Source organism: Desulforhopalus singaporensis (genome assembly GCF_900104445.1).
Lineage (GTDB): Bacteria > Desulfobacterota > Desulfobulbia > Desulfobulbales > Desulfocapsaceae > Desulforhopalus_A > Desulforhopalus_A singaporensis.
On record NZ_FNJI01000021.1, the window covers coordinates 1 to 91,399 of the forward strand.

A 91,399-nucleotide genomic window follows, 5' to 3' on the forward strand; every position below is an offset into this window, starting at 1 on the left:
CTTGGCGAAGAAGGCCGCTGCCTTTTTTAATATCTCTCGCTCCATCTTCAATTGCTTATTTTCTTTGCGAAGGCGCCTGAGTTCTGCTTGCATCGCTGTCATGTTGCCTGATGATGTGAGATCACCTGTTGGTTGCTCAGCTTCTTTCTTCCATCTACCAAGCAGGTTTGCATTTATTCCGAGATTCCTGGCTGCTTCGGCAATGGAATAGCCTTGTTCGGTGATGAGCTTGACCGCCTCATCTTTGAATTCCTCGCTATAGTTTCGTCTGGTTCTTTTGCTCATGGATAACCTCCCTTAAGAATTGATATTTCACTCTTAAGAAAGTGTCCATTAAATTCCTACCACATCACGTGTCTACTGATTAACGTTCGTATTAATATAATGTTGCCTCGCTGATACCTTCCTCTTTGGCCAATTGGCTGATCGACCGGTTGTACGGTGGCATCATCTTTTCCAGCACCGCCTCTTTCCGTTTTGGTGAATATCTTATGCATGAACCTCCTGCCCCCTCTTGTAACGGGTTTCAGTTCATGCAGCAACTTCCCTGACACTGGGGGGTAGGTAAAATGTGGATATTTAATATATTAACCAGGAACATAATTGCCGAACATAGATGCCAAACTTATGCATTTTTCATGCACCTCGTACTACCAGTATAACGCGGACAATCTCCTTGTCACCGTTGAAGACTCTGAGGGTTATGTAACCGGCTACGGCTATGACACCATCGGCCGCATGGTGTACAAGCAAGAAGAACAATTACCCCATCAAGGTAAAGGCCATGGCCAAGGCGACGGGAAACATCAAGGCAAGCATAAAAACATGGCGAAAAAGGTGAAGAGTACCGACTATATCTATGACGGCCTGGAAGTCCTCCAGGAGATCACCGGTTCCGGGAGCCAGAAGGTCTCCACCTATCACCGTGCCGTGGGCAGGATTGTCAGCCGCCAGGACTACACCACAGGCGATTCAGGTCAGCACCATATCAATCGGCCCAGGGGGCAAAGACTTTATTACGCCTACGACGGCCTCGCTATTTTTCAGGATATGCTGGCTACAATAACCGCAATATACTCCATTGGTGAGTTGGGTGTTGTCGTAGGAATTGCCAAGCATAGTTCTTCGACATTTTATGTTGCGTCTTTTGGGTCAGAAATGCTTGTTCTGTGTTTGTTTTCTGTGCAAAATTTTTGCTTGACTCGTTGCTCAATGAAGAGTTGTCCGGTGCAACGCCGGACTGGAATTTTACGTATCTGTTACCTCCCCAGGATATCAAGCAGAAATACTGTAGAAAAAAAGTTTAAATCCCTTCCTTCCTGACTGATCTTTCTCTCCGGTTTTCTCATTTATCGTATTACCGATAAAATTTCAGGTTGACAACTTGGTTCAACCAATGAACTATGTGGTTTAAACGTGCATATGAACGTATCACGCAGTGGGAGTAGAGTGTCTTGTGCTGTGATGCGTTGAATATGGTAACCATTGGAGAGTATAGATGAAAACAATGAAAATAGTTGTTGTCGGCGGCTCCGCTGCCGGTGCGAAGGCAGCGGCCAAGGCCCGCCGCCTTGATCAGTCGGCCCAGATCACCATAATCCAGAAAGATCCCGATCTTTCCATGGCCAGTTGCGGCTATCCATATTATGTCGGGGGAACTTTCGACAATCGGAACGCGCTTCTGGCAACACCAACCGGTGTGGTACGAGATCCCGGCTTTTTCCAGAAAACCAAAGATATTAAAGCGTTGGTCCAGACAGAATGTGTGGCGGTCAATCGGGAAGCCAGGCAGGTTGAATGCAGGGACCTGCAGAGCGGTGAAAAATTCTTTGTGGAATATGACAAGCTGATACTCTGCATGGGGGGCAAACCGAAAAGAATTCCCGTACCGGGAACTGAGCTAGAAGGCGTCACCCACCTGTTGTCCATGGCGGATACCGATTATCTCCACCGGGCCGCCTCCTCCAAAGAGGTGCAGCATGCGGTAGTCATTGGCGGTGGGTTGATCGGCGTTGAGGCCTGTGAAGCTTTGGTGAGCCGCGGGATAAAGGTAACTCTTGTCGAGATGGAGAGTCAGATCCTGACGATGCTCGACTGGCAGATGGCAAAGCTGGTGGAAAACCATATGAAATCCAAAGGGGTCGATGTCAGGGTCGGAACCAGGCTCGAGACGTTGACCGGAGAGGGCGGCAGGCTCTCTTCCGTCACGCTGGGAGACGGCACCGTCATCCCCTGTGAACTGGCAGTTCTGGCAACCGGGGTTGAGCCGATAACCGAACCCGCAGCAGGGGCGGGGCTTGCAATCGGTGAGCTTGGCGGCATCGCGGTAAACGAGTATATGCAGACCTCCGATGAGCATATATATGCGGCGGGAGACTGTGTGGAGTGTGTCAACATGATCACCGGAAACAAGGTCCTGGCGCCGATGGGGGATCTGGCTAACCTGCAGGGAAGAGTGGCCGGGGAGAATGTTGCCATGGGCAACAGCGTGACTTTTTCCGGCACGACCCAGACCGCGATCTGTAAAGTCTTCGATTTTGGCGCAGGCGTTACCGGACTCACCGAAAAACAGGCGAAAAAAGCATCAGTTGCCGCCTATGAGACGGTGGTCAACGCAAGCCCTGACAAGCCGGGATTCATGGGCGCGGGTCTTTTGATCAGCAAAATGGTGGTGAATAGTGACAATGACAAAATTCTCGGTTGCCAATGTGTCGGCAGCGGGGACGTCAGCAGACAGCTTGCGACCATGGCGATGGCGGTGAGGGCGGGGATGACGGTAACCGATCTGGCCACCGCGGATCTGCCGTACGCTCCCCCCTATTCCCTGGCAATCGATCACAGTATCGCCACCGCCCATATTATGGGCAATAAGCTCAAGGGCAGATTCAAGTCGATATCCGCAGAAGAGGTCTGGCAGAGGATCCAGGACGGCAACCCTCCTTTCTTTCTCGACGGCAGGGGGCCTGATGAATATGAGGTACTTCGTCTCGGGATAGGGGAAAAGTATATTCCTCTTGGTATGCTGAGAAACAAGCTCGATGAGCTTCCCCGGGACAAGGGTGCCGAAATTGTATGTTTTTGCAAGATTTCACTCAGGGGGTATGAAACGGCGCTTATCCTGGAAGCGAACGGGTGGACCAACGTAAAGGTTATGGAGGGTGGAATAATGGCCTGGCCATTTGCCCGGGAAGCGTAACGATCGGCCCGGGGATTATCATCCTTTTTCCTTGGAAAAACCAATGTACGAAGTCGCAAAAGGTTCCATCTCTGCTCTTGGAGGAGCCTTTTGCTGGTTTTTCAGCAAATTTTTTTGATAGGGTGTCTCTGAGTGGTAGTGTATCTTGCTGGGTACGGACGGTAAATTGTTCTTTCAGCTTGAGGAGGAGGGTATGTATATCGACGGTAGTTGGATTGAGGCAGCGGGAAGAAAGAGTTTTCCTTCAATAAACCCTGCATCCGGGCAGCAGCTGGGGACCGTTGCCGACGGCGGCGAAACCGACGCCGTGCATGCGGTCGATGCGGCCGACAGGGCTTTTGTCTCCTGGAGCAGGACGACCGCGTACCAGCGGGCGGATTTTCTGTATAGAGCTTATTCGATCATGATGGCAGAGCTGGAAAGCCTTGCGTCGGTGATGGTTGAAGAACAGGGGAAACCGCTGCGCGCGGCGAGAAATGAAGTGAAATACGCGGCGGATTTTCTGCTCTGGTTTGCCGAGGAGGCCAAGAGGGTTTACGGCCGCACCATTCCCTCCGCCAGGCCTGACCAGAGGTTTATCGTCGATCGTCGGCCGATAGGCGTTGTGGGTGCCATAACCCCCTGGAACTATCCGATTTCCATGATCACCCGTAAGGTCGCACCAGCCGTAGCCGCCGGTTGTACGGTGGTGGTGAAACCGGCGGAGGCCACTCCCCTGTGCGCCCAGGCGGTTTTCAGGGTGTTTGCAAAGGCCGGCTTTCCGGCAGGCGTGGTCAACCTGGTGACGGCGCTGGACCCGGAGCCGGTCGGCAAGGTTCTGGTCGAAGACAGCCGTGTCAAGAAAATCACCTTTACCGGATCGACCGAGGTGGGCAGGCGTCTGTACAGCAGGGCCGCCCTCGGGATAAAACGGGTTTCCCTGGAGCTGGGCGGACATGCACCCTTTATTGTCTGCGGCGATGCGGACCCAGTTCACGCCGCCAAGGGGTTGGTTTTGGTCAAGTATCTCAACACCGGGCAGGCATGTATCAGCCCCAACAGGATCTACGTTCAGCAAGAGATGATCGGGCCGTTTGTCGCCGAACTTGAAAAACGGGTCGGCTCCATGCGGGCTGGGTCAGGGTTTGACGAAGGAGTTAGCATCGGGCCTCTGGTCAATGAAAAGGCCCTTGAAAAAGTTAAAAGCCAGGTCGATGACGCGGTTGCCAAAGGAGCTTCTGTGATCTGTGGCGGCAGCCGTATCATGGAAAAGGGGCTGGATCGGGGGTTTTTCTACGCCCCGACCGTGTTGCTGAACGTTACTGCTGAAATGAAGATCTACTCGGAGGAGACATTTGGTCCTGTCGCGCCGGTAATAGTGTATGACAAAGAAGAAGATCTCCTTGAAATGGCAAACGATACCAGCTACGGTCTTGCCGCCTACGTATATACCAATAACCTGAAAAAGGCGTTTGCGATGTTTGAGGGGCTGCGTTTTGGGATTATCGGCATAAACGATATAAATCCGACATCGGCAGCGGCTCCTTTTGGTGGAATGAAAGAAAGCGGTGTAGGGCGTGAAGGAGCCATGGAAGGCATAGAAGAGTATCTGGAGACGAAGCTGGGTGGTTTCTCAATCTGACAGTTTTCTCTTCCCGACGAAAGGCCTGCCGTTTGTCTGGGGCTTGGGGGCAAGGAGTATCTGGACAATTTGGGCGAGATCCTCGACCTGTCGTGAATCCGGGTGAGTGGCCGGATAAAATGTGCGGCATGGACCGGGATGCTCCATGCGGCCACGGTTCTTTAGAAAAGTTGCGCCCGCAGGCTCTTGGCTACGCGGATCTGTTTTTCAACCGGTGGTAGAGGCGGGCGAGTTTGGCCGGGGAAACACCCGCCATATACCCGAGTACCACCAGCTGGTTTATCAGCGTGGTCCTGACGAGACCGAGCCTTTGCCAGCGGCGGTGAGAGGTTATCGCTTTTTCCGGAACTATTTTTATCTTGCCGTATTCTCTTATTTTCCTGACAAAAATAAAATCTTCCATGATCTCGGTCTGCGGAAATCCGCCGGCCCGGAAAAATCTTGTCCTGGTGGTAAACAGTGCCTGGTCCCCGTATGGAAGCTGGAGCCAGCGCGAGCGGAGGTTGGCAGCCCCGGCGATAACAGCAAGTCCTGGGGCCGTCGTCGCAAAGGCCAGGGAAAAAGCGCCGAGCGCGATGGCGGGATCGGCGAGGGTCCGCTCTACCAGGGATTGAAAGTCTTCCGGCAGCAGGGTGTCGGCGTGGAGAAAAAGCAGCAAGGGCGAGGTCGCCTCCAGGGCTCCGCGATTCATCTGCTGCCCCCTGCCGGGCGGGCCGGTGATTACTTTTACTCCGGCGTCACTGCTGATTGCCACGCTTCTGTCGCTGCTGCCGCCGTCCGATACAATGACCTCAACGCCGCTTTTTCCAAGCGAGGCAAGGGTGGTGGGAAGATATTCCTGCTCATTGAGGGTGGGAATAATAACGGATAGTGTTGTTTTCACAGCAGTCCCTGTTGGCGGGCAAAGTCGAGGTCGCCTGTTGTGTCGACGTCCCGGAGCATTTCCAGGGAACAGATGGCAAACCCTGCCCGGACAAGTCTTTCGGTGGTGCGCGCGTATAGCTCTCCGGTTGACCACTTCATATCTGCAAAGAGCAGGGGGTAGAGCGCGTCTTTGTCGTGGGCGCAAAACCCCAGGAGGTAGTAGCCGCCATCGGCGGCAGGTCCTATAACCACAGTGTTGTTTTCTACTTTTCCAAGGGCCTCCAGTAGGATAGCGTGGGTGACTGCGGGGATGTCCGAGCCGACGAGCACGGCACATTCTGCACCGGATTGAAAGCTTGCTTCAAAGCCGTATTGCATCTTCCGGCCAAGGTCATGGCCCTGCTGCCTGATGAACAGATGAGGGCCGAGCCACTTGCGCATCCTGCGTTCACTTCCACCGCTGAAATGGATTGCCGGCGGGAGCTGGAGCCGCGATCTGCATTTTGCTGCCTCGGCGACGATTCTCTCGGTCATCCGCTGTTGCAGTTGTGCTGCCTGTCGCTTGCCAATTGCCGGAATAAGCCGTGTTTTGGTGGTGCCGGGTTCGGGATAGCGGGTGAATATGATCAGCTGTGCTTTTTTCTTATGATCAGAGCAGGTCATGACGGCGATGAAATAAACGGATCAAACAAGCTTTTTATAAAATCAAGCTGCATATACTCCTGCAGTTTTTGCCAGGTCGTCTCGTTGCGGATTCCTGCAAAGCCGGTCTGGTAAGCGGCCCAGGCCATGGCCGACCAGGAAATGCCGCGCAGGTAGACAAAGGGGTCCTTGAGTTTCATCCGGTCCTCGAGGCTGTCCCGGAGGTGGGGGCACCCAATATGATTTTTGTACTGCTTTATAAACTCCCTGCGGTCTGTCGCTGTCATCCGGTAATCGCTTTTCCACAGGGTGGTAAGGGCAGAGCAGAAGTGGCACAGGTCGGTTGACGGGTCGCCCCATCTCGCCATCTCCCAGTCGATCAGGTGGGTGGTGCGTCGCTTGCGGTTGACGATGAAGTTATTCGAGTTGACTTCACTGTTGACGATACAGAAAAACGGTGCCCGGTGGAAATAGGACTCCTTTTTCCTGGCTGTGTCTGCCCAGTCGAGAACCTCTTTGAGATAACTGCTGATGGAGTCGTCGGCAAGCGGCGAGTTACAGTAATCATCAACAAGCCGGGCGCACTCTTTAAAAATGAGCGTAAGCGGTCGGTCTTCCCTGATAAGGTGATTGTGTCGATCGGTAATTTCCAGGCTGTGGATGGCAGCGAAGGTCCTTGCCGCGCCCAACAGGTCGAGATTATAGTCAAGATGGGCGCCTTCGAGAAACTCCATGATACCAATCCCCCTGTCGATGATCTCGCGGCTGTCGTCTACGTGGTAAGGCTTTGGTGTCACCCCGCTTTTCTCAAGGAGCCTGAGGGTGTTGAATTCGTACACGATCTGGTCGTCCCTGCCTATCTGGGTGCCCATATTGATCCTGAAGACCAGTTTGGTGGTTGCTGTTGTAACGAGATAGTTGAGGTTGTATTCACCTCTTGCAAGGGGGATGACCTCTGCCTCGCGGCCCCCCAGCCCCTCCACGTGGGACATATCCTGTGTCTTCAGGTAGCGGGCGACTTCTGTCTGGTACCGCTGGAAGGGGTCGGATGGGGATCGGGGGTGCATGTTGATTGCCAAGATCAGAAGAAGTGAATGTTTTCCGGATCAATGGTGAGCCAGACCCGGTCGCCCCGGCGACAGCCGGTGCGGGTGGTCAGTACCGTCAGCTGCTCTGCTCCCAGTGTAACCGTAACCCGCGTCAGGGCCCCTTCAAAACTGACCGAGGTGACAGTTGCGGCGATGGAGTTGTCTTCTCTTGTAAGAGAAATTGTAATGTCTTCAGGTCGTACGACGCCGCTTGCCCTGTCCTGGTTGCGGTGGACAAGCGGCAGTTTCAGCGCGTTCCAGCAGAACATGTTTCTCCTGACAGCACCCGTGAGAAAATTGGTGTTGCCGAAAAAACCTGCCACTTCGGCGGTTGCGGGCCGGTAGAACAGCTGGTGGGGTGTTCCTGCCTGTTGAACCCTGCCGTCAAGCAGGACGCCGATCCTGTCACTGATGGTGAGCGCTTCCGCCTGGTCGTGGGTGACAAACAGCATTGTTATGTTTGTCTTGCGCTGGACCTTTTTTATCAGATCGCGCATCTTCAGGCGCAGCCCGGGGTCGAGGCTGCTCAAGGGTTCGTCGAGAAGCAGTAGCGACGGGGCGAGCACCAGCCCCCTTGCAAGGGCCACCCGCTGCTGCTGTCCGCCGCTGAGCTGGTGGACCTTGCGCCGCTCAAATCCCTCCAGCTCCATGAGTTTGAGCACATCTGCAATTTTTTCCTGGATCTTTTTTTGCTCCATTCCGGCCATTTTAAGGCCGAAGGCGATATTCTGGAAAACGTTGAGAAAGGGAAAAAGCAGGGGCTTCTGGAAAATGAGCACGGTGTCCCGCTTGTCCGCACTGGTAACCGTGACTTCCCGGCCGTTTATAAATATCTGTCCTTGATCGGGAAAGTGCAGCCCGGCAATGGTCTTTAAAAGCGATGTCTTGCCGACTCCGCTCGGCCCGACAAGAGAAAAAAATTCGCCGTCGTCAACCGTGAGGTTGAGGCCTGTTACTATGGTCTCCGTTCTGTACCTGATCGTCAGGTCGCGTAATTCGAGCTTTCCCATCAGTGCATTCCCTTGAGGCTCTGGTGCCCGAGGCTTTTGGTGGTGGCTATAAGGGCCAGAAAGGCGGGCAGGATGAAAATCAAGCAGACGGCACCGGCGATGGGCCGGTCTCCGGAGTCCATGAGTGAGAAGAGCAGGATGGGGAGGGTAAGCATTTTCCCGCCGCCGATTATCAGGGTGCTGAGATATTGTGACCAGGAGAGTAAGAAAGAGAACAGGGCGGCAACCACCACCCCCGGCAAAACCATCGGCAGCATGATCTTGAAGACAACGTGGCTCGGTGAGGCTCCAAGGGAGCGGGCCTGGTCTTCAAAATCGGGGTCATAATCGCTGAATACACCCCAGAAGACAAAAATCGTATAGGGAAGGCAGAACGTGAGATGGATGAGAACAACACCCGCAAACGTCTCGACCAGTTCCAGCCGGATAAACCAGAGATGCAGGCCCATGGTCACGGAAAGCGGGGGCACGATCACCGGAAGCATGAGCAGGAGCGAAGCCAGTTTTTTGCCCGGAAAATCATAAAGCCCAAGTGCTCTTCCCGCAGGCAGGCCGAAGACCAGGGAGATGAGGGTGGTAACTAGCGCCAGGGTGAAACTTTCATATATCCCCGCGGCTATCTGTCCCCTTGCGGTATCAAGGACATACATCCAGCCGCGGATACCGAACTCCTGGGGCAGCAGGGCGGGGTAGTGGTACCTGGTGCTGAAAGACCAGAGGATAAGGGGCAGAAAGGGAATGATGACCGCAAAAACGATCGACGCGACGAACGGAAAATGACGGATTTTCATGACCGCGCCTCCCGGTTTCTTGAATAATTCAGAAGCAGCTGGGAAAAAAACAGGGAGATGATAACCGTGGCGGCGATGATAATCCCGATGGCTATGCCGGCCGGCCTGGCGGCAAGGTCGATATCGCTGAAATTCTTGTACGACCATACCGGCATGGTCAGGGGAAAGGTGCGTCCAAGCAGGTAAGGGACCTCAAAGGCACCGAAGGTAAAAGCAAAAACGATAAAGCAACCGCTACCAAGACTTGGCGCGATGGTGGGCAGAATGATATGGCGAAACCGCTGCATCGGTGTTGCTCCCAGGCTGGCACCGGCTTCAAGCAATTCCGTCTCCATCGATTTAAGAACGGTCAGCACCATAAAGGTGATAAACGGAACTTCTTTCCAGATATAAACCGTGAGTATGGATATTCCGAACGGGTCGTTAACGAGAAGCGGAAAGGCGGCGGGGGAACTGATTATACCCGCACGGCAGAGAAGCCTGGAAAACAGGCCTGACGGCGTAAGAAGCATAAACATAGAGATGGCGACAACGAGATGGGGGACCGTCAGGGGAATTTGCAGGATAAAGTGGAGAAGGCGGTTTTGGGCAGCCTTGAAGTGCATGAAAAGGGCGGTGGCAACGCTTAGCAGGGCAGCAATGGCCGTGGATGTGGCGGAGATGTAGAAGGTGAGCGCCAGACTCTTGAAAAAATAGGGGTCCGCACCAACCGCAGCAAAATATTCAAAGCTCAGCGAAACAAGACCGTCCTGCGGCCGGTACCCCAGTGCCTGGAGTAAACCGAGCAGCAACCCGCCGCCGAAAAGAACGGAGATGATCGCCACCGCAGGGCCAAGCAGCAGCAACAGCCTGGGCGTCGTCGTCCGTCGATGTTTCTCGCCTTGTGCCGCTGCGTGCATGGTTACCGGCGTTATCTGCTTTTCAGGACCTGGTTTTCCCATCCTTTTTCCAGGTAGACGAGGATATCGGACGGCGGTTCCGGCAGCTGATGACTCTGCAGCTGCTGGTCATCCAGCGTCGCAACACCTCTGGGGCGGGTGTTGAATTTTTCCTGCCATTCGACAGGCAGCCTGGTGGTGCTTACTACCGGAAAATCTCCCCAGACATCGGGCTCGGCTTTTTTGTACTGCGCTTCGGGGGAAAGAAGAAAATTGGCTACGACCATTGCGCCTTCCTTGTTTTCCGCGTTGAACGGGATGGCGACAAAGTGGGTGTTGGCAATGGTGCCTTCGTCAAAAACATAGGTCCGCACGGTGTCGGGAAAAATTCCGTCGAGGATATTTCGCGTGGCTTCTCCCTGGTGGTAGCTGAAAGAGAAGTCTATTTCGTTATCAACAAAGAGCGAATTCAGCCTGACCGGCGAGTCGGGGTAGGTTGATCCCTCCCGCCAGAGAAACGGTTTGAGGTCGTTGAGTATGGCGTAGGTGGAGTCGGCGCTTTCTTTCAGCTCAGCCTCGTTGTACCCTTGCTGCCACTTTTCGGGGGCGCCTGTATGGTAGAAAAAATGGCGGACAAACGCCGAACCGGTGAAGTCTGGCGGTGCCGGATAGCTGAACCGTCCCGGATGTTTTATTATCCACCGGATCAGGTCGGCGATGGTGGTGGGTGGATCGGGGGTACGCGCGGAATCGTAGATCATGACGAACTGGGCGCTGCCCCATGGGGACTCCATCCCCGCAACGGGGGTGCCGAAGTCGTTTTCCACGGCGGGATTGTGCCAGTCGACAAAGCGCTGGTTTGGCAAAACGTCGGCAAACGGGCCGAAAAGCAGGTTCTCTCGTTTGCAGGTCCGGAAATTTTCACCGTTGATCCACATCAGGTCGACACTGCCGCCGCTGTTTTTTCCTGCCGCTTTCTCCACCATCAGCTTGGATACGATTTCGGCGATATCTTTTACCGGAACCTGCCGCAAATTTATATTGAACCGGTTTTTGAGCTCTCTTGCCAGGTATCCGTTGACATATCTGTTCACCGCCGGAGAACCTCCCCACATATACCAGTTGACAGTCTGGCCGGAACTGTCGGCAACCGCGCTGTCCCAGTCAGGGATCTCATCTTCTGCCGGACAGAGTTGCGGCAGGTTGCAAACAAGAAAAATCAGAACAGCAATTGTGAGGTAATTGAACCCTGAAAAGTTGACGTTCATGGTCGGAGGTGTTTGGTGAAATATTGGGGTGATTTTGCCGAAACAATAAAAAATGCAGCGGCTGCGGTTTTGCGTCAACGATCCATTGTAATCGTATCTGTAATTATTAAAAGAAGATTTTTGTCGGGCTTGCCGTCGGCCAAGGAGATGTGTTGCGAGCCCGGACCTTGTGGGCGGGACAGGCTCGCGGCAACGATTTCGATCAGTCCTGCGGCAGGGTTGGCGGCAGGGTCAGCTGCAGTGCTTCCCCGTTGTGGCTGAAGTTGGCCTTGAGGTGGGCTGCAAGGGTTTTCTCCCGGTGGTTGGGGAAAGAATTTAAGTTGACCTGCTCGTTTCTGTGATGTGCTGTAAAACTTACGGTAATGTCGGAGCCTTCAGGCTTTGCCGCAATCGAGATCTCGCCTTCGGTGCCAACGGTTTCATACAGGCGCCTGAGAACCATGTACAGCAGGGAGACGAGGCAGAGCAGGTCACTTTCGATTTCTGCCGTGGACAGATCCCCGGTCGAAACGGACAGTTTTTTCATAGCCGCCTGGCGATTGGCAAGGGCGACAACCAGCTGTATGGTGCCTGCAATATCCGTCCGCGCGCGGGGGGCATCGCCGCAGTGGGCGAGCTTGTTGAACCATTTCATTATCTGGTTGGCGCGGCTGACCTGTTTCATGATTGCCGCAGCCGTAGTGGTGATACGCTCGGCGGGAATGCCTTCGTCCGGGGCAGCCATCAGCGAGAGATCCTCAAGGAGTCCCGCGCTCTCGTTTATAATGGCCAGTATGTTCATGATTTCATGGGAGATGGATGCGGAGGCCGCGGACGTCGCCTCGATGCATAATCTGTTGACGCGGCAATGTTCGTCGTGACTGGTTGAGTCTGTAGGATTGTTCATGTAATTGTCCTGTCTTCAGTCGATTAGGAGTCTTTCTTGCTGCCCAGGCAGATGTCGCTGATTTTTTCGATGAGCAGGTTGAGGTCCACCGGTTTCATAATATAATCCGAAGCGCCCAACTCCATTCCTTCCCTGCCCATTTCAAAGGAGCCGTGGCCGGTGATGATAATGACCTTGAGCTCCGGATGTTCCTCCCGTAGCATTGCCAGCACCTCCAGCCCGTCAAGATCGGGCATTTTCAGGTCCAGCAACACGATATCCGGCTGTTCCTTGGCAACGGCGCTCAGCGTCTGCTGTCCCGAGTTGACAACGGTCGTCGAAAAATTACGCAGATTCAGACGAGTGGCCAGGGTTGAAGCAAACTCGACTTCATCGTCGGCTATCAAAACTTTTATCTTGTCATTGTCGTCGATCATTTTGGGCCTCGTTATGGATTGGTAAGGTTATGGTAAAAGCAGTACCTGTGCCGACATGGGAGCGGACGGTGATGTCCCCGCCCAGTCGCTTGATTAAGCCGTAGGTGATTGAAAGTCCAAGGCCTGTGCCTTTTCCGGTTTCCTTGGTGGTGTAAAACGGCTCGAAAATATGGGGCAGCACTTCCTCTGGGATACCCGGGCCGTCGTCTTGTATGACCACCCTGATATCTCCGGCAATTTTGTGGGTTATAATGTTTATTACCCCGTCCTTGCCGATCGCATCAATAGCGTTGTTGATGATGTTGAGAAAAATTTGCTGCAGCTGCATCCGGTCGCTCATGATCCGCGGAAGGTCGTCCTGCAGTTGCAAATCCACCTTTATGCGGCTGTACAATAAAGCGTTATCGAGAAACTGGAGCACCTCGCTGACTATAGTGTTTATCCGCAACCACTCGGATGCTATATCCGTTCTCCTGGCAAAGCCCAGCAGCCTGTGGGTTATGATCTTGCACCGTTCAACGCTTTGATTGATGACTTTCACGCTGTTGTTGATCATCGCCTTGTGCTCGAACTCTCCCGACATCTGCAGGAGGTCGTCGATGAGTCCGGTCTTCTGGTCGATAATGGCCAGGGGGTTGTTTATTTCGTGACCCACCCCTGCTGCAAGCCGCCCTATGGATGCAAGTTTGTCCGTGTGCTCCGCTTCCTTGAGCATGGCAATCTGCAGGTCGTCCACCTTGCTGATGAGACCCGTCAGCAGACTCACCAGCAAACAGATGACCAGAACGCTCAGCACGATACAGGCCATGACGATCAGCGACAGCTTGTCCTGGAAGTTTTTCCAGTCCGCCTGGTGGATGAACCGTTTCTTGATCAGCACCAGCGCCCAGGGGGTGTCTTCGATTTGGAGGATTGCCCGAAAAATATATTCACCTTCGAGGGAAATATCGTGCTGGATTCCGTAGAAGCTTGGCGCTGAAAATTGCGACAGGGTGTCGCCGTAATAAGCTGAAGAAGTCTGCAGCACCCCCTGGTTGTTGATGAGAAACAGATCGTCGGAGGCGTTGGTCTTGATGGTGTTGACAAATTGCTGCAGGGTAGAGGCGTCGATGGTGGCTCGGAGTGTCCACACCTGCCTGGTTTTGGGATCGTAGTTGCTGACCGCGATGGCGAAATGAGGGACCTGTCTGTATCCGGTATATACCTCGCTGATGTAGACGCCCCGGTCGGACACTTCGCCGAACCATTTCTCTTCTTGGTAGTTGGCACCCTGAAGCTCGTAGGGGCCGACATAGGCCTGCTGGATGCCTGTTTCGTCGATGACGCCCAGATCGGCAAAAAACGGATATTGCTGTTTGAGTCGCAAAAAGAGGTTCTCGAGGCTGTCTCCTTCGATCAGTTCGGTATACCTGTCCCTGCGGGCAGTGAACTGGACCACCGATCTGAGGTTTTTCACCATATGCTTTATCGATTTTACTTTACCGTCAAGCTGCCATTCCAGCTGCTGATCTTCGGCTTTCAGGACGAGATCGCCATAGTTGCGGTAGCCCAGCCCGGCGACGATGAGAACCGGGCCGATGGAGATGGCCAGCATGGTAACTGCGAGAATGGCCCGCAACAATTTGTAGTTGCGTTTCCCCGAACCGGGATCGATAAGGCTTTTCAGTGATTTGGGGAGAAATTTTTCGAAAAATGCGTCTTGTTTTTTCATAGGGTCAAAAGCTGTTCGTCGCCAAAGAGAATGATATCGCCCTGGCTCAGGGTGTTGTCCAGAACCTTTTCCAGAACTTTCTTCCAGCCGCCGATTACCGAATCGCAGACGGCCACCTTTTTCCATACGAGGAAGTTGTAGTGGAGTTCTTCTATGCCTCCACAGACAACGTCGGTAACGTTTTCCTTGACCACCATCTGACACAACTCTTCGTCCGAAGGCCGCTCCATGATAATTGTTTTGGGGTCGCCTTGCACCGTACCGTTTTCAAAATTGACGATGAGGATTTCCGTGGCCAGGTCGAATCGCGGGGCAATGAAGTCTCCCTGGATGGGCATGAGTAGTTTTCTCATGATCTTCCCTCCTAATCAAGCAGTTGGTATTTTTTCATTTTTCTCCAGAGTTTCATCCGTCCCCATCCCAGATCGGCAGCGGTCCTGGTCCTGTTGCCGTCATGTTTTTTCAGGGCGTCGATGATCGTCTGCCGTTCGATATCCCCCCAACTGCTCCTGGCCGAGTCGCTTCTGGTGTTTTTTTTCTCGGGTGTGGCAACAGGCGATGGCGCGGGCGTTTTTGCCCCTGCGTTTATTTCTTCTTTATCTCCCGCCTTTTCCCGGCGGGGTTTTTCGCTCAGGTAGGGGGGGAGCTGCTCCATGGTAATCTTTTTGCGCTTGCAGATATTAGCGCTGTATTCGACTATATTTCTCAGCTCCCGGATGTTTCCCGGATATTGGTAATCAAGCAGCGCCTGCATCGCGGTCGGAGTGAAGCCGACTATCGTTTTGCCAAGGGCGGAGGTGATCTTGTCGAGGAAATGGTCGAGCAGATAGCGGATATCCCCTTCCCGTTCCCGGAGCGGGGGAAGGTGGGTCTGCAGGACGTTGAGACGGTAAAAGAGATCTTCCCGGAACTGGTTGTCCCGTACCTGCTCCTGCAGAGGACGATGGGTGGCGGCGATAATCCTCACGTCGACGCTGGTGCTCTGTTCTCCGCCTACAGGGGTGAATTTGCGGTCGTCGAGCACGGACAGCAGCTTTACCTGCAGCGGTAGAGGCATATCGCCAATCTCGGTGAGAAACAGCGTGCCACGGTCCGCCAGCTTGAACATGCCCGGCTTGTTGCGGGTGGCTCCGGTAAACGCGCCCTTGACGTGGCCGAAGAGTTCCGACTCGAGAAGACCTTCCGGCAGGGCCCCGCAGTTGACCTTGATAAAGGGAAATCTCGCCCGGGGGGATTTCTGGTGGATGACTTCGGCGATTTTGTCCTTGCCGGTTCCTGTCTCTCCGGTTATCAGCACCGATGCATCTGTCTGCGCCAGGAGAGGGATCATCTCAAAAACCTTCTGCATCTTGGTGCTGTAACCTATCAGCTCAAAAGATCGATAATTTTCCGACCTCGTCTCGTCGGTCTCGTTTTTTGCTGACACATCCTCACAGATGATCAGCAGACCACAAGTATCGCCGCCTGTCTCCGTCAGCTGGGAGATGTGGTACTGTATTCGGATTTTACGGCGATAGCAGTTGAGGATATCGCCTGCTACCGATACCGGTTCGCCGCTGTGGAACACCTGCCTGTACAGTTGTCCCCTGTTGTTGCCGGTGTTGGAGCGGATTACCAGTTCTCCGTGGATGTTGCACACCTTTGTTGAAGGGTAGCCGGTCATGGCCTCCATCAGCCGGTTCATGACGATGATCCTGAACGAGCTGTCCAGGATCATCGCCGGGTAAGGTATTGCCTCCAGCAGGGTCGTGGTGTCAGGTTGAAAAGGTAATTTCATTTGTCTGAGGGCTCGGTTGTCAGGCTTTTCTCAAGGTACGGGTATGTAGGAGGTTTCTCGCTGATTTCATGCCCTTAGTTTACCTTAAGTGTCGCCGACAGTCATGTGCCTATTTTTCATGCGCCTTTTTATTTGCCGCTTTAATGGTCGCCGACAGTTTTTCGATGTCCACCGGCTTGTTTAGGTAGGCGAACGCGCCGAGTTCCATGCATTGGCGCATATCCTCGTTGGTGCCGTGCCCGGTCAGGATGATAACTTCTATTTCCGGAGCCAGTTTTTTGGTCTCGCGCAACACGTCGACCCCATGCATTCCAGGCATTTTCAGGTCAAGTACCATGACGTCCGGCCGATCGTCGTCGGTGATAAGATCCAGCGCGTCTTCGCCGTTGAAAACCCCGTAGGTACCTACGTCGCGACTGATCAGTCGCTGGGAGACCGTCTGCACGAACTCCTTTTCGTCGTCGACAAAGAGTACTTTGGATGGCAGCTCAAAGTGCTGTTTCCGATAGATGGATTCGCTGAACCGGCTGGATTTGACCACTTCAACATTTTTTACCCCGTCTGTGTTTTTCGCGATCTCGGTCAGCTCGTCGGCAAGCCTTGTAAAATTAAGAACGGATTTTTCAACTGTGATGGTCACGTCGTGATTTTCGGCGCTTACCTTGAGGTTGTGACCGCTGGCGAGCAGTTGCGCGCAAACCTTTGTTTCCAGCACCATGTCTTTGACCGCTTGCATGGAATGCGCCGTTACCAGGATGGATGTGGTGTGAAACCTTTTCTCTATACTTTGTGCGAGTAGGGACTCGGACCTGTTCTCCACCGGGATGACAAGATCGTACAGGGAGCTGTCGTAAGGCTCTTTGCTCATCAGGAAATCACTCCAGTAGCACGCGGTCAGATCACTTTTTTTGAGGGTTTTCCTGGCCTCCTTTTCGGAGTATTGAAAGGTGGCCATCGCCTGCTCTATTCTCCCCTGCCGGGTGTCGACTATCAGGGTCTTCAGGATGTGGGTCACCCTGGCGGGGATAAGGGTGGTGAGAAATCCGTAGTAGAGGGTGGGGGATGCCTCCACAAGCCTTTTGGCCAGCACCGACTTGAGGACGGCTACGGTTTTTTCTTTTTCCAGCGTGAACTGATTGAAAACGGACGTCTTGCCGTATATGCAGTTCTTCAGTTTTTCCGGGTCAATGTCGTGTTGGGCCGCGGTTTCGGCGATAAGATCTACATCCTGGTAGAGGTTCAGCTCCAGAGATTCGGATAATTTTTTTGCAACTCTATCGGCCGGCGTGAAAGTACAGGGGAATATGGCTATAGATGACATGGCTGCTCCTTTTACAGTGAACTCTATGAAAATGGTATTCTTGTAGTAACTCTGTTTACTTAAATGCACAAATTATGCCGTTTGAAAAAAAGCTGGTTTTGCTTTATAATTTCAGTAGGATGACAGGATTAGTGCTGGGTTTGGTGTTTTTGTATCACAATGCAACAATGTCTCTAACTGTAACTAAATGTATCGTATTGTATGTGGTTGTCCTGTTGTCTGGTAAAATTGGCTTTGCAGGGGGGGTGCTATGGTCGAGAAAGTGTTGCTGGTGGATGATGAGCTCGATTTCCTTGAGTTTTTGTCTGCAAGGCTCCGGTTGCGCGGGGTTGGTGTCGTCGTTGAAAGTTCTTCCCGTGCGGCTGTCTCCGCCTATGACGCCGGGAATTACGATGTGGTTGTGCTCGACGTGGTTATGCCGGCCCCGGATGGCTTTGCGTTGTATAAGAGATTGCGGGCGCTTGATCCTTATCTGCAGGTTATCTTTGTGACCGGGCATGGTGCCGTGAAAGACAGTGTCCGGGCCATGAAGCTCGGGGCTCTGGATTATCTGGAAAAACCTCTGGATATTGATGAAATGTGTGCGAAAATTCGCTTGGCCGGTGCGCGCAGGCAGAAGCTTGTCATGAGGGATTATGAACGGCAGGCGCGGTTGATTGCGGCGCGTAAGCCCTGGTAGTCGGATTCTTTCTTTGCCGTGGCGGTGGTCTGCTTTTGTATCTTTATGTAACAATATGTCTCGTATTGTTATGTTCTGTCTGTTGTTCTCTGTGATGTTTCCTTTCGGCGATGTATTATTTGTTTCATTTTTCTTGCTAACTCTCTGAATTCATTATTGAAATAATTATTGTTCCGTGATGGTATGATTGTTGCTTTGGTTATTGCAGCAACATGTACCGTGTGTAACACATGGTCCTGTCGGAGCTACGCAGAATAATGGGAGCATCCCCATTTTAGATAATGAAATCCAGGAGGAGACAATGAGTGAACAATTGAAGGCCCGGGTGCTGTTGGTCGACGACGAGCAGGATTTTTTAAAAATGCTTTCCGACAGGTTGAAGATGAGAGGACTCAAGGTCAACACCGTGTCAAGCGGTGAAGAAGCGGTAAGCAAGGTGGAGGAGCAGGATTACGATGCGGTGATTCTCGACCTTTCCATGCCGGGTATTGACGGCCTTGAGACCATCAGGCAGATCAAAACCAAGAATCCGGACGCCGAGATAATCATGCTCACGGGGCATGGTTCGATCAAGAGCAGTGTCGAGGCGTTAAAACTCGGTGCCACCGATTATCTGCAGAAACCGGTGGATATAAAGGAATTGCTCGGCAAAATAGGCGAGGCCCATGACAAGAGGATGCTGATTGTCGAAAAAAAATCTCAGCAAGCCCTGGAAGAGATTCTCAAGAGCCGCGGCTGGTAACCATGGAGGGAGCGATGAAAAAGGACGGAAACGCGGTTTTTGAAATAGTCATCCCTCTGGACCAGTACCCACACTTATACGAGCATGAACCCCTTGGCGATGCGGTTGCAAAACTTCTCGGGCAGTGTTCCGACGACGGGTGTCATCTGCATTATGACGAGTTGTTCATACTGGATTCAGAAAATTGTCTGGTGGGGCACCTGTCCATCAGGGATATCCTTATCAGTTTTTTCCCCTCTCTTCTTTCTCAGGGGTCATCCTCTGTTTATGCCGGGAAAAAAGAGCAGCTGACCGACCTCGCTATCCTGCTCGTAGGTACGTCCGACAGGGAGTGCCAGCGGCAGGTTGATCATCGGGTAGGGGATTACATGACCCGCCCCCATCGGGTGGTGGAAGGACGGATACACCCCCTCCAGGCGTTGGAGATTATGATCAAGGACAAGGAAACTACGCTGCCGGTGGTCGATCGGGGCATGCTGCTTGGTGCAGTACGCATGATGGATCTTTTCAGGTATCTCGGCCCCAGATGCACTTTGCCGACAACAGGTGAACAACAGCCAGAATCTTAACAGCAGGTACATGATATTATGAGCGAGTTAACAGTTACCCAAACCCAAGCGCCTGCTGCTGCCAAGGTTGCAGTCAATTATCGGCGTCTGTTTTTTACTTTCCTCGGTATTGCAGTTTTTTCAATCATCTACTGGAGTCCTCCGTGGCCGGATGCGATCGATCCCCTGGGGGAGCATTTCGTCCTGTCAAAAGAGGCCAAGGGGGCGCTTGCGGTGTTTGGCCTGGCGGCGGTCTGGTGGGTTTTTGAGGTGGTACCGATCGGGATCACCAGTATTACAATAGGTGTTCTGCAGGCCCTGTTCTTGATTCGCGACCCGAAGGTTGCCTTCAAGGATTTTATGGATCCATCGGTATTGTTCATTTTCGGTTCCATCGTCATCGGCATGGTGTTTACCAAAACCGGTCTTACCAAGCGGCTGGCCTACAAGATGCTGTCGATAGTGGGTGAGCGGACCAGTATGATCTATCTGGGCTGTTTCGTCATGACCGCGGCGCTCACCCACGTTATGGCCCATACCGCCGTTGCAGCGACGATGTTTCCCCTGCTTATGGCGATCCATTCCCTTTATGCCGACAACGACACCCCGACAAAATTCGGCAAAGGGCTGTTTATCGGCATGGCTTACGTGGCAGGTGCGGGCAGTATAATCACGCTGCTGGGTGCGGCTCGCGGTGCGGTGGCACTCGGGTTTTATAAGGATATCATGAACGTTGATATCAGCTTTTTCGAGTTGACCATGTATATGTTTCCGGTGGGGTGGTTGATGGTTATCCTTCTCTGGGGGTTCATCATGGTGCTGGCGCGGCCGGAAAAAAAGCGTATAGAAGGGCTCAAGGAGCGGGCCGGGAGGATGTATGCGGAATTGGGACGCTGGAACCGGAAGGAGATCCTCACCGTTGTCATTGTCCTTGCGACCATTTTTATCATCGCTTTGAAAAACTTTGTCCCGGCATTATCCTCTCTCAACAAGACCGGGATCATGCTCTGTTCAACCATTGCATTTTTCGTATGCAACATCCTCGACCTGGACGATCTTGAAGAGATCCCCTGGAACATCATCTTGCTCTTTGCCGGCGCCATGTCGATAGGGTTTTGCCTCTGGGAGACCGGAGCGGCAAAATGGATGGCGGTGAATTGGCTGCAACTGTTCAAGGATGCCCCGGGAATCGTTTTTGTCATGGGGATGGCGTTTTTCGTCATGATAATGACCAATTTTATCATGAACGTTGCGGCAATAGCCATATCCCTGCCGGTGGCACTGGTGGTGGCTCCCTATCTGGGCGTTGCCGGCGAGGTTATCCTTTTTTCTTCCCTGGTGGTGGCGGGTATGCCGTTTCTGCTGTTGGTGGGTGCCGCCCCCAACGCCATTGCCTATAATTCAAAGCAGTTCACCACCGGAGAGTTTGTCATGTACGGTATCCCTGCCTCTATCCTTCTGATGGTGGTGACCTGGCTGGCGGTCACTGTGATCTGGCCGTTGATGGGGATGACGACCACCGTGCCGATCGCTTAATTTCACTTAGCATGCGGGAAAATTGGAAATGGTGGTCTCCTAGGAAACCACCATTTCTTTTATCGCGTTTTAGTAGGTAAAAAAAACTGTAATTTTACGTGGAGTAACATGATGAAAACATTTGGTTTTATTGTTTTAGGTATTCTATTGGCCGTGCCCGGATTCAGTTCCGTTGCCATGGCCGCCGCAGCAGGTGTGGAAACGCTGAACCTGACGGCCCATTGGGCAGGGTATGTGGCCCTGGTCGTTTTTGTAATAGCATACGCGTTCGTAATGACCGAAGAAGTAACTCATATGCGCAAGTCAAAACCGGTACTGCTCGCCGCCGGTATCATCTGGGGACTCATCGGCCTCGTCTATGCAATCAACGGGATTGATCATGCGGCTGAAACGGCAATTCGCCACAACATCCTGGAGTACGCCGAACTCTTTTTATTTCTGCTGGTGGCTATGACCTTCATCAATGCCCTCGAAGAGCGGCAGGTGTTCGAGGTGCTCAGGGTCAAATTGGTCAACGCCGGGTTTTCCTATAAAAGTTTATTCTGGATTACCGGGGTGCTGGCATTTTTCATATCACCTATAGCGGACAACCTGACCACCGCTCTGCTGATGTGCGCCGTGGTGATGGCGATCGGCAAGGAGGATACCAAGTTCGTCGGGCTGAGCTGTATCAATATAGTTGTCGCCGCCAATGCCGGAGGAGCGTTCAGCCCGTTCGGCGACATTACCACCCTTATGGTGTGGCAAAAAGGGGTCGTGCAGTTTCAGGAATTCCTGGCGTTGTTTGTTCCGTCGGTCGTAAACTGGCTGGTACCGGCGTTTATCATGAGTTTTGCCATTGCCAATAAGAAACCCGAAGCACAGACGGAGGACTTAAAGCTTAAAAGAGGGGCGTTCGTCATCATGGGGTTGTTTCTCTGGACCATCGCGACAGCGGTATCGTTTCACAACTTTCTGCAGTTGCCGCCGATGGTGGGCATGATGGCGGGTCTTTCGCTGTTGAAAATCTACGGCTATTATCTGAACAGGACCCATGTCAGCCGTTACCAGACCTACGATCCGGAGAAAGCTGAAGAGCGCATCGGCCAGATCCTCGCGTTTGACGTGTTCAAGAAAGTCGCTCGCGCGGAATGGGATACCCTGCTTTTTTTCTACGGTATTATCCTTTGTGTCGGTGGTCTTGGGTTTATGGGCTACCTGGCCCTGGTGTCCAAGGTCATGTACCTTGACTGGGGACCGACGGCGGCCAATGTCACGGTTGGTCTGCTGTCGGCAATTGTTGACAATATTCCAGTGATGTTTGCCGTTTTGACCATGATGCCGGATATGTCCCATGGCCAGTGGCTGCTCGTGACCCTCACCGCAGGGGTAGGCGGCAGCCTTTTGTCAATAGGGTCGGCCGCCGGCGTCGCGCTGATGGGACAGGCCCGGGGTAAGTATACTTTTTTCGGGCATCTCAAGTGGAGCCCGGTGATCGCCTTGGGGTATGCGGCAAGTATCTGGGTCCATTTCCTGGTTAACGGGAAGCTTTTTTAGCCGTTTTACCGCAACACCCTTTCCCGCGTTCCTGACAAGGCATCTCCGGCTGCAGCCGGAGATGCCTTGCTTTTTTTTTATAGGCTTACCTGTAGTAGAGGCTGGAACTGCCCATGGTCAGCAGTGCCTTGTGGAGGTTTCTTCTGAAGTCGCGGCGATCCCAGATGCCTTGGATATGACCGCGTTTAAGAGCATTTCTCGCCGAATGGTAATCGGGGGGGATGTCGGTGCCGGTGGTCTCCCGGATCACCCGTGGCCCGGCGAATCCTATACGGCTGGAGCGAATGGCAAACTGGTACGGCGAACACCCCAGAAACGATGCCAACGGTCCCGCGTAGGAGTTGTTGTCATACACGACCAGGTAGAGTCCGCCTGCGTCGATGTATTCCCTCACGGCCATGGTGCATTTGGGCATCTGGGTGACGCCTAAGGCGCCTTCCTGGATGCGGATGCCACCGGTGGTGTGGACATAGGCGAGCAGCGGTCTTTTCTTACGCTTTGCCAAGTCGCATGCCTGGGCGAATTTTTCACCCTCGGCGCTGCCCACTGTTCCGTTGCGAAAATCTGAATAAAGCATGGTGACGACAATTTTTATGCCATTGATTTTGGCGTGGAAGGTCATGTTGCCTGAGCGCCAGCCGGTCTTGTCTTTCGATCTGTTGAGCCGTTCGGTAAAGCCGGTGTAGTTCAGAGGATTGGTCGATGCGATATCGGTATTGAAATGTTTTATCGACCCCGTGTCGAAAATATTTCTCAGGTACCACTGGTGTTCCAGCGGGAAGTGGTGACCGCATGTTTCGCACACCCCGGCAAATGCCCCGTAAAGATCGGGGACCCACAGATCCTTGCAGCCGTATCTGTCGCTGTTGGGACAGCTGACGGTTCTGTCCGAGTTCGCCAGCGGACTGGTGTAGGTGTCCGTCAGTTCGAGAGGGTCGACGCGGACGGAACTGTTCCCATGGGGACCGGTGGTGCCGGTATAGGTGATCAGTTTCTGGGGTCTGTTCTCTTTTTTTCTTCCCCACAAGGTCCTGATCGCGTCAAACGGTTCTTTTATTCGCCGCAACATGATGGACCCTTCCCCGGAAACGTCGCTTATCACCTTGGAAACCTGGCGCTTGTGGTTCTTCATGACATCATAGCGAAGTGAATAATAGACCTTTTCCGTTTTTATCCTCGCCCTCTGGTAGAAACCTCCTTCATGTTCGGCAATTCCGGTAAAACCGATCCGCCCCATTTCATGATATTTCCTGGAGCGAATCTCCAAGAGCCGCTTTACTTCATCTTTGTTGAGATCCCAGGGAAGTGCCATCTGGAGTTCTTCCTCGTTTGCCGGTTTATGTTTTTTTCGGCGAATCTCGTAGGTGCGCAGCGCGCTGAAACTTTTTACCGAGAGCACCACCTTGTCGGTTGCCCGGACCATCTCCGCCCGTATCTTGCCGAAGAATTGGTAGTCGTCCCTTTTGGCGCCGAGTACCGGTTCGTAGATGATCCTGTCGATGGTTCCCAGGGCGAGATTGTCCTTTGCTGTCAGCTTCAGCCTGTCAGCGCAGACTTCTATCAGTTCCCGGGGAACCTTGAGGCCTTCTTTTATCTTTCCTTCTATGGCGGCAGCGCCTTCGGGGGAAATGACGGAATAGTAGCCGTGGGAAGCCATGATTCTGTAATCGGATAGGCCGATCGCCTCGGCACCGCCGGACCCTCCCTCGGATATCATGGAAATCATCGGCACCCGCAGTTTGGTCATGGCGTAGATGTTTCTGGCAATCTGCTGGGCGGCGCCGGGTCCCTCTTCAACCGGGTAAGAGCCGGGGGTGAAGATATAAAAATGAATCGGAATCCCTTCAGTTTCGGCAACTTTCATATATCGCAGCGCCTTTTCGTTGCCCTGGGGACGGCACGATCCGCCGTTACGGAACTCTTCTCCATGGCCGGTCTCCTGGCCGATTACCATCACTGAGTGGGTATACGGTTTGTTCTTGATCCGTCTGGTGATGGTTGCCTTGGCACAGATCATTGCCGGGTCGACATTGGTGTCGTCTTCTCCGCCGAGTTCGGTGTAGTCCTCGTAGACGTTTTCCAGGATATCCTTGAGGCTGAACCGCTGGGACGACCTGACGATTCTTACCCTTTCCATCGGACTCAGGTGCTCTTCCGCCCGTTCTTCCAGGAAGGTGATCGATTCATCGAGCCTGGCCAGCTCCCGTGTCACTTTTTCCTCGGTATATTCGTAAATATTTCGTCTGAGCTGTTCACAGCTCTGTCTGTAGCCGTCCAGGTTGCCCCAGCTTGTGTAGTCCTTGACCTGCAGCAGATAGGCAATCCGTTCCTCTATTTTAAGAAGCTTTTTGAGTAATTCTTTCATGGTAAAAGCGTGTTGGTCCAGATCGGCCGTCAGAAGGCGAGAAGGCGATCCAGATTGTTTTTAAGATAGTTCAGGTTGGTGATGATCGGGTTACCGCTTGAATCCTCGCCCCTGATTGTGGTCTGTTCGATGAACTGGGCTGCTTTCTGCTTGGCATCATCCATGTCTTCCCCCCATACCAGGGCCAGTGCTAGGTTTGGGTCGAAATCACTGGGGATGGAGTAAGGACGGTCCTGGGGAACGTGGGAATAGACGGCCGACCATGGAAAGTTGGGAAAACTGAATTCATTGATCGTGCCTATCCACGGGGAAAACCCCCTCTTGGTGTCCTCGGCGACTATGCGAAGTTCAATGGCGGCACCTTTGAATTTAACCGCTTTCTGTTTGAAGCCGATTCGTTCGCCCAGGGCCAGTCTTATCTGTTCCCTGATCAGGTTCGGTTGTTGGCCGTCGATATAACTGATGCGTGCTGAAATGTCGTTTTCCACCTGGATCCTGGTGTTTACCTCGAGCAGGTACGGCTGGCCCGTCCGGTCGACGATCCATTCCCAGGTGCCGACATTATCATATTTGACATGTGCAGCCAGCTTCAGGGAGTAGTCGACGATCTGGTCAAGTACCTTCTGTTCTTCGAACTGGTAATCAAAACAGGAACGGTGAAATCCGGGGGCGGCTTCCACCCGTTTCTGGCGTCCCGTCGACTGGATGGTGCAGTTTCTCGAACTGAAGTGTATGCGTTCACCGTATCTTGAACAGAGCAGCTGTACCTCGAGATGATTGTAGTCTCTCAAGCACTGCTCGATGAGCACGCCGCCGTCTCCGAACTGCCTTTTGGCGTAGTTCTGCAGCTGCCGGTACACTCTTCTGAAATGTTCTATTTCCGTTACCTCTTCAATGCCCATTCCGCCGCCGCCGGCGGCGGCTTTGATGAGAATGGAAGGATTGTCGGTTCCCTTGTTTTTCTGGTCGTCCAGAAGGTGCTCGGCGATTTCTTCGGCTTCCATCTCGTTGTAGATCGGTGCATCTGTGCCGGGAATGGTGGGAATACCCAGCTTGTTGGCGATACGCTTGGTATTGATCTTGTCTCCGAGATCCCTTATTACCTGCCAGTTCGGTCCGATAAAGGTGAGGGGCCTGTCACGTTTTGTCGCTCTTCTGGCAAAACGGAAATCCTCTGAAAAAAAGCCGTATCCAGGATGGATGGCCGTACATCCGGTATGGTCGGCGACAGCCAGAATATCGTTGGGCTCGGTGTAGCTGGTAATGCGCCAGGCGTTCTGGTTTGGGCCTTCCGTCCGGTTTTGCCGCACATGTTCCGAGTTCCTGTCGGCATCGGTATAGACAACAACATATTCAAGACCAAGATCCATGCATGCTTTCATGATCCTGATCGCGATTTCGCCGCGATTTGCAATTAGAACCTTTCCTTCCAAACTATTCCTCACTGAGAGTCTATGATATCGGTAATTTGTAACCGGTCCGGGGCTTCGTTGAATGTATGCCCGGTTGCCGACGGATGAAAAACGAGGCTACTATAGTCACGGGGTTTTGTTTAGAAAAGGGCAAATGTTGAATTCTTCCCGGTTTTGCAAGAGACAACCGTTGCAGGATAGAAGAAGTGTATCTTTATACTTGACATGGTTTGGGGCAACTTTCATAGTTAGGGGTGTGAAAAACATGGGAAGGAGGATGTACTGTTCCCAACAGGCGGTCGCTTATCTCGTCTGCGGCTGCTGTTGCAGGAACAAGTCAATCGGCTCCGGTGTACATCGCTGGATGCTGACCAGGTAAACTTAAAATAAATTATTGATGAACAACCAATCTGTTGGTGATGAAAGTGAGTCGGAGCCGGAACCGAACGAACAGGAAAAAGGATTTTTCAGAAGATTGATTTCTCTGTTGGACTTCAGGCGTCCGGGTACCAAGGAAGACCTTGACCACGAGATCCAGGAATTGCTGGAAGAAGGGGAAGAACACGGTTTGATCTCAGCCCTGGAAGAGAAGATGATCAACTCGATCCTCGAATTCCGGGAAACCAATGCGTCGGAGGTCATGACTCCGGCCGCTGAGGTGGTGTCCTTTGACAGGGCTTCGCCGATGTCGGTGCTGGTGGAAATTGTGATCCAGAGCGGGTTTACCAGGATTCCGGTTTATGATGGCAATCCTGACAAGGTGATCGGTCTGATACACGCCAAAGACCTCTTGGAGTTGTGCGCCAGTCCCCGTAAGGAGCGTGTGGACATTGTCGATTATCTGCGGCCTATCTATTTTATTCCCGAATCAAAGCCGATCGTCGATCTGCTGCGCGAATTCCAGAAGCGGAAAGTTCACATGGCCATGGTTACAGATGAATTCGGGGCCATGCGGGGGCTGATCACCATGGAGGATATCCTCGAGGAAATTGTCGGTGAGATTGATGATGAATATGACGAGGAGGAGCGTTCGCTCGAGGTCATTGATGGTGACACGATAAGTGTGCACGGCTGGGTTGATATCGAAAAAATAGAAGAGCACTTCGATGTGGAATTTCCCGACGGGCCGTATGAGTCGGCCGGCGGGCTGGTGATCCATCTTCTCGGAAGAATAGCGCAACTAGGCGATAGTGTCGAAATTGGCGATTTCACTTTTACCGTTAAAAGTGCATCGGCGCGGCGAATTAGAAAGATTTTGGTGCACCGGATGAGTGTTGATAAAGGATAACACGTGAGAGCTGTTGTCAATCACCCTTTTGTCCTGGCTGTCGTCAGTGGCCTGTTGCTGTTTTGCGGTTCTCCCGGAGGAGGGAATTTCTGGCCGCTGGTGTTTGTTGCACTTGTCCCTTATTTTTTAGGAGTGTTGCAGGTCAGGCAACGGGTCAGGCCGTTTCTGGTCGGACTGGTGTTCGGGGTGATACACCATACTCTCCACCTCTACTGGCTGGTTGCGGTTCTTGGCAAATACGGCGGCTTGCCCCTGCCCGTTGCGGTGGCTGGCCTGGCGCTTCTTGTTCTCTATATGGCGTTATATTCCGCAATCTTTGCAAGTGGTGCGGCGTTTTTTTATCACCGTTATCCGATTGGTGTCACCCTGGTTGTTGTTCCTGCGCTGTGGGTGGGGATCGACTGGTTCCGTGGAATTTTTCTCACCGGTTTTCCCTGGATGGATATAGGGTACATGCTCTATAGTGTGGTGCCGATAATTCAGGTAGCCGATCTTTTCGGTCACCACGGCGTGAGTTATCTGGTGGTTCTCGTCAATTGTCTCGGATTTCTGTTGCTGGGCGGGAAATACCGGGCACGGGAAGTTTTTCTGCTTACGGCCCTGGTCGCGGCCATTACCGGAGCAGTACTTGTCTATGGGCAGAACCGTCTTGCCGGGATTGCACACCGGATGGCGGCCGACCAGACCCGGCGAATAAAGGTGGGGATAGTCCAGGGTAATATCGATCAGAGTCGTAAATGGTCTTCGCGGCTCAAGGAGGAGACTGTTGACAAATACCTGAGGGCCACTGTTTTGCTGAAAAAGCGTGAAAACGTGTCGTGCGTGATCTGGCCGGAAACGGCAATGCCTTTTTATCCGCAGAGCAGTCCTTTTACCGATGTGTTGCAAACTTTTGCCAGGCGCCTGGAACTCACTGTAATGACCGGTGCACCGTGGTACGAAACGATCGATTCTTCGCGGAGCAACCAGGAGTATTTTAACAGCGCCATGCTGATATTGCCCGACGGCAGGCTGGGCGGAAGATATTTTAAGTCCCACCTGGTACCGTTTGGCGAATATGTGCCGCTCAAGAGGCTGCTGCCGTTTCTTGCTCCCCTGGTCGAGGCGGTGGGGGATTTTTCCAGCGGAAAAATCGAAAAACCCCTGACACTTGTGGATGGAGCGAAAGCGGGGGTGCTGATCTGTTTTGAGTCGGTTTTTCCCGAGTTGAGCCGAAAATGGGTGCTGGCGGGGAGCAACGTGCTGGTGAATTTGACTAATGATGCCTGGTATGGTAAGTCGAGTGCCCCATACCATAGTCTGGCGATGTCTGTATTCAGGGCAGTCGAAACACGGCGGTCCCTTATCCGCTCGGCCAATACCGGAATCTCGGCTTTTATCACTCCGGCGGGGAGGATTAACAAGCAGTCGGAGATCTTTGTCGACTGGTCGGCGGCAGCAGATGTGGTCCTGATGCCCACCATGACCTTTTGGACCGGGTACGGATTCTGGTTCGGTCCGGCCTGCCTTGTACTGGCGGTTCTCGGAATAGTCGTCGGGTGTACCAGACGTGTCTGGACAGAAGACCGGTTTATGCATTAATATCCGGCGGATTGCAGGAAGAGTGCAAAACAGGCTGCAGAGCCGGTAATATAACAATTACAAATTTATTTTTCGAGGTGATTACTATGTCTATTGAAACAGGTGCAGCGGTATCGAAACAGAAATTAAGCGATCTGAAAGCGCGTTTGCTCGCTTTAAAGGAGCATCTTTGACTTAGCCAGCAAAAAAGAGCGGTTGGAGCAGCTGGAACGCCAGACACTTGCCCCGGATTTCTGGAATGATGCGGACCAGGCCAGGGTCGTACAAAAAGAACTGGGCCAGATCCAGGACCAGATAAACGACTGGGAAGGCAGGTGGAAGGAGGTTGAGGATACCGAACTGTTCCTGGAAATGGTGATAGAGGAAAAGGATCCTGATCTTGAGCTTGAGATTGCTGAAAAAATAGTCGTTCTCAGTGAGGATCTGGCGATGGCCGAACTGGAGTGCATGTTCAACGGCGAACATGACAAATCCAATGCGATCGTCGCAATCCATGCGGGGGCAGGGGGGACCGAGGCCCAGGACTGGACCGAGATGTTGTTGCGGATGTATCTTCGCTGGGCGGAAGCCAGAGGATTTAAAACGAATATTCTCGACTACCTGGCCGGAGACGAGGCGGGGGTCAAAAGCGTGACCGTCATGTTCTCCGGACGGTTTGCCTACGGATACCTCCGCTCCGAACTGGGGATTCACAGGCTGGTACGGATATCACCCTTTGACGCCAGCGGACGGAGGCATACCTCGTTTGCCTCGGTAATGGTGATGCCTGAACTTGACGACTCGATCAAGGTGGATATCGATGAAAAAGATCTCCGGGTCGATACCTATCGTTCCAGCGGCGCCGGAGGACAGCACGTCAATAAAACCGATTCGGCCATCCGCATCACCCATCTGCCCACCGGCATAGTGGTACAGTGCCAGAACGAACGGAGCCAGCACCGCAACAAGGACACGGCGATGAAGATGCTTGCCGCCCAGCTCTATGAACTGGAAAAACAGAAGAAAGCCGAGGAGCAGGAGGGGTTGTCCGGAGACAAGAAAGGCATCTCCTGGGGGAGCCAGATTCGTTCCTACGTGATGCAGCCGTACCGGATGGTCAAGGATCACCGGACCGATCACGAGACCGGCAATGTCGATGCGGTAATGGACGGGAATCTGGACCCTTTTATCAAGGCTTACCTGTTGCTCGGAAAAAACTAGTCGCTGCCGGAAAATATTGTGGGTCAGGGCGAAGACCGGCGCAACTGCCGGTCCGGCTGTTGTTCTTTCGGCGGTCTGTTCCCGTCTGACTGCAGCAGCTGCATCCTGGAGCTGCAGCTGCTGCACATCTGGCCCCCGCTCTCATGGCACATCCCGGTGAGTCCATGGTTGGTCCGGTTCTGCTTTTTCTTGCAGAAATTGATAAGCAGCGCCGTCGCGGCCAGGAACAAAAACGAGATTGCAAAGGTCAATAAAAAAATCATCATACCGGTAGTATAATCATGGTTCCGGTCAAACCCAACCGGTCATGGAAAATAAGGGGAGCTCCATATTTATCTGTTTTTTCCTGGTTGTTCAGCCGCCGAAATCGTCATAATGGATATTTTCCTGTTCCACCCCGAGGTTCTCCAGCATGTCAAAGACCGACTGGTTCATCATCGGCGGGCCGCAGAGATAGTAGTTCACATCCTCCGGAGCGGGATGATCGTTAAGGTATTCGTTTAATAATACCATGTGGATATAGCCGGTGTGGCCGTTCCATTTGTCTTCCGGCTGGGGGTCGGACAGGGCGAGGTGAAAAGAAAAGTTTTCGTGTTGCTTTTCCAGTTGGTAAAATTCTTCCAGATAAAAGCATTCTTTCAGGCTTCGCCCCCCGTACCAGTAGGAGACTTTACGGGTGGTCTTCTGCGCTTTAAAGAGATCGAAGACATGGCTGCGAAGGGGCGCCATTCCGGCTCCCCCGCCGACGAGAATGACCTCCGAATCACTGTCGTCCATGAAGAACTCACCGAACGGCCCGGTTATGGTAACGTCATCTCCCGGCTGCAGATTGAAAATGTAGGATGAAACCTGGCCGGGCGGAAAATCCGGGCGTTTCGGCGGGGGACTGGCGATTCTGACGTTGAGCTTGATGACACCTTTTTCTCCGGGGTAGTTGGCCATCGAATAGGCCCTGGTGACTGGGGTGTGCACGTGGGATTTATATTGGAACATCTTGAACTTGGTCCAGTCGGCAAGAAACCGGTCGTCGATCTCGAAATTCTGGTAGTCGATGGTGTGCGGCGGGACCTCAATCTGGATATATCCTCCGGCCCGGAAATCGACATCTTCTCCTTCCGGGATCTTGATGACCAGCTCCTTGATGAAAGTGGCCACATTTTTGTTTGAAACTACCTTGCAGTGCCATTTCTTGGCATCCATCATCTCCTTGGGAACCACAATCTTCATGTCACGCTTTACCGCCACCTGGCAGGAGAGTCGCATCCCCCTTTTTGCGTCCCGGTTGTTGATCTTTGATCTTTCCGTGGGCAGGATGGAGCCGCCGCCTTCCAGGACGACGCAGCGGCACTGGCCGCAGCTGCCGCCGCCACCGCAGGCGGAAGAGAGGATAATCCCTTCGTCGGCCAGCGTGGTGAGCAGTTTGCCGCCCGGTTTGGTGGCAAACTGCTTGTCGTCGTTTATCTCTATGGATATTTCCCCGCTGGGAAGCAGGGTCTTCTTGGCCACGACGATGAGGGTGACCAGGATGAGCTGAATAGCTAAAAAGCAGAGAACGCCATAATATATTTCAGTCATTGCCAAAATCCTTTGAATGCGGCCTGTTCATTGCAGTTTTATCTTGCAGTTGCCAGGTGGCTATATCTCCATGCCGGCAAGTCCCATGAAAGCGATAGCCATCAATCCGGCCGTGATGAAGGTGAGCCCAAGTCCCCGCAGGCCGGCGGGGGCGTCGGCGTATTCCAGCCTCTCCCTTATGCCGCCGAGGCACACCACAGCCAGAAAGAAACCGGCTCCGGACCCGACTCCGTACGCCATCGACTCGCCGAAGGTGTAATCCCTTTCCACCATAAACAGCGTGCCGCCGAGAATTGCGCAGTTGACGGTAAGCAGCGGAAGAAATATTCCCAGGGTGTTATAGAGCGCGGGAATGAAGCGGTCGAGCACCATCTCCAGAATCTGCACCACTGCGGCGATAATCGCTATGTAGGTGAGAAGTCCCAGGAAAGTGAGGTCGATGTCGGGCTGTCCCGCCCATGCCAGGGCTCCCGGCTTGAGAAGATGGTTGAGGATCAGGTTGTTTATGGGAACGGTAATCGCCTGGATGAACAGGACGGCGGCACCAAGCCCCATGGCCGTTTTCACCTGTTTGGAGATTGCCAGGAAAGTGCACATGCCAAGAAAGAAGCTGAGCGGCAGGTTCTCAAGAAAAATTGAGCGGATTATTATATCCAGATAGTGTGCCATTAATTTTCCTCCTGCTGGCTCGGGTCGATGGTTCTCAGCAGCCAGATCAAAAGAGCGATGAGAAAAAAAGCGCTTGCCGGCAGCACCAGAAAGCTGTTGCGCAGGTACCAGCCGCCGTTGGTGGTCAACTGCAGAACCTCATAGCCGAAAAGTGAGCCGGAGCCCAGCAGTTCTCGTATGAACGCAACTGACATCAGGATGAAGCCGTACCCCATGCCGTTGCCGATGCCGTCTATGAAACTGGGTACCGGGGGATTTGACATGGCAAAACCCTCGGCGCGTCCCATCACTATACAGTTGGTGATGATCAGGCCGACATAGATGGAGAGTTGTTTCGAGAGGTCGAAAAGAAAGGCTTTGAGCAGCTGGTCCACAATGATGACCAGCGTTGCAATCACCGTTATCTGTATCCCTATCCTCACCGAGTTCGGGATCTGGTAACGGACAATGCTGATGGTGAGGCTGGAGAACGAGACCACGAAGGTTACGCAGATCGACATAACCAGAGCGGTGTTCATCTGGCCGGTCACGGCCAGGGCGGAGCAGATGCCCAAGACCAGCAGGGCTATGGGATTACGTTTGAATATCGAACGTGACAGCAGCTCGGTCTTTGTTTCAGCCATTGGTCGATTCCTTTTTGGACATGTTCTCGATAAAGGGTTTGAAGCCGTGATCGCCAAACCAGAATTTCATCAGTTTTTCAACTCCCTTGGTGGTTAGCGTGGCCCCGGACAGCCCGTCGATCATGTAGCTTGCGGCCTCGCCTGTTGCTGCCGCTTTTCCCTTGGCAAATGAGAGCTTGACTGTTTCGGACTGGTCATAGATCTTCTTGTCGACCCACCCCTGCTGCCACCGTCTGTTTTCGATCTCACCGCCCAGTCCCGGGGTTTCCCCATGTTCGTAGAATGAGACCCCGCGAATTGTCGACATGTCGCCTGCCAGTGACACGTATGCGTACATGGTCGACCACAACCCCTTGCCTCTGACAGGTAAAACGACCTGTTTGACCTGTCCGCCGTCCATGACCAGGTAGACCAAGGAGTATTTCTCAATCCTGTGGAGCTTGGCGATATCCTCATCGCCGGGTATGGTACGCCCAAGATCCTTGGTCAAGGCGGATTTTACCTGATTGAAATCGCCTCCTCCATCGATTGAGCCGTCCTCGACGAATTGGCCGCTTTCAAGGTCGACCACCCGGGTTTTAATGGGGGCGAACATCTCCTCTATGGTCTTGCTGTCGTCATAGAGTCCTGCCGCGTAAAGGATGTGCTTTTTCCTGTCGAGAAGTTTGTTAGCCTCCTGCATCGGCCGCAGGCCGACCGCGGCGCCGGCGACCAGGGCGGAGCAGACGAATGCCAGAACAAGAACGGAATAAAAAGGTTTGGCGGGGTTTTCATCAGCCATTGCGTAATATCCTTCTCTTTATGTTGGCCTGGATAACAAAAAAATCAAACAGCGGGGCGAAGATATTGCCAAGCAGGATTGCCAGCATGATCCCTTCGGGATATGCTGGATTGGCAACCCGTATCATGATGGCGAGGACTCCCACCAGAATTCCGTAAATCCATTGCCCCATCGCGGTGTGGGCCGCGGAAACCGGGTCGGTCGCCATGAACACCAGACCGAAAGCGAAGCCGCCGTATACCAGGTGGTGGTGGGGAGGTATCGCCCACAGTGGGTTCGCGTCATTTGTCGAAAAGTAGAAAAAGCAGCTGCACAGTATTGCACCGAGAAGGCCCGCGGCGATTACCCGCCACGGGGCGATTCGGGTGACCAGGAGAACGGCAGCACCGAAGAGGCAGGCCAGGGTCGAGGTTTCTCCCATGGAGCCCGGTATGGTACCGAGAAAACTCTGAACCCACGAAAACGACAAGGTGTCAAGCGGTTGTCCCGGAGCCGCTGCGGCGATCTGGCCCAGGGGGGTGGCGCTGGATACGCCGTCCACCGCGTTCCACACGGTATCGCCGGTCATCTGCGCCGGATAGGCGAAGTAGAGAAAAGCCCGCGAGGCGAGCGCCGGGTTCATGAAGTTGCGGCCCACTCCGCCAAACACCTCCTTGGCGAAGACCAGGCCGAAGCTGATGCCGACCGCCACCTGCCACAGCGGTATGTCCGGTGGCAGACTGAGGGAGAAGAGCAGGCCGGTTACCAGAAACGCTTCCGAAAATTCATGTCCCCTTACCAGGTTAAACACCCCTTCCCAAAAGGAGCCGACCACCATGGTTACCACATAGATAGGCAGAAAATAGAGAGCGCCGTAAGTCAGGTTCGAGAGAACACTGTGCGGGTCGCAGCCCACCGCTGTCATTATCGACCCTCTCCAGCCGCCGGGAACACCTGTGCCAAGCTCGGCGATGAGCTGATTGGCCTGGTAGCCGGTGTTCCAGAGAGCCATGAAGGTGCAGGGGATGAGGGCAATGAGCACGGTGGTCATTATCCTCTTGAGGTCGATGGAGTCCCTGATATGGGGAGCCTGCTTGGTGGTTTGGTTGGAGCCGAAGAGAAAAGAGTCGAACGCCTCGTAAAGAGGATACAATTTCTCAAGCGGTTGCCCTTTTTCGAAAAATTTTCCCGCATTTTCTATAAATCTGCTTAAAAATTTCATCGGTATTTCGTCACCCAGGAATATGTTTTAGCAAGCATTTTACCTCAGTCTCCTCTCTCGATGGCGTTCAGCACGGTACGCAGATCTGGACCGAATTCATTTTTCCCGGGGCAGACATAGCCGCAGAGGCTCAGGTCTTCCTCGATCAGTTCCAGGCAGCCGAGCGCCTTGGACTTTTCGGTGTCACAGACCGCAATGGCCTTGAGCAGGAAGGTTGTGAGAATATCAAGCGGCATGACCTCCTCATAGGTGCCCAGTGGATAGATTGCCCTCCTGCCGCCCCAGAGGGCAGTGTTCATGGGAAGCGAGAGATTCTTGGTATAGGCCGAGGCAAACACCGGGCGTATGGAAAATCTCTTTTTCCCCGGCAGCAGCCAGTTGAAAAAGGACCTGCCGGAAGAATCTTCGATGACCGATACCTGATCGTGGAAGCGACCGAGAAAGTTCCGGTCGGGAACGGACTCCCGCCCGCTGAGAACTGATCCTGAAATGATCCGCAGCCCCTCAAGGGAAAGCTCCCTCCGCAAGAGCTCACCCAAAGATGCGCCGATTCTGGTTTTGACAAGCGACGGGTTGAGCGCTCCGCCGCCGCCGATACCGACTATTCTCTCAGTCATCAGTTCACCGGTGGCAAACAGGTGGCCGATGCAGATGACATCCTGGTACCCTATGTGCCACGCCGTCTTGGTTTCACTCACCGGGTCGATGAAGTGAATATGGGTTGACGGCAACCCGCAAGGGTGCGGTCCCTGGAAGGACCAGTAGTCGATCCCGTCCACTTGTTCATGGGGCGCCAGGTCCTTGTTGCCGGTGCAGTAATGAATGGGGCAGTTCACCAGTTTTCTTAGAACCCGCAGTCCTGTTTGGTAGTAGTCGGGGTATTGGTTGATAATAACCGACGGATCGGGTGCCAGAGGAGAGGAGTTTATCGCCGTGATGAAAAGGGAGTTCGGATTTTTCCCAGTGGCAGGAACCTTGCCGTAGGGTCTGGTGCGAATGGTCGTCCACAGTCCGGAACGGATGAGTATCTGCCGCACGGTTGTCTCATCGAGTTGCCACGGCGCCTCGACCGGTTCGTAGAACGAGACGGACTCTGCTCCGTCCAGACGGATGACGATCGACTCGAATTTGCGTTTTTCCCCTCTGTTTATGGCAGTGACATAGCCACAACCGGGAGCGGTAAAAACAACACCTTCATTCTTCTTGTCGGTGAAGATCTCCTGCCCGGATCGGACCCTTTCCCCCTCCCTGACGAGCATGGTGGGTTTCATGCCGATATAGTCCTCACCCAAAAGGGCGACATGGGCGATCTTGTTGCCTTCTCGTATTTCCCCGGAAGGAGCTCCGGAAATGGGGATGTTTAATCCCTTCTTGAGCTGTATAGTTTTCATGTCAGCTGAAAAAACCCGTAGTGGTATATTCTTTGAGGTCCTTGCCGACCATGTAGGCCTCGCACCCGTCGCTCTGTTCGATAAGTTCTTTTCCCAGATCGGGACCCAGGACCATGACCGCCGTCGACAGACCGTCGGCAAGGGCGACGGTCGGCGCGGTGACGGTGACGCTTGCGAGCTCAGGGGGCGAAGACCAGCTGCGCGGATCGATGATGTGGTGTTGGGTGAAGTCCGTCGCAAAAGCCTGCATATAATCGCCGGAGGTCGCCACCGCCTTGTCGCTCACCTCTATGACGGTCATGAGTTTGCCCTTATGGTTCTGCGGCCTGGGGTTCTGGATGCCGATCCGCCAGGGGGCTTTGTCTTGCTTGAGTCCGGTTACCATAAGGTCCCCCCCCGCTTCCACGTAGACGTTTGCAAACCCCGACCGTTTCAGGCTCTCCACTCCCCGGTCCACGATATACCCCTTGCCAATGCCATCAAGGGTGACGGCCATTTTGTCATGGTCAAGCCTGATCACGTCGGAGCCGATATGCACCTTGTCAAACCCGATCAGGCGGTTGTATTTATCCCGGTCCGGACTCTGTAATCCTGCTCCCTGCTCCCTCAGTTGCAGCAGGGGAAGCATGGTTACGTCGAATGCCCCGGAGCTTTTGATCGAGAGATCGGTGGCCATTTGCAGCACTTTTTTGAGATCTTCGGTGGGCGAGTGGAGCAGGCCATGACGGTTGAGCTGGGCCAGTTCGCTGGTTTTTATGTGCCTGCTGAACCTGGCTTCCAGGCTTTGCATGGTGGCTGCCGTGCGGCTGAGTGCTTCTTCACACTGTTCCCTGTCGGGGCCGTAGAGCGTAAGGTTGAGTACGGTTCCCATAAGGGGTTGGCTGCGGCTGACCCTGTGCAGCGTGGCTTGATTACTGAAAAGGCCCATTTTCCAGCAGACTGCAGAAGCTCCGGCGACACCGATAATTCTGAAAAAAGTGCGGCGGTTTACGTTTTTTGTTGTGTTATTTTCTGCCATCGTCTCGCCTGTTGTTATTGTGAAAACGCACATTATCGAGTGAAATTGCTAATAATTATTATAAACAGAACCATTTTTCAGAGCAAATGTAAACAGGCAGGAGCATAAAAATGGCCAAGTCATATCGGTGTCTGGAGGGTTCGAGTCGAGCCGCCGAGTACGGTTGCGGTAGCCCAACCTCCGCTGGCGCGGAAGGTTGGCACTGAGTACATGCTGGAATGGGGCTACGTTTTAAACGAGACAGTGAAGTTTGTCTTTATTATTCCAGCATGTTACCTAGGTCCATTCGGGGAGTGAAGAAAAGTGTTTGAGTTTTTAAAGGTCTTTGCGCTAGGTTGGATTGCAGAAGATTAACTGGCAGCCGGGTTGAAGAAGATACTGTGGTAGAAATATCTGATATTGCGACCAGCTGTCCTTCTTTATTGAAAGAATATGAAGAATTATAAGAAAGCCCTCATTATCGGAACCGGACCAGCGGGACTTACAGCAGCCTACGAATTTTTAAAGCATACCGATATCAAACCGATAATTTTTGAGATGTCACCTGATATCGGAGGTATTTCCAAGACTGTCAATTATAAAGGCAACCGCATAGATATCGGAGGTCATCGTTTTTTCCCAAATCGACAAGGGTTATGGAGTGGTAGCAGCAGATAATGCCTCTGCAGGAAAAACCGGCAATAGATGACCGGCTGCTCGGACGAAAAGTTCCAGTAGCTCCAGGAAATATCGGAGCTGATCCGGAATGGCCGACAAGGTTATGCTGGTTCGCAGCAGACTGTCGCGTATCTTCCTTCTTCGGTCTTTCTTTGATTATCCGATCTCCCTGAAATGGAATACGTTTAAAAACTTAGGTTTTGCAAGGATCGCCAAGATAGGGTGGACCTATGCATGTATCAAATGCAAGCCCCTAAAAAACGAGAAAAATCTTGAAGATTTTCTCGTAAATCGTTTCGGTAATGAGCTCTATTCAACCTTTTTCAGGGATTATACAGAGAAGGCATGGGGGGTGTCCTGACGGAGCAGTTCGGGATGGACGGCAAAATTTCCAAGATTGTTGCTGTCGGCATAGTTTTCCTGTGGAATTTTTATGCAAGAAAAATTATTCTTTTCAGGGATTGATTGTTGTACATCCTGCGTTTTTGCAGGGAAGGGGCCAGACAGCCGGAGGATGGGTAGTCTGCATATCCATGGGTAGGATTATTGCCGTTTTTAGAGTATTATACGGTTTCTCACGACCAAGAAAACAATTCTTCTTAAAAACTGCGGGTTCTTTACTTTAATTCCCAGGGGGGCATGTTATGGCAAGAGACAGAATTTACGATAAAATTTCCAAAAGCTATCCTGAGCTTATCGAAGCGGTTGAAAACCTGGGCTCAACAGTCAGAGGCGCCGGTCCCCTCGATGAAAAAACCAGCCATTTAATCCAGCTTGCAGCGGCAGCTGCTGTAAAATCAGAAGGTTCTGTTCATTCCCATACCAAGCGGGCCCTAAAGGCCGGAGCAACAGGAGAGGAGATAACTCATGCGCTGCTGTTGCTGATTTCAACTGTCGGGTTTCCCCAGGCAATGGCCGCACTGTCGTGGTGTCGCGATATTTTGGAGGTGGAAAATGAGTAACGGTCTCAGGCTCGGATTACTGGTATTGTTGTCCTGTGTAATGTATTGGGATCTGTTCTGGGTTTTGTCGCTTCTCAGTTGATCGCCCAAACTCTTACGCGCGGCTGGATTCTTTTACCTTGAGCGGCCCGCTCTTTTGTAGTGCGGATTCCGGCTGAAGTGCGCGTTACCTACACAAACTGTTGTCGGTCGCAGCCGGCAGCACCAAAGGCGTCTGTGTATGCTGTGTGCCAACGTGCGGTCGGCACAGGGGCAGTGGGGCCAAATCTTGTCGCGTCGTCTCTGATTGTTCGCTTTTTCTGTTTTCACCTGATTGAAGGCGGGGGCTTTTACTGCTGCCGAGGTAACCCCATAACCACTTGTGCCATACTGTTCTTGACCGTACCAGATCGGACCGTACAACTGTACACCTGAAGAATGCGAAATTGAACTTGTTTTCATGAAAAAGGAGACTTGACCCAGTGAGGATCCTACTGACAGTAATTGGCGTGTTGTTGTTTATCGGTTCGGCCCCGGCCCAGCAGGGACCGCCCGCCAGGGTAGTGATGGGCCAGGTGATGCAGCAGGATGTCTCGTCAACCCTGCTGGTCACGGGAGTACTGTATTACGAGAGGGTGAGTGATATCTCCTCCGAGGTCAGCGGACTTGTTGAAGAGATAATGGTCAGGCAGGGGGATCATGTCGAACAGGGAGATCTGCTGGTGCGGCTTAACACCGAAATCCTTGAAAAGGAGATTGAACAGAGCAGGACCAAAATCGAGCGGATCGAGCTGAAGATCGACAACGCCGGAAAAAATTACCGGCGGATAGAGAGACTGTATGACAGCTCGGGAGTAAGTGAAAAAGATTTTGATGACGCAGCTTATGGTTATAACGATGCCCGCAAGGAAAAGCAGGCCGCAGAGGACAACCTGGAAAAACTGTTGATCACCAGGCGCCGGTCGCTTATTCAGGCACCGTTTGCCGGAGTGGTTCTGGGCAAGGAAGTGGATGCGGGCGGCTGGGTGCAGCCGGGCAAAGTGCTGGTGACGATCGGTTCGTCCAGCGACCTGTTCGTGAAAGCGCCGATTGCCGAGGATCTGTTGCGGTTTGTAGCTGCGGGACAGAGTGTCCGGGTGGTTCTGAATGCATACGGCAGGGAACTGGAAGGGGTCGTCACGGGTATCGATCCCGTGGCGGACCTGAAAACAAAAAACATCTTTCTCAAGATCAGGATTTCGCCGGTGGCGCGGATTGCCGAAAATATGTCGGTAAAGGTATTTGTGCCGAATAGCGAGCGTCGCCAGCTGAGCATTTTCAGCCGGGCGGCGGTAGTCCAATCAAAGGGAAAGGATTTTGTCTACACGGTCAGGGAAAACAAGGCGGTTATTATACCGGTGAATATTGTTGCCTATCTCGGGGATATGGTTGGTGTCGATAGTCCTGGCATACAGCCGGGAATGTTGCTGGTTGTTGAAGGCAATGAAAGGCTGCGTCCGGACCAGCAGGTTGTCGTCGCTGGAGAGAATTGATGGATATCGTGGGATATTCACTGGAAAAGCCGGTTACGGTGGCTGTCTGCGTGGTGCTGCTGGTCACCTTCGGCCTGATCGGGCTCAACAGATTGCCGATCCAGCTTACACCTGATGTGGAGACACCCAAGATAACCGTCCAGACCACCTGGCGAGGGGCGACTCCGTTTGAGGTGGAAAAAGAGATCGTAGACAGGCAGGAAGAAGCGCTCAAGGGATTGCAGGGGCTGACAAAAATGGAGAGTTCCAGCTACAACAGCTTCGGCGAGGTAACTCTTTCCTTTGAACTGAATACCGTGGTTGAGGATGCTCTGCTGAGGGTCTCCAACAAGCTCGACGAGGTGTCTGATTATCCAGACAACGCTGACAAGCCGGTGATCGAAGCCGCCGGGGCCAATAACTCCCCAATCGTCTGGATGGTGGTAAAAACACTTCCGGGCAATAACGAAAATATCACCCACTACATGACCTTTTTCGAAGAGGATATCCGTCAGCGGTTTGAGCGGATAAAAGGGGTGGGATCGCTGTTTATTTTCGGTGGTACCGAAAATGAACTCCATGTCGTTCTCGACATGGAGAAAATGGCGCAGAACAAGATCACCATAAATCAGCTCCGCAACGCGGTGACAGAGTCCAACAGCACCACTTCGGCAGGCGTTATGGGGATTGGCAGGAAGAATTACAGGATACGCACCGTAGGCCAGTTTCAGAGTCCGGATGATGTTCTCGATGTGGTCGTCTACGACGATGGCCTGAAGAAGGTGGTGCTTCGGGATATAGCCGGTATTGAAGAAGGTTACGCGAAAGAGACCGCCGCGGTGCTGCATAACGGAGAACAGATCCTGGTTGTCGGGTTGCGGAAGGAGACCGGTGCCAATGTCCTTGAAATGACCGACAGGGTCGAGGCGGAGGTCAACAGACTCAACGGCTCCATACTGGTCGACCGGGGGCTGTCCATGGAGATTGTTTACGACCAGCGGGGCTATATAGAGACCGCAATCGGCCTGGTGAAGAAAAATGTTCTCGTGGGAGCGATCCTTGCGATCATGGTGTTGCTGCTGTTTCTGCGCTCGGTACGGACAACCTTCACCACCGCGGTCGCCATCCCGATTTCCGTTATCGGGACCTTTATTTTCCTCTGGCTCGGGGGACGCAATATCAATGTGGTCAGCCTGGCGGGGATTTCCTTTGCGGTGGGAATGCTCGTTGATAACTCAATCGTTGTTCTGGAAAATATCGACCGCCACCTGAAACTGGGGAAAAAGGCGTATGCTGCGGCCCTGGACGGGGCGAAGGAAGTGTGGGGGGCGGTATTTGCCTCCACCGCAACCACCGTTGCGGTTTTTCTGCCCGTAATCTTCATGAAGGAAGAGGCGGGACAGCTCTTCAGGGATATTGCCATCGCCATTACCTTTTCAATCATCATAAGCTTTGTGGTCTCGGTATCAGTCATCCCGACGCTTATCAATCAGTTATATAGAAGTGTCGGCGGTGGCGAAAAAAACCGGTTTCAGCGATCTGTTGTCGGACCTTTCCTGGCAGATCTGATCATGACGATTTCCCGGTTTTGCCAAAAAAACACCATAACCAGGCTGGCTACGGTCTTACTTTTCACCGTAGCGTCGGTGGTGGTTATCGTTGCTTTGAAACCTCCAGCCGAGTACCTGCCTCAGGGCAACAGGAACCTGGTGATCAATATCCTGCTTCCGCCTCCGGGATATTCCGTTGAAAAATACAAGGAGATCGGTGGAGATATCTATCAACAGGTCAAACCGTATTTCACCGCTGAAAACAGAGACGGACTGCCCGGGATTAAACAGATGTTTTTCGTCGGGGCGGACCGCTTCACTCTTTTTGGCGCACTTTCAACCGCTGAAACCCGGGCGGCCGAACTGATTCCACTTTTTATGCGGATCATGGGGGGGATTCCCGGAGTGTTCGGGGTGAGCCTTCAGGCCGGGATCTTTGAACAGGGGCTTGGTGAGGGCCGTACTGTGGAGGTGAATATTTCCGGTCAGGATATTGACAAGATCGCCGGTGCCGCGACGAGACTTTACGGTACGATTCAACAAAAAATCAAGGGAGCCCAGGTGCGTCCGGTTCCGTCCCTTGAGACAAGCTATCCCGAGATTCTGGTAATTCCCGATAAGGCAAGACTTGCCGCCAACGGACTCACCGAGCGCGATCTCGGAATTTATGTGGATATCCTGATGGATGGTCGGCGAGTTGACGATTACAGTCCCGCCGGGATGAAAGAAATCGACCTGGTCGTCAAGGGGAGCAACACGGAATTCGACAGTCCAGAAGATATTCTCGGGGCCACCATCGTCAACAGCTACGGCGACCTGATCACACTCGGAGAGGTTGCGGACCTGAAATACTCGCAGAGTATGCCCCAGGTAAACCACCTGGAACGCAAGCGTACCATTACCCTGCAGGTTACTCCTCCCAAGACCCTGCCGTTGCAGTCGGCAATGGAAATTGTTGAATCCGGGATTGTGGCGCCGGCAGAAAGTTCCGGCAACCTGGAAGGGGTGGAGGTTGCCATCGGCGGCAACGCCGACAAGCTGGTGCAGACAGGAGAGTCGCTTAAATGGAATCTGGTCCTGGCCCTGCTGATAACCTACCTGCTGCTGTCCGCTCTGTTTGAAAATTTCTTCTATCCGCTTATTATCCTTTTTACCGTGCCGTTGGCGGCGGCCGGCGGATTTGCCGGGCTGCTCACGGTAAATTCCTTCATTGCCCGCCAGGGGTTCGACGTGCTTGCAATGCTCGGATTTATAATTCTTATCGGGACGGTTGTGAACAATGCTATTCTTATCGTTCATCAGTCCCTCAACAATGTACGATATAATGGCCTGTCCGGTATGGACTCCATTGCGGAATCGGTCAGAACCAGGATCAGGCCGATTTTTATGAGCGCCACAACCAGTGTCCTGGCCATGAGCCCCCTGGTTGTTTCGACCGGATCGGGCAGTGAGCTGTATCGGGGGCTTGGCAGTATTCTTCTGGGCGGACTTGCAGTGTCAACAATGTTCACTCTGTTCGTAATTCCGGCCCTGCTCGCTTTTGTCATTCGTTTTGAAAGGAGTCGATCAAATGAAATGCATTAATATGTTAATAATCTTACTCGTTACCGTGTCAGGAGCAAACGCCTTGGAACTGCAGGAAATGCAGGACATGGCCCTTGGCAGCAGGCAGGTGGTGAGGCAGTTTGAAACCCGGCTTGAACAGAGTAAAAAAGATCTGGTCGTGGCCAGGGCCGCCTATTATCCTTCTGTGGACCTCGGGTATACGATGAACCATCTTGATGAAGCAAGTTTTGTTGAAGACCGAGAAAATTCAGTGGTCTTTGGCAGTGTGAGCTATAACCTGTTCGCCGGCTTACGTGACAAATATACCATTGACTCGGCCGGGCTGTTAAGCGTTGTGGAGGATCTGAGGCTTGAAAGCCTCAGACAGGATATCCAGCTTGCGGTGGCGCTGGCATATCTGGATGTCTATGAACGTCTGGCCAATAAAAAGGTCGCTGAATCGGCATTTGAGACCCTGGAAAAAGTGTACAGGGACGGCGAAAGCAGGTATGAGGTGGGCCTCATTGGCAAGAATGAACTGCTCAAGTTCCGGGTCGATTACGATAACGCCGACATCACGCTGAAAGCTGCCGATGCCGGGTTGAAAAAGTCGATAAACAATCTGTCGCGGCAGGTGGGGAACACGATTGATTTTTTCGAACTCGGGTTCCAGGAGTTTTCCCAGATCCCTTCCCTGGACGGTAAAGAGCAGTATCGTGAGAAAATGCTGGCGTGCCGCAGTGAAATCAAGGCGCTTGAAAAACTGGTCGAGGCTGCCGCGCTGCAGGCAGAAGCGGCCCGGGGAGATTACTATCCGCGGGTTGATGCGGTCGGCAGCTACCAGCGGTATGATAATCACCTGATCAACGGCAGGGGCGATATCGGCGATTCCGGCAATACCGCCGATCTCTTGTCCAATACCGATTTCAGCGCCATCGGCAGCGACGGCGAAGAGATTCGGGCGCAGGTCGTTTTCTCTCTTAATCTTTTCCGAGGCCATGCGACGGAGGCGACGGTTGCCAGGGCCAAGCTCGAAACGAGGGCGGCCAGTTATGAACTCGATGAACTGAAAAGAAGCTTGTCGACCGAGCTCGACAATCTCTATATCGATCTGCAGGTAAGCCTTGAAAACGTTGAGGTGGCCAATCGCTCCATCGAACAGGCGCAGGAAAATCTCAGGATCACCCAGCTGAAGTATGAAGAGGGGCTGCAGCGCGAATCGGACCTGCTGGACGCCATCACCAGCCTGTCACGGGCCAAATACAACTATGTTGCCGTCATTCGGGCGCTTTATCTCAACGACTTCAAACTGACCCGGATGATAGACGGGTTTTAACGCCATTGCTTTCGAAAATTCTCGATCAGCGCTCTTGCAATCGTCCCCTCCGAAGGCAGAGGGGGGAGATTGTCTGCGGAAAACCACCTGGCGTCTTCCAGTTCATTCTCGTCGATGGTGATCGACCCTTCCCGGTAAACTGCGGTAAAACCGACCATCAGGCTGTGGGGGAAGGGCCAGGGCTGGCTGCCGAAATAGGTTATCTCGCCGACTTTGATGCCGGTTTCTTCAAAAACCTCTCTGGCTACGGTCTCCTCAAGAGTCTCTCCCGGTTCAACAAAACCGGCGAGGGTTGAATACATTCCTGAGCGAAACCTGGATGCCCTGCCCAGAAGAATCTTGTCGCCTCTGGTTACCGCCATGATAACGGCGGGAGAGATCTGCGGGAAACTGGTGAAACCGCAACCGCTGCAGACCATGGCATGTTCTGCATCTTTTGCACTCATCCTGTTCCCGCACCTGGGACAATAGATGTTGTTTTGGTAGTGGTGCAGCAGCTGGAATGCGCGGCCGACCAGTTTGAACAGCTCGCTGTCGACGCGCTCGAAAACAGACCTCATCCCCCGAAAAGACATATCGTTCCCAAGCTCTTTGACAATGGTCACTTCAGCGAGATAACATCTGGCGTGCTGAAAATGACCAAAAGATCTCTGGTAGTTGACCGCCAGTCCGAGATCCGCCGGGTTTGACATGACCACGGTGATCGAACCGTCCAGGTATTCCCTGGTGAGTATTTTGTTATCACAAAAAATAAACCAGTACTTTTGGGTTCCGTCGTCTGCTGGGGTTTTCCCCGAAAGAGTTTGGCATGACGAGCTGGCGCAAGACCGGCTCATCGTGTTTGAATTTTTATTCTTCATCTGTTACACAAGTAGTATCAGAGTTTTGTTCAGAGTGTTGTCCGGCATTGATTACTGGTTGATGTATTGACATTCTGATGGTAAAAAGTCAAGGCGGCTTCAAGAGATAAATCGTTACGGATAATGAGTGTCGGTCACCAGGGTCTGTTGTTCAAAGCCCGGAGTGGCAGCAAAGATGCCGGATGTGGCACTGCGGAGTCGGAGGGCACTGCGGGAACGGGTTGGTGAACAATTGTGAAGATACTGATTGCAGAAGATGAATTTACCACCAGAATGATGGTTCAGGTTTGTCTTGAAAACTGGGGATATCGGGTGGAAGCCGTGGCTGACGGCAAGCAGGCGCTCAAGGCACTGCAACAATCAGACAGTGCAAATATAGCGATTCTTGACTGGGAGATGCCGGAGCTAGATGGTCTGGAGGTGTGCCGAAGATTGAAGGAGACGGAAAGCGAAAGCGCTCCCTATGTCATCCTTCTTACCGCCCGGGATTCCAATGCCGACATTCTGCAGGGTTTTGATGCCGGGGCGGAAGATTACATGACCAAACCTTTCAACGAAAGTGAACTGCTGGCCAGGGTTCGCGTCGCCGAGCGGCTGGTCAGGACCCAGGCTTCTCTTGCCGAATCGGTAATCGAACTCAAAGACGCGCTGAACCAGCTGGAAACCCTGGAACGGGGGGTAGAGATCTGCGCAAGGTGCCAGTCGGTGTTTGATCCTTGCGACGGGCGGTGGCGCCGGCTGGATGAAATTGCCGGCGACGATGAGGAGCAGCGTTTCGTAGTAAGGGACTGCCCGGATTGCTCTGGGTGACGCCCCGGACCCCGGTGAGCAAATCGGACCAATGGTTATTTGACCGGGGCCGCTCTTTGCTGCTACATTCCCAACGAAAACATAGACTCAAGGTCGTGGCGTGAGTAGGCCTTGAATGCCAGCATGGTTTCCGTTTTTTCAATCCCTTCAATATCCACCATCTTTTTTGTCACAAGAAGCGCCAGGTCGTCGTTGGTGGCCACCCGTACTATTGCGATAAGGTCAAGCTTGCCGCTGACCGAATAGACTTCCGAGATTTCCGGAAACGATTGAAGCTGTTCGGCGATTGTGTTTATCCTGCTTTTCTGAGCGTTGATCAAGATGATTGAAGTAACCATTGCTATTCTCCTGAATAAGCGCGCCTGCATGGGAACCATCCGTTTCCCGGCACAGGAGCTGTGAAGGTTTTCTGATATTTTCAGTTCCTTTCTTGTACCACTCATTGGTGATTTTTCACACCGTAAACAACTGTTCGGATAAAGTTGTCGGCTGGGTAGCACCACCGCTTTCCGGGCACGGGTGCATTGGTGGCGGGCGCAAGGTTTTACCTGCCGATCTCACAAGACAGTGGCAGTGAGGAAGAAGGACTGAGTGCGAAAGAGTGGTGCGGGCTGATAAACAGGCTGTTGAGTTTTGCAAAGCCTGGAGCCAGTTTCCGGGGCCGGGGCGGTTGTTTGTCCTGTGCTGACGACCCGTGATTATTCTTGTAATGTCTCTAGATTACAGGTAAAATTACATGATACAAGGATTTTGTTCCACCGTGAGATAGCCTGTCGGCCGGTTCTTTAGTCGGTGGATCAGTTCGGCGCATCAGTCAGTGATTCGCCGAACATGGGAAATGGTCAGCGGTCGAAAATTACCAGGGTGTGTGTCTCGCCTGAGAGTTGTCTGTCGATAATCTCGGAGATTTTCTGCCAGTCCCCGCCGGCGAGTCCTGCCCCTATTTTCGGGTAGCCGATGCGTTTTCCCTTGAAATCTTTCTTGATTCTGTAAAAGAGAAGCTCTACCGCGTCGTAATCGACCAGAACCGACTCCCCTTGATAATGAAACTGGGTGTAGCCGTTTACTATGGTTATCTGGTGCTCGTTACGCTCCACAGTAGCGTAACTGTAGTCACCAAGTTTGGTACGGTCTCCTTTGGTGGTGACCAGGTCGGCTGCGTACGCTTCCGGGAACTCCTGCTGTATAACGTATGCTATTCCCGCTCCCATGGAGCAGAAACAGTTGCAACCGTGGACAATTACATCAAAAGTGCCATCAAGGGCGAGCTTGATGAGGTCTCCTTCAATTGTGTTCATCGTGGTGTTGTAAAACTGTTTTCCTGTTATGTTACGTTTTATCTGTATGTTGATTTTTCCGGTACCTTGCAGAGCCTGGCGAGATTTGCCAATGTCTCATAACTTTGGGCACCGACCACTCTGCGGTCAGAAAAAAAGAAAGTCGGGACGGCCGTAACTGTTCTTTCTGCTGCCTCGGCCCAATCCAGATCAACTCTTTCTTGGTAGAGCCTGTCGGTGATGATTTCAACAGCCTCAGTCTGCGGCAGGCCGGCTCTTACTGCAATGTTGAGGGCCACTTCCCGGTCGGCGAGATTCAGTCCGTCACTGAAATAGGCAGTAAAAGCACTCAGGTGGAACTTGTGGCCGCAGCCCTTGTCTTCGGCCCAGATTCCTAGCTCCTGGACCAGTCTGCTGTTGTAGCTTCGAGTTCTTTCTCCGAAAGGAAGGCCCAGGCTCTTTGCGGTTGCCTGCAGACCAGCGACCAGCAGCCCGATCTTTTCCGGGGTGGTGTTAAATAACTCCTCCAGAAGCCGACCCTCAGACGGTGTATCAGGATGGAGAGGAAAGGCTCGCCACGTAGCTTTGAGATCAAAAGACTGTTCAAGTTTTTCTATACACCCGGTAATAAAGTAGCAGTAGGGTCAGATGTAATCCGAAAATATTTCAAGTTTGAAAGTTTGGCTCATCTTGTATCTTTAAAGATTTTAAAGAGTTGTAGTATGCTTCGCTGTCGTGTCTGCATCTGTCGCTGAACGGGTGGGCCACGCGTACCAGACAAAGATAACGATTATAAATCGAAATGCCTATAAAAAACGAAATGGTGACTTAAAGTTGTGTCGATTTTTCCTCTATACCCTTTTTCATATAATTCAGTATGTTGATCATTTCGCGATTGGCCCTTCGGTATTTCTCAGGACTTTGGTCGAGCATCACCTCTTCCGGCTGTACGAAAAGGGAGGGGAGGAGTTCCTGCCGACAGTTTTTTATAAGTTTCTTTACCAACTCCGGGGTGAGCTCAAGATGAAACTGAAGACCGATGACCAGTGGTCTTATCTGGAAAGCCTGGTTTTCGCATGCCTCCGAAGTCGCGAGCAGGATCGCTTTGTCCGGAAGATCGAAGGTGTCTCCATGCCAGTGAAAGGCTTCCAGCTGTGGAGGAAAACGGTAAAGCAACGGTTTTTTTTCGCCTGAAGCCTTTACCGGAAACCAGCCGATCTCTTTTCTCCTGTTGGGATAGACCGGTTCTCCCATGCAGTTTGCAAGCAGCTGTGCACCAAGACAGATTCCCAGAATGGCTTTACGGGAAGCGATGGCATTTTTCAGAAATTGCTTTTCAGTCCTGAACCAGGGAAAATGTTCTTCGTCGTTGACGCTCATAGGACCCCCCAGGACGATGATCAGGTCGATCCGGTCCAGCGGGGGGAGACTGGTCGATTCAAAAAAGCTGGTCTTTGTGACTTTACATTTTGTCTCTTCAAGCCAGGGGGCGATGCAGCCGAGCCCCTCAAAAGCGGCGTGCTGTAATATATGGACTCGCATCCTTCTCTCCGGATAAATACTGCTATTATATGATGAACTGTCTTGCCGTAGGCAAGAAGGTTGCCGTTTACAATATGAAAAAACTGAAAGAGCAGGAGCTTTGATATCTGTTGACAGATAAGATCGAAATTGTCCGGGCGAACGTGACCGTCCGTAGAAACTCATGATTACCTGGAGGCCCAGAAGGTTTCGTTAGCTAAGAAAGACAGTCGAGCAAACGTGCCGGTAAACAGGGATGGAGAAAATTGCGACTCCGTTTACGAAGTCGTCCACCTGATCTTCACCGTCCGTGGATGTTGAGCCAAACGGACGGTGAAAATCTCTATTCTTCGTAGCCTTTGCCTTTGCAGGTTGGGCAGACCTGGTCGGGGGTGCACTGCATATCGTCAGTATCTTCCTGGGTGCCGCTCCATTCAGAACTTACCTCGCATACACCTTCGATGATCTTCTTTCCTTGGCAGGTCGGGCATGGTGGACGATTTTCTTCAGACATATCTTTCTCCTTTATTGGGTGAGGGGGTGGGGTTGTACTACACCCATTCAGCTCTCATCTTCCTTGTCTTCTTCAAGATAATCTTTCAGTTTTTCAAGAAGTGAATCCGGTAGCACTCGGTTGTACATAAAGGCTTCTGCCTCCTCTCCACTTATCTGTTTTTTTACTTCGAGCGGCAGCGATCGCAACACAGCTACACGCTGCGGATCCGGTTTTGTTTTATTGACTGTCTCACTCATCTTGTCTGCTCTCCAAATGCTCTTACTTATAAATTGTATGTTAAAAGCAGATATGTCAACACAATAGATAACTTTTTTTAAAAAACCGTATGGCCATTTTTACTTAATAAATCGATCATCTGACACCGTACTTTCAACTTCAGCAGCAGATTTGGTCATCCAGCCTGAACGACTCTGTTTTACTTCATCGAACGCGGCGATGTAAGGCTTGATGTCAAGAAGAGGAGTCCCGTCGAGAACATCAATGCCGCGGACCAGGATTAGGGTTTTATCCACACCGACCAGCTCGACCACCGACATCCCTATATGGTTTGGTCTCAACGGCGATCTTGTCGAAAAGACCCCCCGCCAATTTTCGTCCATAAAGGGGATTACCCGGAGAGCTGTTTTCTTTGCTTTGTGAAAGCTGTACAGTAGATAGATGTGACTGAATCCGTCAAGGTCTTCGAGTCCTTCTGCATATTCGGGAGAAACCTCGACGGTGCCTGTTGCCTGTTTTGCTCCTTTTGGCTGAATAGGCATGTTCGTCAACTTGGTGTATGGGGTGTGGATGACTCCTATCGGCTTAATCTCTATCATTATCTACCTTTCCTGGTGTGGGTTTGACGGTGTTCGGTCAGGTTGCGGAGATTTTGTCGCCGGCCCTTTTTCGGGTGGTCCGGAGGCCGGTTGACTTGCAGGATCAATTATAACCATTTGGCGACAAGGGTCAATTGCGGTTCGGCTCGCCGTCACCTTAAGGAAAATCAGGCGGTAAGGTGTTTCGGGCCCGTCACCTTCTGCTTCGTCACAGCGCGTCAACTGTGGTGTTGCTGTTTTTTGTTGAATTATCGGGGTGTTAGTATTATGGTTGAGCTGCTCGTCCGCTTTTGGACCGGCTCTTGATTTTTATAACATGCAGGAGAAAGGAAAAGTACATGAGTATTGATGATGAAAAACTCGACGGTCCCCATTATCCGGAGTCGATGTTCTGGCGAATTGTAACTCTTGTTTTGATCTGTCTCTTTTCTTGCGCGCTCTACATGACTTTTGCCGTTGACAGGGGTCGTGTAGAGGTGGACATTGAGGTGTCCCAGCCAAGCGCATTCCAGGTCTACTGGGCCGGGGCGAATGAAAACTATTCCGAGAGAAAAATGGCAGGTGTCAGGGTTCATCCGCAGAAAACCGGCTATTCGATGACAATAACCGACCTGGGCAAGGTTGAGAGGTTGCGGATTGATACCCATCGGTATCCCGGTGAGGTGCTGTTGAAAAAACTGGTGATCAGGCAGGATGGGTATGCTCCGGTTGTCCTGAACGGGGAAGAGTTGAAGCAATTGGTTCCGGTACATCAGGTTGGAAATTATGCGATTGAGGACGACGGCTTGCGGGTGCAGGCAACGGGCCAGGACCCGCAGCTCGAGCTTGTGATTCCTCCCCGTCCCGTTGCCCTGGATATGCAGAATCTGCTGATCCGGCTGTCGCTGGTGGCTGGTATCGCGCTGTTGGCAATCTACGGTTTGAGTTCTCTTGTGAAAGATTACCGCCTGGTTCCGGTACTTCTTTTCGGGGTGCTGGTTGTTGTCGCCGTTATGGCGTCCATCAGCCGCTACAACGTGCATCCGGACGAGTATGTTCATGTGGCCGCAACCAAATATTATATGGATCACTGGCTGCCTCCGGCTGTTGATGATCCCGAAATCAGGGATACGTACAGCGCCTACGGGGTTTCAAGATTGAACAATTCGGAGATTTACTACCTGCTTGCGGGCAAGATCGGCAAGGTCGCCGAACTGTTGGGGGCTCCCCAGTACCTCTCCGTCCGCATATTGAACGTACTGCTCTTCGCGCTTATTGTTATCTGCTGCATACGCAACGTTTATGCCCGGCTGGTGGGGATACCTTTTCTGCTTTCGGCCCAGGTCTGGTATGTGTTCAGTTACTGCTGCTCGGACGCGCTTGCGCTGTTTATAACGTTCTTCGCCGGTTGCCAGCTGGTAGACCCCGGCAGCTTGCTGCACAGGTATCTCAAGAAAGAGGGGGCGGGGGCAACGATTCTGGGGGTGGTTCTGCTGCCGCTGCTGCTCGGCGTCATGTTTCTGCTCAAGAAAAACTATTACCCGTTTATAGCCCTTTTCTATCTCGGTCTCGGGGTAAAATTGTTTTTTGCCGAACAGTATTACTGGGACAGGAGAAGCGCGGTAAAAAAACTCGTTGTCATCACCCTGCTCGGGGCGGCGCTTTTCGGCCTGCGCCATGGTGCCGACTATTATGTCAACGGACCGGATCGCCAGGAAAAACTGGCTGTGATGCAGGAACAGACAGCAGCCCCGTGGTACAACCCCGGCGCTGCTCCGGAGATGCAGCATTCTTCCCTGTACAATAGGGAGCGGGGGACAAGTCTTAGGGATATGATCATGAAATATCATTGGGACGCCCAGACGCTGCAGTCGTCTTTCGGGGTTTTCGGTTATTTCACCGTGGTAAGTCCCCAGGTGTTTTTTGACATGGTCCGGTGGACCGGCAGCGCGATGCTTCTTCTCCTGATCGGCTCGGTGCTGGTAAGGGGAGGACTCCTGGGTAATGTCATGACGGTGTTCACCATCGGTCTTTCCTGTGCCCTTGTCGCGGTTTCACTTTATCATTCCTGGACGGTTGACTTTCAGCCCCAGGGGCGCTACCTGTTTCCAATTGTAACCATGATTGGTGTCTATTACGGCTGGAACTATCGGGCCGTGAACCGGGTTCTGCTGCTCTATCTCGCAGGGGTGATGTACCTGTTTGCGGGATACGGCTTTATTTTCCAGGCACTTTTAAAATTACCCAAGATAGTCTTCTAGCAGTTATCATGAATAATCGTTTATTCACAGTTGTGGTTGGTTGTATTCTGTTTTTTGCAAGCGGTCTCGCGGTCTGCCCGGTTCAGGCAGGGGGAAAAAACCTCGGTGAGTGGACCGGAAGACACAGTCGTGTGGTGTGGGTCCAGGACCATGGGGATGGATCAGACACCTTCGGCAGGTCCGACAACCTGATGCTCTACGGGTACGACTCGGTTGACGGTAGGGGGGAACGACCTCTGGTTGCCGGTAAGTCTAATTATTTTAAACCGTTGTTTACTCCTGATGGCAACAATGTCATCGTTTCCGACCGGCTGCAGCGAAAGATATATCTGGTCGAGTGGGCCAGCGGTAAAAAAAAGGAGCTTGGCAGCGGGGTCGCCGTTGCGGTGTGGCAGGATCCGCAGCCGGGCTGGTTCTTTGGCAGGAAAACCACCTGGATCTATTGTTTTGACGGGAACCAGAAGGAAAACAAGTACGGCACCTCGCAGCCTCTGTACCGTTTTCCCCTTAACAGGCCGCACCACAGAGAGCTTGTCTGGGACAAATCGGACATCGCCTGGTCATCATTGCAACTTTCTCGGGACGGAGAGGTGATCGGCGGCCTGTTCCCGTGGCCTCACGGCGGGGTTCTGCAAGGCGATGAAAAAAGCTTTAAAAGATTGGGCCGGGGATGCTGGTCGTCGCTTAGCCCTGACAACTCCAAGCTGCTCTGGATATTTGACGGTCTGCACCGGAATGTACAGATCCACGATGTGCGCAGCGGAGACAGCTGGATGGTGAATATAAGCAGCGCCCCCGGAGTCAGGGATCTCGAGGTGTACCATCCGCGCTGGTCCAATCACCCTCGCTATTTCGTCCTTACCGGTCCCTACGAAAAGGGCGAGGGGGGCAACAGGGTAGGCGGCGGCGGTGAGAACGTCGAGGTCTATGTCGGCCGGTTCGATGAAAAGGTGCAGAGTGTAGAGGATTGGCTGCAGCTGACGCACAATGGCCGCGCCGATTTTTATCCCGAAATGTGGATTGAAGGTGGTGAACGGGAGAATCTTGTACGTGCAGCAGAAACACAAGTCCTGCAGGTGGAAAAAAATCACTGGCCGGTGGCACCCGAAGCGGCGGTTTTTGCCTGGGAGAACATGAAAGCAGAGAATCAACTCACTGCGGACAGTCCCCTTGGATTTTATCAGTGCAACCTGGAGCTGCGCGGCAATGCGCTGTTCGCACGAGACTACAGCCTGCTGGCGGACGGCGGCTGGGGAGAAACTGTTGACGGGGGGAAGAAAATAGGCGAATCGCTCGCCGTTTCAGGCAACGCGTCGGTATCCCTTGTCATATACCCGGAGAAAAAGCAGCGGGCGTCGATTTTTTCCCTTGTTGGGAGCGACGGGTTTTTGCTCGAACTTCGGCAGGAAAGTGACCAACTGGTACTTGTCGGACGTTTTGCCAGTCAGGGCGAACAGATTGTCGTATGGCCTGCGGTTCTCGACCGCCCGGGCCCAATCAGTGTTAGCCTTACCCTTGACGGCTTGACAGCCGAACTATTTATCGACGGCAAATCGGCCGGGGAAAAAGTTTTTGCTGCCGGGTTCGGCGCTTTCAGCAGGGTGGACAGACTGGTTGCCGGTGATATGCAAGGGCGGTTCAGCGGAAAAATTTCCAGCCTCGCTGTCCATAACCGGCGGTTGAGCGGTGGTGAAATCGAGGCTGGTCATGCTATGGTAGCCAAGAAACAGCAACCGCTGCAAGAGCCTGCGTCTCTTGTGGTCGAGGCACAGCTTCTGGAGACGACCGATATCCCGGATCCTGATTCCATAGGTGCCTATCGCCGGGCCCTTGTGGTTAATAGTTACGAGGTGCAGAAGGTAATCGCCGGAGAATACAAACAGCAAAAGATTCTTGTGGCGGAGTGGGCGGTTCTTGACCGGAAAATAGTCAAGCAGTACCCGGAGGAGTCGGAAACCGAACGTCTGTTTCTGCAGAAGTTCGACCTGCACCCGGAACTCGAAGGTGAGCGACAGATGATGGATGTATTTGAACCCGACCTTGATATGTACTATCGACTTCCCGCCACAGAACTGCGGCGGTGAGGGTGGCGGCGCATCCTGTTGTCAGGGCGGTTCGTTTCGGGTCAGGCAACCGGATAAATCTTCGTTAACGCTGCCAGTGCCTGGTCCAGATCCGCGATAATGTCATCGGGATGTTCTGCGCCGACACAGAGGCGTATCATGTTGTTCGGGATTTTTGCCAACTCGCGGCCTTCTTCACCCTGCTGCTGATGGGTGGAGATTGCCGGGATGGTTGCGACACTTTTTATCCTGCCAAGATCCGTTGCCCGCCAGATTCTCTGGAGGTTGTCGAACACCGTCCTGGTCTTTTCAGCCCCGCCTTTTACGCAAAAGGACATCAGGTGGCCGTAACGGTTTACGGCTCTGTTGTACTGGTCGTCATGTTCTGCGTCAACCAGCCAGAGATATCGTGCTGCAAGTTCATGATGCTGGTGGTCTGTACGGCCGAGATACTGCACCGATTCAACACCAGGGTGGTCGGCGAGAAAATCAGCGACTTTTTCGGTGGAACGGCTCATCATATCCATCTTGGAGCGGATTGTGCGCATATCGTTTAAGGCCATCACCGCCTGCACCGGGTGCAGATTGGGGCCGAGATCCCGGTTCTGGAGAAATTTAACGTTGAGTGCAAAATCCTCCAGCAGGCCGTCGTCGCCGATGTTGGAGACAATGTTCTTGCGCGATATCACAGCTCCGCAGATGCCGAATCCGCCGCTGCTGAGACTTTTGGTAACGGACTGCACGACGATATCGGCTCCGTGGCATATCGGCCTTAACAGCGCCGGTGTCGCCACGGTCGAGTCGCAGATCAACGGCAGATTATGGCTATGGGCGAGGTCGGCGACCGCCTGGACGTCAAAAAAACCCAGTTGCGGATTGGACGGCAGTTCACCGTATAGCAACCGTGTGTTTTTATCGATTTTTTCCGCCCACTGGCTGAGGTCGGTGGCATCCGCTACCCACCGGCATTCGATGTTTCTTTCCTGCATCAACCTCACCGTAAACTGCTGGAAGGTACCGCCGTAACACTGTGCGGTCGCGACAAAGTTCGGCGGACCGGAACCATTGTCCCGAAACTGCAGGAACGGCAGCACCGCCGTGCTGATGGCGGCCATTCCTGAAGAGGTGGAACAGCATGAGGTGGTCCCGTCAAAACCGTATCCTTCAAGCAGCGCCAGGGTCCATTCGTAATAGTAGGTCGAAGGGTTGGCGATGCGCGAGTAACACCAGGTGGGGATTTTGTAGGCGAGCGCTGCTGCCATCTCGTCGGAATCGGCATAGGCCTGGCTTGCACTCATAAAAATCGGTTCGATTATGGCTCCCTGATGGTTTTTCAGGGCGTCGTGGACCGAATAGAGGCCATGGACCGCGATGGTGTCGAATTTCCATTTCTTTACAACCTGCTCAAGATATTGTGTCCTGTCGGCCAGATCCTTTTTGCTCTGGTCGATGTACCGCTGCATTCCTGGGGTGATGTGAATTTCATTGTCAGCCATGGTGACGCTCCGGAATTCATTAAAAAAGACGAAAACAAGCTTTGCCATTCTTCTATTATGGTATGTCAGGCGTGAATTTACGGTCAAGGGTAAAGAGTTGGTTTGGTAAAATTAATCGGACTACCGTCCGTGCCCGAATGTTTTGTAACCGTTTATTTTAAAGCTCTCTGTTTTGTTCAACTTCGTCTAAGGGGGCGTGAAATAGTCTGGTGGGCCGTCTTGTCTGTTCGCGGTCGTCTGCTGATCCGGCCCTTGAAAAATTGCCCTGCCCCAGGATGATAGGTTGGGACTGCAGGCGGCGCGCATCGGGGTCGAATTTTCTTGTACACTTTAGTGAAAAAGTTTACGGTGACGTGATTTAATCTATTTCCGATACCACTGTATTTTTTGCTTTATGGTTTTTTCATCCCATATATTTCTCTACTATTTTCTTCCATTAAGCCTGCTTTTCTACTACGGCATGCCGCGGCGGTGGAAGAACATCGTCCTGACTTTTCTCAGCTATATTTTTTACGGCTGGTCCAATCCTCTTTTTATCCTGTTGATGCTGTTTTCGACATTGGTGGATTATTGCTGCGGCCTGGTGATAGGCGAGAGCCGAAGTGAACACAGGCGGTTGAGAAAGGGGGCACTTGTTCTCTCCATTGTGACGAACCTGGGGCTGCTTGGATTTTTCAAGTACACCGGCTTTGCCCTTGAGAGCTACAACCAGCTGTTCGGGATTATCGGCGGGGAAAATTTCAACGCCGTTCCGGTGCTTACTTTTCTGCTGCCCCTGGGGATAAGCTTCTATACATTTCAGTCCATGAGTTACACCATAGACGTGTACCGCAACGACGCGCGCCATATAACGAATTTTCTTGATTTTGCCTGCTTCGTTTCCATGTTTCCGCAGCTTGTCGCCGGTCCGATCATCCGTTTCCAGGAGGTAGCCCAGCAGCTTGCCACAAGGGTACACTCGGTGGAAAAATTCTCCCGAGGCGTCGCGTTTTTCAGTCTCGGCATGGCGAAAAAAGTGCTGCTGGCAAACTCCTGCGGCAGGATTGCCGACATAACCTTTGGTGCCGGCTCCCTCAATTGGCTGGATGCATGGTTCGGGATTTGCGCTTATGCTTTTCAGATCTATTTCGACTTCAGCGGATATTCCGATATGGCCATAGGTCTGGGGCTGATGTTCGGCTTTGTCTTTGCCAAGAATTTTGACTCGCCGTACATCTCGGAATCGATCACCGACTTCTGGCGCCGGTGGCATATCTCGCTGTCAACCTGGCTCAGGGAATATCTCTACATCCCCCTGGGAGGAAACAGACACGGGTCTGTCCGGACAGCTGTCAACCTGGCAATTGTCATGCTGCTTGGCGGGTTGTGGCACGGCGCTTCGTGGAATTTTGTCATCTGGGGGGCTATTCACGGAACGCTTCTGGGCGGCGAGAGACTTTTTGGCAGAAAACCCGTTTATCACGCTTTGCCCCGGGCCCTCAGGATCGGCTTGACTTTTGTGCTGGTACTTGTCGCATGGGTGTTCTTCAGGGCGGAAACTTTGGGTGACGCGCTTGGTTACCTCGCCTCGATGTTCGGGGTGGCAAGTGTCCCGGCAAGTTCCCTGCTGCTTGACGGCATGCTGTACACGCCTTATCATTTGATGGCGATGTCTCTTGGGGCCTTGGTTGTCTGGGGATGCCCGCAGACCTGGGACTGGACCAGAGAGTTGTCTTATCGTAAAATACCGCTTATTGTTATAGTGTTTGTGGTCTCAGCTGCGGTGCTGAGCATGCAGTCATACAATCCCTTTATTTACTTTAACTTTTGATGATGCGGAAAATAAGGTTAAGCCGGGAGGAGATTGCCGGAATAGAGGTTGGTACAACAGCTGTAAGCAAGGCGGCGGCCCGGTTCCTGACGATCTTTTTTCTAAGCTTTGTTTTTCTTGTTCCCGCCGTGCAGTACGGTCTGGACGGTTTCAGGCTGCCTGCCGGGGGGGCGTTGCTGCAGGGGCTTGGTGAACGAAGAGATGGTGCGGGGGATTCCGGGTTTGTATCGGCAGCAAAAAACCTCAACGCCCTGGTACTGAAGAAGATCGACCTGCTGGAAAGTTCTCTTGAGGACGACAGCTTTCTCAGAAACATATTTCTGCCGCCGCTGCAGTACGTGTATCTTCGTTATCTTGGCCAGGGGAACGAAAAAGTGGTCGTCGGCAGGCAGGGCTGGTTGTTTTATCGGCCGGGCGTCGAAGCGCTGTACGGCAAACCTTTTCTCAGCCGGGAACAGCTGCGGCTCAGGGAGCAGGGAAGCCAGTTGTGGGAAAAACCGGTGCAGCCCGATCCGGTGGCGGCAATTGTCCACTTCAAAAAACAGCTTGCCGCCCGTAATATCGAACTGCTTGTCGTCCCGGTTCCGGTCAAGCCGTCTTTTGAGATATCAAGGCTCAGCAAGCGGTCAAGTGGGGCGGGCAGCGATGGGCGGCTGCGGCTTCCTCTGGAAAATCGTTCGCTCAAAGAATTCAAGCGGCAGCTGCAAGAGGCCGGGGTACTCTACTTTGATGTGGCCGAGGTCCTGCGTGATTTTGGTTTACAATATCCCGATATCTATCTGAAGACCGATACCCATTGGCGGCCTCGGGCAATGGAACATGTGGCAAAGGCGCTGGGCGATTTTATCGAGACACGAAAAGTTATCACAACCAAAAAACTGTCCCTGCGCCTGGAACAGGAACAGCACCGGGGCACGGGCGATATCGCACAGATGCTTCGTTTACCTGCAGACTCATCTTTTTTTGCGGGTCAGTCGGTTGAACTGAACCAGGTGATCGGTGAAGGAAGTGAGTTCTGGCAGCCGCAGAACAGTGCCGAATTGTTACTTCTGGGTGATTCCTTTACCAATATTTTTTCACAAAAAGGACTGGGGTGGGGAGTTGGCGCGGGTTTTGCCGAGCATCTGAGCTACAATCTCCAGGCGCCGGTAGATACTCTGGTGCGAAACGACAATGGCGCATATGTAACAAGAGAAATGCTTGCAACCGAGTTGTTGCGTGGAAGGGATCGTCTAGCCGGGAAGAAACTGGTTGTGTGGGAATTTGCCGAGAGAGAGCTGGCGCTGGGTGATTGGAAGATGATCGATCTTCATCTCGGTACACAGAACGAGAGCGAATTCTATGTGGTCGATCCTGGCGAGCGGGTAAAGGTGACCGGGAAGGTAGCGGCGATTTCCGCTTCGCCGCGGCCCGGTTCGGTGCCTTATCGTGACAACATCACCACCATCCACCTGGTCGATCTGCAGTCGGGTGAACAAAACCTGGATGGCGAGCAGGCCCTGGTATATGGCTTTGGCATGATCGACAACGAGCTTACCCGTCTGGGCGCTCTGCGACCTGACGACCGGGTAGAGCTGCTGCTGGGGTCCTGGGATGATGTGGAATCGAAATACGGCAGCTACAGGCGTAGTCCGCTTGACGATGAAATGATGGAACTAGAACTGCCTAACTGGGTATTGAGCGATGATGAAACTATTTAAGATCCTGTGTACTGTTTTTCTTCTGCTGACAGCTGTTACCGTTTATGCTTCGCCGGGATTCAGGGAAGTGTGCGGACAGCTTGCGGCAACTGACGATGGTACCAGCGTGGTGGCCGGTGAAGAAGGCTGGCTGTTCTTAAAGGAGGAGCTGCAGCACATCGGTGCGGGCCCATTCTGGGGCGAAAATGCTCCTGCGGCCACTCGTACCAGAAAAAAGGAGTATGCCGATCCGGTTCCGGCCATTGTTGCATACAATAAGCTGCTTGCAAAACAGGGAATCAAGCTTTACCTGATGCCGGTGCCGCCGAAAGCGCTTATCTATTCGGATAAGGTCTCCGCCTCCGTCGACCCGGCTTCAGTGGAGCAGGATCTCGCAGTCTATAAAGAATTTTACAGACTTCTTGAAAAAGAAGGGGTGAGTGTCATAGATCTGATCCCGCTGCTGCGGGCCGACGACCCGGACAAGGAGAAACTCTACTGCCGGACGGATACCCATTTCTCCGTTACCGGGCTCTCCTATTTTGCCAAAGAAGCTGCCCAGAAAATAAAAGAAAGCGACTGGTATGATGATTATCCCAAAACAAGCTACCGGGTGTCTTCCCAGAGCGCTGTAATCCAGGGGGATTTGCAGCAGATGTCGGGTGGGCAGGGGCAGGGCGAGGAGATCGATCTTGCGGTCGTGACTCAAGAGAAGACCGGTAAGGGGATCGAGAGCGATCCGGCCAGTCCGGTTATACTGCTGGGCGACAGCCACACCCTGGTGTTCAGTGCAGGAGGTGATCTCCATGCAAAGGGCAGCGGCTTGTTTGACCATCTGTCAAAAGAGCTTGGCTTTGCCGTCGACCTGCTGGGCGTTCGCGGTTCCGGAGTTACCCCAGCAAGAATCAAGTTTTACCAGCGGTCGAAAAAACAGGGCGACTATTTGAAGGGCAAGAAGGTGATGATCTGGTGTTTTGCCGCCAGGGACTTTACCGGCAGCGGAGGCTGGCGAGAGATCCCCGTGGCGCCTTGAGCGGTTACCGATTGGTCTCCGCCTGATTCTCCAGGTCGAGCAGCTGCTTCTTGATTTCCACTCCGCCGCCAAACCCGGCAAGGGAGCCGTCTTTGCCTATTATGCGGTGGCAGGGTATTATTATCGGTACCGGGTTTCTGCCGTTGGCAAGCCCCACCGCCCGGTACGCCTTCGGCTTGCCCAACCGTCTGGCGATGTCGCTGTAGCTGGCGGTATGACCGTAGCCAATCTTCGTGAGTTCGTGCCAAACCTGTTGCTGGAATTCGGTCCCTTTCAAGGTCAGGGGGATGGTAAAAACCCGCCTTTTGCCGGCAAAATATTCGTCAAGCTCAAGGATCACCCTTGCAAACGGGGTGTCGTCTTCTTGTGCGTCCTGTTCCGGGTTGGCCTTGTCTATACTGTTGGGAAAATGCAGTTGTTCAAGACGGCCGTGGCTGCCGACCAGCAGCAGGGTTCCTATGGGGCTGTTATAATAGCAGAAGGTGCGCATCTTGTCTGTTTCTCGAATCGGTTTCTGTCTTGTGCTCCCCGTGCGGCGATTTTTTACTGCCGCACGGGTGATCTAAAAAAAACACTATCAGGCAATAGTCTTCAGGGCTGCCTCATAGTCGGGTTCCTGGCCGATCTCCGGAACCTGCTCAGTATAACAGACTTTTCCCTCCGGATCGACTACAACAACGGCCCGCGCGAGCAGTCCGGCGAGAGGGCCGGTGATGATGGTCTGGCCGTAGGAATCTCCGAAATCCGGGTTTCTGAATATCGACACCGGGATGACGTCATCAAGACCCTCGGCTTCACAAAAGCGGCCGTGGGCAAACGGCAGGTCCGCCGAAATACACAGCACCACGCTGTTGTCCTTGCCTGACGCCTCAGCGTTAAAGCGCCTGGCAGACGCGGCGCACACTCCTGTGTCGATGGAAGGGAAGATGTTGAGAATGACATTCTTTCCTCTATATTTTCCTAGACTGGTTTCCGAGAGATCGGTCTTGACTGCTGTAAAATCGGGAGCAACGGTACCAACGGCGGGAAGTGACCCCGCGGTGTCTATTACATTGCCTTTGAGAGTTATTTTGGCCATTGTCTTCTCCTTTTGTTGTTCGGGGATTATCCAGCACCTGCTCAATCGATGAAATCCAGTGCGAATTATTCGCCATGATAACGATAGTAATTTCTATCAATTGTACACTTGTCAAGCGGTGGGAGGAAATAATATCCGAGCGGTTTTAGAAGACAGGGAGTTCTTTTTTTAAAAAATCATGCAGGCCGCTGGAAAATGCACGTTTTTTTGAGGCGGTGTTCTTGCGCCTGCTGGTTTTACGCTTTGTCACCACCTTTGGCGAAAAAAATGACCGGTTAAGGAGATTCTATCGGTAAACCGTTGAAATCATGAGTGAGGCATGGTTAAAACAGAGAGGTACGTTGAGCGCATGTGCAAAAAAACAGTGATAATTGCCATGTTGGATTAAATCAGCCAGCAAAGAAAAATGTCATTTGTACCGGTTATCGGGAAATCGATAAAAAAGCAGCTCGAAGACAGAGAAGAAGAGATCCTTTCACCGTTTGCAACCCTCAATAAAAACTCCTTCGGCCGGAAGGTTGAAGAGCAGGAAGAGATCGAGGATCTGCGTCTGCCGTTTCAGCGCGATCGTGATCGTATCACCCATTCCAAAACGTTCAGACGGTTAAAGCACAAAACCCAGGTCTTTCTTTCCCCCACCGGGGATCACTATCGAACCAGGCTTACCCATGTGCTAGAAGTCTCACAGATAGCGCGAACCATTGCCTCTGCACTCTGTCTCAACGAGCCGTTGACCGAAGCCATAGCCCTCGGTCACGACCTGGGACATACGCCTTTTGGCCACGCCGGGGAAGCGACGCTTAATGAATTGCACCCAAGAGGGTTCAGGCATTACGTGCACAGCTTGCGGGTTGTCGATTTTCTTGAAAATGATGGCAAGGGCCTCAATCTCTCTTTCGAGGTGCGCAACGGGATCGTCCGCCACTCAAAGGGGAGGTCTGATATTCTGCCGAAAAACAGATCGGAGATCGCCGTGACCCTTGAAGGCCAGGTGGTGCGTCTGGCGGACATAATCGCCTATGTGAATCATGACCTCGATGATGCCCTGAGGGCAGGTATCATAGAGGAAAAAGAGCTCCCGGCAAAGATCAGGAAAGTGGTGGGCGAGCGGCACTCCAAACGTATCGGGGCAATGGTAAGGGATCTCATCGTTGAAACGTTGACGGCGGATGACGGCCATATTCATATCAGTGACCGGATGCTTGAGGCGATAACCGAGCTGCGTACGTTTCTTTATGACAACGTCTATACGTTCTACCGGGTCCATAACGAGTTTGTCAAAGCCCAGAGAATAATCAGAGATTTATACAATTATTTTCTGGAAAACGGCCTGGTCGGCATTGTGTCCGGCAGATGGGAGGATAATGTCGACAGGGAAAACTGGCATGACGAACGGACAGCGCACCGGAGGGTCTGTGACTATGTTGCCGGTATGACCGACAGGTACGCGCTGTCGGTATACCATAAAATATTTCTTCCTGAACCGTGGAGCGTCAGGTGACAGCGGCTGTCCTGCCCCCGCCTCTTATCCTCTTTTTACCCTAAAATTAGGGTGTCGGCCATTTTCTGTTGAATTCGGCGTGGTTCGTAGTTACTTTCACTGCCAACATTGATCAATAAGCGGGCGGTATTCTCAAACAATAAAAAAATAACCAGAATTATGACCATAAAAGAAGAAAAACTGTTGAGTAAGGGGTACGACTTTTCAGAAGTCGAGGAAAAATGGCTTGACCGGTGGCAGGAAGAGGGGAGCTTTCGTGCCGAAATGGAAAGCGGGGTGCCGTCTTTTTCAATAGTCATCCCGCCACCCAACGTGACGGGGGTTCTTCATGTGGGGCACGCACTTAACAATACCCTGCAGGATGTGCTGGTGCGCTACCACAGGATGAAAGGCGCAAACACCCTGTGGCTGCCTGGCACCGATCATGCCGGGATCGCCACCCAGAACGTGGTGGAGCGACAGCTGGCCACGGAGGGCAAGACCAGGGACGATGTCGGCCGCGATGCGTTTATTGAAAAGGTGTGGCGGTGGCGCGAGGAAAAGGGCGGCACCATCATCAACCAGCTTAAGAAGCTGGGCGCCTCCTGTGACTGGGACCGGGAGCGGTTCACCATGGATGAGGGGTTGTCCAGGGCGGTACGACAAGTGTTTGTCAGTCTCTACAAGGAAGGGTTGATCTATAAAGGGGATTATATTGTCAACTGGTGTCCCCGCTGCCTTACCGCGCTTGCCGACGATGAGGTCGATCACGAGGATACCAGGGGCAAGCTCTACCATATACGTTATCCCTATGCCGACGGATCCGGCCATGTGGTTGTCGCAACGACCAGGCCGGAAACCATGCTTGGCGATACCGGGGTTGCGGTGCATCCCGAGGACGAACGCTACAACCACCTGGCCGAGATCGGGATCAAGTTGCCGCTCACGGAAAGAACCATTCCGGTGGTGTTCGATGAACACGTTGACCGCGAATTCGGAACCGGGGCTCTCAAAGTGACCCCTTCCCATGACCGCAACGATTACGAGATCGCCCTGCGCCATTCGCTGCCGCATCTCAAGGTTATGAACGATAAAGGTATCATGAATGAGGAAGCGGGTGAGTATGCGGGGCTTGACCGGTTCCAGTGCCGGGAAAAAATTGTCGCGGACCTGGATCGTCTCGGATTTCTTGAGAAAATAGAGGAGTACGATCACGCCGTAGGTCATTGCTACCGTTGTAAAACCGTGATTGAGCCGACCACTTCGCTGCAATGGTTCGTGGCGGTAAAACCACTTGCGGACAAGGCGGTTGGGGCGGTTCGTGAAGGCCGGATCAACATCTATCCCAAGAGCTGGTACAATACTTTTTACAGCTGGATGGGTGATATTCGCGACTGGTGTATATCCAGGCAGATCTGGTGGGGGCACAGGATCCCGGCGTGGACCTGCGGGGGCTGCCGTGAGTTGATTGTCGAGGCGGAAGATCCGCAGAGTTGTCCAAACTGCGGCGGTAGCGACCTGCATCAGGAAACCGATGTGCTGGATACCTGGTTTTCCTCTGCCCTGTGGCCGTTTTCCACCATGGGATGGCCGGAAAACACCAGAGAACTCAAGACCTTCTATCCCACTTCGGTGCTCATCACCAGCTTCGACATCCTGTTTTTCTGGGTTGCCAGGATGATGATGATGGGGATTCATTTTATGGATGAAGTTCCGTTCAAGGATGTTTACCTCCATGCGCTGGTTCGCGACAAGCACGGCAAAAAGATGTCGAAATCCACCGGTAATGTGATCGATCCGCTGGAGGTTATGAGGGAGTACGGAACCGACGCGATGCGCTTTACCCTGACGGCTTTTGCGGCTCAGGGCAGGGAAATAAAGCTGGACGAGGACCGCATTGAGGGCTATCGCCATTTCATCAACAAGATATGGAACGCGGCAAGATTTGCTCTTATGCATGTGAGCGATTGCCAACCGGACGTGACCGCGGTTGCCGAAAAACCACGGGAACTGCCGCTGGCACACCGATGGATTCTCAGCCGCACAGCGGCAACTGTCAGGGAGGTCCGGGCGGGGCTTGACGAGTACCGGTTCAATGATGTGGCGTCCGCCTGTTACCAGTTTATCTGGCATGAATTCTGTGACTGGTATCTCGAATGGATCAAGGCTGACCTCTTCAGCGGGGACAAGGTATTAAAAGAGCAGGCGCAGGGCGTTCTGCTGGCGGTACTTGAAACCGTCCTCAAGCTTATCCACCCTGTAACCCCGTTTGTGTCTGAAGAGATCTGGTCGGCGCTCCCCGGAGCGCGTCCTCTTCTGGCTACCTCCAGTTTCCCCGAGCTGCGGCCCGACTGGGAAGATGAAGATGCGGTGGGCAGGATGGAGATGCTCATGGGGATTATAACCGGTATCCGAAATATCCGTTCCGAGGCCGACGTGCATCCTTCCGCCAGGATTTCCGCGATGGTCTTGTGTGGCGATCAACAGACTGTTGAGTTTATCTCCGGGTTTGAGGCGGCAATTTCCGACATGACCAGGCTTGAACGGTTTACGGTGAGCCATGAAGCCGAAAAACCCGCCGATGCCGCCACCTATATCTTCAAAGACATTGAGATATTTGTTCCGTTGAAAGGGCTGGTGGATGTAGAGGCCGAGCTGGGCAAATTGGAGCGGGAGAAAAAGAAGGTTGAGGCGAAGATGAAGCAGGTTGACGGCAAACTGGGCAACGACAAGTTCCTCGCCAATGCGCCCGGGCCGGTTGTCGACAAGGTCCGTCAGGAAAAAGCTGATCTTGAAACCAAGCTCGCCAAAATCACAGAGGCGGAAGAGCGGCTCAACAACATGGCATAAGCGGACCGGCGAAAATGGATAAGAACTATCTGCACCGGATGATAAGTGAGTTCCTGGTGGAAGATGTCGGAAGGGGCGATCAGACCAGCGAATCGATTTTCTCCGAGCATGATATGGGGAGTGCCCGTCTGGTTGCCCAGAACAGTTTCACCGTGGCCGGAGCAGAAGCGGTGGCGGCCGAAGTGTTCAAGGTGCAGAATCCGCAAGTGATTGCCGTAGACGGGGTTGCCGACGGAACCGTCGCCATGCCCGGCACGATCCTGCTGACGGTCAACGGGCCTGTTGTCGACCTGCTCAAGGCCGAGCGGGTGGCATTGAACCTTTTGCAGCGACTGTCCGGTATCGCCACCGTAACTGCACAGTTTATAGAAAAAACAAAAGTCTATCCTGTCCGTATAACGGACACCAGGAAGACTACTCCGGGGTTGAGGCTGCTTGAGAAATATGCCGTCAGGGTGGGTGGCGGATACAATCACAGGTTCGATCTCAGTGACGGAGTCCTGATAAACAACAACCATATAGCCGCCTGCGGTTCAATAACCAGGGCTGTGGAAATGGTGCGGCTGCGGATTCCCCACACCATCAAAATTGAGGTGCAGACCGAATCCATGGCCCAGGTGGAAGAGAGCCTTGCCTGCGGTGTCGATATCGTTCTGCTCGAGAATATGAGCCCTGAAATGATGACCCAGTCGGTACGTTTGATCAACGGCAGGGCCCTGGTCGAGGCTTCGGGAGGCATTACCCTTGAAAACGTGGAAGCGGTCGCCATGTCGGGCGTTGATATCATTTCCGCAGGGGCGCTAACTCATCCGGGATTTGGTTGTAATATTGTCATGGATTGGTCCTTTTAACTGGATTTTAGGCTGAGAGCTGCCTAGCAAATTGTGCTTGATTAATGGAGCGGATATGTGCCATAGTGAGGTTGTGGTATCGTTGAAGCTGTTTGTGTTTGAAACCGCCTAATTCAGCCCGATAGAGGTTAAATATACATGCGTTGTCCGAAATGCGGATACATCTCCTTTGATTTCCTGGATGAGTGTTTGAAGTGCAAGAAGAACATCAGGGGAGCGTCAGAAAGTCTCGGCGGAACAGTCTATAAGAAGACGGCACCGGCGTTTTTGCGATTTGATCAGGTTGCCGGGGATATCGGCATCGAAATAGATAGTGCTATGGCCGGGGCTGTCGACCCTGAAGAATACATTGATGAGGATCTTGAAATTCTCATGGCTGACGACGAGTCTGAAGATGGCGAAGAAGGTGAAATTAACTTTGACCAGCAGGAACAGGATGATCTTGATATCACGATCGAGTCGTCGTCTGAAGACGATGACGAAGGCATAGAGATTGACCTGAGCCAGTTCGACATGACAAAAGAGGATGAACTCGACAGCGATGATGATCCTGAACAGGCAAATTTGTCCGACGAACCGTCTGTCCTGTCGGTACCTGAAGAGTTGAACGATTTGTCGGATCTTGAGCCTCCGGCAAAAGGATCACAAGCTGACAATGAAGTCCTCGAACTGGAAAAGGGGTTTGATGACCTGGATTTTGATCTTGCCCTGGGAGACCTTGAAGAAGAGCTGAAAAAGGACAATCCTCTCAGGCAGGAGGCGCCCCTGTCCCTTGACGATATAGACTTCGCCGACACGCTGGAGCTTGACTCAGCTGATGATTCTTTTAAAAAGGATATCGAGGATGACGATCTCGATTTCGATCTCGATCTTGGCGGACTGTCTTTTGAAAAGGACGACAAGTAAGGAAACAAGAAAAATATAAAATTAACAAGAAAATCTATTGACACGAAACACGAAGTCGGTTAAAAAGTCCTCTCCAAACGAGGTGCCGGGATAGCTCAGTCGGTAGAGCAACGGACTGAAAATCCGTGTGTCCCTGGTTCGATTCCTGGTCCCGGCACCAGTTTTGATAAGACAATTCAGGCGGTTATGGCTTAATGCTATAACCGCCTTTTTTGTTGCAAACAATTAAGGTTCTATTTGTACAACTCCTGTACAACCTTTGATAATTGTAATATTTCAGGAAATAATAACCCTCAATTTACTCTACACATTGGAAAAATGACTGAACCAAAACATCCCCAGAAAGAAGTCTTCCTGGCGTTCCAGGTAATCCCCCGATTGAAAGAAGGAAACAACTTTGAAGTAGTTGATAAAGCGATTGAGGTTGTCAAAAATGCCAATGTGCCATATCAGGTGGGTGCGATGGAGACAACTATGAAGGGTGAACTCAACCAGCTGCTGGATATCGTAAAAGCCGCACAACAAGCCTGTTACGATTCAGGTGCCCTGGAGGTTATTACCAACATAAAGATACACAGCAGAACGTCCGAGGCGACAGATACCTTTTGCACTTATCATCGCGGAGTCACACTAGCAAACTATATGTTTGTGGAGGAGTAGTACAAGTGTTCCTGACTTGCCCCTGGCTATCGATTTAAAATCTGCTTCACGCTGTTTTTTTATTGCCCATTGAGTTGCTTTACGTCGAAGGGGGCTACACTAAAGAAGGGGGATATGTCATTTGCCGGCCAAGCAATGCTCCAGGCGAATTCTTCCTCAAAATAGAAAATCGTGTTCAAGCAAATAATATCCTGCTGATAAAATGCCTATTTACAAATTTTCCTGCAATGGGTGTGGAAAGGTTTTTGATAAAATATTTACTTCCACAGATGCCGATTCAGTCACCTGTGGTGCATGTGGCAGCCAAGATGTTAAGAGGGTGTTTTCACAGATCGATTATGCGACTAAAATTACAACCAATATTCCTATCGAGGCACTTTCCGGTGGAGCCTGTAAATCTGGTTTTTCCTGACGATAATTCTTGGAATCCAGGATGGACTTCACGGACTAAATTTTCATAAAGTTCAATCTTACTTGTTTCATGGATTAACCTGCAGACAATTCGATTACCAGTTAGTTCGTATCGATAATTGGCGCAATTTGAACTCTTTCCGGGTCTCCACCAAAGAAAGGGGATGTGCTTTATAGGCCCCATGTAGCTTGATCAAATTTCTATCCTTTTTTATCCGCACAGCACTCTAACCCGTAATCGGTAATTTTCAAAGTTTCTGAACCCGTAAGCTCTTCGTTGGATAAGCTTCATCTTTCGATGGAAGCCTTCTAGAATTCCATTGCTTCTATAGAAACGAAACATTCGAACCACAGGGTTCAGCCAAGTTCATCAGGGTCTTTCCAAGCGTTTGCATCGGTCGAAAAGGACTGGCCCGAAGCATCTCGTTTCTTTCTAACAGATCATGAATCAGTTTTTTGCATGCCGGGGGATTCTTGCCTTTGTTCCTGAATAGATCAGCCAGGTCCTGGGAAAACAGCCATAAACTTTTGATGGCTGGTTGTTTTTCAAGGTAGTGCTCAAGTTTTTCTCTTTTAGAGCTGCTTAGATTTTCTGATCTGGTACACATTATCCTTATGAGTCCGCCACGTCCCCAGGCAAGATTCTCTTCATCAATGAGTTTGCATGTCTTTGCAAAATGAAGATTGATGAGCTTAATAACATGGAATCTATCGGCTACGATCTTGGCGTTTGGGAACCACCTTCTCACCATCTTTCGATATGGGGCATGCATATCCATGCAAATCACCTTGACCCTTTTACGCCCTTTCAGTGACTTTAAAAATGGCAGTAACTCCGCTTCACTTCGTCCAGGTGAGATATCGAAGACTCTATGTTTTTCAAGGTTGCAGAATGTCGTAACAAATCCGATTTTTTTGCTGAATCGATGTTCGTCTATGCCAATATACCTCGGACACAAGCGATTCTTCTGATGGCTGATTTTCTGCATCACCATTTGGTGGTAGTACCTCTCCACAGAGGCAACGCTGATTCCGCTTTCATGGGCTGCATCAGCGTTTGAAAACCCTCTGCTGCATGTATAAAACACATTGCTTTTCAGGGGCTCCGTAGAACGGTTCCATTTTTTGATTCCATTCATCCTGGTGTTGAAAATACCGTCCACACTGTCTGCAATGGTATTTGCGGCACAGAATCCGCAGGATTACAGGCCGACCCTGTTGTGGAGTGCTCTTGATATCCCTCCAAAAACTTGCATTGATACGCTTGTCTGAGCTGCTACACCTGGGGCACGCAGTGTCTTTGTTATAGACGACTTACAGACAGGCTGGCCTGAGAGTAATGACCTTTTTGATTGAAAAGTCAGTCAGCCCGGTTAATAATCTTTCCATAAATTGATCTCCTTTCTTTGGTCGGAAATTTGATCAATTTATGGGGCATACCAAAATTATCTGGTATGCCTTTTTTCTTTACGGGAACTTTTTCATCCCCCTTCTTTGAGGTAGAGCCAGATTGGGCTGTGGGGTGATTCAGATCCTGTTCCACCATGGAAATGGCGTAAAGGTGCACGGAATAGCAGTTATGATTGTAGTGTAAATTGCAACAGGAACTTAGCGAGATTTGATAGGTGGCTGTTTCGTTTTGACTGGCCAAATGCCCACCAGAATATGAGGGAATCGGGGGCCGGAGGCATCAAGACTCTGGTTGACGTGAAAAAGATGATAGATGCCAGATTCGGATCGAATCGGCGCAAGTGCAGGCATTGCCATTATGAGGAACTGGCAGAAAAAGAGTAAGTCTGCTCTTTCATGAGCGTCCTCCCGGATACCGTTTCCGGGAGGAAAAGAATGATCATCAACGAATCAGGCTCAGTTTCTCAACTCCCTATAGGAAACGAGATCATCACCTGAAACGTCCCTGCTTTTATCCAGGATAAGATAGTCCAGTTCCCCATCGGTCAGGGAGCTGTATTTTTTTGCTTGGGAGAGGTAGAACAACCCGCCCATCATCACCCATATTCCGCATGCGTACCAGGATTCTTCTGCCATGAAACCCGGGCTTCCCGGCACGCAGAGCAGCAGGAGAACGCCGAAAGAGACCAGGGCGCCCATAAGCGCCGTGGTGCTTTTAATGGGTATTTCCACTTCAGCTCCGTCAGCCTTTTTTGTCTCCCTGTAGGCGCCGAAGCAGGTGTACATATAACCGAATGCTGTCCCCAGCGCCGCCATATCCACGACCCAGATGATGACATTGCGGCCGAACCAGGGTGCCATCAGAGCCAGGGCCGCTGTAAAGAGAACGGCGTTTTTGGGGACACCGCTCTTCTCGTCCACACCGATAAACCAGGCCGGGAGCACCTTGGCCCGTCCCATGGAGAACAGCAGGCGGCTGGTGGCCATATAGAACCCGTTGATGCCCGTGCAGATCCCCATGGAGATGGCTATTACCAAAAACCAGATCCCCACCTTGCCGATGGCAGCCTGCATGGCGTAACCGGTGGGCCAGACATGTTTTGCCTCGATCAACTCCTGCCAGGGGAAGACAACTCCGGTGGCGAGCAGGACAAGGATATACATGAGTCCGCCGACAATGATGGAGACCATGATCAGCAAATTTGCCCGGGCAGGTGGGAAGTCATACTCCTCTGCAGCCTGGGGGATGGTGTCAAAACCAACGAAAAGAAAGGGGGCGATGGCCAGGATGCCGACGACTCCGGCAATGGCCGGAACCTCAGGATTGAACCCTGGCGTCAAATGTGTAAACGATGATATATCAGTAAAGCCCGCACCACCCGCAATGAGGAACACCGCTGCGACGAGAAGGCCGACCATGTATACCTGGACATTTGTCACAGCTTTGGATCCCCGGTAATTCAGATATCCGAAGATCATGATTGCGGCTGAGGCAAGCCCGACCTCCCCGGCATAGATTTCTGATCCTGCGATGGTGTAGAGATATCCTCTGGCGAAAACATCCGGGGCCACAAATTTCGCCAGAAGCGAGAGCGCCGTAGCGTTCAATGGAACAATGCTCAGGTATCCGAGCGTCAAAAACCAGCCGCAGATATAAGCGTGATACCTGCCGAAACCGTTATAGGCATAGGCGAACTCCCCGCCGGAAACAGGCACTTTCTGGACCATGTATCCATAGCTCTTGGCGATGACCAGCATGGCGAGACCGCCAAGGGTAATGCCGATGGCAGCTCCTACGGGACCGCTTTGCTCCATCATGGTACCGGGTAGAATGAAGCTTCCCCAGCCAATGATGGATCCGATAGCCAGTGCCAGAACACCGACCGGGCTGATTGATTTTTCGAGGACGACCCTCTTTTCCTGTGTCATGTAAAATTCCCCTTCCCGTTTCGTAACCGTTCAGCAGTGCTCCATATGTGCACAGATGGGGTGCTAGTGAACGCTTACGTTTGAAATACTCCATGTTCAAGATTTTTCTGGATTGCCTTGAGGCTCTGTTTGTGGATTCTTTTCACAAGATCCCGGTCTCCATTGAGATAGTTGGCAAAATCCTTGATCGTGCCATACTGTAACAATTCCAGAACAGTGAGCCCGAAGGACCTTGTGTAGCGCTTGTTGCCGTCCATGAACTTCAGCCTGGGCAAAAAGAGGCTTCCGCAACTCTTGCAGCAGAATCTGAGCATTATAAGTTCCAGATGGCATCGCTTGCAACCAAGTGGAGGCATGTGAAACAACGTTTTTTCCTCCCTTTGAAAATCACCTCTTTGCTGTCGCAGCTTGAGCAAGATCTTTGATCCGCCCGAACTTCCGCTTGTATAATGATACAATTTCCAATGTACCTGGTTGCTCGATATTCTACACCTCGGGTGTTGAATGCATGGTATAGTAGAGAGGTAAACATGACATGAGTCCTTTGGGATCTGGTTGAAGGTTGTTTGGTCGCCAAACAACCTTCATCATGTCATGTCTATTTTTCAACTCTTTTCACCGTACCAGGTACTCGTTTGCCGGATGAACCATTTTAAATTGATACATTCCATTGTCAGCCCTCGACAATAAGCCGCTATGGTGTCTTGTGCACCGTAGCGGCTTATTTAGACTCATACGGGCGATACCCGGTTGATGTATATTCCATCGGAATCCAGGGCTGCATCCGGTGTTAATTGCCTTGAATCTCTCTTGCTTCTTGAATCACACTATCAACAATTGAATGGTCGGCCAGGGTCGAGGTATCTCCCAGTGAACCTTTATCAAAATCCCCGACCGCGACTTTTTTTCAGGATTCTTATCAGGATCTTCCCAGAACGGTTTTTTGGTAGGTCATCCGCTCACTGGATTATTGCCGGTGTGGCAAAGGGGCCGATCTTTGGCCTGACGTGCGCTACCAGTTCTTTTTTCAGTATATCAGTTTTTTCAACCATGTATTAAACGATACAAAGGCGTAGATAGACTGCACTTGATGGGGTGAGGATATCCGACAAACGGCAGATTCTCCGTCATTGTACATGCCTCCGGTGAAATAATACGTAGGATATAGAAGAGCTCAAATTCAAAAGAGCTACGGCTTGTGTAGCCACTTTATACCTGCCGACCAAGTGCAAAACATTAATAGCCCATAACGAGCCCCCCGAAGCTTAAAGTCGGCTCATCCGGTTACCGATTAGTTCCACAAGATAAGACCTCTCGCAAAATCTCTGACCTGTGGGACACTACAATCTGCCATATAACCTCTTTACACGCGCAGCTCTTTCTATGCGGCCTAACTCCTCTTCTTTGTATGCTTTTTTTCTTGACTTCCTCAATAATACTGAGTGAAAAAAAACAACAGAAAGCAATGGCGGTCAAGGCTATTAATAATCCGGTATCAAGATTTAACAGTGCAGTATCAAGATCCATTTGTGCTCTTTTTTGTTAACGATGCTTCAAACCTGCAAGTGCGAAACACCTGATGTCTGATGTTAGATATCTGATGTATCAGTACTGAAAAGCACTATATAAGATATAGTGCTTTAAAACAATAGTAATTTTTTATGCCAGTCGATCATTTTTTGAAAAAACCATTTTCCCTGGTCCAGCTGTTCAATAGCCTGATCACCACCTTTTTGCCATGCACGAATCCATCGACACACGACGTTGTAGTGAATTGATACAATCTCAGCTATTTCCTTCCGGGTCTTTCCGGCCTGAAACAAGTGAATGGCTAGATTTCGATTATGTTGTTGAACCTCTCTTGAAAGGTTTCTTCCGTCTGTATTTTTCATAGAAAGAGTATACCGCAAAAGAACCTAAATGCCCGCCAGGTTAATATTTGCCTTAAGAAGGATTGACCGAAGTAGTTAAAGGCGCAAGTATGTGCAAGAAACTGTTTGGTGAAGATTAGACCTCAAGTATGGCGCAGCTTAAAACAGTCTGAAAATGTGTCGCGTGGTCAGTTTCAATCCCCATCAGGACGGGGATTGAAATTTTAGGATAACTGTCGGTTACTCTATGTGCCTAACGCCACGAGCTGCAGCGCGTTGCCGGGTCCAATCTTCTTTGTCGTCGGGTGGTGTGGAACACTGGGCACCGATCTTTGGAACTATGCTTATGGCTTCTACCGGACATGTGAACGAACATACCCCGCAACCAATACATTTTTCGTCAAGTACGAGGTATTGGCCGCCCTCTTCAACAATAGCATCCATCGGGCATCGCTCATCTCTACATATCCCGCATGCCGTGCAGGAATCCGGATCAATTGTGGCCAGATAATTACTTTTTGCAAATGCGGTGGGGATCTTGAACTCTTTCATGGCACGGAGCATCCCGCAGCAGCAGGAGCAGCAATTGCAGACAAACGTCTGTCCTTCCACAACGTTGTAGGTCATATGAACCAGCCCTTCCTCCTCAGTCTGGTCAATAATTTTCAACGCCTCTTTCTTGGAGATAATTTTACCCAATTCCGGATACTTGTCGTACGCGCCGACTTCTTTACTCATATGGAGGCATGTCTCCAGGGAGTGACCACAGTTATTACCAACCATACGCTGCTGCTTCCGGCACATGCAATCTTGTACCTGAAACGACCTGGATTCTTCAATGACCTGACGAATATCCTCATAAGCTTGCACCTGTTGCTCCCCTGCGGCATCAGTCTCCACGGGAACCACCCTGAAATATGGTGGTTGCAACCCTACGACAGTCATCAGTGAGTCAGCATGGCTAAGCCATGATTCGAACAGTTCCGAAAATTTTCTCTGCTCGCTTTCACTCTTGTCTGTTCGGAGCCAGAAAAACTCATACAGACCAACCACGAAGGGAGGCATCCAATACATTTGTACGCCGTTCTTTTTGGTGGTTTCAAGTTGTCCTTTCATGACCATTTCATCTGTAATCGCCTGCAATTCCTCAACAGGTTTACCAATACTCTTTGCTATGCTATCTATTGATTCGGCTTTTTTGGGGAAAAGGAGCATTATTTCAGCTTCCTGGGGCGTGGCAATCATTTCAAGGATCTTCAGTTCGACACCCTCAGGATGGGGGGGGAAACCTTGGGGATATTCATTTAGCTTTGCTGCCAGTCTTTTGTAAACATCATTGCTCATGTTTATACCTCCGCTTGATTTTATGAGACCATCGTTTTCAGTCGGTCAGTCACCACATCGGTTCATGCGATGGATGTAAGATCGAACCTAGCGGCATCGCTCACTGTTCGGGAGCATGATCATAACCCAATGAGGTGCGCCGTTGAAGTAAGACCCTAATCAAATTCTTGGCGAAAACATTACTCTATAAAAGAGGTTGTCTCGTCAGCCAGCCAACTTGCCCAGGCTTCAATGCCGTCTCCAGTTTTTGCCGATACTTCGAAGATCCGGATTTTCGGGTTAAGCGTCAATACTCTTTCGCGCATGGCCTCAAGATCAAAATCCGTCATATGCAGATAATCGATCTTATTCACGAGAAGCACATCACACACTGAAAACATCAAGGGGTATTTAAGGGGCTTGTCATCTCCTTCGGGAACGCTCAGAATCATGACGTTTTTAATGGCCCCGGTATCAAATTCGGCAGGGCAGACCAGGTTACCCACGTTTTCAATGATGACCAGGTCGAGTTTATCCAGATCCATGTTGTCCAGCCCATTTTCAACCATAGAGGCATCCAGGTGGCAAAACCCGCCGGTTCTCAGCTGAACTGCGGTAATGTTTTGGGCTGCAACTTTTTCAGCATCTACCATTGAGTCAATGTCCGCTTCTATAACGCCTGTTCTGAATTGATTCTTCAGAATTTCAAGGGTTTTTAGGATAAGGGTCGTTTTGCCGGCACCGGGTGAGGCCATCAGGTTGACCAGGAAGGTTTTTTCATCGCTTAGCCTGGATTTTGATTTTTGGGCTACAACATCATTATCAGCCAGGATGTTTTCCTTGACTTCAATTAATCTTATATTTTCCACTAAATCGCCTCCAGATTTTTAATATAATATTCCCTGCCGGATATGAAAGTGAGTGACGACGCATGGGCGCACTCAGGACACTGTATTTTATCGATTTCTTTGATACTAACTTCAAAAGAATGTCCGCAGTCGTTGCATTTCATGACAGCAGGGGCTCTTTCGATTTTAAGCCTGGCATTTTCAGCAAGGGTGTTCTTGCTTAGATGGTCAAAATATTTCTGAATCCATTGGTCTTCAAGATCACTCATTGCACCTATCCTCAGTTGAATGGCCAGTACCTTATTTACCCTACTTGCCTGTGCGTGCTTTAAGGCAATGTCGAGTATTCTCTTTGTTACCTGAAGTTCGTGCATGTGATATTCCTGTTTAACCTTGAGTTATCGGCAATTGACGTTACGGCATCAAATTCAACGTGAAACGCTTCATCGAAAAAATACGAATCGGATGAATTTTTCGACTCGTCACGTCATAAAACTAACTGGGTTACAACCCCGTAGACCACTGGCCAACGGACTTGCTGCACTGTTCTCACGGGTTGGCATATTGTGATTTTTTCCTGAAAATGTTGTAGCATCTTCGTATAGGTTTCTGAATCTCCACAATGCTTCTTGACTGTTAGGATGCTGCTGTTACAACTCCAGAAAGATGTACCCGGTTCGGCGATGACCAGAAATTCGGCATTGTGGTGATTGCGTTGACTCAACAGCGCCGCTCGGGTAGGCAAACCAAGGGGGGGGATTTTGGGCAAGTTCCAGCCGGAATCAGCCAACCGATCCGGATCAGGTGTTTGAATGCCGCAACCAGAGCTATCCATTTGCCCGCATCTGAGTTCATCGTGGCGGAAGAAAATAGAGGATGGATTTTCAGTCCCGTTTTGCGGCAGGTTAGGCGAAGGTTTGACAGATCGGGAATCTTTATACGTCAAGTCGACTATTCCCTTAAGACTTTTTTCCGGTCTGAACAACACGAGTTCTGTAAGAGCATTGACGATTGCCGTATGCAGAAAAAACACACCTAAAACTAAGTTGACTGCTAAATCCAGCAAAACAAGAATGTCCTTGGTCATTTTATTAATCCGGCGGATATCGAAATCTAAGGTTTTTTCAAAGAGTACCTAATTACAGTGAGTTGCCACTGGCGGTGCAAACCTGTTTGTCCGCCGATTTAAGAGTCTTCTTTTCAAACTTAGAATTCCAAGTGAGAATCAGGCCAAAGTCTTAAAGTTTTCTGTATGACCACTTCTCACTTTTTCTTTCTGAAACTTGACCTCCATTAAAAGTTTATCAAATAGTTGCCTGGTGCATATCCAGCTATGGTCAACCGATTAACGTTGTTACGGTAACATAGTTACTTCAACAACAGCGTAATATCTGCCTTTTGCCATGTCAAGATATTTTCTCTTATAATCAACAAAACCGATAACAAGAGAAATGAATGCTGTTCATACCTAAAAGATGAAGGTTTTCACTGAATAGATGGCAAGTCAGCTAGATCAATAGTAAAAAGAGATCCTCTTTAAAACTCTATGGATTTACAGCCCTGGTTAAAAATCCCCAGGCAGGTTCGGAGGATGATGACTCATCAGGTATTCAATTCTTGACCACAGCGCTGATTTGGATTTGCGGTTCAATGTTGGTATAGTTCGGCATATCCCTCATCAGCTTACTGCCATGCTTGACAAATGCAGCCTGAAAATCCACCAGGTCTTTGAAATAGAGATGGCCAGCAGCGACAAAGGGTGCCGAAGAACCCGGGGCAACTCCGCAAAGTCCCTGATCAATTTCAATCCGCACCAGCCCCCAGGGACTCAACAATTCTGAGACAAGTTCGGCATGAGTGCTCGCATAATACTCCTGATTAAAATTCCCGTCAGGCTTGTTCGGATAAAGGATGGACACCCGAACCATGGCACCGCCCAGATCCGGCAGCGGATCTAAAATATGGTCTGCTTTTTCGAAGGTTCCCACCGTCTGAAAACCGACTTGGGCAGCCATTGCGTCGTCCACAAAGAGCATCTCTATGCTGAAGCCCTGATCGTCATTGAAGTAGATCATCCCACCATTTGGGGTTACGACAGGATCCGAGTTCCCCTCATAACCTGCGGCGATGCAGCGCGCGTAGGTTTCGTTAAAGACCTGGGCATTCTTGCAGCCAAAGGCGACATTCAGCAGTCCCTGGTCACTGATGCGATACTTTTCGGGCCAGGGTTTGCCGACCGGATCAAGGTATTGCACCACTTCCAGCAGAATGTCTCCGGCCAACAGCAGGAGTTCTTTTCGCTTGGCTCCTTCCAGGCCCAAGAGCGCCTCCTGTTCAGGTGTGTGCAGTGTCACCCCTGCAGCCTCTTTCAGGCCGAACGCATCGATAAAGACCTTTTTCGATTTTTCCAGGTCGGGGACGGACATGGTGACACTGCGCACAGCAACCGGAACCTTCGGGCGCGGGCGTGGTGTGGCATCAGCGGCACAGGGATCGTCCTCCATGATCTCCAGCAACACCCCTTCCGGATCTTTCACACAGACCCGGCGCGATCCCTTCGAACCCGCAGGTGCGGACAGCAGTTTCGTTCCGGCTGTTTCCAACCGGGCAAGCGTCGCATCGAAATCAGCGACATGCAGCCCGAGGGCGTTGTACCCTATATCACATGGTCTCCAGTCCTTGGGCAAGGGGCGCACTTCAGGGCTTTTGAATTGGAAGAATTCCAACTGAAAGAACTCTTGCTGGTCCACTGCCCAGAGTGTTTTGCTGGCAACATCCGGAATTCCCTGAATGGCCTCGAACAGTGGGCCGCAAAACTCTTCAGTACCGCCGCTTGGCAGGAAACCAAACATGTCCTGATACCAGGCAAAGGTTGTCTTCAGGTCAGTGACGCTCATGGCGACCTGGCAGAGTGTGATATTATGCTTCATAAGTATTGCCTAACCCCTTAGAGTTCTATGATAATCTTGATGTTGGTATTATCTTTACTCAGCAAAGCCTCGAATCCCTCTGTCACAAGGTCGTCCAGAGCGATGGTTTTACTGTGCAGCGGCTTAGGATCAATTTTCCCTTCGGAAAACATCTGGATCATCTCAGGAAATTCCATCAAATAGCCGAAACTCCCGACGATCCGTTTTTCTTCGACCGCAACATCAAGAAAATTGATCGTGCTCGCATCAGTGAACATACCTGCCAGGACCACACAGCCAGCCTTTTTAATCAGAGAGACCGCCAGCGGCGCGGTATCCTTGTGCCCGATACACTCGATCGCGACATCAGCACCGAGACCATCGGTGAGCCGCTTTATTTCTTCGACCGGATCAACTTCACCCGGGTCGATCACGGCCGCCGCCCCGAGCTGCATAGCAAGCTCTTGGCGATGAGTAGACAGCTCCAGAACGAAGACCTTGTCCGCCCCTTCGGCCAAAGCTGACTGCAGGACAGTCAGTCCGATCGGTCCTGCTCCCAATACCACAACCGTATCCCCCTGCCTGACCATCGCCTGACGAACAGCGTGCAAACCGACGGCGTACGGCTCGACCATCGCCCCGACAACGTCGGTCACCGAGTTCGGCAAAGGAAAAAGGACAGTGGCCGGGACATTGATATAACGGGTAAAAGCACCATTTATATGGAAGCCGAACATGGCCCCCTTGAGGCAGAGATGCAGCAACCCCTGCTGACAGTAGTGACACTCTCCACAGCACATTCCTCCCATGCTTGCAACGCGATCACCCAACGTGACGTTATCGACCCCCTCCCCCAGCTCGACGACCTTGCCGGAAAACTCATGACCCATAACTACTGGACCTTGGTGGCCGGTCAATGGATGCGGCTGGTCAACGCAGGTAAAGATCGGGCCATGAGCATATTCATGCAGGTCTGTGCCGCAGAGGCCAACGGCAGCAACCTCTATCTTGACCCAACCTGGCTCCGGGCTGGACGGTTCCGCGATCTCTTCAATTCTCACATCTTTTCTGGCGTGCCAAACTGCTGCTTTCATTTGTCACTTCCTTTTCAAGGTTGCTGATAGGTTGTTAAAAAGTCCACTGCTGCAGAGCAGGATGTAACTCTGTGACAGCGATGCCCCTTGGCCGCATAATTATATAACTCCACGGTCTATTTTTTTAAAAAACAGCTGCTAAATTTCCAATCTGTTCTCCGCCCCTTCCGGGTGATCTTGGTCCTTGCCTGCCCCCGGCTGGTCAGCGATTCACAGTTATGCAACCGGATTTTAAATGTGAATCGCTTTGTCAAAAGCGGACAGAACTGATTCGTGCATCACCTCGGATAGGGTCGGGTGGGCAAAAATATTGTGCATCAGCTCTTCCTCTGTGGTCTCGAGGTTCATGGCAATGCCGTAACCTTGGATCATCTCCGTCACTTCGCTTCCAATCATATGCGCACCAAGCAACTCCCCGCGATCCGCGTCAAAAATGGTCTTGATAAGACCTGCTGTTTCACCCAGTGCGACAGCCTTTCCATTTGCTACAAACGGAAAACGACCGACTTTTATCTTATATCCTCTTTCCTGCGCCTGTTTTTCAGTTAATCCAATTGATGCAACCTGGGGGTGAGAATAGGTACAATATGGAATCCTGCTGGATTTAACAGGCTGGACGGATTTGTTGCCTGCGATTTTCTCGACACAGACTACCCCCTCGTGGCTCGCTTTGTGAGCCAAACATGGCGCACCTGCAACATCACCAATGGCAAATAGCCCGGGTTCGTCAGTGCGCAACCATTCATCCACCTTGATGAAACCTTTCTCCACCTTGGCCTTGGTATTTTCCAGACCGATATTATCAGAGTTACCAACCACACCCATGGCGAGCAATACTCGATCAAAACTTTCCTGAGACACTTCTCCATCGCTGGTTTTCAGGCTGACATCCACGGAACTGGACTGCTTGACTATCGATTCGAGATATGTTGAAGTGGAGATCTTTATCCCCTGGGTTTCGAGTTCTTGCTGAAGCATGTTGGAGATCTCGACATCTCCTGCCGGAAGAATTTGCGGCAACGCCTCTACCAGTGTTACCTCGCTGCCAAATTCGCTGTAAAATGAGGCAAATTCAATACCTATTGCACCGGCACCGACTATGAGCAAGCGTCCGGGAACCTTCGCCGGCACCATCGCTTCCTTGTAGGTCCATACCAATTCCCCGTCTGGTTCCAATCCCTTGATCCGTATCGGCCTCGCTCCGGTTGCCAAAATGATGTTCGTGGATGAAATGATAATGTTGCCGGACTCTGCAGCTATAGCCAGTTGTCCACCTCCTTGTAAACTTGCGGTCCCCTCCAGCACAGTGACACCATTTTTCTGCAGCAAATAACCGACCCCGGCCCCAAGTTGCGAAGCGACCCCTCGAGAGCGTTTTACGATCACATCAATATCAATTTTGACATCGGGTGTTATCATTCCGAATTCATCGGCATGTTTCATTAATCGGTAGATCTCAGCACTACGCAGCAGCGCTTTTGTCGGGATACATCCCCAGTTAAGACAAATTCCACCAAGGTGTTCACGCTCTACGAGCGCGGTTTTCATCCCCATTTGTGCACCGCGAATCGCGGCGACATACCCGCCGGGGCCACCGCCGACCACAACTAAATCGTAAGATTGATCAGTCAAAGTTTACCTCCTTTAGTGAATATGATGAATCCCATCAAGAAGAGTTTGATTGTTTCGAGCTTATCCGGCTGCATATGATGATCTAACCAGTGGTCCGCACATGACTGTTGTAAATCCGATTTTTTCTGCCTTATTTTGATAGGCATCAAACATGGGCGGAGTAATATATTCGTAGATTGGAAAAGCCCCGGGTCCGGGGCTGAGATATTGCCCCAAGGTGAATGATTGGCAACCGGCAACATGCAAATCTTCCATCAACCGGTTGACCTCACCTACCGTTTCCCCAACTCCAACCATAATTCCCGATTTTACAACAATCCCGGATTGGTGATCAGCAACATTCTTCAGCAAAGCGAGAGATCGCTTATAATTGGCACCGGGGCGCATCTTCGGGTAAAGCCTGGGAACGGTTTCTACGTTATGACCCAGGATATCCGGTTGTGCGGCAATGACAGTGCCAAGGCTCTGCTCGTCCCCTTTAAAATCGGGAATAAGCACCTCGATAATTATGTCGGGCAAAGCCTCTCTTACCGCCTTGATTGTTCTGGAAAAATGTTCAGCTCCGCCATCGGGCAAGTCATCACGGGTGACCGAAGTAATCACGACGTGTTTGAGATTGAGTCGTTGTGCGGCGAGTGCAACCTGTTTCGGTTCCCCTGGGTCAAGGGGTCGGGGGGGGGCATTTGTTACGCCGCAAAAGCTGCAATTACGGGTACAATTGACTCCCATGATCAAAAAAGTGGCTATGCCATGATGAAAACAGTCGCCGGAATTGGGGCAATTGGCTTCTCTGCAGATACTGTTGACGTTTAACCCCTCAAGCAGCGCCTGCGTCTCTTCAACGACATTTCCCACGGGAAGTTTGCTATACAGCCAGGGTGGTTGACGCAAACCCGCAGCGGGCAAGCCAGATATTTGCAAATCGAGTGAGAAAATTTGTGTAAAATGGTTCACCAGCTTTTTTGTCACATGCTGCGGGGAAATTTTTTCCTCTGTCAAAAAAGCCAGTGAGGTCATGATGTTGCTGTCAAACCCGCACGGATTGATTACCGAAAAATCATCCAGTCGATTGTTGACATTGATGGACATACCATGCCGGGTAATCCACTGTTTACAGCTGACACCAATGCTTGCTAATTTAAAAGCTCCAACCCAAACCCCCGGTTTTTTTTCCCGCCGTTGGGCCGTGACTTGATAATCGGCGGCAATTCGAATGCCAAGTTCTTCCAGTTTACGAACGTACAGGTGCAAATCCTTGCCATGCTGGTTGAGATCGAGAATGGGGTAGATCACCAGCTGACCTGGAGCGTGATAAGTCAGATCTCCACCGCGATCGGACTGGTGAATTTCTATTCCGCGCGCCCGTAATGTTTCCTCAGGATAGTTCAGGTTGAGCTTACTTCCATTGTTGCCGACCGTAACCACCGGAGGATGTTCGACCAGCAGCAGCAGATCCGGAATTTTCTTCTGAAAACGAAGAACCGCAAGGTTTTTCTGCAGATCTGAAACGTAATCATACCGCAGTGTTCCAAGGTCTATAAGCAATGCGTTGTTCATACGATGCCTGTCGAATTTACCAGTGTAACGTAAACAAGGATTCCTCTACAGTATCGATCATCCCGCTAACCAGGAGTAGGGGTTCTCCATGTATTCTTTCACGGTTGCCAGAAATCTGGCACCACCTGCGCCATCAATAGCTCTATGGTCGAACGTCAGGCTGAAGCTGCAACAGGGCCGCTTCACCATCGCACCTTCAATGTCAACATATTTGTCAAAGATATTGCCGACACCAAGAATAGCTACTTCCGGAATATTGACAATCGGAGTGAAACGATCAATGCCAAACATACCAAGATTAGTCAGGGTGAATGTCCCGCAAGTGAGCTCGTCCATGTTCAGTTTGCCTTCACGAGCCCGGCTCGCAATCCCACCCAGATCATCGGTGATCTGGACTAATGACTTCTGTTCCGCAGAAAAAATCGCGGGAACCAGCAGTCCTTGCTCGGTATCGACGGCGATACCGAGATTGACAGTCGAGTATTCTATCAGTTCATCCCCTGCCAAAGTGGCGTTTATGCCAGGATGTTTGACCAACGCCCGGGAAACCACCGTTGCCATAATTGCAGTAAAGCTGGTTTTGAACGGTAACGATTTTTTCATCCTGGTGGATTCGGTCATATCCACTTCGGCTGTCAACGTCACCGGAGCGACCGTTGCCGCACATTCGCTCATATGCCTGGCCATGACTTTCTGCAACGAACTCAGGGGGCGCCGTCGATAGCTTCTTCCCAGTTCATCAACCGAGTCTGATTCCACATCCTTTTGCCCGGCTTGTTTGGCTTTCAAAACATCTTCTTCAATTATTTTGCCCCGCGCGCCAGTTCCTGCAACTGCATCTAAATCGATACCTGATTTTTCGGCTTCGCGCTTGGCCAATGGCGTAGCGGCGACCTGATGGTCTTTTTCAAGAGCCAGATAATTCTGCACGGCCCTCTTGTCGATTGTCCCATCACTCCGGGTTGCGGTAACAAGGGCAAGATCCACCGATTTTTCTTTTGCCAGTTTTTTGGAGGCAGGGGTGGCCCGAATCTGGTTTTTTCCTGTTCCGGCAACAGCAGGCGAACTGTTATCATTCTCCCGGGGCGTTGCTGGACCAACTCCCTCGCCACTCGCTGCATCTTGCAAACTTTCAGTTCCGGTGTTTACTTCGAGTGCATCATTTTCACTGAGAATCTCTGCAATTTCCTCAGCGACGGCAACTGTTAAACCTTCTTCTTTTAGAATGTGGAGGATACCTGTTTCAACACTGACAACCTCGTTACTCAATTTCTCCGTTTCGATGTGAAGCAGTGTCTCACCTTCATAAACCATGTCGCCATTCTTTTTCACCCATTTGGTGATCTTTCCCTCTTTCATTGTCAGGCCGAGCTTCGGCATTACAATTTTACCCATAGTTTATTTTCTCCTTACCAAGAAATCTATCTGCACAGTCAGTATGATTTTTGGCAAATTCTTCACCGGCACCTGCCGATGAATTGTTGGTGACGATTATATCGTTTCACAAATTTTATTGAATATATTCTCCATCCCTTTACGCACATCAACTCCGCGAAACGCCTCTGAATCTATAACTATTTGTTTGACAATACCATCGACGAGACAAGCCAGCATTGCGGCTTTCATCATGGTATTACTTTTATCGTTAACCGCCTTAGCAGAGTCTCCATCCATGAGTAATTCCAGGAAAATATCTCTGAATCGTTTAGTGACATTCTTCAGGGGCTGACGGAGTCGCTCTGAATAGAGCCCTTGCGCAAGAAGGTCGTAGTAAACGTTTATGTATGCGAAATCATTGTAAAAAAAGTCAAAAAGAATGTTCAGCCCCACATTAATCTTTTGCTGCGGTTCATCATAATTCGCAATAGCTTCCTTAAAAGTCTCCAGGATGCTATTACCACTATGCTCTATCGAGGCTGCTATCAACTCTTCTTTATTGTTGAAATAATATGACAAGGTCCCCTTGCTGACGCCCACCTCTTGCGCAATAATATCCAAGGTTGTTTTGCCATAACCGTGCTGGGCAAGACTACGCAAACAAGCATCGAGAATTAGTACCTTTTTCTCTTCTGTAGCAAGACCCTTAAGAACCACTGTCTCCGCCATAACTGTCTCCTGTAATCATCATACTGTTCGATCTGATACAAAGTAAAATATCCGTTGTGCTGCATTGTGGAATTTTAGCAAAACATAAATATACCATTGGTAACGCTGAGAACCTACTTGAAAACAAAAATCTTTTGTATAATCAATTTGCTATCCACACGAATGAGAGCCGCATACTGATTTTTTACGAGGTTGTCAAATTTTCACTCATAATGACTTTGGAAAGGTTATGCTTGATGCATTTGCCTCTCTCTTGATCTTCTCGGCAGAACCTGTCAAATTACAACCCAGATAGCTTATCTGTAATTATAGATTTCTCATTCTTGGCCTATCGCTTTTTTAACCGCCCTGACAAGATCCTGTTCATCTGGAATCGTAGCCCATTCCATTTCCTGGTTATAGGCGTAATTCACATGGGGAGTGCCAACCCTGACGATCGGTCCATCCAGGCAATCGTAGGCCTTTTCAGCAATAAGAGCAGCAAGTTCGGCACCAACACCACAGGTCATAACTCCTTCTTCGGCTGTCACCAGACGTCCGGTTTTTTTGACCGACTGAAGAATTGTTTCGGTGTCGAGGGGATACAATGTCCGCGGATCGACAATTTCAACGGAGACCCCTTCAGCGCCCAGTTCGTCGGCAACCCGCAAAGCACGAGGAACCATCCCGGAAACAGCGACAATTGTGACATCATCGCCTTCTCTTAATACGCTCGCCTGGCCCAGTGGTATTGTGAAATCAATATCATCGGGCACTTCACCACTTTCAAAATAAAGCAGTTTATTCTCAAGAAAAATCACCGGATTATTGTCGCGTATCGCAGATTTCAACAAGCCCTTGGCGTCTATGGGACTTGATGGCGACACCACCTTGAGTCCCGGGACTCCCATGAACCATGAAGCAAGGCTTTGGCTGTGTTGGGGGCCTGCACCGAGGCCTGCTCCTCCAGGGCTGCGAACAACCATCGGCACACTAAAGGTGCCCCCTGACATATAACTCATCTTCGCAGCTTGATTGACTATCGGATCCATACAACAAGTCAGGAAATCCTGGAACATAATCTCAGCTATCGGTCGCATTCCTGTCATCGCGGCCCCAACTGCACAGCCAATGATAGCGTTCTCGCTGATGGGGGTATCACAGAAACGGTCCGTACCAAATTCATCCACCAGACCGGCAGTAACACCAAATATTCCCGTGGTGACATCCTCACCGATTAAAACGACATTGGCATCGCGCCGCATCTCTTCGGTTATTGCCTGGCTAATGGCCCCGGCAATCGTATTAAATCCCATACTCATAGACGTATCTCCTTGCTTAATCTGCATAAATATAAGACATAAAATCCTGTGGATTCGGATCCGTCCCTTGGCGCCCGAACTCAACGGCCTCGCCGATTTCGCTCTCTACCTCGACGGATAAAGCCTCAAACTCTGCAGCGGTGATCGTCTTGCGTTCGATCAATTGTTTTTTAAAGCGCTCGATCGGACAATGCTGGGTTATAGCTTGAAGTTCGTCCTGATCACGGTATGGTTGGGGATCTCCGGCATAGTGCCCTTCCCAGCGGTGAGTCAAACATTCCAGTAAAATTGGTCCATTACCTTTACGAATCCAGGCAACGGCATCAGCGGTGGCGGAATAGACTGCTTCGATATCATCACCATCAACAGTGACTCCAGGCATGCCGTAACCAACTGCACGAGTCGAAACCTTTTCAATCTTCTGGTGGCTGGACTGGGGGGAGAATTCCGCCCAACCATTATTTTCACAGACAAATAATATCGGCAGTTTCCAGACCGAAGCCAGGTTGGCAGCTTCATGAAACGTTCCCTGGTTGCTCGCTCCATCCCCAAAAAAACATGCGGTTACCCGGTCATTGTTCTGGTATTTGGCAGAAAACCCGGACCCGGTTGCCAATACCAGTCCCGCCCCGACTATGCCGTTGGCACCCAGGATACCGAGGTCAAAAGCGGCTACGTGCATTGAGCCACCCCGGCCTTTGCAGTAGCCTTCGGTCTTTCCGAAAAGCTCAGCCATGGCAAGCTTGATATCGCCTCCCTTGCCGATCAAATGTCCATGCCCACGATGTGTACTGGTTATATAATCATCGTTGGTCAAGTGCGCACAGACACCGGTAGGACATGCTTCCTGGCCGATTGAAAGATGAACAAAACCCTTCACCTCACTATCTGCGAATAACCTGGCGAGGGTTTCTTCAAAGCGCCGGATAAGGAGCATTCTTTTTAGCAAAGCCAGTGCGGCATCCTTGCCTACCTGCTTTTTTTGTTTGAGTTTAAATTTCGTACCCATAATTTTCATCTCCATAGTAGAGGTATTGATCAAACCACCAGATCTCCCATACCGTTATTTTTCAGAAAATTGATGTACAACCCAAATAAAGGCCCAAGGACCGGAACCAGTTTCAAAACTTCTCCTAAATTTCCTACTGTACGGATATCCTTTTTTAACGTAGCCATCATGAAATTAACCTTTCCCAGCCAGTATAAGTGCGCAATATCCGAATCCATTTCCATCTTCACCTTTGGATTTACACTGTCCGGCCACTCCCCGGTGTATACTTTTATCTGCTCCCCGGAGGAAGCATCGATAACTATTTTGCCTTCAGGATTCAAGTAATGCAGCTCAAGAACCAATCCTGTATTGAGAATTTTCTGTTTTACTTCCGGCACTTGGTCTGCAGACCCGAACATACCGCTAATCCCTTTGTACAGTTGATCAATATTCGTGATATACTTTCCCATACATCCTCCTTTTGCCATAACTTCGGGTTATTAGAGCCAAATCCACATGTTATACAAGCTGCGCTTGTAAGCGTTTGGACCAGTGTGCGCCACGATTTGCCGCAATCTATCTGACCGGTCAGTATTATATAACATCAGCTGATTTTTTGTGTCAATGTTTTTTAAAAAAAAATCATATTGAGCCTTAAATATTCCTCGTTGCGATAGAGTCTGCGAGCAACTTGAAATCCGGTCGCATGTTCACTTTTACAGCTGCTGTAATTTTGCATGAAGAGCCGGTAACAAAAAAAACATACAGAAAGTCGCGATGCACCAACCTGGGATTTCGGTATTATGGCAGAAGGATTCTATTTTTGTCGGTAGCTGAAAAATAGAAAGATTTCGTGTTGTCCTGATAGCCCCCAGCACCCGAGATTCTGGGGCGTATCATTCTTGTGTTCATCCTGCTGTTTTTTTACTTTCCCATGAGAGATAGAGCTGTTACCAGCCACTGGTATTGCTGGTTAAAAGAAATCCGAGGAGGTGTGGAGCCTTAAGTTATACATATATTTTTTTTTACTTTTGTATAAATTGGACTTGACTTCAGCACAGGTGTAGGCAATTATTATCTGACTGGTCAGATAGAACAAAAATGAGGTTTATGGAGTCGAAGGATATTCGTTTAAGCAAAAAAATAAATTTTCTGTGGGGTGCAATATATTGAATATACAAAATTTGTAGCTGGCGGCATGCGCGCATTACCATCTTGTCTTGAGTTTGGCCGTATCCTAGAGCGCAGCAAATAGATCTACGGTCAAGGATTCAGCTGGTGCGGCAATTTTCGCTTTTGTGCCGATCCTGCCATATGGCAATGGCAGCCACCACCGCAGCAGCGTAAGGGAAGGTGTAGAGGGTGTGATGCAACGCTGGGTTGCTAACTGCAAATAAGAACCAGTGAATTCAAACATCAACACGACAGGGGGCAAATATGACGAAATTGGCAGGTAAAGTGGCTTTGATTACAGGAGGCGCATCCGGTATCGGTGCGGCAACCGTCAAGGAGTTCGTCGCCCAAGGCGCCAAGGTGATGATTGCCGACCTCAATGAAGAAGATGGTTTGACGTTGGCAGAGTCTCTGGGAAATGCGGCTGCATTTATAAAAACGGACGTATCCGAATCAGAGCAGATCCGGCACATTGTCGAAGAGACGATCAGACGGCATGAAAAAATAGATATCCTTTTCAATAACGCAGGGATAGGTGTCTATGGCAGGACTCATAAGGTGTTGCCGGAGGTGTGGGAGAAGGTCATGAAGGTGGATGTCGATTCTATTTATCACTTCTGTCGTTTTGTCATCCCTTATATGATGAAAGCAGGTGGTGGAGTAATTATAAACACGGCATCGGTCTCGGGAATGAGAGGTGACTACGGTTATGGCGTTTATACTGCCGCTAAAGGGGCTGTTGTGAATTATACGCGCAACCTGGCCCTGGACTACGGTAGAGATAACATCCGTGTTAATGCGGTCTGTCCCGGCCTGATTGAAACGCCCATGACGAGCCCTTTGATCGCTCATCCGGGAATTCTGGAGCAGTTCAAAAAGAACACTCCCCTGGGGCGCCCGGGACGCCCTGAGGAAGTTGCCAAGGTTGTAGCGTTTCTCGGTTCCGATGACGCCTCATTTGTGACGGGAAATATAATGCAGATAGACGGTGGTGTGATGGCATGGACAGGCCAATATGACGCGTATCGTGAGCTTGGCGATATTACGCTTCCCTGATTGCAGAACAATAACATCTTGGTTTGAGGGCGAATTTTAACGTTGTAGAGATAGGTAAAAAGGAGGCTGTGGATGAAGAAAGAAGCGATTGATCCTATAATGCAACATGACCAAATAGAAGTAATCCCCAGCAGTTTGATCAGCAAACGATATACAGCATGCGGACCACTGTTTCATAGGTGGCGTTGCATGAACAGAATGAGGTTGTTTGGTGTTGCCGTGACGATACTGGGCAGTCTGTCGGCGACAACCGGCGCGTACGCGCTTAATTTTGATCTTGGCAACGGGATCTCCCTTGACTGGGACACGACCCTGCGCTACTCCGTAGCTCAACGTATTGAGGACCGGGATAGCAAGTTGATCGCCGATCCGAACAGTGATGACGGCAACCGGAACTTCGACCGGTGGAGCCTGATCAAAAATCGCTTCGATGTGCTTACCGAAGCAGACCTCAATTTCGGCGAAGTGGGTCCCCTCTACAACTTCGGCCTCTTCACCAGGGCTCACGGCTGGTATGATTTTGTATACAACCAAAGCAACGACCACGATTCCCCCCTGACCAGCAACAATATATCCGTTGCCTATGACAGCTTTACCGACAAGACGGAGAAATGGCATGGCAGGAAAGTGGAGATGCTTGACTACTTTCTCTATTCCGGCTTTGACGTCGGCGGTCTTGATACCTCGC

Annotated in this window: 81 protein-coding genes, 1 tRNA gene and 2 pseudogenes; 31 read left to right on the top strand and 53 right to left on the bottom strand. The window is 51.4% G+C overall.

Annotated elements, in window-relative coordinates; all coding sequences use genetic code 11:
• A partial coding sequence (locus BLQ17_RS14060; protein ID WP_143005512.1) for a transposase occupies positions 1 to 285 on the bottom strand: 285 nt, incomplete at its 3' end.
• 318 nt (positions 286 to 603) lie between these two features.
• Between BLQ17_RS14060 and BLQ17_RS14065 the strand changes: the two genes are divergently transcribed.
• From BLQ17_RS14065 to BLQ17_RS14075, 3 genes are all read left to right on the top strand, one after another.
• Positions 604 to 1,323, top strand: a complete 720-nt coding sequence (locus BLQ17_RS14065; protein WP_092223926.1) for an RHS repeat domain-containing protein — start codon at positions 604 to 606, stop codon at positions 1,321 to 1,323.
• A 175-nt stretch (positions 1,324 to 1,498) separates the two neighbouring features.
• Positions 1,499 to 3,196 (top strand): FAD-dependent oxidoreductase, encoded by a 1,698-nt coding sequence (locus BLQ17_RS14070; RefSeq protein WP_092223928.1) that lies wholly within the window; start codon positions 1,499 to 1,501, stop codon positions 3,194 to 3,196.
• A 193-nt stretch (positions 3,197 to 3,389) separates the two neighbouring features.
• Complete coding sequence (locus BLQ17_RS14075; RefSeq protein WP_092223930.1) at positions 3,390 to 4,817, top strand: NAD-dependent succinate-semialdehyde dehydrogenase; 1,428 nt, start codon at positions 3,390 to 3,392, stop codon at positions 4,815 to 4,817.
• Between the two features lie 190 nt (positions 4,818 to 5,007).
• Here the strand turns inward: BLQ17_RS14075 and BLQ17_RS14080 are convergent, their stop codons facing one another.
• From BLQ17_RS14080 to BLQ17_RS14140, 13 genes are all read right to left on the bottom strand, one after another.
• Positions 5,008 to 5,700 (bottom strand): TIGR04283 family arsenosugar biosynthesis glycosyltransferase, encoded by a 693-nt coding sequence (locus BLQ17_RS14080; protein WP_092223932.1) that lies wholly within the window; start codon positions 5,698 to 5,700, stop codon positions 5,008 to 5,010.
• The gene (locus BLQ17_RS14085) at positions 5,697 to 6,344 is read right to left on the bottom strand and encodes a TIGR04282 family arsenosugar biosynthesis glycosyltransferase (RefSeq protein ID WP_092223934.1); all 648 of its coding nucleotides are present in this window, start codon (positions 6,342 to 6,344) and stop codon (positions 5,697 to 5,699) included. The genes BLQ17_RS14080 and BLQ17_RS14085 overlap by 4 nt, the downstream gene beginning before the upstream one ends.
• Positions 6,341 to 7,390 carry a phosphotransferase family protein gene (locus BLQ17_RS14090; protein ID WP_143005513.1) on the bottom strand — a complete coding sequence of 350 codons (1,050 nt, stop codon included), beginning with the start codon at positions 7,388 to 7,390 and terminating at the stop codon, positions 6,341 to 6,343. Before BLQ17_RS14090 ends, BLQ17_RS14085 begins: the two co-directional genes overlap by 4 nt.
• Before the next feature lie 14 nt (positions 7,391 to 7,404).
• Positions 7,405 to 8,421 (bottom strand): ABC transporter ATP-binding protein, encoded by a 1,017-nt coding sequence (locus tag BLQ17_RS14095; protein WP_092223938.1) that lies wholly within the window; start codon positions 8,419 to 8,421, stop codon positions 7,405 to 7,407.
• Entirely contained in the window at positions 8,421 to 9,212 is a 792-nt protein-coding gene (locus BLQ17_RS14100; protein ID WP_176761239.1) for an ABC transporter permease, read from the bottom strand. The genes BLQ17_RS14095 and BLQ17_RS14100 overlap by 1 nt, the downstream gene beginning before the upstream one ends.
• On the bottom strand, positions 9,209 to 10,153 hold the full coding sequence (locus tag BLQ17_RS14105; protein WP_092223943.1) for an ABC transporter permease: 945 nt from the start codon (positions 10,151 to 10,153) through the stop codon (positions 9,209 to 9,211). The genes BLQ17_RS14100 and BLQ17_RS14105 overlap by 4 nt, the downstream gene beginning before the upstream one ends.
• Positions 10,123 to 11,358, bottom strand: a complete 1,236-nt coding sequence (locus BLQ17_RS14110) for an ABC transporter substrate-binding protein (protein WP_092223945.1) — start codon at positions 11,356 to 11,358, stop codon at positions 10,123 to 10,125. The genes BLQ17_RS14105 and BLQ17_RS14110 overlap by 31 nt, the downstream gene beginning before the upstream one ends.
• 202 nt (positions 11,359 to 11,560) lie before the next feature.
• Positions 11,561 to 12,244 (bottom strand): hypothetical protein, encoded by a 684-nt coding sequence (locus BLQ17_RS14115; protein ID WP_092223947.1) that lies wholly within the window; start codon positions 12,242 to 12,244, stop codon positions 11,561 to 11,563.
• A gap of 23 nt (positions 12,245 to 12,267) precedes the next feature.
• The gene (locus BLQ17_RS14120; RefSeq protein ID WP_092223949.1) at positions 12,268 to 12,660 is read right to left on the bottom strand and encodes a response regulator; all 393 of its coding nucleotides are present in this window, start codon (positions 12,658 to 12,660) and stop codon (positions 12,268 to 12,270) included.
• Positions 12,644 to 14,371, bottom strand: coding sequence for a sensor histidine kinase (locus BLQ17_RS14125; protein WP_176761240.1), 1,728 nt, complete (start codon positions 14,369 to 14,371; stop codon positions 12,644 to 12,646). The genes BLQ17_RS14120 and BLQ17_RS14125 overlap by 17 nt, the downstream gene beginning before the upstream one ends.
• Positions 14,368 to 14,724, bottom strand: a complete 357-nt coding sequence (locus BLQ17_RS22665; RefSeq protein WP_176761241.1) for a hypothetical protein — start codon at positions 14,722 to 14,724, stop codon at positions 14,368 to 14,370. Before BLQ17_RS22665 ends, BLQ17_RS14125 begins: the two co-directional genes overlap by 4 nt.
• 11 nt (positions 14,725 to 14,735) lie before the next feature.
• Entirely contained in the window at positions 14,736 to 16,148 is a 1,413-nt protein-coding gene (locus BLQ17_RS14135) for a sigma-54 interaction domain-containing protein (RefSeq protein WP_092223956.1), read from the bottom strand.
• Between the two features lie 109 nt (positions 16,149 to 16,257).
• Positions 16,258 to 17,469: a response regulator gene (locus tag BLQ17_RS14140; protein ID WP_092223958.1), complete on the bottom strand. Its 1,212-nt coding sequence runs from the start codon at positions 17,467 to 17,469 to the stop codon at positions 16,258 to 16,260.
• Between the two features lie 250 nt (positions 17,470 to 17,719).
• Here BLQ17_RS14140 and BLQ17_RS14145 point away from each other — a divergent pair, with 250 nt between their 5' ends.
• The 5 genes from BLQ17_RS14145 (at position 17,720) to nhaD (ending at position 22,510) form a co-directional block, all read left to right on the top strand.
• Complete coding sequence (locus tag BLQ17_RS14145) at positions 17,720 to 18,148, top strand: response regulator (protein WP_092223960.1); 429 nt, start codon at positions 17,720 to 17,722, stop codon at positions 18,146 to 18,148.
• Between the two features lie 301 nt (positions 18,149 to 18,449).
• Positions 18,450 to 18,890, top strand: coding sequence for a sigma-54-dependent transcriptional regulator (locus BLQ17_RS14150; protein WP_092223962.1), 441 nt, complete (start codon positions 18,450 to 18,452; stop codon positions 18,888 to 18,890).
• Positions 18,891 to 18,904: 14 nt separating this feature from the next.
• Positions 18,905 to 19,459 (top strand): CBS domain-containing protein, encoded by a 555-nt coding sequence (locus BLQ17_RS14155; RefSeq protein ID WP_176761242.1) that lies wholly within the window; start codon positions 18,905 to 18,907, stop codon positions 19,457 to 19,459.
• Between the two features lie 18 nt (positions 19,460 to 19,477).
• Positions 19,478 to 20,974 (top strand): SLC13 family permease, encoded by a 1,497-nt coding sequence (locus tag BLQ17_RS14160; protein WP_092223965.1) that lies wholly within the window; start codon positions 19,478 to 19,480, stop codon positions 20,972 to 20,974.
• 108 nt (positions 20,975 to 21,082) lie between these two features.
• A complete protein-coding gene (gene nhaD, locus BLQ17_RS14165) occupies positions 21,083 to 22,510 on the top strand; it encodes a sodium:proton antiporter NhaD (protein ID WP_218121803.1) in 1,428 nt (475 codons plus the stop codon).
• 85 nt (positions 22,511 to 22,595) lie between these two features.
• Here the strand turns inward: nhaD and BLQ17_RS14170 are convergent, their stop codons facing one another.
• Both BLQ17_RS14170 and BLQ17_RS14175 read right to left on the bottom strand, forming a co-directional pair.
• Positions 22,596 to 24,875 carry an acetyl-CoA carboxylase carboxyl transferase subunit alpha/beta gene (locus BLQ17_RS14170; protein ID WP_092223969.1) on the bottom strand — a complete coding sequence of 760 codons (2,280 nt, stop codon included), beginning with the start codon at positions 24,873 to 24,875 and terminating at the stop codon, positions 22,596 to 22,598.
• 29 nt (positions 24,876 to 24,904) lie between these two features.
• The gene (locus BLQ17_RS14175; protein WP_092223971.1) at positions 24,905 to 26,308 is read right to left on the bottom strand and encodes a biotin carboxylase N-terminal domain-containing protein; all 1,404 of its coding nucleotides are present in this window, start codon (positions 26,306 to 26,308) and stop codon (positions 24,905 to 24,907) included.
• A 376-nt stretch (positions 26,309 to 26,684) separates the two neighbouring features.
• On the opposite strand from BLQ17_RS14175, the gene BLQ17_RS14180 reads away from it, so the two are divergent.
• The 3 genes from BLQ17_RS14180 (at position 26,685) to prfB (ending at position 30,356) form a co-directional block, all read left to right on the top strand.
• Positions 26,685 to 27,575, top strand: coding sequence for a hemolysin family protein (locus tag BLQ17_RS14180; RefSeq protein ID WP_092223973.1), 891 nt, complete (start codon positions 26,685 to 26,687; stop codon positions 27,573 to 27,575).
• A 3-nt stretch (positions 27,576 to 27,578) separates the two neighbouring features.
• Positions 27,579 to 29,156 (top strand): apolipoprotein N-acyltransferase, encoded by a 1,578-nt coding sequence (lnt, locus tag BLQ17_RS14185; RefSeq protein WP_092223975.1) that lies wholly within the window; start codon positions 27,579 to 27,581, stop codon positions 29,154 to 29,156.
• An 86-nt stretch (positions 29,157 to 29,242) separates the two neighbouring features.
• Positions 29,243 to 30,356 (top strand): peptide chain release factor 2 gene (prfB, locus tag BLQ17_RS14190; RefSeq protein ID WP_407919126.1). Its coding sequence is split into 2 segments (ribosomal slippage): positions 29,243 to 29,316 and positions 29,315 to 30,356, totalling 1,116 coding nucleotides; the frame shifts between segments, so codons are not numbered across the junction.
• 23 nt (positions 30,357 to 30,379) lie between these two features.
• Here the strand turns inward: prfB and BLQ17_RS14195 are convergent.
• The 8 genes from BLQ17_RS14195 to BLQ17_RS14230 form a co-directional block, all read right to left on the bottom strand.
• Positions 30,380 to 30,622, bottom strand: a complete 243-nt coding sequence (locus BLQ17_RS14195) for a hypothetical protein (RefSeq protein ID WP_092223979.1) — start codon at positions 30,620 to 30,622, stop codon at positions 30,380 to 30,382.
• A gap of 88 nt (positions 30,623 to 30,710) precedes the next feature.
• The gene (nqrF, locus tag BLQ17_RS14200) at positions 30,711 to 31,931 is read right to left on the bottom strand and encodes an NADH:ubiquinone reductase (Na(+)-transporting) subunit F (RefSeq protein WP_092223981.1); all 1,221 of its coding nucleotides are present in this window, start codon (positions 31,929 to 31,931) and stop codon (positions 30,711 to 30,713) included.
• A gap of 60 nt (positions 31,932 to 31,991) precedes the next feature.
• The gene (nqrE, locus tag BLQ17_RS14205) at positions 31,992 to 32,600 is read right to left on the bottom strand and encodes an NADH:ubiquinone reductase (Na(+)-transporting) subunit E (protein WP_092223984.1); all 609 of its coding nucleotides are present in this window, start codon (positions 32,598 to 32,600) and stop codon (positions 31,992 to 31,994) included.
• Positions 32,600 to 33,223, bottom strand: a complete 624-nt coding sequence (locus BLQ17_RS14210; protein ID WP_092223986.1) for an NADH:ubiquinone reductase (Na(+)-transporting) subunit D — start codon at positions 33,221 to 33,223, stop codon at positions 32,600 to 32,602. Before BLQ17_RS14210 ends, nqrE begins: the two co-directional genes overlap by 1 nt.
• Positions 33,216 to 34,004 (bottom strand): Na(+)-translocating NADH-quinone reductase subunit C, encoded by a 789-nt coding sequence (locus BLQ17_RS14215; protein ID WP_092223988.1) that lies wholly within the window; start codon positions 34,002 to 34,004, stop codon positions 33,216 to 33,218. The genes BLQ17_RS14210 and BLQ17_RS14215 overlap by 8 nt, the downstream gene beginning before the upstream one ends.
• Positions 33,997 to 35,205, bottom strand: a complete 1,209-nt coding sequence (locus BLQ17_RS14220) for an NADH:ubiquinone reductase (Na(+)-transporting) subunit B (protein ID WP_092223990.1) — start codon at positions 35,203 to 35,205, stop codon at positions 33,997 to 33,999. Before BLQ17_RS14220 ends, BLQ17_RS14215 begins: the two co-directional genes overlap by 8 nt.
• 44 nt (positions 35,206 to 35,249) lie before the next feature.
• Positions 35,250 to 36,596, bottom strand: coding sequence for a Na(+)-translocating NADH-quinone reductase subunit A (locus BLQ17_RS14225; RefSeq protein WP_092223992.1), 1,347 nt, complete (start codon positions 36,594 to 36,596; stop codon positions 35,250 to 35,252).
• 1 nt (position 36,597) lies between these two features.
• The gene (locus tag BLQ17_RS14230) at positions 36,598 to 37,614 is read right to left on the bottom strand and encodes an FAD:protein FMN transferase (RefSeq protein WP_176761243.1); all 1,017 of its coding nucleotides are present in this window, start codon (positions 37,612 to 37,614) and stop codon (positions 36,598 to 36,600) included.
• Positions 37,615 to 38,046: 432 nt separating this feature from the next.
• Between BLQ17_RS14230 and BLQ17_RS23540 the strand changes: the two are divergent.
• From BLQ17_RS23540 to BLQ17_RS14255, 5 genes and pseudogenes are all read left to right on the top strand, one after another.
• Positions 38,047 to 38,626, top strand: a pseudogene (locus BLQ17_RS23540) (NAD(P)-binding protein); the annotation flags it as partial.
• 289 nt (positions 38,627 to 38,915) lie between these two features.
• Entirely contained in the window at positions 38,916 to 39,233 is a 318-nt protein-coding gene (locus BLQ17_RS14240; protein WP_092223996.1) for a carboxymuconolactone decarboxylase family protein, read from the top strand.
• A 461-nt stretch (positions 39,234 to 39,694) separates the two neighbouring features.
• A complete protein-coding gene (locus tag BLQ17_RS14245) occupies positions 39,695 to 40,744 on the top strand; it encodes an efflux RND transporter periplasmic adaptor subunit (protein ID WP_092223998.1) in 1,050 nt (349 codons plus the stop codon).
• Positions 40,744 to 43,857 (top strand): efflux RND transporter permease subunit, encoded by a 3,114-nt coding sequence (locus BLQ17_RS14250; protein WP_092224000.1) that lies wholly within the window; start codon positions 40,744 to 40,746, stop codon positions 43,855 to 43,857. Before BLQ17_RS14245 ends, BLQ17_RS14250 begins: the two co-directional genes overlap by 1 nt.
• Positions 43,844 to 45,154 carry a TolC family protein gene (locus BLQ17_RS14255; protein WP_092224002.1) on the top strand — a complete coding sequence of 437 codons (1,311 nt, stop codon included), beginning with the start codon at positions 43,844 to 43,846 and terminating at the stop codon, positions 45,152 to 45,154. The genes BLQ17_RS14250 and BLQ17_RS14255 overlap by 14 nt, the downstream gene beginning before the upstream one ends.
• Here BLQ17_RS14255 and nudC read toward each other — a convergent pair.
• Positions 45,151 to 46,014, bottom strand: coding sequence for an NAD(+) diphosphatase (nudC, locus tag BLQ17_RS14260; protein ID WP_092224004.1), 864 nt, complete (start codon positions 46,012 to 46,014; stop codon positions 45,151 to 45,153). The genes BLQ17_RS14255 and nudC overlap by 4 nt on opposite strands.
• Before the next feature lie 234 nt (positions 46,015 to 46,248).
• Here nudC and BLQ17_RS14265 point away from each other — a divergent pair, with 234 nt between their 5' ends.
• Positions 46,249 to 46,824, top strand: a complete 576-nt coding sequence (locus tag BLQ17_RS14265) for a response regulator transcription factor (RefSeq protein WP_092224006.1) — start codon at positions 46,249 to 46,251, stop codon at positions 46,822 to 46,824.
• A 62-nt stretch (positions 46,825 to 46,886) separates the two neighbouring features.
• Here the strand turns inward: BLQ17_RS14265 and BLQ17_RS14270 are convergent, their stop codons facing one another.
• The 7 genes from BLQ17_RS14270 to tsaA all read right to left on the bottom strand — a co-directional run bounded on the left by BLQ17_RS14270 (position 46,887) and on the right by tsaA (position 50,954).
• On the bottom strand, positions 46,887 to 47,162 hold the full coding sequence (locus BLQ17_RS14270; protein WP_092224008.1) for an Lrp/AsnC family transcriptional regulator: 276 nt from the start codon (positions 47,160 to 47,162) through the stop codon (positions 46,887 to 46,889).
• A 504-nt stretch (positions 47,163 to 47,666) separates the two neighbouring features.
• The gene (locus BLQ17_RS14275; protein WP_092224010.1) at positions 47,667 to 48,122 is read right to left on the bottom strand and encodes a macro domain-containing protein; all 456 of its coding nucleotides are present in this window, start codon (positions 48,120 to 48,122) and stop codon (positions 47,667 to 47,669) included.
• A gap of 38 nt (positions 48,123 to 48,160) precedes the next feature.
• Entirely contained in the window at positions 48,161 to 48,730 is a 570-nt protein-coding gene (locus tag BLQ17_RS14280) for a DsbA family protein (protein WP_092224012.1), read from the bottom strand.
• A 199-nt stretch (positions 48,731 to 48,929) separates the two neighbouring features.
• A complete protein-coding gene (locus tag BLQ17_RS14285) occupies positions 48,930 to 49,643 on the bottom strand; it encodes a type 1 glutamine amidotransferase (protein WP_092224014.1) in 714 nt (237 codons plus the stop codon).
• A 322-nt stretch (positions 49,644 to 49,965) separates the two neighbouring features.
• On the bottom strand, positions 49,966 to 50,136 hold the full coding sequence (locus BLQ17_RS14290) for an ankyrin (protein ID WP_092224016.1): 171 nt from the start codon (positions 50,134 to 50,136) through the stop codon (positions 49,966 to 49,968).
• 47 nt (positions 50,137 to 50,183) lie between these two features.
• Entirely contained in the window at positions 50,184 to 50,375 is a 192-nt protein-coding gene (locus BLQ17_RS14295) for a hypothetical protein (RefSeq protein WP_092224018.1), read from the bottom strand.
• Positions 50,376 to 50,474: 99 nt separating this feature from the next.
• On the bottom strand, positions 50,475 to 50,954 hold the full coding sequence (gene tsaA, locus BLQ17_RS14300) for a tRNA (N6-threonylcarbamoyladenosine(37)-N6)-methyltransferase TrmO (RefSeq protein WP_092224020.1): 480 nt from the start codon (positions 50,952 to 50,954) through the stop codon (positions 50,475 to 50,477).
• A gap of 338 nt (positions 50,955 to 51,292) precedes the next feature.
• Between tsaA and BLQ17_RS14305 the strand changes: the two genes are divergently transcribed.
• Positions 51,293 to 53,194, top strand: a complete 1,902-nt coding sequence (locus BLQ17_RS14305; RefSeq protein ID WP_092224022.1) for a hypothetical protein — start codon at positions 51,293 to 51,295, stop codon at positions 53,192 to 53,194.
• Positions 53,195 to 53,202: 8 nt separating this feature from the next.
• On the top strand, positions 53,203 to 55,278 hold the full coding sequence (locus BLQ17_RS14310; protein WP_092224024.1) for a LamG domain-containing protein: 2,076 nt from the start codon (positions 53,203 to 53,205) through the stop codon (positions 55,276 to 55,278).
• A 41-nt stretch (positions 55,279 to 55,319) separates the two neighbouring features.
• On the opposite strand, the gene BLQ17_RS14315 is transcribed toward BLQ17_RS14310, so the two are convergent.
• Positions 55,320 to 56,753: a PLP-dependent transferase gene (locus tag BLQ17_RS14315; protein WP_176761244.1), complete on the bottom strand. Its 1,434-nt coding sequence runs from the start codon at positions 56,751 to 56,753 to the stop codon at positions 55,320 to 55,322.
• 394 nt (positions 56,754 to 57,147) lie between these two features.
• On the opposite strand from BLQ17_RS14315, the gene BLQ17_RS14320 reads away from it, so the two are divergent.
• Genes BLQ17_RS14320 through BLQ17_RS14330 form a run of 3 tightly spaced genes read left to right on the top strand, consistent with a single transcriptional unit; the run spans position 57,148 to position 61,275 of the window.
• Positions 57,148 to 58,563: an MBOAT family O-acyltransferase gene (locus BLQ17_RS14320; RefSeq protein WP_092224028.1), complete on the top strand. Its 1,416-nt coding sequence runs from the start codon at positions 57,148 to 57,150 to the stop codon at positions 58,561 to 58,563.
• Positions 58,563 to 60,263: an alginate O-acetyltransferase AlgX-related protein gene (locus BLQ17_RS14325; RefSeq protein ID WP_092224030.1), complete on the top strand. Its 1,701-nt coding sequence runs from the start codon at positions 58,563 to 58,565 to the stop codon at positions 60,261 to 60,263. The genes BLQ17_RS14320 and BLQ17_RS14325 overlap by 1 nt, the downstream gene beginning before the upstream one ends.
• Positions 60,247 to 61,275: an alginate O-acetyltransferase AlgX-related protein gene (locus BLQ17_RS14330; RefSeq protein WP_092224032.1), complete on the top strand. Its 1,029-nt coding sequence runs from the start codon at positions 60,247 to 60,249 to the stop codon at positions 61,273 to 61,275. The genes BLQ17_RS14325 and BLQ17_RS14330 overlap by 17 nt, the downstream gene beginning before the upstream one ends.
• A gap of 4 nt (positions 61,276 to 61,279) precedes the next feature.
• Here BLQ17_RS14330 and BLQ17_RS14335 read toward each other — a convergent pair whose 3' ends face one another.
• Together BLQ17_RS14335 and tpx are read right to left on the bottom strand one after the other, a co-directional pair.
• On the bottom strand, positions 61,280 to 61,765 hold the full coding sequence (locus tag BLQ17_RS14335) for a methylated-DNA--[protein]-cysteine S-methyltransferase (protein WP_092224034.1): 486 nt from the start codon (positions 61,763 to 61,765) through the stop codon (positions 61,280 to 61,282).
• An 87-nt stretch (positions 61,766 to 61,852) separates the two neighbouring features.
• Positions 61,853 to 62,353 (bottom strand): thiol peroxidase, encoded by a 501-nt coding sequence (gene tpx, locus BLQ17_RS14340; RefSeq protein ID WP_092224036.1) that lies wholly within the window; start codon positions 62,351 to 62,353, stop codon positions 61,853 to 61,855.
• Positions 62,354 to 62,759: 406 nt separating this feature from the next.
• On the opposite strand from tpx, the gene BLQ17_RS14345 reads away from it, so the two are divergent.
• The 7 genes from BLQ17_RS14345 to BLQ17_RS23705 all read left to right on the top strand — a co-directional run bounded on the left by BLQ17_RS14345 (position 62,760) and on the right by BLQ17_RS23705 (position 69,512).
• Positions 62,760 to 63,854 carry a deoxyguanosinetriphosphate triphosphohydrolase gene (locus BLQ17_RS14345; RefSeq protein WP_092224038.1) on the top strand — a complete coding sequence of 365 codons (1,095 nt, stop codon included), beginning with the start codon at positions 62,760 to 62,762 and terminating at the stop codon, positions 63,852 to 63,854.
• Positions 63,855 to 64,013: 159 nt separating this feature from the next.
• Positions 64,014 to 66,683 carry a valine--tRNA ligase gene (locus tag BLQ17_RS14350; protein WP_218121806.1) on the top strand — a complete coding sequence of 890 codons (2,670 nt, stop codon included), beginning with the start codon at positions 64,014 to 64,016 and terminating at the stop codon, positions 66,681 to 66,683.
• A gap of 14 nt (positions 66,684 to 66,697) precedes the next feature.
• Complete coding sequence (nadC, locus tag BLQ17_RS14355) at positions 66,698 to 67,534, top strand: carboxylating nicotinate-nucleotide diphosphorylase (RefSeq protein WP_092224040.1); 837 nt, start codon at positions 66,698 to 66,700, stop codon at positions 67,532 to 67,534.
• 138 nt (positions 67,535 to 67,672) lie between these two features.
• Positions 67,673 to 68,440 carry a hypothetical protein gene (locus tag BLQ17_RS14360; protein ID WP_092224042.1) on the top strand — a complete coding sequence of 256 codons (768 nt, stop codon included), beginning with the start codon at positions 67,673 to 67,675 and terminating at the stop codon, positions 68,438 to 68,440.
• 84 nt (positions 68,441 to 68,524) lie between these two features.
• Positions 68,525 to 68,600: transfer RNA gene (locus BLQ17_RS14365), tRNA-Phe, on the top strand.
• 158 nt (positions 68,601 to 68,758) lie between these two features.
• Positions 68,759 to 69,100, top strand: a complete 342-nt coding sequence (locus tag BLQ17_RS14370; protein ID WP_092224043.1) for a thiamine-binding protein — start codon at positions 68,759 to 68,761, stop codon at positions 69,098 to 69,100.
• Positions 69,101 to 69,302: 202 nt separating this feature from the next.
• The gene (locus BLQ17_RS23705) at positions 69,303 to 69,512 is read left to right on the top strand and encodes an FmdB family zinc ribbon protein (RefSeq protein WP_092224044.1); all 210 of its coding nucleotides are present in this window, start codon (positions 69,303 to 69,305) and stop codon (positions 69,510 to 69,512) included.
• Between the two features lie 210 nt (positions 69,513 to 69,722).
• Here BLQ17_RS23705 and BLQ17_RS14385 read toward each other — a convergent pair.
• The 18 genes and pseudogenes from BLQ17_RS14385 to BLQ17_RS14475 form a co-directional block, all read right to left on the bottom strand.
• Positions 69,723 to 70,650 (bottom strand): annotated as a pseudogene (locus BLQ17_RS14385) (ISL3 family transposase).
• Positions 70,562 to 70,771: a hypothetical protein gene (locus BLQ17_RS23850; protein WP_092224083.1), complete on the bottom strand. Its 210-nt coding sequence runs from the start codon at positions 70,769 to 70,771 to the stop codon at positions 70,562 to 70,564. The pseudogene BLQ17_RS14385 and the gene BLQ17_RS23850 overlap by 89 nt, the downstream one beginning before the upstream one ends.
• A gap of 606 nt (positions 70,772 to 71,377) precedes the next feature.
• Positions 71,378 to 72,850, bottom strand: coding sequence for an APC family permease (locus BLQ17_RS14400; RefSeq protein ID WP_092224052.1), 1,473 nt, complete (start codon positions 72,848 to 72,850; stop codon positions 71,378 to 71,380).
• A 74-nt stretch (positions 72,851 to 72,924) separates the two neighbouring features.
• Positions 72,925 to 73,164, bottom strand: coding sequence for a hypothetical protein (locus tag BLQ17_RS14405; protein WP_092224053.1), 240 nt, complete (start codon positions 73,162 to 73,164; stop codon positions 72,925 to 72,927).
• 1,326 nt (positions 73,165 to 74,490) lie between these two features.
• Entirely contained in the window at positions 74,491 to 74,742 is a 252-nt protein-coding gene (locus BLQ17_RS14410; RefSeq protein WP_092224055.1) for a helix-turn-helix domain-containing protein, read from the bottom strand.
• 219 nt (positions 74,743 to 74,961) lie between these two features.
• Positions 74,962 to 76,065 (bottom strand): 4Fe-4S binding protein, encoded by a 1,104-nt coding sequence (locus BLQ17_RS14415; RefSeq protein WP_092224057.1) that lies wholly within the window; start codon positions 76,063 to 76,065, stop codon positions 74,962 to 74,964.
• A gap of 179 nt (positions 76,066 to 76,244) precedes the next feature.
• Positions 76,245 to 76,913 (bottom strand): hydrogenase nickel incorporation protein HypB, encoded by a 669-nt coding sequence (gene hypB, locus BLQ17_RS14420; protein WP_092224058.1) that lies wholly within the window; start codon positions 76,911 to 76,913, stop codon positions 76,245 to 76,247.
• Positions 76,913 to 77,266: a hydrogenase maturation nickel metallochaperone HypA gene (gene hypA, locus BLQ17_RS14425; RefSeq protein ID WP_092224060.1), complete on the bottom strand. Its 354-nt coding sequence runs from the start codon at positions 77,264 to 77,266 to the stop codon at positions 76,913 to 76,915. The genes hypB and hypA overlap by 1 nt, the downstream gene beginning before the upstream one ends.
• Positions 77,267 to 77,379: 113 nt before the next feature.
• Complete coding sequence (locus tag BLQ17_RS14430) at positions 77,380 to 77,979, bottom strand: hypothetical protein (protein WP_092224062.1); 600 nt, start codon at positions 77,977 to 77,979, stop codon at positions 77,380 to 77,382.
• A gap of 523 nt (positions 77,980 to 78,502) precedes the next feature.
• The gene (locus BLQ17_RS14435) at positions 78,503 to 79,822 is read right to left on the bottom strand and encodes an EthD family reductase (RefSeq protein ID WP_092224063.1); all 1,320 of its coding nucleotides are present in this window, start codon (positions 79,820 to 79,822) and stop codon (positions 78,503 to 78,505) included.
• A gap of 17 nt (positions 79,823 to 79,839) precedes the next feature.
• Entirely contained in the window at positions 79,840 to 80,895 is a 1,056-nt protein-coding gene (locus tag BLQ17_RS14440; protein ID WP_092224065.1) for a 2,3-butanediol dehydrogenase, read from the bottom strand.
• 231 nt (positions 80,896 to 81,126) lie between these two features.
• Positions 81,127 to 82,527 (bottom strand): dihydrolipoyl dehydrogenase, encoded by a 1,401-nt coding sequence (gene lpdA, locus BLQ17_RS14445; RefSeq protein ID WP_092224067.1) that lies wholly within the window; start codon positions 82,525 to 82,527, stop codon positions 81,127 to 81,129.
• 60 nt (positions 82,528 to 82,587) lie between these two features.
• Entirely contained in the window at positions 82,588 to 84,084 is a 1,497-nt protein-coding gene (lipA, locus tag BLQ17_RS22935) for a lipoyl synthase (protein WP_218121807.1), read from the bottom strand.
• A 57-nt stretch (positions 84,085 to 84,141) separates the two neighbouring features.
• The gene (locus BLQ17_RS14455; RefSeq protein WP_092224070.1) at positions 84,142 to 85,479 is read right to left on the bottom strand and encodes a dihydrolipoamide acetyltransferase family protein; all 1,338 of its coding nucleotides are present in this window, start codon (positions 85,477 to 85,479) and stop codon (positions 84,142 to 84,144) included.
• A gap of 96 nt (positions 85,480 to 85,575) precedes the next feature.
• Positions 85,576 to 86,190, bottom strand: coding sequence for a TetR/AcrR family transcriptional regulator (locus tag BLQ17_RS14460; RefSeq protein ID WP_092224072.1), 615 nt, complete (start codon positions 86,188 to 86,190; stop codon positions 85,576 to 85,578).
• A 317-nt stretch (positions 86,191 to 86,507) separates the two neighbouring features.
• Complete coding sequence (locus BLQ17_RS14465) at positions 86,508 to 87,491, bottom strand: alpha-ketoacid dehydrogenase subunit beta (RefSeq protein ID WP_245695151.1); 984 nt, start codon at positions 87,489 to 87,491, stop codon at positions 86,508 to 86,510.
• A 16-nt stretch (positions 87,492 to 87,507) separates the two neighbouring features.
• Positions 87,508 to 88,500, bottom strand: a complete 993-nt coding sequence (locus tag BLQ17_RS14470; RefSeq protein ID WP_092224074.1) for a thiamine pyrophosphate-dependent dehydrogenase E1 component subunit alpha — start codon at positions 88,498 to 88,500, stop codon at positions 87,508 to 87,510.
• A gap of 29 nt (positions 88,501 to 88,529) precedes the next feature.
• Positions 88,530 to 88,952 (bottom strand): hypothetical protein, encoded by a 423-nt coding sequence (locus BLQ17_RS14475; protein WP_092224076.1) that lies wholly within the window; start codon positions 88,950 to 88,952, stop codon positions 88,530 to 88,532.
• Between the two features lie 967 nt (positions 88,953 to 89,919).
• On the opposite strand from BLQ17_RS14475, the gene BLQ17_RS14480 reads away from it, so the two are divergent.
• Together BLQ17_RS14480 and BLQ17_RS14485 are read left to right on the top strand one after the other, a co-directional pair.
• Entirely contained in the window at positions 89,920 to 90,711 is a 792-nt protein-coding gene (locus BLQ17_RS14480; RefSeq protein WP_092224079.1) for a meso-2,3-butanediol dehydrogenase, read from the top strand.
• A 189-nt stretch (positions 90,712 to 90,900) separates the two neighbouring features.
• Positions 90,901 to 91,399: DUF1302 domain-containing protein (locus BLQ17_RS14485; RefSeq protein ID WP_176761245.1), on the top strand; the 499-nt coding region annotated here is incomplete at its 3' end.

Bases quoted from the DNA above. Each gene is read 5' to 3' on its own strand.
- BLQ17_RS14315 (WP_176761244.1), bottom strand. From the start codon at position 56,753: ATGGCTGACAATGAAATTCACATCACCCCAGGAATGCAGCGGTACATC.
- BLQ17_RS14455 (WP_092224070.1), bottom strand. From the start codon at position 85,479: ATGGGTAAAATTGTAATGCCGAAGCTCGGCCTGACAATGAAAGAGGGA.
- BLQ17_RS14415 (WP_092224057.1), bottom strand. From the start codon at position 76,065: ATGAGCAATGATGTTTACAAAAGACTGGCAGCAAAGCTAAATGAATAT.
- BLQ17_RS14135 (WP_092223956.1), bottom strand. From the start codon at position 16,148: ATGAAATTACCTTTTCAACCTGACACCACGACCCTGCTGGAGGCAATA.
- BLQ17_RS14325 (WP_092224030.1), top strand. From the start codon at position 58,563: ATGATGCGGAAAATAAGGTTAAGCCGGGAGGAGATTGCCGGAATAGAG.
- BLQ17_RS14180 (WP_092223973.1), top strand. From the start codon at position 26,685: ATGAACAACCAATCTGTTGGTGATGAAAGTGAGTCGGAGCCGGAACCG.
- BLQ17_RS14125 (WP_176761240.1), bottom strand. From the start codon at position 14,371: ATGAAAAAACAAGACGCATTTTTCGAAAAATTTCTCCCCAAATCACTG.
- nadC (WP_092224040.1), top strand. From the start codon at position 66,698: ATGGATAAGAACTATCTGCACCGGATGATAAGTGAGTTCCTGGTGGAA.
- BLQ17_RS14195 (WP_092223979.1), bottom strand. From the start codon at position 30,622: ATGATGATTTTTTTATTGACCTTTGCAATCTCGTTTTTGTTCCTGGCC.
- nqrE (WP_092223984.1), bottom strand. From the start codon at position 32,600: ATGGCACACTATCTGGATATAATAATCCGCTCAATTTTTCTTGAGAAC.
- BLQ17_RS14440 (WP_092224065.1), bottom strand. From the start codon at position 80,895: ATGAAAGCAGCAGTTTGGCACGCCAGAAAAGATGTGAGAATTGAAGAG.
- BLQ17_RS14095 (WP_092223938.1), bottom strand. From the start codon at position 8,421: ATGGGAAAGCTCGAATTACGCGACCTGACGATCAGGTACAGAACGGAG.
- BLQ17_RS14155 (WP_176761242.1), top strand. From the start codon at position 18,905: ATGAAAAAGGACGGAAACGCGGTTTTTGAAATAGTCATCCCTCTGGAC.
- BLQ17_RS14480 (WP_092224079.1), top strand. From the start codon at position 89,920: ATGACGAAATTGGCAGGTAAAGTGGCTTTGATTACAGGAGGCGCATCC.
- BLQ17_RS14335 (WP_092224034.1), bottom strand. From the start codon at position 61,765: ATGCGCACCTTCTGCTATTATAACAGCCCCATAGGAACCCTGCTGCTG.
- BLQ17_RS14405 (WP_092224053.1), bottom strand. From the start codon at position 73,164: ATGCTCAGATTCTGCTGCAAGAGTTGCGGAAGCCTCTTTTTGCCCAGG.
- BLQ17_RS14090 (WP_143005513.1), bottom strand. From the start codon at position 7,390: ATGCACCCCCGATCCCCATCCGACCCCTTCCAGCGGTACCAGACAGAA.
- BLQ17_RS14140 (WP_092223958.1), bottom strand. From the start codon at position 17,469: ATGTCATCTATAGCCATATTCCCCTGTACTTTCACGCCGGCCGATAGA.
- BLQ17_RS14475 (WP_092224076.1), bottom strand. From the start codon at position 88,952: ATGGGAAAGTATATCACGAATATTGATCAACTGTACAAAGGGATTAGC.
- BLQ17_RS14305 (WP_092224022.1), top strand. From the start codon at position 51,293: ATGAGTATTGATGATGAAAAACTCGACGGTCCCCATTATCCGGAGTCG.
- BLQ17_RS23705 (WP_092224044.1), top strand. From the start codon at position 69,303: ATGCCTATTTACAAATTTTCCTGCAATGGGTGTGGAAAGGTTTTTGAT.
- BLQ17_RS14370 (WP_092224043.1), top strand. From the start codon at position 68,759: ATGACTGAACCAAAACATCCCCAGAAAGAAGTCTTCCTGGCGTTCCAG.
- nqrF (WP_092223981.1), bottom strand. From the start codon at position 31,931: ATGACTGAAATATATTATGGCGTTCTCTGCTTTTTAGCTATTCAGCTC.
- BLQ17_RS14460 (WP_092224072.1), bottom strand. From the start codon at position 86,190: ATGGCGGAGACAGTGGTTCTTAAGGGTCTTGCTACAGAAGAGAAAAAG.
- BLQ17_RS14110 (WP_092223945.1), bottom strand. From the start codon at position 11,358: ATGAACGTCAACTTTTCAGGGTTCAATTACCTCACAATTGCTGTTCTG.
- BLQ17_RS14160 (WP_092223965.1), top strand. From the start codon at position 19,478: ATGAGCGAGTTAACAGTTACCCAAACCCAAGCGCCTGCTGCTGCCAAG.
- BLQ17_RS14085 (WP_092223934.1), bottom strand. From the start codon at position 6,344: ATGACCTGCTCTGATCATAAGAAAAAAGCACAGCTGATCATATTCACC.
- BLQ17_RS14145 (WP_092223960.1), top strand. From the start codon at position 17,720: ATGGTCGAGAAAGTGTTGCTGGTGGATGATGAGCTCGATTTCCTTGAG.
- BLQ17_RS14360 (WP_092224042.1), top strand. From the start codon at position 67,673: ATGCGTTGTCCGAAATGCGGATACATCTCCTTTGATTTCCTGGATGAG.
- BLQ17_RS22665 (WP_176761241.1), bottom strand. From the start codon at position 14,724: ATGAGAAAACTACTCATGCCCATCCAGGGAGACTTCATTGCCCCGCGA.
- BLQ17_RS14100 (WP_176761239.1), bottom strand. From the start codon at position 9,212: ATGAAAATCCGTCATTTTCCGTTCGTCGCGTCGATCGTTTTTGCGGTC.
- BLQ17_RS14400 (WP_092224052.1), bottom strand. From the start codon at position 72,850: ATGACACAGGAAAAGAGGGTCGTCCTCGAAAAATCAATCAGCCCGGTC.
- BLQ17_RS14215 (WP_092223988.1), bottom strand. From the start codon at position 34,004: ATGGCTGATGAAAACCCCGCCAAACCTTTTTATTCCGTTCTTGTTCTG.
- BLQ17_RS14290 (WP_092224016.1), bottom strand. From the start codon at position 50,136: ATGTCTGAAGAAAATCGTCCACCATGCCCGACCTGCCAAGGAAAGAAG.
- BLQ17_RS14170 (WP_092223969.1), bottom strand. From the start codon at position 24,875: ATGAAAGAATTACTCAAAAAGCTTCTTAAAATAGAGGAACGGATTGCC.
- BLQ17_RS14220 (WP_092223990.1), bottom strand. From the start codon at position 35,205: ATGAAATTTTTAAGCAGATTTATAGAAAATGCGGGAAAATTTTTCGAA.
- BLQ17_RS14210 (WP_092223986.1), bottom strand. From the start codon at position 33,223: ATGGCTGAAACAAAGACCGAGCTGCTGTCACGTTCGATATTCAAACGT.
- BLQ17_RS14075 (WP_092223930.1), top strand. From the start codon at position 3,390: ATGTATATCGACGGTAGTTGGATTGAGGCAGCGGGAAGAAAGAGTTTT.
- hypA (WP_092224060.1), bottom strand. From the start codon at position 77,266: ATGCACGAACTTCAGGTAACAAAGAGAATACTCGACATTGCCTTAAAG.
- BLQ17_RS14255 (WP_092224002.1), top strand. From the start codon at position 43,844: ATGAAATGCATTAATATGTTAATAATCTTACTCGTTACCGTGTCAGGA.
- BLQ17_RS14070 (WP_092223928.1), top strand. From the start codon at position 1,499: ATGAAAACAATGAAAATAGTTGTTGTCGGCGGCTCCGCTGCCGGTGCG.
- nhaD (WP_218121803.1), top strand. From the start codon at position 21,083: ATGATGAAAACATTTGGTTTTATTGTTTTAGGTATTCTATTGGCCGTG.
- BLQ17_RS14310 (WP_092224024.1), top strand. From the start codon at position 53,203: ATGAATAATCGTTTATTCACAGTTGTGGTTGGTTGTATTCTGTTTTTT.
- nudC (WP_092224004.1), bottom strand. From the start codon at position 46,014: ATGAAGAATAAAAATTCAAACACGATGAGCCGGTCTTGCGCCAGCTCG.
- BLQ17_RS14150 (WP_092223962.1), top strand. From the start codon at position 18,450: ATGAGTGAACAATTGAAGGCCCGGGTGCTGTTGGTCGACGACGAGCAG.
- BLQ17_RS14295 (WP_092224018.1), bottom strand. From the start codon at position 50,375: ATGAGTGAGACAGTCAATAAAACAAAACCGGATCCGCAGCGTGTAGCT.
- tsaA (WP_092224020.1), bottom strand. From the start codon at position 50,954: ATGATAGAGATTAAGCCGATAGGAGTCATCCACACCCCATACACCAAG.
- BLQ17_RS14115 (WP_092223947.1), bottom strand. From the start codon at position 12,244: ATGAACAATCCTACAGACTCAACCAGTCACGACGAACATTGCCGCGTC.
- BLQ17_RS14470 (WP_092224074.1), bottom strand. From the start codon at position 88,500: ATGGGTACGAAATTTAAACTCAAACAAAAAAAGCAGGTAGGCAAGGAT.
- BLQ17_RS14345 (WP_092224038.1), top strand. From the start codon at position 62,760: ATGTCATTTGTACCGGTTATCGGGAAATCGATAAAAAAGCAGCTCGAA.
- BLQ17_RS14410 (WP_092224055.1), bottom strand. From the start codon at position 74,742: ATGAAAAATACAGACGGAAGAAACCTTTCAAGAGAGGTTCAACAACAT.
- BLQ17_RS14225 (WP_092223992.1), bottom strand. From the start codon at position 36,596: ATGAAAACTATACAGCTCAAGAAGGGATTAAACATCCCCATTTCCGGA.
- BLQ17_RS14230 (WP_176761243.1), bottom strand. From the start codon at position 37,614: ATGGCAGAAAATAACACAACAAAAAACGTAAACCGCCGCACTTTTTTC.
- lipA (WP_218121807.1), bottom strand. From the start codon at position 84,084: ATGAACAACGCATTGCTTATAGACCTTGGAACACTGCGGTATGATTAC.
- BLQ17_RS14350 (WP_218121806.1), top strand. From the start codon at position 64,014: ATGACCATAAAAGAAGAAAAACTGTTGAGTAAGGGGTACGACTTTTCA.
- BLQ17_RS14240 (WP_092223996.1), top strand. From the start codon at position 38,916: ATGGCAAGAGACAGAATTTACGATAAAATTTCCAAAAGCTATCCTGAG.
- BLQ17_RS14270 (WP_092224008.1), bottom strand. From the start codon at position 47,162: ATGGTTACTTCAATCATCTTGATCAACGCTCAGAAAAGCAGGATAAAC.
- BLQ17_RS14275 (WP_092224010.1), bottom strand. From the start codon at position 48,122: ATGAACACAATTGAAGGAGACCTCATCAAGCTCGCCCTTGATGGCACT.
- BLQ17_RS14285 (WP_092224014.1), bottom strand. From the start codon at position 49,643: ATGCGAGTCCATATATTACAGCACGCCGCTTTTGAGGGGCTCGGCTGC.
- BLQ17_RS14120 (WP_092223949.1), bottom strand. From the start codon at position 12,660: ATGATCGACGACAATGACAAGATAAAAGTTTTGATAGCCGACGATGAA.
- tpx (WP_092224036.1), bottom strand. From the start codon at position 62,353: ATGGCCAAAATAACTCTCAAAGGCAATGTAATAGACACCGCGGGGTCA.
- BLQ17_RS14430 (WP_092224062.1), bottom strand. From the start codon at position 77,979: ATGACCAAGGACATTCTTGTTTTGCTGGATTTAGCAGTCAACTTAGTT.
- BLQ17_RS14250 (WP_092224000.1), top strand. From the start codon at position 40,744: ATGGATATCGTGGGATATTCACTGGAAAAGCCGGTTACGGTGGCTGTC.
- BLQ17_RS14105 (WP_092223943.1), bottom strand. From the start codon at position 10,153: ATGGGAAAACCAGGTCCTGAAAAGCAGATAACGCCGGTAACCATGCAC.
- BLQ17_RS14320 (WP_092224028.1), top strand. From the start codon at position 57,148: ATGGTTTTTTCATCCCATATATTTCTCTACTATTTTCTTCCATTAAGC.
- BLQ17_RS14465 (WP_245695151.1), bottom strand. From the start codon at position 87,491: ATGAGTATGGGATTTAATACGATTGCCGGGGCCATTAGCCAGGCAATA.
- BLQ17_RS14435 (WP_092224063.1), bottom strand. From the start codon at position 79,822: ATGAAGCATAATATCACACTCTGCCAGGTCGCCATGAGCGTCACTGAC.
- BLQ17_RS14330 (WP_092224032.1), top strand. From the start codon at position 60,247: ATGATGAAACTATTTAAGATCCTGTGTACTGTTTTTCTTCTGCTGACA.